At 58.5% G+C, this 115343-nt stretch carries 46 protein-coding genes, 3 tRNA genes and 1 pseudogene (1 of these 50 only partly in view); 26 read left to right on the top strand and 24 right to left on the bottom strand.

The genetic code is table 11. The features are described from left to right. On the top strand, positions 1-1027 hold the 3' portion of the coding sequence (locus FYK55_RS12475) for a HEAT repeat domain-containing protein (protein ID WP_150076756.1). It extends 251 nt beyond the left edge of the window; the window shows 1027 of its 1278 coding nt (coding positions 252-1278); the start codon falls outside the window, past its left edge; its stop codon occupies positions 1025-1027. A 76-nt stretch (positions 1028-1103) separates the two neighbouring features. Here FYK55_RS12475 and FYK55_RS12470 read toward each other — a convergent pair whose 3' ends face one another. The 4 genes from FYK55_RS12470 to nusB form a co-directional block, all read right to left on the bottom strand. Continuing rightward, positions 1104-2459 carry an SGNH/GDSL hydrolase family protein gene (locus FYK55_RS12470; RefSeq protein WP_150076755.1) on the bottom strand — a complete coding sequence of 452 codons (1356 nt, stop codon included), beginning with the start codon at positions 2457-2459 and terminating at the stop codon, positions 1104-1106. A 299-nt stretch (positions 2460-2758) separates the two neighbouring features. Continuing rightward, positions 2759-3655: a TerC family protein gene (locus FYK55_RS12465; protein ID WP_150076754.1), complete on the bottom strand. Its 897-nt coding sequence runs from the start codon at positions 3653-3655 to the stop codon at positions 2759-2761. Positions 3656-3710: 55 nt separating this feature from the next. Next, positions 3711-4463 carry a sulfite exporter TauE/SafE family protein gene (locus FYK55_RS12460; protein ID WP_235908642.1) on the bottom strand — a complete coding sequence of 251 codons (753 nt, stop codon included), beginning with the start codon at positions 4461-4463 and terminating at the stop codon, positions 3711-3713. Positions 4464-4691: 228 nt separating this feature from the next. Then, positions 4692-5153 (bottom strand): transcription antitermination factor NusB, encoded by a 462-nt coding sequence (gene nusB / locus FYK55_RS12455; protein ID WP_150076752.1) that lies wholly within the window; start codon positions 5151-5153, stop codon positions 4692-4694. A 565-nt stretch (positions 5154-5718) separates the two neighbouring features. Between nusB and FYK55_RS12450 the strand changes: the two genes are divergently transcribed. Then, positions 5719-5791: transfer RNA gene (locus FYK55_RS12450), tRNA-Ala, on the top strand. A gap of 127 nt (positions 5792-5918) precedes the next feature. Here the strand turns inward: FYK55_RS12450 and FYK55_RS12445 are convergent. Further along, positions 5919-6521, bottom strand: coding sequence for an RNA polymerase sigma factor (locus FYK55_RS12445; RefSeq protein WP_150076751.1), 603 nt, complete (start codon positions 6519-6521; stop codon positions 5919-5921). A 118-nt stretch (positions 6522-6639) separates the two neighbouring features. Between FYK55_RS12445 and FYK55_RS12440 the strand changes: the two genes are divergently transcribed. Further along, positions 6640-10086, top strand: coding sequence for a serine/threonine-protein kinase (locus FYK55_RS12440; protein WP_150076750.1), 3447 nt, complete (start codon positions 6640-6642; stop codon positions 10084-10086). A 130-nt stretch (positions 10087-10216) separates the two neighbouring features. Here the strand turns inward: FYK55_RS12440 and FYK55_RS12435 are convergent, their stop codons facing one another. Continuing rightward, positions 10217-13945: a sugar-binding domain-containing protein gene (locus tag FYK55_RS12435; RefSeq protein ID WP_150076749.1), complete on the bottom strand. Its 3729-nt coding sequence runs from the start codon at positions 13943-13945 to the stop codon at positions 10217-10219. Between the two features lie 147 nt (positions 13946-14092). On the opposite strand from FYK55_RS12435, the gene FYK55_RS12430 reads away from it, so the two are divergent. Then, positions 14093-16027, top strand: a complete 1935-nt coding sequence (locus FYK55_RS12430) for an OPT family oligopeptide transporter (RefSeq protein ID WP_150076748.1) — start codon at positions 14093-14095, stop codon at positions 16025-16027. Positions 16028-16237: 210 nt separating this feature from the next. Here FYK55_RS12430 and FYK55_RS12425 read toward each other — a convergent pair whose 3' ends face one another. From FYK55_RS12425 to FYK55_RS12405, 5 genes are all read right to left on the bottom strand, one after another. Continuing rightward, positions 16238-17614: a sulfatase-like hydrolase/transferase gene (locus FYK55_RS12425; RefSeq protein ID WP_150076747.1), complete on the bottom strand. Its 1377-nt coding sequence runs from the start codon at positions 17612-17614 to the stop codon at positions 16238-16240. A gap of 105 nt (positions 17615-17719) precedes the next feature. Next, positions 17720-19342: a Ppx/GppA phosphatase family protein gene (locus tag FYK55_RS12420; RefSeq protein WP_150076746.1), complete on the bottom strand. Its 1623-nt coding sequence runs from the start codon at positions 19340-19342 to the stop codon at positions 17720-17722. Continuing rightward, positions 19335-20348, bottom strand: coding sequence for an AAA family ATPase (locus FYK55_RS12415; RefSeq protein WP_150076745.1), 1014 nt, complete (start codon positions 20346-20348; stop codon positions 19335-19337). Before FYK55_RS12415 ends, FYK55_RS12420 begins: the two co-directional genes overlap by 8 nt. Positions 20349-20393: 45 nt before the next feature. After that, on the bottom strand, positions 20394-21299 hold the full coding sequence (locus FYK55_RS12410) for a lipase family protein (protein ID WP_150076744.1): 906 nt from the start codon (positions 21297-21299) through the stop codon (positions 20394-20396). A 162-nt stretch (positions 21300-21461) separates the two neighbouring features. Next, positions 21462-22469, bottom strand: a complete 1008-nt coding sequence (locus tag FYK55_RS12405; RefSeq protein ID WP_150076743.1) for an AAA family ATPase — start codon at positions 22467-22469, stop codon at positions 21462-21464. 163 nt (positions 22470-22632) lie between these two features. Between FYK55_RS12405 and FYK55_RS12400 the strand changes: the two genes are divergently transcribed. After that, positions 22633-24555 (top strand): ABC1 kinase family protein, encoded by a 1923-nt coding sequence (locus FYK55_RS12400; RefSeq protein ID WP_150076742.1) that lies wholly within the window; start codon positions 22633-22635, stop codon positions 24553-24555. Between the two features lie 38 nt (positions 24556-24593). Here FYK55_RS12400 and FYK55_RS29480 read toward each other — a convergent pair whose 3' ends face one another. Continuing rightward, positions 24594-24770 (bottom strand): hypothetical protein, encoded by a 177-nt coding sequence (locus tag FYK55_RS29480; protein ID WP_201743700.1) that lies wholly within the window; start codon positions 24768-24770, stop codon positions 24594-24596. A 797-nt stretch (positions 24771-25567) separates the two neighbouring features. On the opposite strand from FYK55_RS29480, the gene rpsU reads away from it, so the two are divergent. The 10 genes and pseudogenes from rpsU to FYK55_RS12355 all read left to right on the top strand — a co-directional run bounded on the left by rpsU (position 25568) and on the right by FYK55_RS12355 (position 48351). Further along, positions 25568-25762: a 30S ribosomal protein S21 gene (gene rpsU / locus FYK55_RS12395; RefSeq protein ID WP_150076741.1), complete on the top strand. Its 195-nt coding sequence runs from the start codon at positions 25568-25570 to the stop codon at positions 25760-25762. Positions 25763-25925: 163 nt separating this feature from the next. Beyond that, positions 25926-25999, top strand: a tRNA-Val gene (locus FYK55_RS12390). Between the two features lie 303 nt (positions 26000-26302). After that, positions 26303-28564: a DEAD/DEAH box helicase family protein gene (locus FYK55_RS12385; protein ID WP_150076740.1), complete on the top strand. Its 2262-nt coding sequence runs from the start codon at positions 26303-26305 to the stop codon at positions 28562-28564. 254 nt (positions 28565-28818) lie between these two features. Then, a complete protein-coding gene (locus tag FYK55_RS12380; protein ID WP_150076739.1) occupies positions 28819-30000 on the top strand; it encodes a hypothetical protein in 1182 nt (393 codons plus the stop codon). A 573-nt stretch (positions 30001-30573) separates the two neighbouring features. Beyond that, positions 30574-31125, top strand: coding sequence for a sigma-70 family RNA polymerase sigma factor (locus FYK55_RS12375; protein WP_150076738.1), 552 nt, complete (start codon positions 30574-30576; stop codon positions 31123-31125). Between the two features lie 160 nt (positions 31126-31285). Beyond that, a pseudogene (locus tag FYK55_RS30100) lies at positions 31286-32143 on the top strand (serine/threonine protein kinase); the annotation flags it as partial. 204 nt (positions 32144-32347) lie between these two features. Continuing rightward, positions 32348-34753, top strand: coding sequence for a tetratricopeptide repeat protein (locus FYK55_RS12370; protein ID WP_235908640.1), 2406 nt, complete (start codon positions 32348-32350; stop codon positions 34751-34753). 361 nt (positions 34754-35114) lie between these two features. Next, positions 35115-44684, top strand: a complete 9570-nt coding sequence (locus FYK55_RS12365; RefSeq protein ID WP_150076736.1) for an FG-GAP-like repeat-containing protein — start codon at positions 35115-35117, stop codon at positions 44682-44684. 230 nt (positions 44685-44914) lie between these two features. Next, complete coding sequence (locus FYK55_RS12360; RefSeq protein ID WP_150076735.1) at positions 44915-46759, top strand: phosphatase PAP2 family protein; 1845 nt, start codon at positions 44915-44917, stop codon at positions 46757-46759. 101 nt (positions 46760-46860) lie between these two features. Then, the gene (locus FYK55_RS12355) at positions 46861-48351 is read left to right on the top strand and encodes a hypothetical protein (protein WP_150076734.1); all 1491 of its coding nucleotides are present in this window, start codon (positions 46861-46863) and stop codon (positions 48349-48351) included. A gap of 7 nt (positions 48352-48358) precedes the next feature. Here the strand turns inward: FYK55_RS12355 and FYK55_RS12350 are convergent, their stop codons facing one another. The 3 genes from FYK55_RS12350 to FYK55_RS12340 form a co-directional block, all read right to left on the bottom strand. Beyond that, positions 48359-49465, bottom strand: a complete 1107-nt coding sequence (locus tag FYK55_RS12350) for a gamma-glutamylcyclotransferase (protein WP_161604470.1) — start codon at positions 49463-49465, stop codon at positions 48359-48361. 124 nt (positions 49466-49589) lie between these two features. Further along, on the bottom strand, positions 49590-50771 hold the full coding sequence (locus FYK55_RS12345) for a hypothetical protein (protein ID WP_150076732.1): 1182 nt from the start codon (positions 50769-50771) through the stop codon (positions 49590-49592). 63 nt (positions 50772-50834) lie between these two features. Beyond that, the gene (locus FYK55_RS12340; RefSeq protein WP_150076731.1) at positions 50835-51764 is read right to left on the bottom strand and encodes a histone deacetylase family protein; all 930 of its coding nucleotides are present in this window, start codon (positions 51762-51764) and stop codon (positions 50835-50837) included. Between the two features lie 873 nt (positions 51765-52637). Here FYK55_RS12340 and FYK55_RS29070 point away from each other — a divergent pair. The 4 genes from FYK55_RS29070 to FYK55_RS12325 all read left to right on the top strand — a co-directional run bounded on the left by FYK55_RS29070 (position 52638) and on the right by FYK55_RS12325 (position 56443). Next, the gene (locus FYK55_RS29070) at positions 52638-52781 is read left to right on the top strand and encodes a hypothetical protein (protein WP_161604469.1); all 144 of its coding nucleotides are present in this window, start codon (positions 52638-52640) and stop codon (positions 52779-52781) included. Between the two features lie 190 nt (positions 52782-52971). Further along, complete coding sequence (locus FYK55_RS12335; protein ID WP_150076730.1) at positions 52972-54924, top strand: hypothetical protein; 1953 nt, start codon at positions 52972-52974, stop codon at positions 54922-54924. 209 nt (positions 54925-55133) lie between these two features. Continuing rightward, on the top strand, positions 55134-55691 hold the full coding sequence (locus FYK55_RS12330) for a hypothetical protein (protein WP_161604468.1): 558 nt from the start codon (positions 55134-55136) through the stop codon (positions 55689-55691). After that, positions 55688-56443, top strand: coding sequence for a hypothetical protein (locus tag FYK55_RS12325; RefSeq protein WP_150076728.1), 756 nt, complete (start codon positions 55688-55690; stop codon positions 56441-56443). The genes FYK55_RS12330 and FYK55_RS12325 overlap by 4 nt, the downstream gene beginning before the upstream one ends. A 430-nt stretch (positions 56444-56873) precedes the next feature. Here FYK55_RS12325 and FYK55_RS29065 read toward each other — a convergent pair whose 3' ends face one another. Next, positions 56874-57350 carry a hypothetical protein gene (locus FYK55_RS29065; protein ID WP_161604467.1) on the bottom strand — a complete coding sequence of 159 codons (477 nt, stop codon included), beginning with the start codon at positions 57348-57350 and terminating at the stop codon, positions 56874-56876. Positions 57351-57683: 333 nt separating this feature from the next. Here FYK55_RS29065 and FYK55_RS12315 point away from each other — a divergent pair, with 333 nt between their 5' ends. Then, complete coding sequence (locus FYK55_RS12315; RefSeq protein WP_150076727.1) at positions 57684-58658, top strand: FkbM family methyltransferase; 975 nt, start codon at positions 57684-57686, stop codon at positions 58656-58658. Here FYK55_RS12315 and FYK55_RS29710 read toward each other — a convergent pair. Continuing rightward, on the bottom strand, positions 58649-60556 hold the full coding sequence (locus FYK55_RS29710) for a sialidase family protein (RefSeq protein ID WP_235908639.1): 1908 nt from the start codon (positions 60554-60556) through the stop codon (positions 58649-58651). The genes FYK55_RS12315 and FYK55_RS29710 overlap by 10 nt on opposite strands. A gap of 576 nt (positions 60557-61132) precedes the next feature. Here FYK55_RS29710 and FYK55_RS12305 point away from each other — a divergent pair. From FYK55_RS12305 to FYK55_RS12295, 3 genes are all read left to right on the top strand, one after another. Next, positions 61133-62182, top strand: a complete 1050-nt coding sequence (locus FYK55_RS12305; RefSeq protein ID WP_161604466.1) for a vWA domain-containing protein — start codon at positions 61133-61135, stop codon at positions 62180-62182. Between the two features lie 214 nt (positions 62183-62396). Continuing rightward, positions 62397-63008: a hypothetical protein gene (locus FYK55_RS12300; RefSeq protein WP_150076725.1), complete on the top strand. Its 612-nt coding sequence runs from the start codon at positions 62397-62399 to the stop codon at positions 63006-63008. A gap of 291 nt (positions 63009-63299) precedes the next feature. Further along, positions 63300-63370, top strand: a tRNA-Gly gene (locus tag FYK55_RS12295). 44 nt (positions 63371-63414) lie between these two features. Here the strand turns inward: FYK55_RS12295 and FYK55_RS29985 are convergent. The 3 genes from FYK55_RS29985 to FYK55_RS12280 form a co-directional block, all read right to left on the bottom strand. Further along, a complete protein-coding gene (locus tag FYK55_RS29985; RefSeq protein WP_150076724.1) occupies positions 63415-99144 on the bottom strand; it encodes a LamG-like jellyroll fold domain-containing protein in 35730 nt (11909 codons plus the stop codon). Positions 99145-99550: 406 nt separating this feature from the next. Beyond that, the gene (locus tag FYK55_RS12285) at positions 99551-99925 is read right to left on the bottom strand and encodes a SpoIIAA family protein (RefSeq protein WP_150076723.1); all 375 of its coding nucleotides are present in this window, start codon (positions 99923-99925) and stop codon (positions 99551-99553) included. A gap of 205 nt (positions 99926-100130) precedes the next feature. Continuing rightward, positions 100131-102878, bottom strand: coding sequence for a bifunctional acetate--CoA ligase family protein/GNAT family N-acetyltransferase (locus tag FYK55_RS12280; protein WP_201743698.1), 2748 nt, complete (start codon positions 102876-102878; stop codon positions 100131-100133). 168 nt (positions 102879-103046) lie between these two features. Here FYK55_RS12280 and cls point away from each other — a divergent pair, with 168 nt between their 5' ends. Further along, the gene (gene cls / locus FYK55_RS12275) at positions 103047-104480 is read left to right on the top strand and encodes a cardiolipin synthase (protein WP_150076721.1); all 1434 of its coding nucleotides are present in this window, start codon (positions 103047-103049) and stop codon (positions 104478-104480) included. A 128-nt stretch (positions 104481-104608) separates the two neighbouring features. Here the strand turns inward: cls and FYK55_RS12270 are convergent, their stop codons facing one another. From FYK55_RS12270 to FYK55_RS12260, 3 genes are all read right to left on the bottom strand, one after another. Next, positions 104609-105652: a dihydroorotate dehydrogenase-like protein gene (locus tag FYK55_RS12270; protein WP_150076720.1), complete on the bottom strand. Its 1044-nt coding sequence runs from the start codon at positions 105650-105652 to the stop codon at positions 104609-104611. Positions 105653-105884: 232 nt separating this feature from the next. After that, positions 105885-107987, bottom strand: coding sequence for a glycogen debranching protein (locus tag FYK55_RS12265; protein ID WP_150076719.1), 2103 nt, complete (start codon positions 107985-107987; stop codon positions 105885-105887). A 42-nt stretch (positions 107988-108029) separates the two neighbouring features. Continuing rightward, the gene (locus FYK55_RS12260) at positions 108030-110486 is read right to left on the bottom strand and encodes a peroxiredoxin family protein (RefSeq protein WP_150076718.1); all 2457 of its coding nucleotides are present in this window, start codon (positions 110484-110486) and stop codon (positions 108030-108032) included. Positions 110487-110991: 505 nt separating this feature from the next. On the opposite strand from FYK55_RS12260, the gene FYK55_RS12255 reads away from it, so the two are divergent. Together FYK55_RS12255 and FYK55_RS12250 are read left to right on the top strand one after the other, a co-directional pair. Beyond that, positions 110992-112098: a hypothetical protein gene (locus FYK55_RS12255; protein ID WP_150076717.1), complete on the top strand. Its 1107-nt coding sequence runs from the start codon at positions 110992-110994 to the stop codon at positions 112096-112098. Next, the gene (locus FYK55_RS12250) at positions 112095-113474 is read left to right on the top strand and encodes a neutral/alkaline non-lysosomal ceramidase N-terminal domain-containing protein (RefSeq protein WP_161604465.1); all 1380 of its coding nucleotides are present in this window, start codon (positions 112095-112097) and stop codon (positions 113472-113474) included. Before FYK55_RS12255 ends, FYK55_RS12250 begins: the two co-directional genes overlap by 4 nt. Positions 113475-113630: 156 nt before the next feature. Here FYK55_RS12250 and FYK55_RS12245 read toward each other — a convergent pair whose 3' ends face one another. Further along, complete coding sequence (locus FYK55_RS12245; protein WP_235908662.1) at positions 113631-114998, bottom strand: sulfatase; 1368 nt, start codon at positions 114996-114998, stop codon at positions 113631-113633. Between the last annotated feature and the right edge of the window lie 345 nt (positions 114999-115343).

Raw genomic sequence — 115343 nt, 5'->3', positions numbered from 1 at the left:
GACACGGGTCCGCAAGTCGATAGCGGACGAGGAATTGGAAAAATACCGCGCCGCCGCACTGGCCGCGGACGACGATGCCGAGGCCCACTATCAACTTGCCAGGGCCTGCAAGAAGAACGGGTTGGACGGCCAATGTGACTATCACTTTCGACGCGCCATCGAATTGGATCCGGATCACGGTCCGGCGCGGGCCGCGCTGGGCTATGTCCGCAACGGCAACGACTGGATTCTGTACGCCGACCAACAACGCAAACGGGGAATGATCCGGGTTGCCGGCCGTTGGACGGTCCCGGAAGCTCACCTGCGTGAAGAACGCCAGGAACAGATCGAAGTCCAGGCAAAGCAATGGGTGCGGGATTTTGCTCGACTGCGCACGACGGTCCTCAAAGGCGGCAAAGCGGCGCCCGACGCTTTGGCGGAGATCAAAGCCATCGACGATCCCACGGCCTCCACGGCGTTTGCCGAAGCCTTGCTGGACTCTCGTGGCGGTCCCGACTCCCAGTCGATGCGAATGACCTACGTGGAAAAACTAGGTTCATTCCGCACGTCGGTCGCGCTGCAGGCGTTGGTCAAAGCCGGCCTGGAGGAGCCCGATGCCGCCATCCGCGATTACGCTTTGGAGCAATTGCAAAGCTACGGAGGCGCTTCGGCCGTGGCTACGTACCTCCCCATCCTGAGTGCCGAATCGCACACGCCGGCCCAAGTCCATGCGGCCCTGCGCGCTTTGCAGCCGTTTCCGCAGCCGGCCCTCTGGCGTCAATACGTCGACGCTCTGATCACGACACACAAAACCAGGATCTCCAAAGGGCCGGGGATCCAGACCGGAATGAGCAGCCTGGGCGGCGGCGGACTGACGATGGGCGGCAAGGATGAAGTCCGAGTCGAGCAAGTGCGGAATCCGGGCGCGCTGGAGCTATTGAAAACGATCGCGCCGGGGGCCGATTTTCAGTACGACCAGAACGCGTGGCGCCAGTATTTCGCCGCCCAATTGATGCAGTCCCCCGGAGACCTGCGTCGAGATCCCTGAACATTGCATCGGCAGATCTCAGGCGTGAACACCCGCGTTGTGGGTGTCCACGCGAGACTGGAGGCTTCTGTGACGGCTACTGCACGCGTTCGATCACGTAGCGGTGCGGAATCGGTTGAGCCGCCTGGTAGATCTCGGCCAATTCGTCATCGGCCTGTTTCTCCAACTCTACCAACCGCTCTTCAAAGCCTTCCATTTTCTTTTGGTCGGCTTCGTACTTGGCAGCCAGTTTTTCCTCGGTCGGCGGATCGGTCGCTTCTTCGACGGAGCGACGCAGCCGAGCAAGGTTTCGCGGCGTGTACCAGTGATCGCGCAACTGACGAATCGTGGATTCGTTGCGTTGTTTGTTCATCGCGACCACCTTGGCTGCCTGGACCGATTGCGGCGTGGAGGGATACCGTTGCAGTTCCACGTGCGAGGCCAGCTGGGCATTGGAAAATGTCGTTACCTCGACGTCGTCGATCGACAGTTTGTATTTTCCCTGCGGCAATCCGTGGACTTGCAATCCCTCGCGGCTGAAGCGGTGGTCGAGTTTCAGCATCTTTGCGGCGACCTCGGTCTCGGGCGGTGTGACCCAGGGAAGCGACTCAGCATGAAAGGTGAATTCGATTCGTTGGTCATCGCTGACCAGATCAGATACCTTGCCGCCGGCAGCCCGAGCTTTGCGGTCTCCTTTGGGCGTTTGCACAATCACGATGTTGGAGACGCCGCCTTGCATCCCCAGGTTTTCCAACCAGGCGTGCGCCATGATCAACTGGCCCGCGGCCCCGGGATGGATGGCGTCTTGGATAAAGGTGAACTCGGGATCCTCAAGCCGTGCCTGCCGTGTCAGTTGATTCAGCGGGCTGAACATGTCGATCGACCGCATTCCACGGCGATCGGCTTCGCCGCGAAGCCAGGTTCCGAAATAGGCCAGTACGGCGTTGTATTGTTGCAGCGTTGATTCGTCTCGTGGACGTTTCTTTAGCATTGCTCGGGCGGCGTGAGCATCAAACATGGTCGGCGTGATCGGCGCGACAGCGGCTGGCGACTCTTGCAATCGATCCAGCAACGTGTTCATGTCAGTCTGGTAGGTGGAAAAGATCTCATGATCGAACGCCTGGTAACGTCCGTCATTCATGCCCAGCAGAATCGTCACCAGTTCGGGATCTTTGGACAACACGTCACGCTCCAGTCGCTCCAGTGCGTCCCACGCCTTGTCTCCACCGATGCCCGCGTTGTGGAAGTGCAGGGGGACATTCGGAAACCGGGTAATGAAAAAGTCCTCGATGTACTGCGTGTACAACCGCTGGTGCGTGATGCTGTCCCCCAAGAACACGATCGTGTCGCCGGCATCCAACTCTGCCGGTCCGACCTCAATGACCGGATCGTCGGCGAAGGCCGTCGAAAGTAGCAGGCCAAACAGAAGCAAAAAATGGGGAACACGTCTCATGGCAATCCATCCATCATCGGGGAAAGGGAAAGAATCGGTGGGGAAGCACGCTGGATCGGAGCACTCGCTGGACAGCGCGACTTTGGGTGAGTCGCGTGGCGCTAGCCGCGGATTTTCTCGACCCAACCGGCGGCGAGCACCTTGTCGCTCATTGCACTGCAAATCGCGGGGCTTTTGATTGAAAGTGGCGTTGTCCAGTGAGGGAGCCGATTTGTGCAGCCGACCATCTTAGTCGACCCGAAGTCGCAGTTGGCGTCAGTGCCCTGTCCCAGTCCATCGGAGCCGCCGAGCCACCGCACTCAATGGCGGATGCTGCCGGTTTCCCCTTCGCCGTAGCTTGGACGCATGCGTTTCATTGCCATCCGCAGATTTAGAAACTCCACCATCAGCGAGAACGCCATGGCGAAGTACACGTAACCCTTGCTGATGGGGGTGCCAGCGGCTTCGCTGATCAAGACCACGCCGATCAGGATCAGGAACGACAACGCCAACATTTTGACCGTGGGGTGCCGCTGGACGAACTCGCTAATCTGATTGGCAAACGCGATCATCACGCCGACGCTGATCACGACCGCAATCACCATGATCGGGATCTGCTTTGCCATCCCCACGGCGGTGATCACCGAATCGAGCGAGAAAATCACGTCCATGAAGGCGATCCGAAACAGCACGCCGCCCACCGTGACGTTGCGGCGGTTCTTTTCCGTCACCGGATCAATCCCATCGCGTGCCCCGCCGGAGTCTCCGGGAAGATTCCCGATTTCCGCCTCCCCGCCTTCACCTTCGATTTTGTGGTGAATTTCGCGCACCGCGGTCCATAACAGGAACAATCCGCCGACGAGCAAAATGATGTCCTTGCCACTGACCTCGTTCGCTTCCTCATGTTCATGGAAGTAGTCGGCAATGGCTTGCGTGGGCGCCAGATCGGAGAGATGAAACAGCGGGTCAACCAACTGCATCAGGTAGCCGATCACCAGCAACAACAGGATCCGCATGCCCATCGCCAGCACCAAGCCAAAGCGGCGTGCGAAGGATCGCTTCTCCTCCGGCAAACGACCGGTGATGATCGCGATGAAGACGATGTTATCGATCCCCAGGACGATTTCCATCAATGTCAGGGTCAACAAAGCCATCAAGGCGTCGCCCGTCAGGTACGAAGACAACTCTCCGATCAATGCGGGCGCCATGATGTTCATCTTTTGTTCCTCGAAAAATGGTTCCCACGCCAAAACGTTAGAGCGGCGGCGGGGCTCAAGGTTGCATCCAGGGAGAGGCCAGTCCGACCACCCCCATCAGCAACAACAGACCCAAGGTGATCCTGCGGAGTCGCCGTCGGCCAAGCCAGTTGCCGAATGTAAGTCCCAGCCAAGTGGCCAACAACAGCATCGGAATGGAGATCGCCGCCAGCACCGCCGGGGCAACGACGCGCTGCCCAAAGAACAGGTACAGCATCACTAGGGCCGGCACCAAGCTGATCAAATACATCGCAAACAGGAAGCCGCGAATTCGCCTCGCGCTCCAGTCATGTGCGGTGACCCAAAACACCATCGCTGGGCCGCCCATTCCTACCAAGCCCTGCAAAAAACCCGAAGTGGGAAACGCCAACCACGCCCACACCGGTGACAACCTGGTTCGCGGGGTCGGGTTGTAGAGAATCGTTGCCAACGTGACACCCAGGACGACCACCCCGACGAACTGCCGAATGCGGACGATCGGAAACGCTTGCTCGATCGCCATCAGCACCAGCACACCCACGGGAAAGAATGCCAGCCTGCCGATCCCCGGCCACAACAAACTGCGGAAATCAATCGAATCCCGCAGTGAGTAGACACCGAACACGTTTTGCGGAACGGTCGCGACCAACAGGGCCGCGCTTGCCTCGGGGATCGTGTACCCCATCCACAACAACGCCGGGACTGTCAGCAAGCCCGCCGCGAAACCGGCTGCCGACTGGACGAAAATTCCCAGCGACAGAACCAGACCGATGCTCAACCAATCGGCCATCTCAGGCATCGCGAGATTCCCGGGGAGATCGAAGAACGAAGGTCAAGGATTCACGATCCAGACAACCGGAACGTCCGGCCGTCTGCCCCGACGATCGGGGACTTTCGGTGTCGCTAAGTGCCTCACGAATTCCGTCATGCCACGCGTGCATCGCGTCGCACCTGGACGGTGTGGAACTCTCCACCGGAAAAAACCAGGCCGCGTGCGTTTCGCGTCCATTGGCAACCGTTAGCGACCCGCGTCCGCCACATCGTCCAGTGCCTCCGCGGCGCTCGGAAGCGATCCCGATTCGTGCTCTTTCAGCAGTCGGTCCAGAATTCCGTTGACAAACCGCGGGCTGTTTTTGTCCCCGTAACGTTTGATCAGAACGACGGCTTCGTTGACGGCGACGCGGCCCGGGGTGTCTGAAAAAAGGATTTCGTAGGCGGCCATCCGCATCACGTTGCGATCGGTCACTGCCATCCGGCTCAGCGACCATCCCTTGGCCAGCCGCGCCAGGTGCGGGTCGACTTCATCGCGGTGCCGCAGCGTGCCGAAGAACAGGCCTTCCGAGAACGAGGTCAACGCCTTGCGACCCTGCAACCGCGACTTGATGAATCGCTTTGCCGAAACCTCGCTGCGAGTCCCGTTGATATCGGCTTCGTAAAGCAATTGCAGAACGATTTCGCGGGCGCGTCGGCGGGTGGACATTCGGGAACCGGAGACGGTTTTTCAAGCGTCTCGTCTGTTTCGGATTCGGCAGATGACAGCGGAATGATGCCGAAATGCGGGGCGACCCCGCGTCTCGGCCACGTCGCTTCCGCGCGGCGGAAGCCTTGGTCGGGATTGTAAGGGCGATCGCCTAGGGCGCCGATTACCCAACAACGCCAAATCCCCGGTGGTCGTGGCGGATCCCCCTAATCAGTCCACGAGGGCGAACACCCCGGTCATCATCATTTTTCCCCCACAGGATTCCTGCATCCCCTCCGGAATCGCACCGCAGCCGACTTTGCCAGCACGCTCCTCGGCTCGGTCCGCAACCTTGACTGCGCATCCGGTCCATTCGCCGTCGAATACGGGGCACGAGCGATCCGGCAGTCGCGCGGCAGGCCCCACTCGGACCCCACTTGCGAAACACAGGTTGACGAAGCCGGCTCGGAACGCATAATACCGACCCGTTCAAGCGAACAACGTCGCAGATCTCAGTTCCGAGACGCGGCGACCAGGCGGTCGGCTTGTCCCACCGCCGGTTCGTCAGAACGCCTCTGATTTTGATGGGGGTATAGCTCAGTTGGGAGAGCGTTGCACTGGCAGTGCAAAGGTCGTCGGTTCAAGTCCGTCTACCTCCACTATCTAAATCTTGGGGACGAGAGGGAACGTTGTCTCTTGTCGCCATCTTGGCCCGCGGCTGGTGCACGGTTGATTGGCTGCTGACGGTTCATTGCGTGCTGCGGCCGGCAAGCGGCGTTGCCCGAGTCAGAGATCCCCCAGTTGCAGTCTCAATCGGTGCAAGGTTCGGCTCTTTGCCTTCCGCACCGCGGCAGCGGACATTCCCAAATCGTCGGCGACGTCACTTGAAGGGCGTCCCAGCACCGCGGTATTCCAAAAGGCCTCCCAGGTTCGCGGCGCCACGTGCGGTCGGATTTGTTCGATCGCGCGATGGACCAATGCGGCAGTTTCGCCCGGGTCCGATGGTGGGGTTTCTTCGCTGATGTCCGGTCCAGGTTCCGGGACCGACGCAAGGTCCGCCAGGGCCGCACTGCCGCCGCGTCCGACCGTCTTTTGTCGTTCCACGTGTTTCAAGACGGCGTTGCGAGTGATCGTCCACAACCATCCTTTGAAGGTCGACCTTCTGGAAGTCGCGTCGAACGATCCGATCGAACGGTGAACGGCTAAAAAGACGTCTTGCGTCACGTCCTCCTGGGCTGCCCGTGACAACCCCGCCGCGGCGCACCAGCGACATACCAGGGGACCGTACAAATCGATCAATTCTCCCCACGCACCTGCCGACCGGTCGCGCAGCCGGAGCGCCAAGCTGATTCCGGAAGAATTTTCTTCGCTTTGCGTAAGTTGGGACATCCCACCAGTTTACCGGCTGGTGAGAGACGCGGTTTGGGCCGCCAATGCGAGAAGTGTCACAGGCCTCGATTGAACCTGGTGGAGAGACTGATGATTTACCCGCCGCAGGAACGACTTGATGGTGACGACCGCCTGTCCGGACGACCAAACCCTGGAACGCTATCTGCGCGGTGAATTTGATCCGCGTGAGGTCGATTCGCTGGAACAACACTTGGAAAGTTGCCCCGATTGCGAACAGACTTTGGCGTCCCTGGAGCAAGCCAGCGACTCATTGCTACGGCATCTTCCCCTGGTTGCGGGGGCGAAGTCCGGGACCGCACCGGTCCCGACGTGGCTGCAGGCTCTGAAGGCCGATCCGCCGCAGGACTCAATGCGGCGGTCTTCGCAAGCCGAAACGCAGAATGACCGCCCGAATTTGTCGGCCGACCGCAATCACCTTCTCGGATCCTATGAATTGCTCGGCGTCCTGGGAAAAGGCGGAATGGGCGTGGTGTATCACGGGCGACATCGGAAACTCGGCCGCGAGGTCGCCATCAAGGTCGTCAATCCACGGCTGTTCAACGCTCAGGAAGCCCACGCCAGATTTGACCGCGAGATCGGAGTTCTGGGGCGGCTCAATCATCCAGGAATTGTCGCCGCTACCGATGCCGGAGAATTTCGGGGAGCCGCCTTCCTGGTGATGGAAAAGATTGACGGCATCGATCTCCAAACGCTGGTCCGACAAATCGGTCCGCTCGCGCCCAGCGAAGCGTCCGAAATCATTCGGCAAGTTGCACTGGCCCTGGCCGCCGCCCACCAAAGCGGCGCCATTCACCGTGACGTCAAACCGTCCAACGTGATGATTGACCGCGGAGGTACCGTCAAACTGTTGGACTTCGGACTCGCCCATCTGTCCGATACCCACAGCATCGATACGGAAACGTCGTTGGGCCAGCTCCTGGGGACGTTGGATTACATGGCTCCCGAACAAGCGAATGGTGAAACCGTTGGCACAGCCGCCGACCTTTACGGGCTAGGATCCACTCTGTTTTTCCTGCTGACCGGTCAACCGCCGCGGCCGACCGACCGGGAGCAAGGTCTGCTGCACCGGTTGCGGTCGATCTCGAACACCATCGCTCCGGAGGTCCAGGAATTCCGGGCGGACGTTCCATCAGAGCTTTGCCGGCTGACCGCGAACCTGTTGGCAACCAATCCGGATGAGCGTCAGCAGCACGCCGCCGAGGTGGCGGAGCAGTTGTCGCGTTGGACGGACGCGGTGGATGCCAAACGATTGGCGGATTTGGTTGCGAAAACGTCGAAACCCGTCGCTCCCGCGAATCCCGAACCGGTCGAGCAGTCCCTGGTCGATTTGCTGGGCCCCACGGACACCCACGACCATTCCGAATTCAGTTTCGGTTTGGCAGGATCCAAGCCGGCGACGGTCGAGGCTTCACCGAAACGCCGGGGCCATTCACGACTCTGGATCCTTGGCCTTGGCTTGCTGATTGTCGCGTGCTTGATGGGCATCGTCTTGATCCTGGACACGCCGGAGGGAAAAGTCCGTATCGAATCGGATCTTGAAAACGCCTGGATTCAATTTGTTGATGAAAACGAACGCGTCCAGGGAACGCAAATCAAACAGGGCGACAACGCCATCGAGCTGCGCGCCGGTCGGTACAAGGTTCGTCTTTCCGATCCCCACGCTCCGGCAATGATTTCGCCCTACATCATCGAATTGACAGACGGCTCCGAACAGGTCGTTCACGTTCGCGCCATTCGCGAAGAGGCTGAGGTCTCTGCTTCGCACTCGAATCACGGAACTCCTGCTGGACCCGATCCATCGATCGTCGACGGCAGAACGCCCGACCAATGGCGACAGGCCTACGATCAAGCGGAGGATGTTGGTGCAAAGATTCATGCCGCCACACAGATCCTTCGTGGCCTGCAACCTCCCAACGGTTCTTATGCCGACGGGCATGATCACCAGGGCGATGAAGCGATTGCCGTCGAAGCGGTCAAACTGGGCGGGGAGTTGACGGAACAGTTGTGGAATGATCGCATCGAAATCGCACTGCACGACTTTCTGGACGATCGATTCTCGCCAGGCGTCATCCCGAGTGGGATGGATTTTCTGGACGTTCCCGAGCAGTGGAGGGACTTTCTGCGTACCGCCCAAAACAAGATTGTGGCAACCTGCAGCCATCGACAAAGCACGCAGGTGTTGGCGGACGCAATCACGAAAGGAACCGACACCGAATGCGCCTTTGCAACAATGATCGCGATTCGGCAAAGCCTGTCCATCATGACGGACAATTCGACCGCCCACATTCTTCGCGACGCGCTCACCGTTCCGATCAGCCCCGCGGCCCGCTCCAAGGTGATCACGCTCGCGGCCGGAAAAATCGCGTCCGAGAGTGTTGTTCCGGGAGCATTGTTTCGCGTTCAGTCCAGCGAGGCCATGAATTTGTTGGGCGAGACGCTGGAACGCGATGTTCTGACGGTCGCGTTGCAACGTCAAAAGCCGATCGACTCGGGCGCGGAAGCCTCGTCAGAAGTTTGGCTTGATCTCGCGCCGGAACTGGGATTGGATGCGAAAATCGCTTCCCGGTTACTTTTGGCAATCTCGCTGCAACGCAAATCAAGTGACGATGGCCACGTCGTCCGCTTGATGGATTCACGATGGCGAATGGAAGCTCTGCCCTACGAGCAGAACTACGCGGAGAAACGCCGCCGAGAAATCGATTGGTTTGTCGATGGTTGGTTGGCCGCAGTCAACGAATACTTCAAAACCGTCCACCCGAATCAGGATCCGACGGAGCAAGAGCGTGATATGTTGCGATCGGTCGAGCTGGCGATCCCTTTGCTGAGTTCCTCTGACGAGCAGCATCGCTTGGCCGATGCCACGGCGGATCTGTTGAGCAGACGGCTTCAGGCTTACTACGTCGGCGCAAACGTCGACGCATCGCAGCAGCTCGGCTGGCACGACGTGCTTCCAATCTCGCCCGAGCGGATGCTCACGCTGATCGTTCAGTGCAGCGGACAAGTTCCAGAATCGGTTCGGCAGGGGGCACCGATTTCCGCGGAAACGCGGGATCTGGTGCGTCGATACGAACACCTGGTTGATTCGGGACTCGACCAGACAGCATATGAGAGTGAGCGACCAAGTCTGGTTCACGTTCTGCAGCAAGCTCCCTTTGAAACGGTGCGGATCGCCGCGGAAGCGACACGGTTGCCTGCGTCCGTTCCGAGGACGGATGCGTTTTACGCCGCCAGTGGTGATGTTCAGCCCACCGAACGGTACGACACACCGCCCACGGATCCGCTGCTGATGGTGGGCATTTTTGCCGCAATCATCGAAGAGAATGAACAGGCAAGTCAAAGCTTCAAGCAGTTTCTAGCCGAAGCCGATCCGAGGTTCCTGTCGCGACACTTGAAGGGCATTCAGGGAAACCTGCTCATTCGCGACAGCCTGATCCGCATGATGACGAACATTGCTCGTCGGACGCCCGATTCCGAGACACGTCAGGTGGTGCTCCAGTTTGATGTCGGGATCAAGAAGGCCTACGGCAACGCAATCGCGGAATGAATTGGACACTCGAATCCAAGGCGATCATCCGACATCCAACTCGACCGCCGTCGCCAGACGCTGGTGACCTCGCACGCACTTTGGCAGGGGGGCAATCCACAGCGTTGAACACCACCGGTGGTTCGCGCGCCTACTCGCGAAGCAGCGGCGAACCGGCCGGCAGGGGCGTCGTTCGCAGGAACACCGGTCGAAAGATCCCTCCCGCTCCGTACCAATCGTAAACAGCGATACGGATCCGCAATCGGTCTCCCGCCTTCACGGTATCCGGCAGGCGATGACTGGACCGCATTTCAAACGCGGTCTCTTTGCGATCGATGTTTCCCGCCTGGCCGATCTTCCTACCATTGACGAACGCCTGGTAGTGATCGTCGACCCCGGTAAAGCACAAGTAAAAGTCATCGCTTTTCCAATCATTGGGGATCGAGACTTCGGTGGAGTACCAGGCCCAGCCGTCCAAGTCGCCGTGCCCCTGTCCGTCCCAATGTGAATCGATGCGGATGGAAGATGCGTCGGCAAACGGATCCTCGCCAGCTTCGCGATCTTCAAACCAGCGAGCTTGAAATCCACGTGAGTCCGAATCGACCTTCAACTTCCACTCCGCCTGGGCAAGGTTGATCTGCCGAAGGTTGAGCGATGAACGCAATCGACTTTGCGTCTCTTCACTGAGCCGTCCTCGCAATCCCAACGGCTCTTCGATCAATCGGTGGAGGAGTTGGCGAAGCACGTGCGGACCCGCCGCGGACCGCTCGGGATCATGATTGAGGGTTGAAACGATCAGCCGACCGGCTCCAACCCGGGCGCCCCACAGCAATCCGTGCGTCTTGACGTGATCCAGATCGTGCGAGTCCCAAAGTATCAACCATGGATCCGTCTCCTGCCAGAAATCGAAATCGGGCTGAATCGAGCCAGCCAAGTCAAAATGCTGGAGATCGACCAGCAACTGCGTCAACGAGTGATCGTCGCGCGTCGTTTGGGAACCTTCAATCCGATCCGGAAAGACCACCGGACCGCCTCGCAAAAACCAATGATCGCGAACCGGAAAGCTACCCGGGCCCCCGTCCGGCAAAAGCAGCACGGATCGGCCCGATTGAAGTTGGTCCAGGATGTCGTTGTCGAATCGACTGGCGACCAGAATGGAAGATGGGGCCTGAACGCCCGGCTCGCCGTGGGCGTCCGCTGATTCAAACGTTGCGGCAGACGGCGCGTCGTTTTGATTGGCCGCAACGACGGCGTGCATCCAGTCTTTGCGTGATTCCTCCAGTGCGGCATGAACCTGAACACGAGATTGCGGAACCTTCTGTGCCGGTGGCAGCACCCAAATCGGCCACCGATTGGTGGCGACACGTTGTCTGCCGGCCCAAATCTCACCCACCAATTCCATTCGCCGCCGTCGCTTGCTGATTGGAAAAGACAATTCGGCAGTAGCTTGGAAATGATCCGCTGCGCTCGCTTTGGGGGCGCTGTTCGATGGCGGTCGCAGCAGCACGTTTCCGGTGGCGACCGGCGTTTCGGTGCGATCCGTCAACAACCGCCACCGGACTTCAAAACGTTGCTTGGCTGTTGAACGTTGCAAAGCAAGCTGAGAGGCTTTGGCATTCGCCATCAGCCAGTCGACCGAGGCGGTCGTTCCGGCAATGAAACTTCGCCGATCATCCTGAGTCTTCAACAGCAGCATCGGATCGTCCGCCGACCACTCCGCTTCGCGTCCCCACTCGGAAAACTTGAACGCACCGGTCGAATCGATCACGCCCATGGGGGCGAAAGGAAAGTCGCGGATGACACTGACGACAAATCCGCCCCACGGGATTTCCCGTCGATAGGTTTCGATCTGGTACTTTCGCATTTGATAGGCGTAATCAAGCGAATCCTGACGCATTTGCATCACGACGTCCGGTGAAGAGTGCTCTGCTAATTGGTCTTCAAAGTTCTTGGCAGACTCGTAAGCGTTCAGCACCCAAAACGGCAATTCCACGTGCGAATTCGCGTCGGATTGGCTTCTTTCGGATGCTTTCCTATTGGCGGAACGCTCAGCGGTTTGGCGATCCATCTGGTTTCGTATGGCGTTCAGGTCGGGCCAGGTGTCCGCCGCGATCGCTTCGCCAAGCAACAGCGGTTTTGCCTCGCGTTCAGCGATAAACTGCCGCAGTTCACCCAGCTTTTCCGGCCAGGTGTGGTTGTTGCCATAGGGGTGATCGTCCCAGATGTCGCTGATGCGATTCCAACTGATCCAACTGCTGTCGTCTTCGACGATCGCATCGGGCACCTGACGATGAACCAACCGATACAACGATTCGATGACCTCCAAGGATGCCGAAGGACCGGTTTCGCATGTCAGGCTACGCAGGACGACGCAAGGATGGTTCCGGTCGTGATGGGTAAACTCCAAGTACTCGCGCTGCAGTTCCGCCAAGTTCGATTCGACCAATTTGGCGTGCCAGGTTGGATACTCGACCCAGGCGAGAAGGCCTTCTTCGTCCGCCAGTTCCAGGTATCGCCGCGGCGGAATCCACAGACAGAATTTCATCAGGTTCAATCCCATCCGCTGCGCACATGCGATCTCGTCCCGCATGTCACGGTCATCCAGTGACGGCGCGGTCGACGGCGGCGCGTAGCCCCAGTTTAGAAGTCCCCGAACGATGATGGGTCGGCCGTTGAGAAACAACTGATCGCCTCGCGTTTCAATCAACCGGATGCCCGTCCGGTAGGCTTGACTGTCGTAAACCACGCGAGTGGAGGCGGCAGACGCTTGGCCGCCCGTTCCTGCGTCGGGATCCCGCTCGCCGGCTGTTACCGGGGCGTCTGGTGCGACGCCCCGTCCGGTCAGCGAAAGCCGCACGTCGTACAGCCAAGGGGATTCGGGCGACCAGGCCCTGGCATCTTTCAAAGGAATATCGAATTCAAAACCTTCTTCGGATTGGTTGTCACTGTCCAGCGCGAACGTTCGCCGCAAGACCTTTGTTTTCCGTGCCGACTGCCAACTTCCGTTGGGCAGCTTTCGTCGCGGGTGATCCACCACGACGTCCAATTCCGCGTCCTCGGGAAGTGGTCCCTGCAATGCCACACGCAATGCCAAACGATGGTTCTCCTCGACCCGGTAGCGCCCAAGGACCAGCGTGTTCTCGGTATCGATCCGCTGTTGCGGTCGGATTTCCAGACGGACCGGCTGCCAGATCCCACCGAAATGCGGTGCAAACACAGGCAGGAATCCTTGCGTGTGGTGTCCCACCTTCTCATCCACGCGAACTTCGATCCGGTTTGGACCCTCTGGATCCCAGGCCTGGTCCAGGTTGCAGGACCAACGCGTCCAAGCTCCCAAATGTTCGCCAACGGGTATTTGGTTGCAGCGGACGATCGCTTCGGTCGCGACGCCATCGAAAACGATGAACAATTGCTGGGGGACCGAACGAGATCGGCGTTGCAACTCGGCTTGGACCCGACGTGTCGTCTGTTCAGAAATCTCCAGCTGATACACCGCGGAGCCATCAAAGGACTTCCCCAGCGTATGCTCCCAGGCGGAAGGCACCGGAATCGGTTGGTTGAATGCGGTCCCCCCCTGCGCTTCCGAAGGGGCAACCGGATCGATCCTCCAATCAGCGTCAAGCTCCTGCGACCAACGCGTCGAACTGGCGTCCGCTTGTGGCGCGGCCGGCGATTGCGGCGAGGCGGATTGAGTCGCGGAACGACCCTGGCCCGAGCAGGAAACATCGCGGCCGACGTGCATCAGCAGCAACAGGGCAAGTAACCAATGCCGGGATAGAATGCTCATGAACGCTGAACTGAAAAGGGTGGGAAGGATTGCAGCAACGGTCGTCGACGTCGATTCAGCGACCGGCTGAGTCCGCTTTTGGAAGACTTGCATCCATCAGATCCAAACCGTTGTTCCCCGTTCCATCGGTTCCGGCCCGACCTTATCTTATCGGCCGCCAGGTTTCGATGCGGTTCCACCCGTTCGGTTCTGCCGTCGGCTGTCGTGGCAGCCCGCTCGCCCCTTTTCATTCAGAGTGACATGAGCGACCCCCAATCAGAAAACCGTCATCAGCCCCCCAAGGAATCCGTGGCCGAGGCGTTTGAACCGCCGGCGCCAGTGATGGGAAAGGAATTGACGCCCCGAGTGATCGTCCTGGGGTTACTGTTATCGGTGGTGATGGGGGCGGCCAACGTGTATGTGGGGCTGAAGGCGGGCATGACCGTCTCGGCGTCCATTCCGGCGGCGGTCATGGCGATGTTGCTGTTTCGATTGCTGTTTCGCAACTCCACCATCCGCGAAGCCAACCAGGTGCAGACCTGTGCTTCGGCCGGCGAGTCGCTTGCGGCGGGGATCATTTTCACGATGCCGTCGATGATATTGATCGGTTACTGGCAGTCGTTCGATTTTTGGACCGTGTCGATGGTCGCGCTGACGGGCGGCCTGTTGGGGATTCTGTTCATGATCCCGATGCGTCGAGTCTTCGTGGTCGGCGATGAAGACTTACCATTCCCCGAGGGTGTGGCCTGTGCGGCCGTCCTGGAAGCGGGTGAAGAATCTGAAGGGCAGCAGGATGCGGCGATCAGTTTGGTGATTGGGGCAGTGATCGGCGGCACTTTCAAGGTGCTGGCTGGTTTTCTGTCTCTGGTCCAGGACACGCTGCAGACCGCCCGAGTCGTCGGTGACCGAATTTTCTATTTCGGTGGTGACCTTTCGCCGATGCTGGTCGCGGTTGGCTTCATCGTTCGGTTGAACGTCGCCGTGTTAATCTTTATTGGCGGCGCCTTGGGATGGTTGATTGGCATTCCGCTTCGAGGCGGGGCGGAAAACTATGACACGCCAATCGATGGTGCCTGGGAGATTTGGAGCACGGAGATTCGCTACGTCGGCGTGGGCGCGATGGTTGTCGGCGGGATTGCTTCCCTGGTCGCTGTTCGAGGTGGATTGGTGACAGCCGTGAAGGAACTGTCGGGTGGCCTGCGTGGTCGGGGGGAAATTCAAGACGACCTGCAGCGTGATATTCCCTCCGGATGGATCCTCATCTTGACGGTGATTTGCACCGCGATGTTGGCGACTTTGAACTACCGCTTCACGCACGATCTGGGCGTTACGGTTTTGGCGACCGCCGTGATGCTGGCGATGGGATTCTTTTTTACTGCCGTCGCAAGTTACATCGTGGGACTGGTCGGGAACTCCAACAGTCCTGTGTCGGGCATGACGATCACCGCCGTGCTCGCCGCCGGGGGACTGCTGTGGCTGTTCAATTATTCCGGTACCCAAGGGATGGTTGCGACTTTGGGGATCGCCGCCGTGGTTTGCTGCGTTGCCTGCACCAGCGGTGATGTGTGCAACGACCTGAAGACCGGATCGCTGGTGGGGGCGACTCCATTTCGTCAGCAAATCATGCAAATCGCCGGCGTCGCCGTGGCGTCGTTCGTGATGGCTCCGGTCCTGACATTGCTGCACAACAACACCCCCGGCGGGATCGGCGGCGAGCAGCTTTCCGCTCCGCAGGCCAGCCTGTTCGCCAGCCTTGCTAGAGGCTTCGCCGGCGAGGGGCACTTGCCTTGGGACTTGATCGGGTGGGGAGCCGGAATCGGCGTGATCATCTGGATCATCGACGAAGTGTTGAAGCGGCGGACGCGGTTTCGCGCCCACTTGATGCCGATTGCCGTCGGGATGTATTTGCCGTTCGGCCTGGCCACGCCAATCCTGATCGGCGGCCTGATCGCCCACCTGTACTCGCGGCGGACACCCCGCGAGTCCCGTGATCGGGTGCTTCATCGTGGCGTGTTGTTTTCTTCCGGAGTGATCGCGGGTGAGGCTCTGACCGCCGTCGGTCTGGCCGGTCTGGCCGCCCTCGGAATCACGTCGTTGGACCTGGGGGTCGGTAGCACCGCTGTCACTCTTCTGTCCTACTTGGCAGTGGCCGGGATCATCACCGCTTTTCTGGTGATGACACGTCCGAAAACCTAAGACGATCCACCGCTCTGGTTCCAAGGCTCCGGCCTTGGAACCCGATGTCTGCCAGGCTTTGCCTGGCGTCCATGGCCCGGAGGAGCTGGCGGAGCCAGCGTGGCAGAGCGTTCCCGGGCGGGAGCCGGGAACGAGGGGAGTCCTCCCGCTCTGGTTCCAAGGCTCCGGCCTTGGAACCAGATGTCTTCCAGGCTCTGCCTGGCGCCATGCCTACTCGTCCACACCCTGCGTTTTGTTATCCAACCCGGCAACGTACTCCTCACGCAGTAACATCAACTCATACACCACGACGGGATTCGCGTCGGCAAGATTGCTCGATTCGCTCGGGTCCTGCTGCAAGTTGGCGAGGAAATACCGATCGTCGTCGGTGATCGATTGCGGATCGCGACGATCGACGGGGTTCCCCAATAATTTCCAGGGGCCGCGACGAACCACCCACTGCGAATTGTTGCCCCCGCCCAGCTGCCAGTAAAACGATTTGTGCGGAGACTGTGCTTCGCTGTTTTGCAAGACGTCGACCAGGCTGCGGCCATCCAAATGATGCTCTGGAATCTCGATTCCCGTCAGCTCGGCCAGTGTCGGGAACCAGTCGCAGCCCACGGCCATTTGGTCTCGCACCTGATTCTGCGGCAAGCCGCCGGGCCACGACACGATGGAGGGAACGCGAATGCCGCCTTCGAACAGGCAGCCTTTCGCGCCCCGGTAAGGCCCCGGGTTGCCGCCGCCGAAGAACGTTCGTTCCTCGACCGAATGTCCGTGATCGGACTGCAGCACGATGATCGTGTCATCGCGCAGCCCCAAAGCTTCCAGGTGATCCACGACCAAGCCGATCCGCTCATCCATCGAACTGACGAAGGCGGCATACTTGTCACGAGGACGGGGCAAATCGGTGTAGCGCTCGCGCCACTTTTCCGTCCCCTGCAGAGGGTAGTGCGGCCAGTTGATCGCCCAGTAAATAAAGAACGGTTGCTCTTTCCATTCGCTGATCAAGCGGCGGCACTCTTGGACCATGGAGTCGCCGAAATAACGGCCGTCTTCCCAGACTTCGACGCCGTCACGCCAAAGGTCGTGCCGGTTGGGACCGTTCCAGTAAAAGAAATGCGAGTAATTGTCGATGCAGCCGCCCATGTGTCCGAACGTGGACTCGAATCCTTGGCCGCCGGGCATCGTGTCGTCCGTGTACCCGAGGTGCCACTTGCCGACATGTCCCGTCCTGTAGCCCTGGGCGCGAAAGAGTTCCGCCATCGTCATTTCCGAGGTCGGCATGCCGGGCTTTCCTCGTTCCGACGACACGTTGGCGGGCACGCCGGCGCGGACGGGAAACCGCCCGGTCATCAGTCCGGCACGCGACGCCGAGCAGATAGCCGATGGCGAATACATCTGCGTGAATCGAATCCCGGTCTTAGCCAGCCGGTCAAACGTCGGCGTGATCAAATCCTTGGATCCGTAGCAGTTTGCGTCCAACGTCCCCTGGTCGTCCGTGTAGATCACCAGCACGTTTGGTTGTTGACGCCGGGTTTGCGCGACGGCGTTTGTGCTGAAAGTGGTCACCGCAAGGCAGCAGAGAATCGACGAAAACTTGAACATTGGGGAGCCGTTGGCAAGCAGGGAGGGGGGCGGAGCGGAGGAGAGAAAATCGACCCGTTCGATCGAGTCTTACGGTCTTTCGATCAGATCAAAAAATCTGAGCGATCAAGATTCGCCGGCGCGCAGCAGAACACTCAAGCCGTAAACATCGCGAAACAACGCGGCTTGGCTGCGCATCGCGATCTGCTCCAGCGAAACGTCGCGGACGCCCGGGATTTGGATCAACAGGCGTTTCTTGTCCACGTGGCATTCGATTTCGCGGATCCGGCTGGTGCGAGTGTCATCCAGTGCCGTCGCCAAACGCAGAATGGCTGCCAGCTTGCTGACCATCACACGGGAATCCCGGTCCAAGGACATGAAATCGGTATGGGACGGCTGCGGCGCGGCCCGTCGGTAATAGCGTGCCACCAGCCCGACCTGCAGCAGATCGGTTTGCGACAGGCCGAACAGTTCGACGTTCTTGATGATGTACAGCGCGTGCTTGTGATGGCTGCGGACGTTGATCTGAATTCCAATCTCGTGCAGCAATGCAGCGACGTACAAGATGACTTCGTGCCGGCTGTCCAACTGATGCAGCGATTGCAGTTGATGAAACAGTTTGCGAGACAATTCGGCGACGCTGCGGGCGTGCATTTCATCGAAGTGAAAGCGTCGTCCCAGCGATAATGCGGACCGCACAATTTGATTGCGAAACTCGGCAGTCCAGCTTCCTCCGACCGCGATGTCGTTCAGCAGGCCGTCTCGCAGGTTCGTGTCGCTGACGTAAATGTGAGTGACGCCGAAGTGTTTGGCGACCATCGAGTATGCCAACAGGGCCGGCCCCATGGTTTGTGCTTCGACGAAGGTGGCGCCAAATTGCTTGACGATTTCGTCGTCGCCCAGTTTCAAGACTCGATCGGTCAACCCGGTCAGCTGATCGATTTCCAGGACGGCCAGGTGTTCCGATTGCCAGTGACCGACCAGCAAGCGGGCCGCCAAGCGAATATCACCGCCGACGGCCACCAGATTCAATCGCGATTCACTGCTGACCAATTCGCCCAGCTGGGTCAACGAACGGTTGATGTGGTTTTCCATCAATGCTCGTTTGCGATCGGCACCGGGGCGAGCCAGATCAATGGTCTGCAGCATCCTGAGGGATCCCAGCCGGAAAGAATGGCTGGCCAAAACGTTGCCGCTGCGAACGATCAAGACCTCGGTGCTCCCTCCGCCGACCTCCAGCACCATGGCCTTGCCGTTGGCCAGGTCCGCATGGCTCAGCAGTTGAGGGGTGATCCCCATGTACGTGATGCGGTTGACTTCCGCCTCGTCGATCGGTTCAACGTGCAGTCCGGTGGCGGTGAAGACGCGGTCGGTGAACGCCAGTCGGTTGACCGCTTCCCGGACGGCGCTGGTGGCCACCACGCGGACATCGCTGCTGGAGTCGATTCCGTATTCCGCCAGGACACGCTGGTACTGCGTCAGCACGGCGACGACGCGTTCGATACTTTTGCGAGAAAGCCGGCGTGTGGTGAACGCTTCCTGTCCCAGCTGAACCGGTTGGACCAACTGATCCAGCGTCCGGACCTCGCCGGTGGAATGGATTTCGGCAATCGCCATTCGAATCGCCGTCGCTCCGATGTCGATCACGGCCACGCTGCGGGGGGCCAGTGCGGCGGTTCGTTCGGATGCACGTTCTGCGGATCGGTCTGCGGTTCGCTTGGTCGAGCGGGAGGCCTTCGCTTCAGACATTGAATTCTTCGTCGTCCTCATCGTCGTCGCGATCCGGATGCATCGGATCATCGGGATCGAAGAACAGGTCCGCCAATCCCAGCGGCACCGCGTCCCCTCCAAGGGTGCGACTCTTGCGCTGTGACAACTGTTCCAAATCAAACGCCTCTTCGCCCAAGCAACTCTTCAACGCCTCCTGCCAGGCCTGGTCCCGTCCGACCGGGTGCGAGGGATCCTGCGCGATTCGCTTGAGTGCGTATCGCAACAGGTTGATGCCGTCACGGGGCGAGAACTCCAACTTCAACTGGTGGGACCGTTGCAGGAACTCCACCGTCATCGCCAGCATTTCCGGTTCGGCAAACGGCAGGTGATACTGCAGGATCGCCATCTCATCTTGCTTGTTGGGAAAACCGACCGGCAGCGTCGGTTGCAACCGGCTCATGATGTAATCGGGAATCTCAAACGTGGACTCGTCCTGGTTCATCGTCACGGCCGCGCGGAATTCCGGGTGCGCGTCGATCACGATTCCGGCAACGATCGACTCGACGTAGCGGCGGTTGTCGAACAACGGAGCCAGCGACGCCCAGGACTTTTCGTTCATCCGGTTGCCCTCGTCCAACACGCACACGCCGCCGCGCAGCATGGCCGTCACCAGGGGCGAGGCGTGGTAGGCGATCTCACCGTTCTGGCTTAGCACCGGCGTGACCAACAGGTCTTCCGGCCGGGTGTCGGCGGTGCACTGATAGATGAAGAGCGGCCGCCCCTGGGCTTTGGCCGCGGCGATCGCCAGTTGGGTCTTGCCCACGCCCGGGGCACCGACCAATCGCGGCGTCAGCGGCAAATCTGCCGGGTCGACGGAAATCCAACAAGCCAGCAGTTGTTGCAGGATCTCGCCTTGACCGATCCAACGGCCGGGCGACTCGTAGGGCTGGGCCAGTTTCAGCCGCACCCCGTCGACTTCAACGTGCGTGGCGACATCCGAAGGCTGTGAGCCGGGATTCGAAGGGTTTTCAGGTATCGAATTCATCAGAACCGAGGGATCGGAGGTCTCCTTTGATCAACGGCGCGCGAGTCATTCACGGGCATGCTTTTTATCGGCGTACGTCGATGCCGGCTTGGCCTGTTCGCCTTTGCCGACACGCTCGTTTTCCTCGCGAACCGCTTTCAGAATCGCTTCGATGTACTGATGAATCGAGTGATCCGAAAAATGGTCGATTTTCCAGCGACGCAACCCCCGCAGGAAGCCCTGCCAGCGGTCGCGCCGTCGCGAAATCAAATTCAGTTTACGAATGCGGCCGTTGCGATCAATGTAGACCTCGCTGCCGCTGTGCCGGTATCCAAACATTACCGGTGGCACTCTGGTCACGATGTCGTTGTTGTTGACGTACCGATAATGGTCCAGCTTGACATAATTGATGTACCGGTTGTTGCCCACACGGGGGCTGCCGTAGGTAAAAAGTTCATTCGGATTGCTATTGATGTGGGACAGGTAGCAGCGGCCGGCGCAAATCGTCGCCATCGCCCCGCCGAGCGAATGACCGCAAAAGAAAAGCGTGTGGCTGTTGTCCAGCAGCGCCGTCTCGATCATCGGCCACAGATCGTCGACCTCCGTTTTGAATCCGCGGTGGACCCGACCCACAGTCTCGGCGAGCACACTCTGGGCATTGGCATCGGCCCGAATGTCGTTCCACTCGTTGGGCTCGGTCCCCCGACATGCGATCACGCAGTCGACTTCGTTGCGAAATCGGTACGCCTGCGAACCGTCGCGGTCGTAGAACGTCACATCGGGAAATCCTGCCAACTTGGCCGCTCGCGTCGCTTCGTCCACGTCGTTGTAGGCGATCATCGCCAATTCGGCGAACAATAACGAACGACGCAGGAAGCTCAGCTCGGCGATCGGTCCGGAAAGCGCCGAATGGATGACCAGCGGAACTTCGCCCGGATCCTTTACGACCCGGTTGGCAACGTCTTCCAACATCCCACCGTTCCTCCAAAGTGCTCTTCATCCCCGTGATGGCAAGCCAAGCCTTCAACGGTTTTGCCCGGTCGCGTTCGCTTCAATCGGCGGACAGCTTCCCTTCAAAAAAGGATGAGCGACCGGGGCCGGTTTGACCACCCCCGGGATGGCTCCGTTAACTCGTCAGCCTTCGATCGTCGGCACAGCGATTTCGCTGACGATCTCCTGCAAGACGCTTTCGGTCGTCACACGCCGCAGCCGACTTTCGGGCTTTAGGATCAATCGATGATTCATGACCGGCGCCAACACCCGTTTGACGTCATCGGGGGTCGCGAAGCCTCGTCCCCGCACGGCGGCCATCGCCTGGGAGCAACGAAACAGGGCGATCGATGCCCGCGGACTGCCGCCCAGAGCCAGATCGCCATGATTCCGCGTCTGGTCGATGATCTGCAGAAAGTACTGACGCACGCGAGGATCGACATGCACCTTGCGGATTTCGGTTTGCGCTTCCAGCAATTCCGCGGCGGTCGCCACTTCCTTCAATCGATCGACCGGGTGAGTGTGCTGCAACAGGTCCAGCATCCGCATTTCTTCATCCATCGACGGATACCCCAAACTGAACCGCATCAGGAACCGGTCCAATTGCGCTTCCGGTAGCGGAAACGTCCCTTCATGATCGACCGGGTTTTGAGTCGCAATCACCCAAAACGGTTTTTCCAACGTGTGGGTCGTCCCGTCGACGGTGACCCGCCCCTCGGCCATCGCTTCCAGCAGCGACGCTTGCGTTCGGGGCGTCGCGCGATTGATTTCGTCGGCCAACAGGATCTGGCTGAACACCGGCCCCGGACGAAACTCGAATTCGGCGTTTTTCTGGTTAAAAATCGACGTGCCGGTGACATCGGTGGGCAACAGGTCCGGTGTGCACTGGACACGCTTGAACCGACAGCCGACGCTCTTTGCCAGCGCGCGTGCCAACATCGTTTTGGCCACCCCCGGTACGTCCTCGAGCAACACGTGACCGTCGCTCAGCCAGGCCACCATGGCCAGCACCAATTGTTTCCGTTTGCCGACGATCGCGTGTTCGACGTTGGCGATCACACGCTTGGTCAGATCGGAAACCAAGGCAACGTTGGCGGTGTCCGCACCGGAGCGGGCGGATGACCGGGCGACAACGGGGGGAGCGTCAGACATGCGGTTTCGGACATGGGCGGACGTGAATTGCGGCTCAACTGCTGAATCAGCGGGCCAACCGGGATCGACCGCATTCTATCCCGGATTGCCGTCGCCGACCGACCACCGGGTAGGCGCGAGCTACAATTGACCAGCCAATCTTTGACCAGCACGCAAATTCCGCATGAAAATCACGACGATTCCGCAACTGTACCGTAATCTCCGCCGTTGGCGCGAGATTCTGGCAGTGCTGCGTCGCTACGGTCTGGCCGATTGGCTCAGCCAGCACCGCGGGCTGCCGTTTCGCGGGCTGTACAAAGATCATCGCGGCACGCCGCTGGCGGAGTACACGCGCGAACAACGCGTCCGCATGGCCCTGACCGATCTCGGCCCCACCTTCATCAAATTGGGGCAAATCCTGGCGGCCCGCCCCGACCTGGTCGGACCGGTTCTCAGCGAAGAGCTCAAGGGGCTCCGCGTCAACGTTCGACCCGACAGCATCGAAACGGTCCGCAAAACGCTGGCCAGCGAGTTTGGTGAAAACTACGAGGACGCGTTTCAAATGATCGACGCCGCGCCCTTGGCGACCGCATCGATCGGACAGGTCCACCGGGCCGTCCTCCGGGACGGTCGCCCGGTCGTCGTCAAAGTCTTGCGGGCGGGGATCGAGAAAACCGTTCGTCAGGACATCGAGGTCCTCAGCGGGCTCGCGATGTTGGCTTCGCGCGTCGAAGCGCTGGCCGCTTGGCGTCCGGTGGACGTCGTCCGCCAGTTGGCCCCGATCATCACCCGCGAGTTAGACTTCAGCCGCGAGCGGCAATCGCTGGAGTACTTTGCCGGATGGCTGAAACGGCGCGGCGATCAAGTCATCGTGCCCATCCCGGTGACTGAACTTTGCACCCGCCGTGTCCTGGTGATGGACGAACTCAAGGGCCGTTCGCTGGCAAGTTGCCTGAGAAGTCGTCGCCCGATGGATCATCAACACGGCCACCAACCCGATCGCAACGGTTCGGCCGAACGGGAGGCTCCGCAAGCAAGCCCCGCGGCGCGGTCCGGTGAAACAGCGCCTGGCGATGCGGGTGAACAACCTGTGGCGGCGTCCGAGACCACCTCACACCCGTCGCATCAGGGGAACGGCAAGCCCGATCACGGGACGTCCGCAGGCAACCGCGAATTGGCCGACATCGTGTTGGACGATGCGACCCGGACCCGGCTCAGTGAAATGATTGCCGACGTCTACGTCGCCATGATTTTTGACGAAGGTGTTTTTCACGCCGACCCGCATCCGGGAAACCTGTTTTGTCTGCGTGACGGCCGTCTGGGAATTCTGGATTTCGGCATGACCGGCCGAATCGATGAAAATCTGCGTGAAAACATCGAAGACATGTTGGTCGCCATCTCTAGCGGAGACCAAAACCGGCTGATCCGGCTGATCCGACGGGTCGGCGAAGCCCCCATGAGTCTGGACGAATCGGCCCTGGCCATCGACGTCGCCGACTTCATCGCCACCTACGGCCAGCAATCGATCAGCAACTTTGATCTGACCGGCGCGCTCAACGCATTGACGGAGGTCTTGCACCAGCACTCGATCAAATTGCCCAACCAGTCGGCGCTGTTGTTGAAAATGATGATCTCCTTGGAAGGGACGCTACGAGAACTGGGGGCCAGCTTCGACTCGTTGCAAGTGATTCAATCGCTGGCGAAGAAATCGACGATGCGGCGGCTGAGCCCCAAACGTCGGCTCCGCCAGGCTCGCCGAATCTACCTGGAAGCGGAAAGCTTTCTTGAATCGGCTCCCGACGAATTCATCTCACTGCTGCAGATGGTCCGCCGAGGCGAAACAAGCGTCACGTTGGAGCATCGACGCCTCGGCCCCTCGGTCAACCGACTGGTGTTGGGGCTGATGGCCAGCTCCGTGTTCGTCGGTTCGTCGCTGATGCTTGCCCACCAGGTGCCTCCCCGGCTCGGGTTGTCGCTGGGATTCGTCGACATCGAGCCCGTCAGCCTGATCGGACTGCTCGGCATCTTCGGCAGCATCTCCGTGATGCTGTGGCTGCTGTTGGCGATCGCTCGTAGCGGGCATCTGACCCGCAACAACGAAGACTGAATCGCCGGCCCACAGAAAATGGCTGCTCTCGTGCCGGGTCACTCCCCGATCAGTTCCCCGCGGTCCGGCTCCAACCCGCGGAGGACCTCATCCAGCTTGGCGTCCAGATCATCCAGCCGGCTCAAAACATCGTCCTGGCGACGCTCCAGTTCGTCCAACAGGCGGCCAGGCTCGGAAACGGCGTTGGCGATCGAGGCGGGGTGAGCGGTGTCCATCAGCAAGGCGGAAATCGAGAAAGTTGATGGAAGGCCTGACCACCGGTGCTTCCGAAGGACGGTGCATTCCGGAGGACGGCAAGCGACTGCAGCCCTTGAATCGGACGACGCGGCCCGCCGGGATCGTCGGGGGTCGGAACAAACGCGTCGCACCGGTCGCGCGGACTTTGGCGATTGCGGGGGCAGATCCGAAGGGGCAATCGACTCCGGCGTCTGAATCTGACCGCGTTTCTCAGCCGGGGCGATCCAATCAAGCCGGTGCAGCTTTGCTTCACCCTCCCTCCGGGAGGGTCGCGGAGGAGCCCTGCGACGACGCGGGGAGGGCACGTCCGGCGCGATTGATTTCAGCGGGTTCTTGAAGACACCCTCCCCAAAGGCTCGTACCTCGCCTTTGACCCACCCGGAGGTCGGGTGAATTTCAGCAAAGCACGTTGTTTCCTGGCTCGGAAAGCTGCACGACCTCCAAGCGGAAGTGTGACGTCGCGAAACGGTGGACGCATTGGAGATCGCCAGCGTGGCAACGCCCGGCTGGCGGGGGGGCAATCATTCCGATCGGAAATCGGCATCTTGCCCGCCATCCGCCGACCTGGACCGAGGCCCGCGGGTGGTCAGAAGAACGGGGAAACCCCGTCAAAACCTCGCAAACTGAAAAAGATGGCCGTTGCAGGACCCGTGTGTCGATCGTTACACTCCCGCGTCTTCCGGTTCACCCCGGCGACCGACCGATCGCCACGCTCTGGGGGTGCCGGCTGTGTTCACTCAACAATCAGAGGTCCAAACATGCAATTGGAGAAAAAATGGTCAAGTTGATGGTCCGTGACAGCGAAACGATTCAAGAGGCAGTTCGAAGGTTCCGTAAACTGGTTGAACGCAGCGGAATTAAAAAAGAAATGCGTCGCCGAGAGCACTATCAGAAACCGAGCGAGATCCGCCGTCGGCAAAAGATTCAAGCCGAGCGCCGTAACCGCCGCGCCCGTTTGCTGGGCCGCTAGCAGTCGCCCCCGCGGGGCTGACACCACCAAACGCCGGTCTGCACGCCATCTGCTCAGACCCATCGGTCACACAACGTCTTCAGCCACGTTCGGTCCGACGTGCGCTGACCCAGGCTGCCCCCGCGTCGCTGTCGCTCCGGGCCGCCCTATCCGCCAAATCCGCGGGCGTTTAGCTCAGTTGGCTAGAGCACCTCGTTTACACCGAGGGGGTCGGGGGTTCGAGTCCCTCAACGCCCACTTTTAAGTCGTTTAGTGACAAAGGTTTAGGTGGCCGCGTTTGCGGGCCACTATGCAGGATTTTCCTGGGCCACTACCCGGGCCAGCATTCTGTAATTTTTTTGTGCTGACGAGGGCCGAGCTGCCCCCATTCTTCCGCGAGTTTCTCTCGCCACTTGCTCTGGTACAGGCAAGCGCAATTGATTGTCGGACCTTTCGTCGACGAACCCTAACAGTACCCGAAGCTGAGGTTTGATTCGTGCTCTTTTGGTCCTCCGAGCCGGACACCACGGCCGGCAATCTCCTGGAGTTGGAGTTTCGTGAATGGCCACCACAGAGTGCGGCGAAACCTCGCCCCGAGAAACAGCCATGCCCTCCATTGCTCGTACAGCCGTCCCAGGTTTATCGCAGCCATCGCCAAGGAAATACCAGCGGGAAGCGATAAGCGATGTCGAATTGGCGCTGCGAAGCGACCGGAGCCGCGTTCAAGTGCTCAGCCTACCGACGGGGGCGGGGAAAACCCATGTCGCTCTTTCCGTAGCGACTCGATTCCTCAGCAAAGGCAAAAATCGGAGGGTGCTGTGGCTTGCCCACCGCTGGGAGTTGCTCACGCAGGTAGCAAACCGCCTCAAGTCCGATGTCCTGCTGGCGAACGAGATTGCAAGGATTGGCGGACGCCTCCGAGCGTTTCCTGAACGACACGACGCAAAGTTCGTGTTTTCCACAATTCAAACTTGGCACACCCGTCGGCAGAAAAGCTCTTGCAATTTTGCGTGGAAAAGAAACCGACTGCTTGTTGTGGTTGACGAGTGTCACTGGGCGGCCGCCACCACCCAGGGCCAAGTCTTGACGAAACAATTCTTGGGCAAGGCCTTCATGCTTGGGCTCTCGGCGACCCCACACCTGATTGAAGAGACGCACGCCGTCGCATACCAAAAGACCTTTGCCGATCTATGCCCTAAATATCTTGCCGTCCCGATCGTGCACGTTGTTCCTACGGGTGAATTTTGGAATCCGATCATCAAGGGCGAAGATGTTTCACTGCGGTCGCTGAGAGAACTGGGGAATCGGACCGAAAGAAACCGACTGATCGTAAAGACCTTCCTCGAGGGCCACCACGACGGCAGCTATACGCGGACGGTCATCTTTGCCTGCGATATTGCTCACGCGAACGAGCTAAACCGGAAACTATCTTGCCAAGGAGTCGAATGCCGAGCGGTACACTCGGCAATCCAGCACGAGCAAAATACGCAATCAGTCCAAGATTTCCGTAGAGGGAAGGTTCGCGTACTCGTCGCAGTTGGAATGTTGACCGAGGGAATGGATGTGCCTGAAATCGATACGATCTTCCTGACACGTCCGACGTCCAGCCTTACGCTGTTGGCTCAAATGATAGGCCGGGGAGCTCGTAAAACTTCTGGGAAAAGGCGATTTCAGGTGGTGGAATTCACCGATTCGGTGGGGCGCTTAGGAAAACGTCTGTTCCACTCGAATGATTATCTCTGCCACAAGTCGAGCGGATCGTCCCGAATGTTCCCCCGTGCCAATTGGCCTCGTCGGCACGGCGAATCGGAGGACGCGCCGAAGTTCGAATCTCTCTCGCTCGATAGCCTAGAAGGGATTCCTTTTGTACGAGACCAAACATTTGGCGTCGAAATGGAGATTTCGACACGTGATGGATCATGGAGGTCTCACCGTTGCTGGAGTAGAAACGCCGCCAGAATCATTGGGCGTCTTGAACAAGTAGCAAGTCTGCCCGTTCACGAATTCCCCCTCCAATATCATGAGAATAATGATCCAACTCTGTGGCGTGTTTGCCACGATGGGTCCTGCGGGTGGGAAGTTGTTTCTCCGATCCTTGAGAACGCGAGTGGTTTCGAGGAGCTCGTACGAGTAGCGACAGCGATCAATGCTTTTGTTCGGCAGTCACCAGCTCTTTGTGTCAACGCTCGTACTGGACTGCATGTCACGCTCGCCACGCGGCTGAACTTGCCAAAGCATCAGCGAGGTTTTCTAAGGAGGTTGTCGCGATTGGAAGCGGGACTTTACACACTAGTCGCTCCATCGCGGCTCTACCGGTGGGGCGATTCGTGGACGTACCGCAATCGATATCGCAATCTTTACTGCAAGCCGATTCGAGAATCCAAGGACAAAGCTCGCTGGGAGAATTATTCGAGAACTCACTCGGTGAATCTTCAGCGGATGGCGGATGGCGTCCAATTGCTAGAAGTCCGTATGCATCATGGTACGACGGATTACAAGAAGATCGTTACCTGGATCGCGCTGTGGATGCAGATCTTCAATCACTCGCGGTACGAATGGTCGGGCCCTCGCTGCAGCGATCGGGTCCTTGCCAACGGTAACCGACGCATTGCAAAAAGGCTCGCCCGTGCCGAAGACATCTTTGCCCTCCTTCGTAATGAGGGCATCACGCTACCAGCTGAGTTGCATCAGATGCTCTGGCAGCGACGAAAGCATTTGAAGAAGTCGTGGCTGCGGGCGGTTCCCAATCGGGTGAGGGCTTGGGAGCGTGCAGGTTGGTACGACCCGCCAGACTTACACAGGCATTCGATAACCTCAAACTGAGGAATTGCGACTCGGAGCTTCTGTAGGCGCTTTCAACATCGTTGGGGGGCCAAGTCCGTTTCCGTCGGTCGGCTGGACCAAGCATTTCTGCACATAAACCAATCCCAGCTCGATCGGTGCAGACGGGGTTCTGTCTGACTCCGAAGCGGGCTGCTTAACTCACCATTCTCTCATTCTCGCCTGCATTCCAGAGAAAGTCGACGTCTGCATTAGCAGACGATGAAGTTACATCGCCTTCTAACTCAGGTTTCAGTATGACCAAACCCATCAAAAAGCGATTGCCCAAGAGAAAAAAGCCGCGCAAGAAGAAGGCTGCAAAGAATGCAGGCACAAGGAAGATTTCCGATGCGGACTCTCCAAACGAGTCCGCTCAATCAGCTGCCATTCCGTCGATCCAAGAAGCAATCGCGAAGTTCCCGGAAGTCAAAGGAGTGTCGCCTGCATGTGCACTGCTCCCAGAAGTGACCGATGCTGCGCTACGTCGTCTTCGTCGATCGATTGAATTAGCGGGCCAGGTACGACCGATTGAACTGACTCCAGATGGTATGCTGCTCAACGGTCGGCACCGCCTACAAGTATGCCTGGTTGCCGACATCACTCCGAAGTTTACCACCGTCGAGTCCACAAACCTGCTGGCACACGTCCTGGCGGATGTTCAACAAAGGGAATGCAACGTCGCGACGCGGGCTTTCCTCGCCTTGAAGATTGAGGAAATAGCCAAATTATCTGTCCAAACACATCGAGAGGCCGGAGACAAAGTTGCCACACTGCTAAAAAGGGCAAAAGAACCCACCGCCATCAAGCTGGGCGATGGAATGCGATTAGATGTTCGCAAAGGCCAGACTATTCGCGACGCGTCGGCTGCATTTGTAGGCGCAACCAAATCAGCGATTAGAAGATTTGTGACTATCCGCAATGAGAACGAAGCGGCTGCGATGAGGGCTGTGCGTAATGAAGTGAAAATGGCAGATGTCGAACGGGAACTTGGCATCAAGAATGGTGATGCGATAATTCACATTCCGGGAAACGAAGACCTCCCAAGTGATCAGCCGTCAGTCGACGAAGAAGCGTCGAGCAGCTCCGATGTTTTGGCTGGCGAGAATGACGCTGTTGTAAACTCATCACCGGAGCCGGATGCCCACAGCCAACCGGTGACTAATCCGCCGAAAAAACAGAAGTCGTCAGCGATCAAGGCTGGAAAACCAGAGCAGCCGCAACCGGGGGCATCGTCGGAGCTTCCCGATGCAGCGAAGTCTACACTTAGCAACGGTGTCACCGAGTACGTCGATGGGGATCAATCGGCGTTTTTCGTCGAGCCCCGCCAAAACGGAGTTCCTGAATACGGTCTCCTGCTAGTCAACCAATCCTCGTATTCTTGGAAAACGTTCGAGACTTCGAACGATGCCCACAACGCGTTGCAAGAATTCTTCAGCTAACGCACACGCTACCTAGCTTGGCGTCGCGTGGTGACCGTGATTCCCGACTATCGCTGGGCAGATACGCCTATACCCGAAGTGTGCTGACCGAAGAATGCCGACCAGTCGGCATTCTTCGGTCGCTTGTTGTGTTCCGGTGCGGCGACCGAAAGCCGAGATCGGCGGGAGGTTGAGTTCAGCACCATTTGCTGGTACCCGAGAACCTCCCGAGACCCCTCGACAGTGTCTACGGGTCCTTGGGGGATACTGCGTCGAGTCGACCGTGAATTCAAGGAGCTGGCTCAGTCCGGCGGGCCATTCGGCAACGCCCAAGGTGAGAGCGTCCGTACCAACCAGTTCTGGGTCGATGTGGGATGCATGACGCTCGCCGTCTACGCATTCTGCCGACAGATTAGGGAAGAGCGTTGGTCAGAGGCAACGACGCCTCGGGCGGTCTCGCGTCGGCTGCTCCAGAACATCCATTTCCTACGCGATGTTCGCGGTACACTGATGGCGGCCTGCCGCCATCAGCCGGCATGCTCGCGCCTCGCAAATGCCCACACGACGCCGGAACTGGAAAGTATACTCCTGTGCATGTCCGAGGTAACTCAAATCCTTCAGCGTGCCGAAACGGGAGATCAGCGAGCGATTGAGCAGCTGCTTCCGGCGGTCTACGACGAGCTGCGTCGTCTTGCGGCGGCGAAGATGCAGAGCGAACGCGCTGATCACACGTTGCAACCGACCGAGCTGGTTCACGAGGCATATCTGCGATTGATTGGCTCGAACAATGGCCGACATTGGGAAGGAAGTCGCCATTTTTGTTGTGCTGCGGCCGAGGCGATGCGGCGGATTCTGATCGACCGCGCGCGGAACGGAAAACGCCTCAAGCGTGGCGGCGACCGACTGCCCGTCAATCTTGACGTGATCGATGTCGCGGTCGAAACCCCCGACCAGGAAATGATCGCACTCGATGACGCGATTGACCGACTTGCTCAGCAGTTTCCGGACTGCGCAGAACTCGTGAAACTGAGGTTTTTCGGCGGGTTCTCACTGCTTGATGCGGCCAGCGCACTTGGAATACCACAACGGACGGCGGAGCGGAAATGGGCATTCGCTCGCGCCTGGCTTTGCCGCGAACTCGCGTAATTTTTGCGAGTCCAAACTCGACATTTTTCGGATCGACACTGCGGCATTGCGTTCGCCGGGGTAGACGTCCACCGTAAAAATAGCAGGTTTTCTGGCGTGATTGTGGGGCCGACGGAGCATCTATTGGTGACACGTACTTCTCATCGTGAAAGCGGTTGTTATGAAGGTCCACGAATCTCACATCCAGACTCTATTCTTCGCCGCGCTTGACCGGCAAGCGGAAGGCGATCTGGATGGGTTTCTACGCCAGTTGGACGGCTCCGATCCCGAGATGGCGAATGAGGTTCGCTCTCTGCTGGAGGCACATGATCGGGCCGGTCGTTTCTTGGCAACCGATCCAAGACCGATTGATCTGACCAGCGACGCAGCGACACCAAAGCTAAGCGGCCGAACGATCGGCGGCTATCAAATCCAAGAACAGCTCGGCGAAGGCGGATTCGGTGTCGTGTATCGGGCGGAGCAAGAACATCCGATTCGCCGCCAAGTAGCACTGAAGCTCATCAAGCCGGGGATGGATTCCAAGCAAGTTCTGGACCGGTTTCGCGCTGAGCAAAAGGCTCTGTCGATGATGGACCACGACCACATCGCGAGGGTCCTGGACGCGGGGGTCGCCGAGAATGGACGGCCGTACTTCGTCATGGAACTCGTCGACGGAGTTCCAATCACGAAGTTTTCCTGTCAACGAAATCTTTCGACCGAAGAACGTCTCGAGCTGTTCGTCGAGGTTTGCCGCGCCGTTCATCACGCGCATCAGAAGGGAATCATTCATCGCGACATCAAACCATCGAACCTGTTGGTGACTCGCAAAGACGGCAAACCTTGTGTCAAAGTCATTGACTTCGGCATCGCGAAAGCCCTCGAAGGCGACTTGAGCGAGCAGACGATCTTCACGCAAACCGGACAGATCCTTGGAACTCCGATGTACATGAGCCCCGAGCAGGCTAAGTCACCGGCGGTCGATGTCGATACACGTTCCGACGTCTACTCGATGGGGATCGTGCTGTACGAACTGCTTTCGGGTTGCAAGCCGTTCGACGATCAGAATTTGAAGCACATCGGGCTAGCCGAGGCTCAACGGATCGTTTGTGAAACCGAACCTGCCAAACCGAGTGATCGTTTGAGCACAGTTCGCAATCAAAACCGGACCACGAAATCGGATCCCGCGCGCATCGACTTGCGAAAGCTCCGCAACACGCTGCGAGGTGACTTGGATTGGGTGGTGATGAAGGCGATCGATAAAGAACGCGAACGCCGTTACGGATCGGCATCTGAATTGGCAGACGACATCGATCGGCATTTGGCGGGCCAACCAGTAATGGCGTGCCCACCGTCAACGATTTATCGAACCCGCAAGCTGATCCGGAGACACCGAGTGGCATTGCTGGCCACGTCCTTTGTGGTTGCTTCGATGGTGGCAGGCACAGGATTCAGCATCTGGTATTCGTTTCAAGCCAAATCGGCACAACTACGTGCAGAAAAATCGGAAAGCCTCGCGAATCAAAAACACCGCCTGCTGGAAACCGAACAGCGCAAACTGAGAGAACAACAGGTTCTGCTCCGGCTTGAGAAAGACAAGCTGGCGCAGGCCCAGCAAATCTCAGAAGAAAACTACCAACTCGCGACCGATGCGGTGACAGAATTGATCGATCGTGTCGCCAATAACAAAGTGCTGGCCTACCCCGAATTGGCTGACTTTCGCGGAGAACTGCTGACATCTGCCGAAGAATTCTACTCACAACTGATCGCAAGGGATGCCCGAGACCACCAGCTGTTCCTGCTGCGTGCCCGTGTCCGTCGAAATCTCCACAAGTCCGCCGATGCGCTGGCGGATTTAAAGAACGCCGAGTCTCTCGCGCCGGACAGCAAAGCTGTTCACCGAGAACTTGCGGAATTCTATCGAATGGCATTCGACTATTGGTCGCGAAATCCCACGCTGGCTTTGAAGCACGCCAAGCGGCTTATTGAAATCGATTCAAACAGTCAAGCGGGTTGGTATACGCTTGCGTGGATTCATCGAGACGGGGGCGAGACGGATCAAGCCGTCGAAGCGATGAAGCATGCGGCCGAATTGAGCGATGACCCCTATCAACGAGCAACGCGTCTCGGCATTGCGTTGTTTTGGGAGGGAAAATTCTCCGAAGCGGCGACGCAGTATCAACAAGCACAGCCGGATGGCAAGATGCATCTGTTGAATCGCTTAGGTGAATGTTACTACGAAATGGGAGAGCTTGAACGAGCTGTCGAAATATTCTCGAAAAGCATTCAGGTTAACGCGTTTCATGCCGTTGCACCTGCCGGTCGTGCAGCCGCGAAACTGAAACTAGGCCGACACCTGGATGCGGCCGACGACTGGGAACTGGCGTACGATATCGACCCGAACGACTTCTGGTACCTGCCCAAAATCCGTGACGCACTTTTAAAGGCTGACACACACCAGCGAGCCATCGAGTTTCTCGATCGGCGAACTGGTAAAGCTGAAGTGGATAAAGGCCTCATGGATCGAGCGACCGCTGATCGGATTCGGTCAATCGGAGTTCCTGAGCTCTCACACGCGGCGGACCGCCTCGTTGATCGCATCATCGAGCACCATCGTGATCAAGGGGAGTTCAGCCGTTTGAAGGATTATTTATGTCGAGTGCTCGGCGAGCCCGAGCGGGCACTGAGCGTTTTTAAAGACTTGATCGAAGAGGACGGATATCAAGCGAGCGCCGAACTGTTCGGTTATCGCGGTGTAATCAAGCACTCGTACCTAAAACAACCAGAAGGTGCCGTACCCGACTTTGAAAAAGCAATCGAGATCCAGCCAGACGCGGCACACCCCCATGGTCGTCTCGCCCTTGCCCTCATGGATCTCCACCAACCCGAGCGAGCCTTCGCCGAAGCTAGCCGCGCAATCGAGTTGTACCATCCCGACACGCCTCACTGGCTTTGGCAACTCCTTGCGATGGCTGCGGGAAAGAACGGCGATTATCGTTCCGCGTTATCGATTGCAATGAAGTTTGGCGAAGGCAAAGTCAACCGAGACGATGGATGGGCGTTTCTGCGGATATTGCAGGCGCTTGCGGGCGAAGACGAGGCGTACCGAAAGTCTTGCAAAGGAATTCTTACCCGGTGGGGCAAAGAAAGTGGCTTGAGCCCAAAACATATTGATGTTTTTACCCTGACCCTGCTTCCCGGGGCGATCGCTGATTACGAAGACGCCATCGCAGAGGCACGGTCGTTGGTCAATACAGAGCCTGGGAATCCGGTTTTCATCCAAGTTCTCGGCGCCATGATGCTCCGGGCTGGACTCTACCAGGAAGCAGAGGACCTTTTAAGAGAAGCGACCCAGCTTCACGCGCAAACTTCAATCGATGCTCCGTACGGCTACTTCTTGCTGGCGATCACGCATTGCCGACTTGGGCAGCGTGAAAAGGCAAAAGAGTCGCTGGCCGCTGGTGATGAAGCGACCCAACGTTTGCGTGAAGTCGATCATTCGGCGGATACTGCTTCGGTACTCAACACGTGGTTCATGTCCGGTGTGACGGATCAGTGTCGCGAGGAGGCGGAGAAAGAGTTTCGATCACGCTTTGGATCGTCGTCGGAGAGCGATCAGAAAACGACCGTCGCGAATGTCGAGGCTTCCTGACGAAACGACCAACACAGAACAGAAACCCGACCGGTGAGCTGACGCCTGGCAGCAACCTCTCACCGGCCGGAGGAGACCCCGCGGCGAACGGTCTGCACGCCGGGGATCGGTCCTTCATGGTACCAGCAGGCCAAGTCACCATGGAGACGCATTATGCGAATCACCTTCGAGTCTCGAGTTTATCGATTCCTGCCGTCCAATTGCCTGCTGTCGACAACAGGTTCAACGCCGCACCCCGCCAGGCACTGGTGACATACATCGCCCAACTCATGAAGCGGTGCCGTCCTTCACGCATCTGTAAAGACCTGAGTCAACTATTATGCAACGCCGACCTGACTACTCGCGGCGCGCACGACGCGCGTTGTTCGAGCAACTTGAGCAACGGCATCTTTTGGCTTCGACACCTTTCGGCACCAACCCGCTCCAGCCCTTGGACGTTTCTCGGGACGGAACGGTGTCACCGCTCGACGCTTTGCGCGTTATCAATGCTTTGGCGCGAGATGTAGATGGTGATGCCATCGCCGACCCATCAGACAACGTCGGAAACTTCATCGATGTGACGGGTGACGGTGACGGGACCCCGCTTGATGCACTACGGGTCATCAATGCTTTGGGAAGTGGTCAACCCATCATTGCTGCGACACTTGTTAACGATTCTGCACCCGCCGGAGATGACAGCCTCGCGTTTGACCTTCGCACCAACAATTACGCTTTCAAGTTGAATGTGAGCGCTGGAGAGTTAGGGAATTCGGCAGTCGAACTCGCAATCGGTGCGGCATCGTCAGTGCCCGTCGACATTACCCACCAATTTGACGAAGGAAAAACAACCATCTCAGAAGAGCAAATCGATGAACTATTCGGCGGACCACTCCCGGACGGCGTTCATCGCTTTGAAGTGAGGTTGATCCCGGGCAACAGCAGTATCGCGTTCGAATTGACGGTCGATCGCGCGGCTCCGAACCTGTCGCTATTGACACCGATCGAAGGTGGCGAACATAGCTCGACAGCTAGAATCGTCGGTTCGATTGATGATGACAATACTGGTGGACCGGTTACGGTGGGATTAGACGACCAGACTCCGATGATACTGACAGTCGATGCAGCGGGGCGACTTGACCAGTCCCTCGCCGCAGATATCACGCCAGGATCGCACCGAGTCGTTATCGAGGCGACCGATGCTGTCGGCAACACATCGATTCATCAAGTTGACTTCAACGTTTCGGATGCGTTCTTGATTGGAAGCGAAATCACCGCCGGATGGGGCGCTCGAACTTCTGATCTACTTCGTCTGGCGGAGAGAGACAGCTTCGTCGTTGAAACAGGAGTACCGATTGACGTGGGGGCCGTTGGCGAGCGGACTCTAAGCTTCGACGTGCTACCTCAATTCGATACAAGCGACGCTGAATCAATTCTGGATGACCAGTTTGTTGTCTACCTGGTCGATCCCGCCGAGCCGACACGAACGCTGCTCGATGGGGGCGAGCCGGGGACACCGCTATTCGTGCTGGATGCTCGAGGACGGTCAGATTATCCGCCCGGTCTCGTTCGCTTCAATGGAATACGCGTCGAAGTCGACTTGAGCCGACTGCCGATAGGTGAGGGTTTGCTTCGCTTTCAATTGATCGGTGCCGACCAGGACAATGGAAGCATTGTGCAGGTGAGTAACGTTGCAAACGTAGTCGACCCAGAAGGCACGCCCCCGCCTCAATTTCCTCGACACGTCCAACGCACCACGCCAGGGGACGGAGTGAACTTCGGCGAACTGAGCCGAGACGAAAATATCGACATCGTGCTAGGCAGCCCAACGCTCGACACCTCCACGGGCAAGTATTCTGCCGATCTTCTTCTTCGCAGCGATCAAGACATCTCAAGCCGCGACGTGGCAGTTGTCTTCACCAATCTGCCCGAAGGTGTACAGCTTGAAGACGTGAACGGCTTCGATAGTGAAAGCAACCCGTACATCACCTTCAAGAATGAAATTGGTCGCGGCGGACTGGCAGCCGGCAGTTTGTCGGCACCAGTACGAGTCAGATTTGATAATCCTGATCTGCTACGCATGCCCATCGAAGCGACAGCCTTCGTAGGTCAACCGAATGAACCGCCAACATTCGACGCGATTGAATCCATCAGCATCATTCCGGGCGATGTTGTGTCAGTGGGGCTGGCCGCAACGGACCCCGACGGCGATCCAGTCACGTTTGGCTTGAGACCTGCCGATAAGATGCCAACGACGACGTTGCGTCCCGAAGGCACGTTGATCGTTGCTCCAAGCCCCGACCAGATCGGCACCTATGAATTCACCGTTGTTGCAAGCGACGGCGCGCTCCAGGCACAGCAAACGGTCAGTGTCACGGTCACGGCTGACCCATTGACCACCACTCGCGTCAGGGGCCGTGTGCTCGATGTTGATGGCTCACCGCTGGAAGGGATGCTGGTAGAACTCGGAGCAGTGCAGGGGCTGACCAATAGCAATGGTGGATTCACGCTCGACCTCGGTTCCGGGCCGATGGTCAGCGACACGCTGCGTATTCGCGGCGACACGTTCCTTGGCGATGACACCTACCCGTTCATCGCTGAGAAACTGCCGTTGGTATTGGATCACAAAGTCTTCGCAGGCGCCTTGAACACTATCCACCGGCCAATCTATCTGCCCAAGTTGGACGTCGCGGGTGGAACGGCTATCGATCCAGCCGCCAACACCACAGTCACCCAGGAAATTGCCCCCGGCGAAACGGCCACCGTGTCGGTTGCGGCGAGTAGTTTGATGAACCAACAGGGGACCCCTTTTGAGGGTGTGCTCAGCATCACCGAAGTGCCACCCGACCTAACCCCTGCAGCGCTTCCTGAGAACCTGATCCCGGATGCCGTGGTGACCATTCAGCCAGGCGAAATGGTTTTCGCGACCCCGGCGCCCTTAACACTGCCCAATCGGTCTGATTGGCCGCCAGGCACGGAAATGAACCTATGGTCCATCAATCCGGTGACAGGCGAATTTGAGATCGTCGGCGAGATGGTTGTAAGCTCTGATGGCGCGAACATTGAAACGATCACGGGAGGTATTCGACATAGTAGTTGGCACTTTACTGCGCCACCTCCAGCCCCGAGTCCTGATCCGGATCCGGGGGCTGGCCCTGACGATGGATGCCCCGTTGGCAATCCTGACGGACAGGGACCTAACGGCGGAGGACCACCACCAGGTACAACGCCGCCACCCGGAACAACGCCACCCGGAACAACGCCACCCGGAACAACGCCACCCGGAACAACGCCACCCGGAGCAACGCCACCCGGAGCAACGCCACCCGGAGCAACGCCACCCGGAGCAACGCCACCAGGTACACCACCGCCAGGTTCTCCTTCGCCGCCAGGACAATGCCAGCCTTTTACGTCGACCGTCAACTTATTGACGGGTGCGGTGACCGAAACGCATGGATTGGTGGGCTACCGATCTCAGGAGACGAATCGTAGCCTGACGCTCGTCTACGACTCGCTCGAAGCGGATCCCCGCCCGATCGTTCCGTTTGGCTATGACAACGCCCCCACGGGCGGTCGCGCTGGGATGTATGGCTCGGTAACGATCACCGATGGAACAAGTCGAGAATCCGTTCGTGGAATCTGGAGAACCACGACCGGCGACGCCAATGGTGCAATTCAGCTTGACCTGAGGGAATGGCCTTCCGGACAGCTTCCTTACACGTTGAGCATCGGCCTTGGCCAACTCGCAGACCCGGACCAGATCGTTCGGCCTTTCATAGGAACCACCGAGTCGTTTGGTCGCTCGCTTGCGCACGTCAATCGCATCAACAGCCCGTTCGGAGCAGGCTGGACGCTTTCGGGTCTGCAGGAGATCGTCGAGAGCGTTGACGGATCGGCTTTACTCATTAACGGCAACAACACGGTTTCCCTGTTTTCCGCGCCCGAGGCAGAGGGTGAACCTTATCGTTCCCCTCCGGGTGACTTCTCCACGCTAACCAAGAACACATCAGGGCATTTCGTCCGAACCTTTCCCGACCAGTCCGTGGCTCGATTCAACGCGGAGCATCTGATCGAGGAGTTTGAGGACCGTCAGGGACGCATTTCCAGATATGACTACGACTCAGAGGGACGGTTGACCGTGATCACGGATCCGGTCGGTCTCCAAACGACGATCGTCTACGAGGCCGGCAGGGTCACGATTACTGATCCGGCTAGTCGGGTTACCGAATTGCTTTTGGACGACCGAGGCAACCTGGTCCGAATCATCGATCCCGATCAATCGAGCCGTCAATTCGAGTACGACCGCAATCATCTGATGGTCGGCGAAATTGACCAACGGGGAAATTCGGAATCAACGTTCTACGATCAATACGGGCGTGCCACACAGGCGATCCGCAAAGATGGGAGCGTGCGACGCATTAATCCAGCGCAGACGCAGGTCGCGATCAGTCAGGGAGAGTCGAGCTACATTGATTTTCGCTCTCTGCCACCGAAGTTTGTTCCGTTGAACGCGACCGTTCGAACGTCGGTTGCGAGTCAATATGTCGATGCCAATGGAAATGTCGAGCACGCTGACCTGAATCCAGTTGGGTTACCGACTCAAGTCAAGGATGCCGTAGGGAACGCCGTTAGCGTGACCTACAACGACGACAACTTGCCACTCAAGGTCACAAACGGTCGAGGGTTCGCAACAGAATTCACGTACGATGAATTCGGCAATCTGATCACCGCAGCTGATACTTACGGAGGATTGAATGGTGGTGCCGAGTTCTACGATCGTGTGATTACCGGTCCAAGTCGTTCACTACCGGGCGACGACAGAACTCTCGCGGCGGTCGGAGACATCAATCTCGATGGGAAGGACGACGTTGTATCGGCCTATTCCGTAGGCAACTTGGACATGAGAATCAACGTCTACCTGGGTCTCGGAGGCGGGCTATTCTCCGAACCGAGAAGTTTCTCAACCACCGGCTACACGGATCATCTCGAGCTAGGTGATTTTAACAACGACGGTGATCTCGATTTGCTGGTCGTCGACGCTCAAATCCCGACTTCGAAGCTGCAATTCTTCCGTGGATTCGGGGATGGCACGTTTCGAGAAGAATCGATCATAACGGCCTCATATAAGATTGAGCACAACCTTGGGCTGCAACTCGGCGACGTCAATTCTGACGGCAACCTCGATGTGGTGTACCGCGGCGAAAATGATAACAGTGGTCGGACGGTACTAGTCTCGTTGTTGGGTGATGGTTCCTTTGGAGTGGCAGTGGCCTCGGAAACGGAACTGCCAAGAGGAAGCAACGCCGATTCCCGAAATAGCGTCCAATTGGCTGATTACGACAATGATGGTGACCTCGACGTCGCGGTCGCCTTGGGTGGGGGTGGTTCAAATAAAGTCGGCGACCCACGGTTTAGTGCCGGAATTGCCTTACTCAAGAATGATTCCCAAGGAGTATTCGAGGATGTCGGGACGATCGATGTCGGTGTGATCGGTGAGTGGACGGGATCGTCTGACAACCCGCACGGAATTCCCAACCTTCGTTTCGGCGATTTGAACGCTGACGGATGGACCGACATCATCGCCGCGGGTTCATCATCGCGTGGAATCTATACGATCCTGAACGACGGGCACGGGGGATTCTTGAACCCTGTTCACACGGCTACACCGCAACAGTTCCAAAATCTGCCGCTCTTTCCGACATCTCTAGAATTGTTGGACGCCGATCAAGACGGCAGCCTCGACGTGCTCGTGATCGCCGCGAGAGTTTCGACCGACGGACGATATGAAGGCACTGGCAAACGGATTCTTACTCTCTTCGGAAACGGTGATGGAACGTATGGTGCGAGCCAGCCTTCGGTAGACACGTTCGTACGGCACTACGAGTCGGCACTCATCGGATTGGCGCCTCTCGAAGTGCCTGGAGTGGTCGTGTCAGGCGTTGGCAGAGAGATGGCCTTCGAAATAGTTCCGATCGTTCCCGCCGGCCAATCTGTCTCGTATATCCCGCCGACCACAGCGATTCCCGACTTAGTCGATTCGGTGATTACCGACCTCGACCAAGATGGCCAGCTTGATTTGGTTTCACTTGAATTGGAATCTTATAGCTATCGAGACGGGACATTCGCTATCGAAATCTGGACTCAGCCCCTGATCGACCTCAACGCATCACGAATCTTAGTCCAGCGAATCGAATCGACCGTTTCCGGTTTCTTAGGCTCGCGGCTGCGATTGTTCGTCGATGATTTCGACAGCGATGGCAACGATGACTTGATCGCGGCCGTGGAAGACAACCAGATTTTCGCACTCTGGTCGACAGAAACAGCGGGACTCTTCGAGACTGCAGTTCCAGTCCATGCCGCATTCGATGAGGTTGCAGACCCGGTGGACTTTGATCGAGACGGCGACCTAGATTTCGTCCTCTATCGTCAACGTCCAGGGCAGGTGATGCTTCTCAAGAACGACGGAAACGGGAATTTTCAATCGTCTGTCTTGCGAGATTATCGGGAAGAAGATTTGATCTACGATATCCGAGACCTGGCGGTCGGGGACTTCAACGGCGATGCAATTCAGGACATCGTGACAGTTTATGAAATCGATGACTCAGAAGGTCGTCCGGTTGCACAAGGTTACGTCGACTTATTGCTCGGCGCCGGGGACGGTACCCTGTCTCCTGATACAGATCCATTCCAACCATATCCCACACAACAAACCGTTTACTGGTCCGTCGAGTTGGCAAATCTCGATTCAGATCCCGACGAGGAACTGATTCTAAGTTCTGCGGGGATCCGCACGAACACGTTGCGAGTCTGGGATTGGAACCAGGGTGAGCGGAGTGGATCGCCCAGTTTCACATACAGCGTTGCACCAAGCGATAAACGCAATGTTTTCGGCGGTGAAGTCGAAGCTCGAGACATCAATTGGGATGGCAACCTAGATCTGTTAATCGGGCGTTACGGCGAAATCGCTTACTTGCTGAGCGATGGCCAAGGCAATCTTTCACCGATCACTTACTTGGAGGTCACACAAGCGAACGGCCTCACAAGCGTTGGACTTCACGTGGTGGATGCTATTGGTGACCCACAGCCTGACATCTTGTTCTCGTACGACGGCCGACTCACCATTCTTGAGAATTTCGCGTACACCGTTTCTGGTGCTCCGCCGGAGACCCAGTATGACCCTAAGTTCAACTTGGTTGAATCGCATATCGATGAACTGGGGCGGCAGACATTTTACGTTCGCGACGAGGAAAATGGAAATCTGCTGCATACGATTCGCGTGGTTGGTGATCGCGATCCGTCGCTTGATGAAGGCGACGATGTGGTCAGCTCGTATACGTACACCGCTAGCGGGATGCTGGCTTCGATCATTGATCCGCTCGATCGGGTTACGGAATTTGATTACGACAATCTCGATCGACTCGTATCGACCACTTACGCAGTCGGAACGCTGGACGAAGCGACTGTCCGATACGCCTACGACATGTCGACCGTTGCTGGAAAAGCGGGCCTTGTCACGTCGATGACCGACCAGCGTGGCTATGTCACGCATTACGAATACGACACCATGAATCGACTGGTCCGGCTGATTGAGCCCGATCTCGATGGCCCCGGCGGCCCGCTCGCTTCACCGACTTATCGCTTCGATTATGACGCGGCGGGAAATTTGACAGAATTGACCGACGCAGAGGACGTGACGACGGCGATCGCGTACGACGTCCTCGATCGTCCAGTCGAGATTACCGATCCCTCGGGCACCGTCCAGCAGCGATACGATCGGGCTGGCAATCTCATCGCGTTCATCGACCAGCTCGGACACACGACGGAGTACCTCTACGACGAACGCGATCGCCTGCGACGGATGATCGATGCGGACGGAGGAGAAACCCGATACGAATATGACATTGATAACAATCTCACCGTACTCACAGATCCGGTCGGTAATCGAACGCGATTCTATTATGACGGGAGAAATCGCCTGACCCGCGAAGTGGATCCGCTCGGTAATTCGATCCGCTACCAGTACGATGCGGCCAACAACCTGATTGCCAAGACCGATCGCAACGGCCGCCTAACGGAGTACGGTTACGATGATCTGTACCGACTGGCCACCGAAACCTGGATCGATGAAGACCAGTCAACCGCGAATATGGTCGAGTATGCCTACGACGCAGCGGGCCGTCTGCTCTCGGTTGACGACGTGTTCAGCTCGCTTGCGTTTGTGTATGACAATCAGAATCGCATCACGGAAGTGGACAATGCCGGAACACCCTTCGTTCCCAACGTGGTGATTGAGTATTCCTACGACGCCATTGGCAACGTCGTCTCAGCGACCGACACGATTGATGGAACTTTGGGAGCAACCACTGAGTATGTTTTCGATGCTCTCAATCGCAATACGCGGATCTCTCAGTCGGGCACCGACGTAACGGAAAAGCGCGCCGACCTGGCCTACAACCAGCTCGGCCAATTCACATCGATTGACCGCTACTCGGATCTTGCCGGCACACAGCTCGTCGTGGGCACCGCTTACAGCTACGACGCCCTGAACCGGCTGACGGACTTGAGGCACACAAACTCAACGGGCGCAGACGTCGCTTTCTACGAGCTCCGCTTTGACGCAGCCAGCCGAATCACGGCAATCACCGACATCGACGGAAGGACCGACTACAGCTATGACAATCGCGGGCAACTGATCGAAGCCGACCACGCGGATGTCGACCAGCCGGACGAGTCGTACGTCTATGATGCCAACGGCAACCGCCTGTCTTCCCACTTGCACGGTTCTGGTTACGTAACCGGCCCGGGCAACCGGCTTCTATCCGACGGCGAGTTTGATTACACGTACGACTATGAAGGGAACATGCTGCGTCGCACCAGCATCGCCAGCGGCGAGATTCGCGAGTTCGAGTGGGATCACCGCAACCGGTTAGCGGCGATCAGCGACTTCGCCGCCGACGGCTCACCGATTCAGCGGATCGAGTTCACCTACGACGCATTCGGCCGTCGCATCTCCAAAGCGGTTGACCAAGATCCCACCGACGCGCTCGACGCGGTGATGACGCACTTCGCCTACGACCGCGAAGACGTGCTGCTGGACTTCACGGACACCGACGGCAGCGGCCCCGCCGAACCGCAATTGGTACAACGCTACCTACACGGCCCCGGCATCGACCAGATTTTCGCCCAGGCAGATGGTGACGGCAACGTTCAATGGCTGCTGACCGACCAGCTAAGCACCGTCCGTGATCTTGTCAATAAAGAAGGCGAATTTGTTAATCACATTAAGTACGACTCCTTCGGCAATATCACTCAACAGAGCTTCGAGGGGGTAAACAGCCGCTACCGGTTCCAGTCACGGGAGTTTGATTCTGAGACGGCGACGTACTTCTTTCGGGCACGTCACTACGATTCGAGAACAGGCCGATTCGTAAGCAAGGATCCGATTGGGTATCGATCGGGGGAACTTAATCTCCATAGGTTTGTTGGGAACTCTGTTACTCTGTTAACAGATCCCTTCGGGCTGTCCCCGAGTATCCAAGACATAACGTATGGAGATCCGGTTCTTGATTATAGCTGGAGTGCTTTCGGAAGCATTGGACCTTTCGGAGTCAATGCGGGTCCAAAGGGGGAGTTCACAGGCTCCGTCACAGTCCCCATTGGAGGTCCTGCAAATATTTCTGTCACCAGTGACGGAAAGATTCAACCAGGTATTGGCTTTCAATGTGGTCTTCCAGTGAATACAGGCATTTTCAGTCCACCCGGTATCGTCGCTGGCATCAATACAACATTGAATTCTGGCACTGCGATTGACTTAGGTGCGTACGCCCAAGCAAACGGACTCATCATGAGCGTTGGCGGCGAAATTCGAGTTACAGAAGGACCTGGGCTAAATCGTATCTACGAATACCTTGAGTCTTGGGTCGCGTACGTTGTTTCTCGAGGACGCTTTTATTGAGACCGGAAAACGTATCAGCACGCTTTTCGGATTGAAATGAGTAGTTGCATAAGAGTTGGAAATTTTGCATGTCGCGGAATGAACGGAGCGGCCAACTAGGTTAAAAATTGTCGTCGCATCAGAAGTCTTGCTCAACACCATAACTCGCAGAAAGAAAGAGTGAGGCATGGGTGCGAAAACCTCGATGTTTGTAGGCGACGCGACAACCTATCCATGAATCTAACTATTGAATGAACCTTTTGTTTGAACAACTCGAACCGCGACGCTGCATGAACGCGGCGTGGCAGAACCCAGCGCTTCGGTGTGATGTCGATGGATCATCGCTCGTTGAGCCGTTCGATGCTCTTCAAGTGATCAATCGACTTAGCCGTTCAGAAGCCGGACAGTTGCCGTCGGCACGTGGGGAGGGCGAGCCGTACTACGATACCAGCGGCGATGGGCAATTATCGCCGCGCGATGCATTGGCGGTGATTAACGTCTTGGCTCGATATTCGGATCCCTTGCAACTCATTGTCAATACATCTCCCGATTTGGATCCGAATGCCAACGGTGTCGTCCAATCACCGCAAGTCACATTCACCGGCACGACATTGCCTAACGTTTCTATGGTGGCGAACAAGAGCACGGGGACTCCGGATTCGCCAACGACGCTTGACAAGACACAGTCGGACAATGATGGGAATTTCGTCCTGCAATTTGATCTGCAGAACGGCCTCAACGAAATCGAGGTCACCGCACACGACCCACGCGGACGCGAGGTATCGCGGTCGAAGTCGCTTCGCCTTGGCGACGTGGTTCTCGATTGGAATGCGGCTGCTCTGAACGTCGTACGCGAATGGACGACTACCGACGATGATCCTTACGGCGGACGCATCGTACCGTCACAGCCGCCGCGGGTCGCACACAATCTGGCGATGATCCACACTGCGATGTTTGATGCGTTGAACGCCATCGAGGGTGGCTATCATCCGTATCTGAAGGGTCTGTCCGCCGAACCGGGTGCATCACCCGAGGCGGCGGCTGCCGCAGCCGCACACCGTGTCGCATCGCGGCTTTATCCGGAAGCCGACGAGATGGCGCATTGGGACGCCTCGCTGGCCGAGTCGCTGGCAAGCATTCCTGACGGCGCGGCAAAAGACCTCGGCATCGTGTTCGGAAATGACGTCGGCGACGCAATGCTCGCCGCTCGGGCCGATGATGGATCGGCAGCGGAGATTGACTACACGCCTGGGGCCGATCCGGGCGACTGGCGGCGCACGCTTCCCGGCTACCTGCCGCCACTGCTCCCGCAATGGCGATACGTCGAGCCTTTTGCCATTGAAGCGGTTGAGCAATACCGGCCCGAGCCGCCGCCTGAACTGAGTAGCGAGCGGTATGCCGAGTCGGTCGATCAGGTGATGCAACTTGGACGTCTCGATAGCGAAGTTCGTACGGACGACCAAAGTGAAATCGCGATCTTCTGGGCCGATGGTGGCGGCACGTTTACGCCACCAGGCCACTGGAACCAAATTTCCGCCGACGTCGCATTGGCCAAAGGCACATCCCTCACCGAGAACGCGCGGCTGTTCTCGCTGCTGAATATCGCACTGGCGGATGCGGGGATCGCTGCCTGGGACGCGAAGTATCACTACGACCTCTGGCGGCCCATCGACGCGATCCGTCAAGCCGACACCGACGGTAATCCGGCAACCACCCCCGATCCAGACTGGCTGCCGTTGGTACAGAACCCGCCCTTTCCAACCTACACCTCCGGGCACAGTTCATTCAGCGGCGCGGCCGACGCTGTGTTGACCGAGTTCTTCGGCTCGAACGTTCATTTCACCAGTCAGCTCGACGGCCACAACGCCCCGGCACAGCGTCCACTCGCAGAAGAGCTGATCGTCACACGTTCATTCACTAGTTTCACCCAAGCCGCCGAAGAGGCTGGGATGAGCCGCATCTACGGAGGCATCCACTTCGACTTCGACAATACAGCCGGACTCCAATCCGGCCGAGCCGTGGGAAAACACGTCATGGGAACGATGCTTTCCGCGACCGGATACGAATCCCGACAGAACAGTTTTTCGGCGATTTAGAAATCTTAGTGATGACTACGAACCGCACTCAGATCCTCAAACCGAATTCAACCCGATACAAATCGAGATGAGAGCAAACTCACGACACCTAGGGAAACATCATGATCAATAAGCTTTTTGTTAATACGATGCCGTTTACTTACACGCATTTCAAATTGAATCTAATGGCCATTGCGGTGATCTATCTTTTCTTCGGGTGCGATCAATCGCTCGGACAGGGGACGATCACCGCCCGTGGTTCAGTGGAGCTTGGTTCAGTGGTAGACGATACCGAGGTCGGTAGAAATGCTGACGGCTTTCTGGGGCTTGAAGACGGGGCGCAGGTGTTCACCTCTGGCGTCGATGTCGGTATCGGCGGTGTGGGTGACTTGTTTCTTTCTGGGATCGGAACGAATTATCAATCGGGCGGAACCGCGAGCGTTGGATTTTTGAACGTCGGTCGCCTGACCATCGAAGATGGTGCGTCGTTCCGATCGAAAGCAATGGAGATCGGTGATCGCTCAGGTTCAACGGGCTTTGTCGAGGTCAACGGGCGCGTGAGTCGACTGAGCGTTGGAAATGAAATAGTCATTGGAAAAGCGGGCTTGGGCGAAATGCGGCTGAGTGATGGTGGCAACGTGACTACGGCAAAGATCGCGGTCAACGGACGCCTCGCTGGTGATGGAACAATTTCTGGAATCAGAGGAGATTCGTTTGGAGGCGTCCAAGTTTCCTCATCCGGTGAAATCACGTCGGCGGCCGGCGAGAACCTCTCCTTCATTGGCGGAGTCGTCACCAACCTGGGACGGATCGAGTCGATTGGAACGACCTCGTTCTTGTCGGAGATGACGTTTGACTCTTCGGTGACTAGCAGCGGACAAATCATTTCCCGAAATGCCGTGATGCGATTCGATGGCGGATTGACCAATGAAGGCGATCTGTTGGCCAGTTTCGGAACTTCCGACATCCAAGGCGATATCAACAACACAGGACGCATCATCGTCACCGGAGGCGCTCAGGCAACTTTCTACGACGACATCGTTCAAAACGGCACGCTGCGTGTCAGTGCAACCGACACTACCAGCAGCGTGGCGGTCTTTGCGGGAGACTTCAGCGGCAGCGGAGGCGCCACTGGTGGCGGTGACATCTTCTTCGAAGGCGGATTCAGCCCCGGCAACAGCCCCGGGTTGGTCGAATATGATACCGACCTTTTCTTCTCACCCTCTTCCATGCTGGAGTTTGAGCTCGCCGGACTCGAACCGGGCACAGAATACGACCGGGTCGTTGTCAACGGCGATGTCGTCCTCGATGGCACCTTGGACGTCCTTTTACTCGACGACTTCGATCCGTTAGCCAGCTCGATCTTTGACATCGTGATCGCCGATTCCATCCAGGACAATGGAACAGAGTTCCAGTTCCCCACCCTCGACAACGGCCGACTCTTTAGCTCATCCATCTTCACCAGCGGAAATCGCGACATACTGCGTTTGACCGTCACCGCGATTCCGGAACCAGGCACAACCGCAGTGCTTTTGATGCTTTCCTGCTTCGCCTTCGTCAACAGACCTCGCCGAAAAGCCACTGCTGTTAGGGAAAGAATCAAGAAGTCCTGAGTCCGTATCACCACAAGCGGGGCCGTCGCCCGGCTGCACGCACCATTTCGAACTCCGTAATGGTGCCGTCGAGCAAGAGCTCTTTGAGTGTGTTCATTCCAAAGGAATCTTGTTCCAGATTCAGCCATGGGTTGAGCCGGCACATTATTTGAAGCAGTTCGGCCGCCTTCCCTTCACAGCGCGCATATACCTTTAACAGATGATCGAAGTGTGATTGAGCTAAACCGTAATGGGTTCGCCAACACCCGCTCGGAATGCGCTCTGATTTCAATCTGGCATTGGCAAGGACGTAAACCCAGGCGGGGCGCAACTTCTTTCCTCCCACCTCCACGGTAGTCAGGCGTCGATGAAACAGGGATCCACCTTTGCCAAACCCGCGAAACCCTTCAATTCGATCGAGCCGCTCGAGTAATGCAGGAAGATTCTTGGTCCGAAGGTATTCACCTCGCACGCATTCATGGGCATAAGTGTGTTCACTGTCGAACGTTATTCCTGGAAACCCGCTTCCCGTATCCCACAGCGAGCCGGGACAGGCGGCACCGCACACGTATTGCACGCCGTGCTCTCGAATATGGGCGGCGCGACACTGGCCCCGCATCAATGTCCCGTAAATGAAAATGGCATCGGTGATCGGCTCCGAATGACCGGCTGCTGCGGCATTGAGAATGTCCAGCTCTAGGTCATGGTTTTCATACGCGTTCTGAACAAGCTGCAGGTAGGCGTCGGTTGGCTTGACGTGTCGATGTTTTGGCTGCTTGACAAGGTAGGTAATCGCTTCGATCTCTTCTCCGTCTTGGTCAACGACCGCAAGCGGAACACGCTGGTAGTACCTGGGGGCACCTTCTTTCCGGTCCAGTGCCTCCCAACCTTCCCGAGGATCGACCTCGAAGAGAACTCCCTCGACCATGCCACCGGGATACGGCTCCACGTTGAGTGCACCGCCGCCGCGTGTGCAGCTGAAATGCGAAAATGCGAGCCGGTGATCGAAAAGCTGCGCCCAGGATCTCTTTCTGAGCAAACCAGTTCCGTAGCCTTTTTCACCACACCACCGGTCGAAATCCGCGGTGTCAAGGTTTGAGCCATAGGCGAAGTAATACGAGGCAGAAATGGACATGAATGCGATCTCCGTCACGAGAGAATTGACTGCGGAAAGCCACGTTGGCCACCGCTCATCGCAATCATGCCACGAAACACCTGACACGTTCCTGACAATCTCGCAGAGGCATCGGTCAGGAATCCTAGCACTCGAGATTTCTAGGACAGTCATTCGAAACGATTCCGAACACGTGCATCGGCAAGGCCCACGATCCGCGTCCGAAGATTTCTTGCCTATCAACCCCGGTAATTCTCGCAAGTTGTTTCTTCAGCCGTTGTTTCGTCTGATCGAACTGGTTGTTTGATCTGCCGCCCGGCACAAGTTCGCGTTGAATCGCGGCAAAATCGTCTGATCGAAACTTCTCTAGCAGTTTGGCGAGAATCAGTAGCTGATCTCCATTGCCGTTTTCCCAACTGTGATTGTCGCGGTTCCACCATTCGGCTCGCTCTCGACTCAACCGGAAACCAACTGCTCCAGGATACTTTTCAAGAAGGCCCTCGATTTCAGCTTCGGCAAAGGCTAGAGAGCAGCGGCGCTCTGGAAGTTCGATTGTGTTGCTGCGGAGGGTCCAACTTCCCTCCCATTCGAACGGATCAAGCAATGGCGTACCTAATCCAGAGATTTTTGCGTAGGGCAAGTTGAGAAGATAACTGGCCAGTTCGAGCAAGTTGAAGTTAGACCGCTGGAGAGGCGTGACCGCTGCGTGCGGAAGATTTCGGAGTGTTTCCCGCTCCTGAAGCGTTCCCTGCCGATCGAGCACGCGAATGGCGAGGTCGAAGAGGTCTGCAATCTTTTCTTGGGCGTCTGGGCCATCCAGCAAGTGCAGTGCCGCCATGCGGTAAATCAGAGGCATCGCACCGAGAAGCTGAGTTTGGGTACTTGCGTCCGATGCCTCCGCGAACAGTTTTTCGGCTTCCAGGAGGATTTCATGCGTTCGATCTTCCGATCGCATCAGCAAATGAGCCAATCGATAAGCGGCCAGTTGGGGCCACGGTCGGTGTAGTGTCCTTGCTTTCAAATACGTTTCGCGTGCCAGGTTCGTGACGCCGGCCAGATCATCGTAGATGAGTTTGGCTTCATTTGTTTCCTCGATAGCCTGCCTGACTTGGACCAATTCAGCTACGTCCACTACGGATGCTCCTATTCCTGTCGGTGCAACTCTGGACACCGCCGGCATTTGCGCTGGTTCGGCGAAATTTCGCCAGGTCCCGGTCCGGGATTTCGAGAAGCGTGCGTTAAAGCAAAATTCGCTCCAATGCGGAAACCGATGCAGCTTCCTGCAGGAAATCTCCTTCACAACTCGCGCCGGGTCGATCTTGTGCATCGTGGTTCTCCGGAGTGTATCCCACTTTGCAACAACCTAAAGCAAAAGCAACGACGCGTTCGGCTACTCCAGAAGCTTTTCCAAATGACACTCGACGCTCTCGCCAAGTGCCACGGGGTTGTACCCTCCTTCCAGTATGCTGACCACGCGGCCATCAGCATGCGTCTTGGCCACGTCCAAGACGATCTGCGTCAATTCGCTGAAGTCTTCGCTTTCCAACTCCAGCGATCCAATCGGGTCATCCACATGGCTATCGAATCCGGCGCTGACCAGGATCAGTTGCGGCTTTATTTTGTCGGCTAATGCTTCGACTTCCGCACGGAAGCCTTTTAATTGATCCTGTCGAGCGGTGCCGAATCGGATTGGCAAGTTGACTGTTGTCCCCTTCCCGGCACCACCGCCCGTTTCGTCGGCCGTACCGCTGCCAGGGTAAAACGGGAACCGATGCATCGAAAGAAACCCAACATGCGGGTCTTCCCAAAAGATGTCTTGGGTGCCGTTGCCGTGATGGACATCCCAGTCGACGATCATCACTCGGTCAAGGTCGAGTTCCGTCGTTGCAAAGCGTGCTGCGACGGCAATGTTGTTCATCAAACAAAAACCCATCGCCTTTGTGTCGGTCGCGTGATGGCCCGGTGGACGGACCAGACACAGCGCCGTCTTGTCCTCACCGGCCACGACGCGTCGCACGGCGTCACAGGCTGCTCCAGCCGCCATCTTGGCGACATCATACGATCGGCGACTAACAATGGTGTCGGGATCAAGCATTCCACCCCCCATTTCCGCAAGGCTTTCGACGGCGTCGATTTGGTCTTTGTCGTGAACTCGCATCAATTGCTCGTGCGAGACCGATTTCCAAACTGGTCGCGTGCAACGTTGGTCGAGCTTGTTTTCTTGGAGCCGCGCGGTCACGGCACGCAAGCGTCCGGCGTTTTCAGGATGCCCTCCCGTTTCGTGTTGCAGGAAAAATTCGTCGCTGTAGAGCAGAGTCATGGCGTAGCCAAGGATCGATGATTGGTAGTGTTATGCGTTGCCATCAGTTCGCTGACCAGCGAAACTCGGCTTTCAATTCCCAGTAGCCTCCCATTGAGCATATTCGCGGTTTGCCTGGACCTGCAACCTATCAATATCAAATGGCGTCACCGCAGGCGTCGCGTTCAGCCCCACCGATGCCGCCGACGTGCTTGATGAGATTTACGGGCGGCATAGTTGATGCCGTGTGTTGCCGAGGTAAGTCACCAGCTCGGCGTTTTACACCATGCGAGTCAAATAGGCGTTTGAATGCGGACGTTTGCGATCAGTAGACTGCCGCTGCATTGTCCGTCATTGCCTTGGCGATGTGAGGGTCAAGTGTCTGCTTGGTCGCTGAATATTCTCTGAGCAGGCACCGTCCACCTGCGACGGTGAGGGCGTCAGACAGGAATCTCGCCGCACGACGCCCGAATTCGCACCCGATGAAGCAAAGAATGCCGACCGGTCGGCATTCTTTGACCGCTGCGAGCCGGCCAATTCCTGATCCAAGCGACTCATGCCGCACCTGCTGCACCCGGAAATCATCCGGGAGGTGATTCACGACGGTGCTTTAACCAAGTTGCTCCAGAGAACCTCCCGGTTACGCAGAATCGCTGCCGGATAGATGTTCGGCTGGCGTGACGGTCCGATACCAATCCATCCCCCGTCACCCACCGCACAATCACCTCCTCGATCTCCCGTCTCGCCCCGGAGTGTGCGCATTTCAACGGCGTTCGCGCCGACACCTCGTCCTCCGCAGTCGAACAATGCTCACCGGTCGGCATCGCGACTCATGCCCTGCGGCCTAGGCAGGTTGATCCAGGGGCCGAAGAGCCGGGGATCCGAATCGGGACGATGCAGCGAATTAAATGTTTGGAATATCGTGCGGTCGGCTTGCTGTGCGGTGATCCTCAGGACGCCTTGAATGATTTGGAACAGGCGCCGCTGCGAGACCGTTGCCTTCGCTATGTCGCCGCAACTCGCGCACGAGAGCAGTGATTCGTCACGCTGGACGGTTCGCACAAAGCCGAACCCAGCAACGGGTAATGAGGACGACTTTTTCTTGTCGAGCCATTCGCCCGATCGCAAATGGGGGGCTACGGTTACCTAATGTTTGAGCTTGGGAACCGGCACCAGAGTTGATCGGGGCAGCCAAGCGTGTCGAAGACCAGCAAACCAGATGGGCACGATGAGTCAGTGGGTATTTGCCGAAATGTCCGGGGCATCCGTTCGGCGCGATCCTCAGGAAACAGAGCTTTTCAAGACCGAAGATGCGGGTGAGAACGAGTACGCGGGGACCGACGCACTTGTCCGCGAAGTCATTCAGAACTCAATGGACGCTGCGATCGGTGGTCAGCCTGTCCGTGTTCGTTTTGGGTTGCATCCCGCTGATGACCTTCCGTCCACGGACAGACTAGCGGCCTACTTCTCGCGGCTGCGGCCAGCACTTGCGCATCGCAACATCGATTATTTGCCGTCAGGTGCACCGAATCTTCAGCTGGGCTATCTGGTGTGTGAGGACTTCGGCACACGAGGGCTTGGTGGCGACGTGACACTCGGAAAGGACCCGCCGAAAAGACACCCCACGCGAGAAGACTTCTTTTGGTTTTGGCGAAATATCGGTCGGAGCGGAAAAACGGGAGACGATCTCGGACGTTGGGGCCTTGGAAAAACCGTCTATCGGGCGGCAAGTCGAGTCGGCTGCATGCTGGGGCTGACCGTCCGAGCCTGCGACAACCTGCAATACTTGATGGGGCAAGCTGTCCTGCGCCTTCACGAGCATCAGGGCACAGAGTATGCGCCCGAAGGATTCTGGTGCCGTGGCTGCGACGCGACCGGTCTGCCCGTTCCGATCCAGGATGAGCATCCTATTCGCTGCTTCAAACAGGAATGGTCCATCACACGAACGACCGAATCAGGGCTGTCGGTTGTTGTTCCCTATGTGACCGATGGCTTGCAGGCTGAGAGTATTTTACGTCTTGTCGCGATCAACTTTTTCGTGCCGGTCCTACGCGGTGAATTGATTGTGGAAGTGGCGGGTCCTGGACTACCCGGTCATCAATCAATCGTTCGAATCGATTCCGAATCGATCGATCGTGTTTGTCGATCGCTGTCTTGGGACGGAAAGGTCTCTCAGAAGCAAAGTTGTCCACCTCCGATTGAGCTCGCCAAGAAGAGCTTGGCAACAGCTGCCGCAGCATCGACAACAAGGTTGTTGGGCCAGACGAGCATGCCGGTCATCGACGAAGAGGCATTCGACGAAGCGGTGACTCAGGACTTGCGCCAACGCTACGCAGATGGACAACTGATCGGGGTTCGTGTTAGGGCGGCCCTTCCCCGCCAGAAGGGACCGGATGATGAAGGGGAAGCGCTGGTCTTTCTGCGCCGCCGCGGAGGCGTCGAACGTCATGAGAGCTATTTCATTCGTGAAGGCATGACGATTACGCGATTGAACTCGAAGCGGAGCCTGCGCGGCGTGGAAGCGTGGGTTTCAGTGGAACCGGGACCGCTAGCGTCGTTACTTGGTGACACGGAGGGTCCGTCCCACATCAGCTGGGACACCTCCAATGATGAGCGAGCCAACCAGACGTGGAAAAAGTGGAAAGGACGTGTCAGGTTTTTCAGTCGAATCGTTGATTCGTTGGCCGAGTTCCTTTCGCCTCCTAGTGATGAGGCGGATTTCGAACTCCTGAGTGATTTCTTCTCTGTGGACAAAACGCTAGCCCCGAAACCAAGGCAGCGGCAAAGTGATGTGGGATCGAGCAACCGGACGTTCGTCCGCCCGGATCCAACCCCACGCTGGTATCGCAGTTCGGCCAAAGAAGGCGGATTTCGCGTTACGGCTTCGAGGGATCTCCCGGTGCCGAAAGACGCTTGGCTACGGATCGCTGTCGCTTACGACATGGCTGGTGGAGATCCACTTCGGCATTGGGCAAAGTTTGACTTCGATTTCTCGAAGAAAGAAAAGGGTCAAATCAAATTTAAGGGAAGCGGCGTGGTCGCAAGTCTCAAGAACGGCAACGTCGTCGATCTGAAGATTACCGAACCAGAATTTGATCTCTCCGTCTTCGGATTTGATGTTCATCGTGATCTATTCGTTCGCATTGAAGAAATCGATCCAGATAGCGAGGTGAGCAAATGATCCAGCGCGTGAATTCATTGGGACGGCGTCGGATCCCCCGTTCGTGCGCGACTCTCGTGGTCCACGACGGTACGCCCCGAACCTTCGATGCCGAAATTGATTTGTCGAGCCTAAATTTTCCCGAAGTGGCTTCGGTAGTGATTGAAGCCAGAAGCGCAGGTTCATCCGTTGTGCCACGCTTCGAATGTGGAAAGGTCGGTGATTTGGTGATGCCAAGGCAGCAGCCTCTGACCGCCCTGGAAGGCCAAAACCTCTTTTTCGCGCTGAAGGTCATCGATCGAAGCGAACGCGTCGGACGCCTGCTTGGGATCGCGGAAAATATCCGCCCCGAATCGACGGGAGACCAAACGCTGGCTGGAAGAAAAGGCATCCTTCCGGTCGAACGCAGGCCGCTAGGACAGCAGCTTTGGCGACTCGAGTACGGTGAACACGATGTGTTTCTTCTGGTCAATCAAGACGTCGCTGGGCTAAGCGAATCGATTGGCAGTGACCCGCTGATGTACGCGGTCGTTTACCCCGAGGTCGTTCGTCAGATTTTGACTCAAGCCATTCAACGTGGGGGCGATCCCGACGCAGACGATGACACTTGGTCAACCCTATGGCTCAGTTTTGGTCTGCGACTTCATCCCGATCATATTAATCCGCCGTCCATGGACGAACTTGACGCGGTCAACGAATGGATCGAAATGGTCGTCGACGCTTTCTGTAACCAACATTCACTTAGAGACCGATTTGTCCAAGGGGACCTATTGAGTCGGGAGTCATGATGAATACCACTCAACTAAAATCATTCAACAGCTCAGGCATCGAAGCGTTTTGTAAATTCTTGCAATCCCAGCGGGAAAACGCCGAAGGCCCCACGCGAGATGAACTGCTCGAAGACGGATCATTGATCGAAGAAACCGGATTCGGGATCGACATTGAAAATCGAACGTTCCGGACGCGCCGCGATGCTGCCAACTATTTCCATGACCGCTTCCGGTCAATCTCAGCTGAACAGCTACGGAGAGATGCAGGGCTTTGGTCTTGGCTTTCACTGTACTACTTTGATCAGGTATGCCCCGTAGCCGATGGTTGCCGACGGATCCGAAACGACTACACGTACGTCTACATGCCCAATCAGTCGATTTATTATTACCGGCACCTGTTGTTTATCGCGTGGTACGTGCGTTTTGTTACGCCAAAGCACAACCGGCTGTTTCTTGACACTTCCCTACATCGACTGGATAAATTCACCACCGAAGTCATGAAACGACTTTACCTAACACGCATTCCGTGTGTGTTCGAAGTACTCGACCGATTGTACTGGGATACATCCGAAGACGGCCCGCGAAAAGGGGTGATAACGCCCAACCGCATGGTGGCTGGTGATCTAATGCATCGCTTCCCAACGCGAATCCGTCAGCTCGAAAAGACCTACGACCTGCTGAGTTTAACAGCAGATCAGTTGATCGAGCTTCTCGGGAAGGAGTTTAGCCGTTTCGACCGTTTGTCGACAGCGACGCCGATGGTGGTTTGAATTCCGAACACCGTCAGTTCGCATGAACCGCGGTATCTTCCTGTCATCTAGAATCAAAATGCGGCCAGTCGTGTTGAGTGGGGCAACGACAATCATGAAATACCGTGAACTACTTGAATTGGCCAAACAGCTCAGCTATCGAGACAAATTGCGGCTTTCGCAAACTCTCATTCAGCTTGCTCGCAAAGAAGAAGAGGATCAGCACCCTCAGAAGCGTCCTGCGAAGCAAAGAAAAAGTGATTCAAATGACAACCCGGTTGAGTACGCGGCAGAACGACTCGGAAAACTAAAGCCGTCCAAGAAGGAATCGCTCTTCAACACAATCTCCGCCATGTTTCAAATTCCACGGTGGGAATCGGACGAGATCGTCAACGTTGGGCCTCTGGCGGACGAGCAGTTGACGTCATGTAAGAAGTCACGCCTCACAAGCCTATTTGTGGGCCGTGATCAACAGAACTGCGCGGGCTCTCTCTTGCGACGCGTCGTAGAGGCTGAATCTGCCGTTAAATCGGGGACACCGTATTGTCCGCGACTTGACCTGCTCGGGGCTAGTGAGCTCAACCAAGACCTCCTCACCCCGGAAGCGATCCAGCAGGTTGGAAACGTTCTGGTCCACGACGGCGACATCCAGGGCCAGTACCGCCGATCGGCCGGCGGGCGCCGCTGGGCCGCCACCGGACGGCTCTTCCCAGCCGCCCAGGTGCAGCATCCGGCTGCGAAACAGCCATCGATGCCCTTGGCCGCCGACGATGCGGAAGCGGGCTTCGATCGGTTCATCGGCCGACTCACCGGTCAGTTGAAAGACATTGATCGGTGGGGGCGCCGCCGGACAGGGAGCCTGAAATGGCATTGGCGACAGCATCAACACAAAACTCAACAGAAGTCCGCCACGGAATGAGGGAATCATGATCACGGGTCTCCAAGTGGAGGTCAGGCAGGAGGCAAATGGATCGTCCAGGTTGAATCGTGTCAGACCTTGACCTCGCCCTGTTCCGAAAAACCAAAGGGCAGAGGGACACCGCAAACGAGTCGCGATTATTCGATGTAATTGTAGGACAAAGCAAATCGATTCTGACCGGCTGCGCGGGTAGCTTTCGGAAAGCTTCGGTACTCATTAAAAAGAAGAGCCAACGGGATGCACACGGACGCGCTCATTCACCGAACCTACCGCCATCGTGTCCGTGCGTCGCTAGCTATGCCCCGGCTGTTGTGAATATTGACCATCCCCAGGGGAGAACGCATGGACATTGCCTCGTTCGTCTACAAGCGATACCTGTCGTCCGGTCAAACGACCAAACGAGCATGGAGCTTCGCGCGAAAGGTTCTGATCAAGCTCTTCAACGATCCGGCATGTTCGCTGCCGATACACGATGTTCAGCTGAAAATGCCGCTTTCTCATTTGCTTCCGGCGTACCTGCGGCAATTCCCAAATTACGATCGGCTGCCGCAAAGAATCAGCCGTTACGTCCACCAGAAACATGGACGTCTCAATTGCGTTGATGTGGGCGCGAATATCGGCGATACGTTGGCTGCGTTTTACACGAACGAGACGGATGCTTTCCTCGCCATCGAACCAAACCCCAAGTTTCAAGCGTTCCTAACTGAGAATTGGGGCTGGAATCAGAACGTCAAGATTGTTTCGGAAATCTGTTCCGATTACAGCGAGGAGGGCACGTTTGCCATCCACGAGAAGAGCGGCACGGCATCGATCCGTCAATCGCAGGAAGGAGCAACGATGCGTCGCAGGCCGTTAGATGCCATTCTGAGTGACCACCCTTTTTCGGGAACCGTTGACGTCCTGAAGGTTGACACCGATGGCCATGATTTTGAAGTCATCAACGGGGCCACCGAGTTGATTTCGAAACAACACCCCATGGTGCTCCTGGAATGTGACTCCTTTGGCAACACCGATTACGTAGATCAATGCCTTCAAACACTTCGATTGTTCGAGGAGTCTGGCTATAGGCAATTCTTGCTCTACGACAATTTTGGGCAGCTGATGGGGAAGCACCAGTTGTCAGATCTCTCTTCCTTTCGGAATCTGTTGTTCTATCAGCTGACATCAAGCTTCTTCTACTTTGACATTCTCCTGATTCAGGATGAAGACTTCGCTGCGTTCTACCAAAGCGAGATAGACTATTTCGTCGCGAAGATGTCCGATGAGTCGCTACGGCCGACGGCATCGTCGGCTGCTTCCCTTTTGCATCACGGCTGATAAAGCCAGCTGATTGGGACACGCGTGACTTGGAGCGAGTTGAGTCCGGGGTACTCGCAATGTGCCAACAGGACGTGGTCGTCAACAAACTCGATCGCGGTGTAGCAGTACCAGCCGCGGGGATCGGTGCCAAGGTGTTGTGCGTGCTGCCAAGTGACACCATGGTCCTTGGAAATGGCCGTCGAAAACGGGCGACGACCAATCGGCTTTTCGGCGGCCAGCGGATCAGCACCGTTGTTCCAAACCAGCAACAGGTCATCCGTCTCGGGAATCCGCTCAATGGAAGCGGGTGAGGTCGTCGGTTGAGTGATCTCCGATCGCTTCAAATCGCTCCATGTGTCGCCACCATCATTTGAGCTGGAGGTCAGCTGACAATCTCGGCTGCGACAGAACATCAGCAGACCACCGCCGGCCAGTTCCACGACGCCGGGTTCCTGGGCCAATTGTTCGGATGTCAGCCTGCTCTTGCTTGCTCGCCATGACTTGCCTTGATCATCGGACAGGTAACAAACGATCTCGGCGGAGTTTCTGTGTTTCGGCCACCCCGCCTGATGGTGAACCGCCAGCGGAACAACCAATCGACCGCTTTCAAGTTGGATGACGCGATCATTGTTCAGCACGCGATAGCCCGGCGGTTCTGATGCCGTGACAGATGTCGGCGTGGACCATGTTTGACCTTCATCGCTACTGGTTCGCATGAGAATGTCATCCAGGAACGGGTACGCCGACCCTTCAGCACTGCGGTATTTCCGAATGTAGAAGAGTGCGATCCGACCATCGGACAGCCTCAGCAGCGAGACAGACATCAGGTTCGCATCACCATCCCTGCGGCCAATGATCGGCACATCCTGGTGGGTCCAGGTCTTCCCACCATCGGAAGAGTATCGCCCAACGAGTTCGGCGGGGGCATGGTCCCCCGTGCCGATGAACTTTGTGTACACCAACAACAGTCGACCATCTTTCAGTTTGATGAAATCACCCTCACTGTTTCGGCCGTTTCCGGGACGAGGTGCGATCCGCAGCGGTTTCTCCACTCCAGGTGGAACGCCCTCCGGTGGACGCTGCTGGGCAGATGACGCCGACGATTGGATCTCAACCAATCCAAGGTTTGCATCGGGGCGAGCCAAATGGAGAGACCCCTGGTGGCGGCCAGCGGAGTCTCGCGATCCCTTCGCAAACATCAGACGCTCGGAGCCCACTCCGACGATTCCCAACGCACAATTGAACTCGTGTCGTCCGAGCAGCTTGAATTTGGCATCCGTCTTCAACAGGATTGCTGGAGCTCCGTAGCAACCGAACCACCAGGCACCGTCGTGAAATGTTGCTGTCTGGATCCCTAGCTGAGTCCACTTGCTGTCGATCGTGTGTTTTTCGACGAACTGGAAATTCGCGTCGTACTCATAGACGTAGTTTTCCTGGACATCATCGGGAAGTCCGCCGACGACGTAGAAGCTGTCCTCCATCACGCCGATCCCACCGGCGCCATGAAACACTTCGGGGGTTTCGTGCTTGGTAAGCAATTCCAGTGTTTCGGCGTCATAGCAATAGACCCAGGAATCCGCGTGCCCTTCTGGATGATTGAACTGCCCGAGATTCACGGCAACAAACAGTCGCCCATCGTCGAAACAGAGATCCCCGTGGTGATCGGCGACAGGGACCGACTTGAGCACGTGGCCTTCGCGGTCGGTCTTCACCAACTTCGTCGTGAATGACCAGTAGATCGCCGTGTCGTGGTCCGTGCAGATTCCTTGCAAATGGCGTTCGTAGTTACCTTCGCACGTTACATCGCGGAATTGCAGGTTCCCGTTCGAGTCGTCTTCTGATTTGACCGGGGGAAGGAGGGACGTGAACGTCAACAGGAAGACGATGAAACCGGCGGAGTGGTGGCGAGTGAACATGGGGCATTTTGCGTGGAGGCGAACCGTGGAGGATGTGTCTTAGCCTACCCGAAGTTTGCCTACGTCGTTGGATGTAGCTGCCAACACGTGACACGGTCTGGTCGCACTGATCGCGTCATCAATCGTCGGCTTTCGCTTCGTGAAAGCAGCGTGGTTAGCGATCGAAGCATTGTCCTGGGTTGCAACGGGCCTCGTGCTAATGCCACGGGTACCCCAAAACCTCAGGGAAAACTTTTGCTGGATTTCTCCGCCATCGCGCTTGATCGGCGATTCTCAGTTGTCTTTGTCTGGTGGAGCAGCGGATTTGACCACCGGTAGGCATCCCGGCCACAATGATTGGATGCGGTGGGCCGGAGGGGCCGTTCGCTGTGTGATCTTGTCCTTACCGTTTCACGGGCGCGTTCGGCCATGCCAATCGATCTGCAACCGTCGGCGATCGTGCGTGACCGCTTGGATCGTCGCATTCGGTCGATGGTTCCTTCGACGGAAACGCGTTGCCCCGTTGCGCCCCCGGTGTGCCCTACCCCGGCATCATTCGACTCGGCTGCACCGGCTGATCGCGAATCACGGTCAGCGATGACAGGTCATGTTTCGGATCACGCGTTCACGGAACGGGTGCTACGCGACGCTCCGGCAGCGCTGATCAGTATCATCGCCCACCTGATCGGATTGATCTTGCTCGCGTTGCTCGTCACACGGTTCACGAAAGAGGAGGAGATCGTTTTGGTGGTGCAGCAGTCGCCAGAAACGACGGCATCCGCTTTGCAGTCCGTGGTGGTGGATCTGGAAATGCCTGACGTCCCACCACTAAAGGATTCACTGATTCCGGTCGAGTTGCCTCCGGCGGCCCCTGTCGCCCTCGGGCCCCCGTTGGACCTAGCGTCGAGACGGCTGTCGGCCGAAACGCCAAGTCTGGCGGATCTTTCACCGGATCTTGCCGGAAGGCTTCTTGACGCGCAAAAGTACGGGATCGAGATCGTCGTTGTGTTCGACAGCACCGGCAGCATGCGTGGCGAAATTGATGTGGTCAAGGACCAGATCCGTTTGATCAGCCGGGCGGTGCTGAACAAAATACCTGCCGCGCGATTCTCGCTGGTCTCTTACCGCGACCGTGGCGACCCCTTTCTGTTCCGAAAGCTTGACCTGGGGAGCGAAGTGGATTTGCTGCAGCGGTTCATGGACGAGACACGAGCGTCGGGCGGGGGCGACAGGCCCGAGGCCGTGCAGGCAGGCATGTACGTCGCGATGGAAAACGATTTCCGCACGGATGCGCAAAAGGTGATGTTGGTCTTCGGCGATGCACCTCCGCATGATCGCGACCTTCCGCGGTGCCTGCGGCTTGCCGATTCCTTTCGACGCAAAGGGAAGTCTCGAGTCCACACGATCACCTGCAAACAGCCATACCCCATGGAAGCGTTTTATGAAATCGCAAAAGCCGGAGGTGGCCACGCCTTTGTGCTATCGGAGGTGGAACAGCTGATGGAAGATATCCTGGTGCTCGCATTCGGCCAGGACCATCGTCGGGAAGTGCTGGAATTCTTTGAGCTTGATAAGTTGCGTTCCGTTCCCCAGCATTCCAACCGGCCATCCAATCAGCGACCTCGTCGCCGGCTTCGGCGTTCTTGACGGGAAGGGGTTTCTTGCAGCGTGCTTTCGAAACGTTACTTTTTAGCGTGACTTACCGTCTGCCGGCGACCGGTCATGTCCAACGAGAAGCCATCGAGTGAAGGCGACGATCGAAAACCTACACGCCGCTCATCGTTCCTGTTGAGCGGGCTGCTGATGATTTGGGGCAAGGCTGCGTGAATCACACGACAAGAATCCGCTGTTGAGGCCGCTGGTGTCATTCAAAGATCGTTTCCCGCTGGAAATTGAATTCGAAGTCGACCGAGAGCGATTGCTGCGGTACCTGCTGATCCAAGCGAGAATTGGCTGTTTCGGGCTGGTGCTGCCATTTGCGTTATGTTTCGCGGTTGCGTTCTTCAACTCGCATCTGGCTCCCTACCGCCCCGCTGGCTTCTGGTTTCAATTCGGCTGGCTGGTGATCTACCTGCTCGGTGGCGTTCTCGCGTGCGCCGCGTTCGGCGGCGTTCTATATTTCTCTTACTTCCAACCTTCGGCTCGATTGAAGGCCAAGAATTTGCGTCTGATGGTGGATGGGCCTTACCTGCGACTGGTGTCCGGCGGTTTTGTGGTCTTGGACCAACGGTTTCATTTCCGCGATGTGTCCTGCTACGCGACTTTGCAGGGACCACTTTTGCGACGCTGTTTGCTCAAGTCACTCTGCTTTCGGGTTCAAGCTCGCTCCACCGCACCACCGTTACGTGTCACGGGACTCGTCGATGCCGATCGAGTTCGAGATGTGCTGTGCGAGATCGATGCGTCACGCGAACTGGCGAATGTTTCATCTGACCAGTCCGGCATGACAAAGCCCGGCGAATCAAGTGTTTGAAGGACGGAGTATGCTCGACGTCTGACGGTTCCCACGCAAGTGAACCCGTCATGCGGATTGACGTATCGATCAGTTTCGTTCAGAGCCATGGGCACAGTCGGCTTCTGCTTTGGAACAGTGCCGATAGCCAACGGTGCTTTCACGGAGTGAAAGCCGACGATAGGAATCAAACGGCGCTGCGTCGTTGCTTGCCATTGCCGGTCGAAAGTCAAAACGGATGCTCGTAAGGCCTTAGCGTGGTACACTGGGTTGCTTGTCGCATGGCGTTGCTTGTTGCATGGCGGGCCCGTCGCGGGTGTAGTTCAATGGTAGAACACCAGCTTCCCAAGCTGGACACGAGGGTTCGATTCCCTTCACCCGCTTGTGCGAATAGGAGAGATGGTTCAGTGGGCACGCGGATCAAGAATCAATCCTCGACGTTTTCAATCGAGGCTGTCAGTTGGTCCAAAAGTGCGGCATCTTTCACGGAGTCGTGATTCGTCACACGGTGAGGGATGCCCGCATTGGTGGCGAGCCGTTCGAGGACGTTTTCTTCGTTGACGGCGCCGGTGTCGGTGAACGTTAATCGAATCCCCAGGAACCCCCGTCTGTCGGGCCAATCAGACAGCACCGAATCGATCACTGTCTCCGTCGGGTATGACGGTTTCGCCTGGGGCCCGCGGCCAATGAAGTCGGATGATGCAAGAACTTCGACCGCTTCGCCCTCAGCGCCGGCCCCGGCGGCGAAAGCTTCTTGCAGTGCGAATTGACGCGCCAAATGATTGATGATCGCCAGGGCGTCACGCGGTGTGATGCGACCGTCGTCATTGACGTCGTAGTCATACATCGTTTGGGACGGATCCACCGGACCGGTTTCCGCCGTGCGGATCATCTGGTTGATGACCAGCAACGCGTCGTGCGGCGAGACGACTCCGTTCAGATTGACGTCGAACGGAGTTCCCGCTGGGGAGGCGTTGACCCACGATCCGATCGCGGCGTCTGCCATCGTGGTTCCCAAGTCGTCGGTGATGCCGGAACCAGGCCCGTCCAGAGTCAGCGTGTAGGACCCGGGCGTGGAGGTGATCCGTGCCAGGTCGTGGAGCGTCCAGATCGATCCGTCGATCGTGGTCAATTGGACCTGATTGACCGCTAGCAAGTCAAAGCCGTCGTCGCGCCGCAGCGTCAAATCGGATAGATCGAATCCGTTGACCGGGCGATCGAAGACGATCGTCAAGGCGTCCACCGGCTCGGTTCGTGGATTTGGCGACACGTTCAAGATCAGCGTTTGGATTCCGGTCGGTTGGGGCAAGACCACGAGAGTGAATGCAGCCGTGTCCGAGCGATCGATTCCGCCGTGCAGCGTTCCGCCACCGTCGACCAGCTGAACCGTCACCCGGGCAGCGCCGTTGGCACCCGGCGCCGCGACAAAATTCAACTCGCCCGTGTGGGGATCGATCGTGGGCAGCTCACTGAATAGCGTCTTGTCCTTCTCGCTGACATTGACCTGGAAGTTCAGGAACTGTCCCGCCAGGTCCTCGAAGTAGCTTCCGGCGGTGATGTCCGAAGCCCAGGAGACGTTGTAGGATTGACCGCTTCCCGCTCGGACCAGTTTCGCTCCCGCAACAAAGTCGGGGGCATCGTTGACCGACAGGACCGTGACCTGGAAGCTTTCCGTGAACGTCAAACCGTTGTCGCCGGAGATCTCCAGGCTGATCGTTGCGGTTCCGTGGGCGTTCGGCTCCGGGGTGAACGTCAGCAGGTATTCGCCCGGCCGGCTGCCGGGGTCCAGGCTGATCGCCCGGTGCGCGAACAAGGCGGGATTGCTGGAAGCGACGGTGAAATCCAGCTCTCCGGCAAGCTGGCCGAATCGCTCGAAGAACAGCGGCAGCGTTCTGGTGGAATCATCCTCGGAAAGGAGCAGCGTGGGAGCTTGGTTAAGGGAAGGCAGCGACCCCGGCGTGCTACCGGATTCGTCCTGTGTGACACCGGTGTCGTCTTCAGGACCGCCCGTCGTCGACGCCGTGTTGGCATTGGAATTGATGTATCCGTCCCCGAGACCTTGCTGGTCCGGGTAGTCGGCATCGCTAATCGTGACGATTCCCAGCTCACCCCGCGGGTAGTCTTCCACTTTCACCGGTTCTCCGCCGGATTCCAGCGACCAGTCACGGAGGTAGTAAATGTTCTCCGTCGCGCCGGTCGAAATGGTCCAGCCGAAGTAAAGCGGCCTGCCGGGGCCGAACAACGCGTCCAGGTCGACATTTTGGGCGGTGACGGTCGGGCTTGCGGGTTTGGTCAGATCGTTAGTGAAGTAAACGTCAAGTTGCCCAAGGCTTCCGTCGTAATCAATCCAAACATGGCGGGTGTCCTGGTTGGGGCTGTCGGCCTGATTGAATGCAGAAACTGCGGCCATTGCCAGGCTGGATCCGCCCGCGAGCCCACCGGAGCTGATGTCGATACCGACGTGCGGTCCGGTCGCACCGTCGTCGTAAAGGCCGCCCGGCAAGCTGTCGAATTCAACCGCCAGGAAAGGCGTGCTGCCGTCAGTCGGCAATCCCAAACTTCCGCCGGGAACGCCCAGCAAATCGTTGCCCGTTGGCTGCAAGACGAACGTCATGCCTTCGCCGCCCGCCGTTCCGCCGGGGAAGTAGATGTCGATGGTCATGGTGGCGGAGAAGGAGCCGTCGCCGGCGAAGCTGACCGGTTGCTGCGACCAGGCACTGGCTGCCAGGTTTGTCGCGACGTTCCAGTTGTCGTTGAAGTTGACACCGTTGCCATCGTCCGTGACGACCGCGTCGCCGTTGGTCACCAGGCTGGTGACCGGGGATGCATCCGGTCCCGGTTGGTCCGAACCGCTGGCGACGCCCAGGTCGAATACAAACTCGGCCAGAGCGTCGCTATACGAATCAAACACCGTGGGGGTCTCGCTCTCGAATGGCATCGCATCGGTGTTGAACGCACCATCCCAGTCGATCAATCGGTCCGCGCCGGTATTGGCGATCAACACATCCAGGCCGCCTCCGCCGAATGCAACGTCGGGAAATCCGAACCCGTTGTCGTCTTCGACATCGGTGGCCAGATCGTCGTCCGCATTGAGGACATCGTCTCCCATCCCGCCAAAGAGTCGGTCATTGCCCGTGCCACCGACCAGCCAGTCGTTTCCGTCGCCGCCGAAGATGCGGTCCTTGCCGTCCTCCACACCGCCCGAGGTGTCAAAGGCCAGGATGGCCGGGTTGGACGTCAGCGGGTTGGCGACGTCGTAGTCGGCGAAGCGGCGGTGGGTGGGATCGTAACCCAATGTGTCGGCAGACGGCGGCACGCTGCCGTAATTGGCCGCGGTGGCTTCCGCACCGGAGAGCGCGTCATCGCCAAGGCCGCCGTGCAGGAAGTCGTCGCCAAGGCCGCCGAACAGAATGTCGTCTCCCGGATGATCCGTCGGCAACCCGATGAAGTCTTTCTGCAGCAGGCCGCCGATGTACTCGACCGTACCGGTGTTGTAACCGTCCAGCGAGAGCGTCAGTGGATCGCGTGCCACGTCGAGTCCGTTGAGCGGCTCGGCGGTACCGTTTCGGCTGGTCAGAATCAAACCGTTATCGCCGATCAAGGCGTCAACGCCGGTACCGCCGTAAAGCACATCGTTGCCGCTGCCGCCGATCAGGTCGTCGTCCTGACCGTCGCCAAAGAGCACGTCGTCGCCCAGTTGCCCGCGCAACTGGTCGTCCCCGTCGCCGCCGTGAAGGGTATCGTTGCCACCAACGTCCGGATCGAGTTCGCTGACCAGCCGAGGGCTCAGCAATTGGGTGTAGGCCATTTGATAGTTGAGCGTCACGTCGACCAGCTGAAAAATGGCGGCGTTGTCACCCACGATCACATCGGCGTGGCCCGTATGTCTGGTCGGGCTGTCGTCGCCGAGAGCATTTCGGTCGTCGGGAGTGCCCTCATCACCAAAGATCGTGTCGTTGCCATCGATTCTTTGATTTGCGTCCGTCAACCCGAACAGGTTGCTGCTTCCACCAATCAGGTCGTCCCGCCCAATGCCACCGACGATCGTGTCTGCCCCCCCACCGCCTTCGACGTAGTCGTTATCACTGTCCGTGACAACACCCGAGCCAAGTTCGTAGAGTTGTCGAACGCCATCGCTCGGCAGAGCACGGTCGTAGATGTTGAAGGCCGCGATGGCGCCCTTGAATTTCCCGAAACCGTTGAGTGCCCCGTTGTTGTCTCCTCCGATAGCGCTGATGAATCCACCCAGGCCGATGTCGTCGATACCGGCCCAGTGATTGAAGCCGGATTTACTGTCTTGCGCGACCGGGACACCGTCGACATAGAGGGTCAATGCCGTGTTCTGGTCCGCCGGGGCCAGGTCAACGACACCCACGACATGGATAAATTCGTCCCCTGTCGGAAGAGCCGACTCGACGAACAAGTTTTTCCCATTGTCGCCAAGGGTCAGTCGCAGCGAGCCCTGGTCAACCGCGAGCGAGGTGCCCGTCCCGGTTCCGCCAACTTCAAACACGATTTCCTTGCTGGACGGTGCGTCAATGCGAACCCAGATCTCGAAAGAAACGGGATCGTAGGTTCCATCGGGCCCGTCGCCGTTTGCGGGGAAGGTATCGACGGCCGACGCGGCTGCTGCGGCGTCGCCGGCGAATTCAAACGCCGCTTGGATCGCCGGGTAACGGCCGTCAATGCCGGTCAGCCGTGTCGCGGAGAAAGGCAGCTCCCAATTGAAGCCATTGACACGCGCAATGCTCGGCTCCCATATCCCGTCCGAATTGTCGTCCTTCAAGGCGTCGTAGGAAAGCAACGGATCAGCAAAACTGGGGTCCAACGCTGCCGGATGCTGATCGGGGTCACCGCTGGCGTTGATGTTGTCGTCACCCAATTGGCCGAAGATCTGGTCGTCCCCGAGACCACCAATGATGGTGTCGTTTCCGTACAGGCTGGGATCCGTGCTGCCGGAGTGATCCAGGATGGTGATTTCGTAGTTCGCCGTCCCAGCATTCTGTGGTTCATCGCCGACATTGGGGCTGCCGGTCGCGGGGTCGTACAACGTGTTGCCAGACAACTCACGAAAACGAGCGTTTGAGCTGGACGGAACAATGACGGCGTTGTCGCCGGCGATAACGTCGTCACCCGCCCCGCCGTCGATGATGTCGTCGCCATCTGCGACGCCGGCGGTTGGACTTCCGCCGATTAAGACATCGGCCTGATCGGAACCGGTCAGCGTGTCGTCGCCGGCGCCGCCGTAGACCGTGACAAACTGTCCGCTGCCGCTGGCGTCGATGACATCGTTTCCGGCAAGTCCGAAAACCTCCAGTTGACCGCTTTCATTGGACGGCGCGGTGATTGTTACCTGATCCTTGCCGGCGCCGCCGTACAGCCGCGTCGTGTTGATCGTTGCCGCCGAATCACTGACTTCGTCCGGGCCAGCCGCTCGGTTCCTGGCGATTTGACCTTCGGTCAGAGCGACATCATAAATGCGGAACTCGTCATAGATGCCCGAGAAAATTGGATCGTTGCTGTACTGCGAACGGCCGAGCCAATTGTTGACGTCGTGGAAGTTCCGCAAATCCAGATTCGCCTGAAGTTCGTTGCCGCCTAACAGCACGCCGTCAAGGAACAAATACATCGACCCGTTCGCGCCGTAGGAGGTGTCGGTGTGATCGAAAACGGCCACGACGTGAGCTTGCTGACCGTTCGGGAAAGGCCCGGTCAGGCCGACTTCCGGCTCTCCCGCATTGGTGGCCGGGTGATTGACCGCTGCCAGACCATTGCTGAAGGGGGACGCGTTCGGCGAGACCAAGATCCAGTCGGAGTTGACCCCGGAAGTCGGATTGTCTTCGCCGCCTTCACTGGTACCGAAGTCACCCAAACGCTGCCAAACGAGCGTCTGGGAGACCGTCGCCCACCACTCCAACGACACGGCCCCGACGGTCCCGGTGTTGACCGCCCCGGAGATAATGCCGTTTGGCAAATCGACGTAAGCATCCTCGGTGACGCTGCCAGACATCTGGCCGGTATTGGCCGACAGGTCCAGTGTGCCGTCAGTGAATACGGCGTTTTGCATTGTGCCGGCGTCAACGATCGATGCACCCAGGCCGCCGACCGAATCGCTGGCGTCATTCGTGAAGCTGTAGCGGTGTTTCGGCGCCGCCGATGACTCCGGCGAATAAATGCCGTTGACATCGATCACGCTGCCGGGATCGTTGCCATGAATGTCCAGTCCAAGTGCGAAGCTGCCCCCGGTCGCGCTGTAAGCGATTTCATTTGGCGCCAGATTCACGACCGAATCAGCGTTCAGCTGTACATTCAGCCCGCCAAAAACTTGGCCGAACACAAGGCTGCCCGAATTGTCGATGACAAGTTGGTTGCTGCCCGTGCCGGCATCGACTTCCAATTTGCCCTGCAGACTGTCGAGGTTGCCAAGACGGCCGGTCACGTCAATGCGGTCTGTCCCGTCACCGGTATTCAGTTGCGTGACGACGCCGCCCAACGTGCGTTCCACCGTGACCGCGTCATCGGTCGCGCCCAGGTCGAATGAAACCGTGCCGGCGGATCCCTGGTAACGGGTTTGGATACCGAGTGAGTTGTCGTTGGCATCAAAGAGTTCGGTCTCTAGCACGGCAAATGGAGTGGCGGTACTGGGATTGCCGTAGGATTTCATCAACTGCCCGGCGCCGTTGTAGATTCCCAGGTGACCTTGGCTAGTCAGTTGAAAGTCCCTTCCGCCCAGCCCGCCATTGCGGTGTTCGCCGTCGGCGGTGTCGGAGGCCCAGACAACGCTGTTGTCCGCAGCGTGAAGGACGAGGTTGCCGTCGTTCTGGTATCCCCCATACGCTGCGGCCAATGTGTTCCCGGATTTCCAAACTTCGTTGCCACTGGCGTCGCGGACATACAGCCATCCGTCCGATTCGAGTGCCAAAGTGAATTCGCCGGCGGTCATGAGCACGGGGTTTCCGATACTGAAAGCCCCGGCACGATCGAAGTGGTCCGTGGTCACCTCCTGCAGGTTGGGATCCAACAGCACCGTCGACAAAGTGCTTTTCGTAGACGTGGCTAGCCCGGCAATGCCAATGGTGTCCACACCGCCCGTTTCAATCGATTCACTCGAGACAGCGATCTTGGCCTGTTTCGCGAGCGAACGGTCAACATCCAGCAGGACCGGTTGGGGTGCCGAGGCCACCGCGGGATGACCGGTGCTGTTGATGGCGTACTGGATGGGAGGCGCAAAGCCAACTTCGAATCCGTTCGCATCGGTCCACAACGGCGTCGAACCCGCATCACTGGCATCCGCCTGGATGTAAGACACCGAAGGCAGGCCCCCAAAGACACCAGACTGACTGGGCGCGAACAGAAGGTCAATCGTCTCGGTGACGTGAGCTGTCTCTGAATCACCGTACTGGTCCTCGTTGACCCGGACAGACAGTTGAGCTTCGCTGCTCAGATTGACATCCGTCACGACCGGATCTGTTCCGGCGAACGTCGCGATCGAAGCGAGCAGACTGGGAAGCTCGGTGAAACCAAAACTGCTCAGTGGGTAGTTGGTGAGGACGTCGCTCGCCTGCGTTTGGCCGCTGGCGAGCAATTGGCCGGGCTGCGGTGCTGCCGGACTGACCGCCAGCCAACCGATCGTCTCCGGAGAAACCGGGGTGTTGGCACTCGTGTTCAGACCCTGCTCCTGGTCCAAAGTCACCTCAAATCCCGTCGTTGAGACCGCCTGCTGACGCGTGTGCAAGTACGGATACGAAATGCTGTACTCGATGGTCAATTGCGGCTGCTTGGCCGGCGCCGATGTGTCGTTGTTGGAGATGAAGTAGGTTGCCCAGTTGTAGTTGCCGCTCGTCCGCGTCAGGAAGAACGAGACTCTGTTGTTCGTGTTGTCCTGGACGAACTTTGTGATCCCGTCCGATGAGTACTCGGTGAGGTCATATTCGCCCTTCGTGCGAGAGAACTCCAACAGGTCCTGAACGTTCGGCGTATTCGGATCGGGGTCGTAGAGATTGGAGCTGTTCGTGTTGACACCATTGACATTGTTGGCGAGTGTCTGGCTGAGCGCTTTATTTGCGGCACTGTTGTTGAGGTTCTGCGTGCCGCTGATGGTGTCCTCGTCGAACCCTTCGAAGATCGCGGTATCCGAGATGCCCCAAAGCTTGAAGTTCGCCGTGAAGTTTCCTGGCACGGGCGGGATCGAAACGGGACCGGAATCTCCCGGAAAGGTGTTGCCGAAGTTATTCGCGGCCCAGTAAACCGACGCCGAGACAACTTCGACGTTGTCACTGGTCGCATCCGGCGCCCCGGTCAGATCGAATTCCGTCATCAGCGGCGCCGCCGCCAAATACTGAGCGTCGTTGAAAAACACAAGGTTCTCTGTCGCCTTGCCCTGTGGGGCATTCGAAAACACTTGCGAAACGTAGCTGGAAACGGTCGCGTCGTTGCTGGCCTTGAACGTGCGCGTGACAAGATTCTGACCCGGAAGCCCCTGCACCTGGGTAAACACTCGGGGCGCCTGCGAAAACGCCTGATCGAACGTGACCGTTTCGAAGCCAACGCCACTGAGCTTCTGTGTTTCCAGCGTGCCCACATCCACCACCGTGCCATCGGGCAATGAATAACGACCCGCCTCGAACACGAAGTAGCTGATCGAAGCCGATTCCGTCTTGTGGACCGAGTCCTCGGACTCAAGCAGTTGCAACGAGAAACCCGTGTCGGTGATGTTTCCGACCCGGACCGTCGACGGGTTTGTGTTGGTCGTGGGAGTAGCAAAGATGACCGGGTTGAAGTACTTTCGTTTGAAGGCGATCGTCAACGGCTCATCCTCGGCCGCGACGCCGTTGACGGTTCCGTATTCTCCGCGAGCTTGATCGAGATTGAACAGTTCGAATTGTTCCGCTTCGCCGATCGTCGTGGCGTCCGCAAACAGGCCGGAACTGGTGACGCGGACGAAGCCGGCGCCGTCAGCGGTCTGCAACGCGATTTTGTTGTCTCCCAAAGCGATCACGCGAAAAGTTGTCGCCGGCCCGACCACGAGCAGTTTGTTGGAAGGCTGCACATGGACGTCGTACCCTGTGGAACTGCTGATCGTGACGTGTCCGTAACCCTGACCCGTCTGCGGATCGTACTGGGGCCGAATTTTCCATTTCTCCATCGCGCCAATGGTGTCGGCCGTCGCGATCGGTCCGGCAACACCCTCGCTGATCGCCTTGCCGTTGGACGCCGCGATGGCGTAGACCGGCGCGTCGCCAAGTTCGCCGGAAAAGATCGGCGCAAGGTCCTCCATCGGATTCGGAATCGCCAGCGCCGGGTTCGCGGTCTTGACGACGACACCGCCATCAAGGCGGCGAAGGTACAGCGGCACCGCACTAGCGTTGTCCATGTCGGTGACGTAGTACGGAATGCCCGACGATGGGTTGGTCGTGGCCGCACCGGAGGTCGGGTTGACCCACAACAGGTTCTCGTCCGCGTCGGTGCCCTGAACCCCGCGTTCCTGCACGCCACTGAGTTGCAGTTCGTCTTCGACCAGCGTGCCCGATAACGAATCGATCACCGCCGACTGGACGTAAACCTCGCTGGTGTTGGCATCCTCAAATACCAGCGGTCCAAACGTGCTCGCCGCAAAGCTGAAACGCGGATCGACGACGGCCGGTTGCAGCACGTCCAGCGTCGCAACGCCGGGTGGCGGTTTGAGCGCGGTGGTATCGTAGGAAATCAAGCTGGGCGTGGTGCCCGCATCAAGAAACTTGCCGACGAATCGAATTTGCCAGGGATTGTCGATGCTGCCGTCGCCGCTGACGTTGGTATTGCTCGGACCAATTCCCGGTAGTTTCTCGAGGGCCGCTTTGACCTCATCGGCTGAGACGTTGAAATCCAGCGGCTGCGCGACCGTTGCTCCTCCGTAGCTCAGGCTGAACGTCCCCGAACCGGCATCGGCCCCGAATCGCTGTTGGACGGGAAGTTGGCTGCTGTCCAAACCGCCCAGCGAATCAGGCCACTGCAGCAGGTTCGGGTTCAGCGCCGGATCGTTGGCCGTGTCCACGAGCGTCTGCGGTGGACTGGCCAGCAGAGCTGCCTGCTCCGAATTCAGATCAGCCGCCGTCAACGTGCGAACCGTTTCCCCGATGTGGGCAGCACCCTGGAAATCGATGTTGCCCAGCAGCGGGTCGCCCTGCAGCGACGGGGCGATCATCACGGTGTCGCTTCCGGCCCCGCCCAGAATCGTCACGAGCCCGCCAGCGGTGCTGCCCTGGGCCCGGTCCACCAGGGCGTTGACATTGACCTGGTCATCGCCCGGCCCCAGCACCAGCGTCAAATCGGTTTCTGACAGCCCGACATCCAGGTTCACCACGTCGTTTGGAGCGGACAGGCCGTCGTCGCCCAAGCGAACTTCGATTCTTTCCAGCGTGCGGAACTCCAAGTCGAACAATCCGGGCGCGGCGACCGCCGTCAACCCGTCGATACCGACAATGGTCCTGCCGCCGAACCCGAACGCACGCGCGATGGCCGGATAGCTCGCGCTCGTCACGGCTTCGGATTGGACGTCGCCGGCGAGATCCAGATCGAAGCCGGTCAGGACGGTACTGTTTTGCCACACATAGTTGGTGAAGCCTGGATCGAGAGCGGAATCGTAGTTCAACAGCGGACGATAGTTCAGCCGGGCAAAGGAATCGGAGATCTGCTGACTCGAGAGCGCTTCGTTGAACAGGCGAAGTTCCGCGATGTCGCCGGTGAAGTCTCTCAGGTTCGACGGTTGAAAGAAGCCGCCAAGTTCGCCGCCGATCTGAGCCAAGCCCATCGCGCTATCATCGGTCCACTGCTGCAGGTCCCCAAAAGACTTGCTTCCGGCGAGAGTCCCGTCGGTGTAAAGCAGCAATTTGCCATCACCCTGATCATCGAAGTCGATCACCGCGACGACCTGGGTAAAGTCGCTGGTATTGAGATTGGCCGCCACCTGAACGTCAATCGGATTGTCGCTGCTGTCCAACCCACGCAAGGAGAGCACAACCGTATTGGAAGACTGAATGAGGGAAACTCCGTTGGTCTCGCTGCCCACTTCGAAGATGAGCTTTTGCCCCGAAAAGTTGTCGGGGCGTACCAAGGCTTCCACGCTGACCGGTTGGCGTGTCGGGTCGATCGCCACCTGGGAAGCCAGTCCCGACAAACCCGTGACGATGCCTCCACCGGTCCCCGCGAACTCGTAGGCCGCTGTGATCGCGTCGTATTGGCTGGTAATCGACGTGGACCGCTGGACCGTGTTGTCCAGAAGCCAGTCGAAAATGCGCAATTGTGTGGTCGTCTGCCATTCGCGATCGGCGTCCTTGTCGGCCGCGGCGTCGTAGTTCAACGCGGTGGCGGGAATGCTTCCTAGGGCTAGCAGTTCGTTTACGGCCGACTGGCCCAAGGCCTCGCCGTAAACGCGGAACGCGGCCACTTCGCCTTCGAAATCGCCTGCGTCGCTGATATCGACGAAACTGCCCTGGGTGCTGGAGGACTTGCCTCCGCCGAGAGCGCCGTTGACTTTCGCCAGACCGAAGCCATCGGAGCCGCTCCAGAACGTGATCGGGTTGATTGACCGCTGGTATTGCTGACCGTTGACGTACAGGCTCATCGACGGCGCACCTGTGTCGACCGCTGCCACCACGTGGGCAAACTCGTCGGAGAGATCGAAGGGTGCGGACAGCTGATAGGTCTGACCCGGCGCGTTGCCGTTGACGATCGTGTAGTGCAGCGCTCCGTCCTTGAACACCAGCGAACTGCCGTCGGTTAATCCGCCTGCTTCCCACAGCACCGCATTTTCGAGCGAAAGACTCGGCTGAAACCACATTTCAAAAGTTGCCGAGTTGCCATGCGCTCCATCCGGCAAGTCTCCCAGGCTGCGACCGACAGCGCCGGAATTGGTGCGCGTCGCGACAGTCAGCGTCTTCGCCGCGGCTTCCTTGTCGTGCACGATTAATTGATCGCCGTCGACCTCTTCGCCCGCGCCGCCGATGATGCTGACGCGGCCCTCGAAAATCGACACGTCGTATTGGGAATCAACCTGCAACGCGAACGCCGGCTGCTTGATGATCACCGGCGCCGGTGTCACGGGGGTTGGCGGCGGCAGCACTTCTTTGCCGACTCGGTACACCGCCGCGGCGGGTTCAAACGTGATGGTGACCGAACCGGTGTCCAGGACGATCGTGTTGCCTTTGTTGATATACGCCGCACCCTGCTTGGTGAACGTCGCATTGTCGAGCGCCAGAGTCCGGCTGATGAAATCGTCAATGCCCGGAGCGATCGGCAAGCTGGCGGGATCGCCGGCCGGATCACCGAGAATGAAGTCGTCGTACTTGTTGCGGTCGATGAATCCCCATTGGGCGGTCAAATAGCGGGTGATCTGATCGTCGATGACCGCGGGAGGCGGATCGATCAAGCCGCCGTTGGTGTTGTACAGGTTGAACCCGTCGTCACCGGCAAGCTTGTCGGCCGACACGGTGAAGCTGATCGGTGAAGTATCGACATTGACGTACTGGTACTCCACGATCGGGTTCGGGTTCTGGACGAACACGACCGGAGGCTGGTACGTCGTCTCGGACTCGTCGAACAGGAGGGCCGGAGGCTGTCCGCCGAAGTGAAACGTATCGTCGCCGCTGCCGCCATCGATTGAAATGTCGACGTCGGCCGCGCTGCCGAGAATCCAGACCGTGTCGTTGCCGCTGGACGTATCCAGTTCCACGTTCTCCACACCAGAAAACGTCGTGAATCGCCCGGCCCCGGCGACGTAATTGGGGCCGAGAATGAATTCGTCGTCGATCGCCGTTCCTTCCAGAACCAGGGTGTCGTTGCCGCTGCCGCCACTGATCACCACCGGAGCATTCTTCAAGTAGCGATAGTTGTTGTTCCCTTCGCCACCGGAAATGGTGTTCAGGTTCAATACCTCGTTGCCATCGCTAATCGTCAAGAACGTGTTGATGACGAACCGGTCGTCGTCCTCGCCGCCACTGAGGAACAGTTTCGCGACGTTGTGATTGACTTCGAAATCGTCGTCGCCGAAGCCGCCGTAGACGACCATCGTCTGCGACACGCCACTGGTCATGTTGTCCGGGTCGACGACCGGGACGCCGTTGTCGTCCAATTTGGTTGGCACCGTGGCCGAGATGAAATCGTCATCGCCGGCGCCCAGGTCGACGCGGGCGAGCACTTCCGTGTTATCGGTCTTGACCGTGTCGTTGCCGGCGCCGGTATCAATCTGCATTCGCTCGATGTTGACGAACGTCACCCGGTCTTTGGTCTGGCTCTGCAGCGCGCCGGAACTGATCAGTCCCGTGCCCGGACCGTTGGTCGCGTTGAGTTCGATGTTGTCAGCCAGACTTGAACCGAAGACGTAGACTTCGTCAAAGCCCTCGGCGCCCGACTCGACGATGTTCACCGTCAGCCCCGTATCACCACGGAGATTGAGGATGTAGTACTCGTTGAGTACCGTCTCTGTGTTTTCGACCAGCGCATTGTTGTTGTTGCCCGCGGTGTCCAACGTGACCTGCTGAACCCAATCGCTCACGGCGATGGTCGTGTTTTGCTGGAGAATCGCCAGGTCGGCGATGTCGTTCAGATTGCGAAGCGAAGCGTCACCCGCGGTGTCAATGACGACGTTCACGGCATTTTCCTGGTCGTTGACCACCAGAATGTTGTTGCCGTCGCCCCCGGTCAAACTGGCGCTTTCAAAGATCGCCAGTCCGCTGGGTGCATCGATGAGCGACTCGACTTGCAGGACGCGGGCCAGCCCCGATGCCGAATCGGTATAGTTGCTGAGGTAGTAGTTGACCGGATCTTGCAGCGGCGTGATGACGGGCGCCGCGAAGTCGGCCGAGGCCGGAGGCTGTTGTGCATCGTAGGTGCCGTTGGCCTGGCGGAATTCGGTGCCACCCGCCCCGCCGACCATCTTGCCGACTACCAGCGTATCGCCGAACAGCGACATGTCGGCGTCCTGCACCTCGACCAGCGTGTCGTTCCCGCCGTTGTCCAAGAAGACGTCCGTGCCGGCAAATCCGGTGTAAGTGTCGTCCCCCAGTCCGCCGTTCAGGACGTCTTTCCAGGCGGTTCCGAGAAGGATGTCGTTGCCTTCTCCGCCCTGCAACGTCACCGCGATCCTGTCCACATCGACCGGGGTGTTGCTGGCGTCGAGCGTATCATTCCCCTTGCCTGCTTCGATCAGGATGGAGTCCTTTTCGTCGTCGCCCGTGTCGTCGAAGCGGAACGCGTTGAGTAGGTAGAACTTCGTCGTGGTCGTCGCCAGGTTGGTGACTTCGATCGCGTCGGAGTTGCTGCTGCCGAAGATCTTGAAACTGTCCGCGGTATCGGCGCCGACAAAGGTGACCTGGTCAGCGGCCCCGTCGCCCTCGCCGACAATCTGATTGAGCGTGACTTGGCGCGTCCCGGTCTCCCTGGCCACCTGGAAATTGGTGACGTTGCCACCGATGTCGCGAGTGCCAAATAGCACCTGGAAGGGATCGTTGAACGTGCCGCTGCCGTCGACGGTCAGTTCGGTCAGAACAGCGGTGTCGTCGTCATCATTCTCTGATCGGATCAACAACGCTTCGAGTGCCGTTTTGACATCGTCGGCACTGGCGTTCCACGGCAAGGCGTCCGTGGTCTCGCCGTTGAGCACCAAGCGATAGAATCCGGCGTCGGCGGTGTGGTACAGCGTCTGAAGCTCCGCCGAACCGTTGCCGTTGCGGCTCGGTACGTTCCCAATCTTTACCGCGTCATTGCCCGATGCGGTGATCAGCGGCACGTCTTGTCCGCCCAACGGGCCGGTGAAGCGAACCGTCCAGGGGCGAGCCTTGGTTCCCAGTCCGCCGGTGACGATGATGCTTCCGTCGGGCACCGTACCGAGTGCGGAGAGCGCCTGCTGGAGGTCGGCCGCGCTGACGTTTTTCTGTAACAGCATGGATGTCGATGCGCCGCGGAAGCTCAGTGTGAACTGCTGGTTCAACCCGGTCGTGTCAACGTAGATCTCCTGAATCTCGTCGCCACCACCGAGGACCGTTGTGACGACCTGCGCCTGAGCCTGGACGACACCACTGAGCGGCCCCGGCTTGGTCAGATTGGTCGTATCCACTTCAAGCAATTGCTGGTCGGTGGATGCCAGTCTGCCGCGGAATGTGATCAGGTAGTCGGAGGAATCATCCGATTGCGACTGCACTTGGACGTTCGCCAGCGTCTCGCCATTTTCGGTCACGAAAGTGCCGACCGTTGCCAGGTTGCCCAAAGCCGTTTCGATCAGCAGCGCGCGATAGTCGTTGACGGTTGCGTTCGGATTGTCGTTGATGAACGCCATGTAGTCTGAGCCGGACGTATCGACGTCATAGTCGATGTCGTCGGTCGCCACGCCCATGAACGATACCGTGAATGTCCCAGCGGTACCGTCATGCGTCAGGTTCTGTACGGCGCTGGGGTTGAAGCCTTGGTTGAACGTGTCGGCGACCAGTCGAGAAGGAGCGGCGCTGACGGATTTCACCTCGGGTGTGCCAACGATGCCGACTACTTGGCCGACGTTCCGCGTGAAATCCAGCTGGTAGTATTGCTCGTTAAGCTCGGTGATGCCGGACAAGTCGAACAGCTGCGTGATGGTGTCGCTATCGAGTGCTTTGTCGTAGAGTCGGAAGACGGCAATCTCGCCGGTGAAATTCCCGTAGTTGTCCAGTGACTTGTCGTTGTTGCCCCCGATGGCATTGGCCGGTCCGCCAATTCCCTGATTGTCGATTCCGGCCCAGTGCCCGAAGCCCGCCAGAGATTCGGTGCCTGCCAGTTGGCCGTCAACGTACAGGCTGAGCTTGGTCGGGTCGGTCTGGGCAGCGAGGTCGATAATCCCGACGATATGGACGAATTCGTCGACGCTGGTGAGTTCATGGGATACCTGAAGCTTGTTGCCAAGGTCGCCCAGGGTGAACAGCAGCGTCCGGTTGTTGAGGGCGAAGGAAACACCGGTGCCGGTACCGCCAGCTTCGAAAATGATCGACCGCGCGTTGATATCGGCTGGTCGGACCCAGAATTCGAAAGAAGCCGGCTGGTAGCTGGCATCTTGCACCCCCATTCCGGGCAGCTGCGTGACGTTCTTGACGGATCCGCCACCAGAGCCGTTGAACCGATATGCGGACTGGATTCCCGGATAAACCGTGGTCGGATTGGCTTCAAACTCAACCGAGCTATTCAATGCCCATTGGTAACCCGACACTCTCGGGTTGCTCGGCTGCCAGACGCTGTCACGCGTGCCGTCCAAGGCGGTGTCGTAGTTCAGCAGCGGATCGGCAAAGCTGGGGTCCATCGGCTGAACATTTCTTTCGACCGGCGTCACGGTGATCACTTGAATCCCGGTCGCCGAGATCAATTCGTCCTGGATATCTTCGACCGACGCGTCGTGAGCGATCAGACCCGTCGTGGCGACGCCGCCGCCCTCGAGCGTGGTCACGAGCGCCGAGACGTCACCGGCGGAATGTGTCAACAGGCTGAAGTCGCCGGTCAGGGCGGACAGGTTTAAGTCGGCGAGGTCACCGACGAATTCCAGTTCCCAGACGCCCGTACCGGTGATGGTCACGTCGACGTTGGGCCCGATCGGCTGGATGTCCAGTGAGACGTCGTCGCCCGCGCGTTGCAGAAGGGCACGATTGACGCTGGCTCGATCACCGTTGTTATCCAGCAGATCCACGGTGATGGCCTGAATCAGTGGCGGGTTCTCCCCGAGCAGGCCGCCGCCGTACGTGATCACGAAATCATCGCTGCTGCCGGTCACCGCCGCCGACGGCACCTCGCCGTTCGTACCCGAGGGTAAACCGGCCAGCAGATCGTTCAACGTGGATTCGATGATGCCGACGTCCGCGTCCCAGTCGATGTCCGCCGTCTGCATGCCATCATAGACAAGCTTGTAGGTCCCACTCGCACCGGTGTGACTGACGGCGACCGCCTGATTCGCTGCGGACGCGCTGATCTCCGGACTGTTCGGGTAGGCCAATGACTCAGCGAACGTCGCGACGAAGGGGGCAGCCACGGTGCCCTGACCGCCAACGCCGACGGAACCTGCGCCATAGTAGTTGTCGAAAGCCGTTTGGATCGCCGCCGCGTCGGCACCGGCATCAAAGTAAAAGGTTGTGTCGGGCGTGGTGAGTGCGAAATCGACAGGCGCGCCGGACCATGAAAGCTGTTGAATCCCCTCGTTCGCGCCGATCAACGGAAGTGCCGCCAAGGCTTTTTCCACGTCATCGGCCGTGGCGTCAAAGGACAAAGGATCGGTCGTTTGGTCGCGGTAGCTCAATGTGAAGCTTCCGCCGTCGGCATTGTGGCTGACTTGCTGCCGTTCGTTTTCCAAATCGACCGATAATCGATAACTTCCCGCCACGCCACTGTGGCTGATCACTCGCTGCGTCTCGGTGTCGCCGGCGTCGACAGCCACATTCGCGGTCGCACCCGATTGGTCCGCAAGACCCAGGTAGCGGTCCAGATCCTTCAAGCCGGATAGCCGGGCGGTCCACAAGGCATTCGGATCGTTGGCGAGCGAAACCTCATAGCCGCCCGCCACCGTATTGACGACGACGTCGCCGTCGTCCGTCCTGCCGGTAGCTTTCTGTAACGCGTCAAGCAGTTCCGTGCTGCTGATATCCAGCGGCAGCGGTTCGGTGCTGGCGATCAATCTGCCGACGACCGTTTCGGTCGCGGCAACCCCATTCGTGCGGGCCGGATCGTCGTAGACCGGCGATAGGAGCGTGCTTTGGTAGGCAAAATCGTTTTCGAAAGCGAGCACGTATGGGCCGTCAACGTCGCCCTGCACGGTCACGTTGCCTTCGCCGAGCAGGGCATCCAGCTCCGTCTGCAATTGGTCGGCGATGGCGATGGCAGACCCCGTGTCGATCAGCCCGGTCGTGCCCAGATCATTCAGGTCCGGGCTGTTCGCCTTGCGCGTCATCACCTGAAGACTGAAAAGACCCACCGTCGGTGCGACCGTCAGCGTTTGGACCGAGTTGTATCCGACGTCCAACTGAAACTCACCCCGGATCCCCGCAACGGCGATCCCTGAGTTGGAATCGTTGATCACCAGGCTGCCGGGAACGGGAGGAGAATCGTCATTGCTGACAAACGCATCATTGACCGGTTGGAACAGAATCTGTTGAGCGTTGTTGCTGTACTCGATGATGGGAACGGTTTCTGTCGTGTTGATGGCGTCGCTGCCAATATCAACCGTGACGTCCTCGAGGTTGGATCCGGCCATGCTGCCGGCGGAAAAGTCATCTTCACCGCCACTCAGGTCGATCGACAGGTGGTTGATGCCCGTCGCGCTCGCATCGGTGCCGTCATCCCACAGCAGCCGGATGGTTTCGGCATCGGGGGCGTCCAGCGTCACGTTGTCGATCGCGAGCACCACGGCGTTATTCAGGCCGTCGATCAGGTCGACGCCGGTGACGTCATAGTTATCGTTGCCGTCGCCGCCCTCGATGCGTTCGCCGCTGGCGTTGAAAATCAGGGTGCCTTCGATTAGCACGGCACGCTGCCAGTTGATCGTGTCGTTGCCGTCGCCGGCAAGCAATTGGTCTTGCCCAAGTCCCCCGAACAGTGAGTCATTTCCCGAATCGGCATCCAGGATGTCATCGCCGGCTTCACCGAACAGCCGGTCATTGTCGCCCTCGCCGTACAGCCAATCGCTTCCGCCGGTGGCGCTCAGAAAGTTGTTGTCGCCGTAGACGGTATCATCGCCCGTTCCCGCGACGATCAAGTCGTTGCCCAGGCCGCCGAACACATAGTCCCCGTTTTGGCCACTGACGGTATTATCTTCGTCGCCGGCAAAGATGATGTCGGTGCCTCCGGCGGAGTTGTCCTGAGCGGAGTTGTCACCGTAAAGCGTGTCGTATCCGCTGTTTTCACTCAGCTTGAATTGCTGGCTGTTGTAATTGGCGACGATCGTTGAAAACGGCGTGGCGGCGGTGAAGCCGAGGTCCGCCAATGTCAACCTGCCGTCGGCATTCGCGTCATCCACTTCACCGCCGAAGATGATATCGTCGCCGGTTCCGCCGATGACTGTGTCATTCCCTTCGCCGGCAAAAACAAGGTCATTGCCGCTGTTCAGGATGACTTCATCGTTGCCCCCGCCGGCGCGGACCGTCATGGACAGCTTGGTTGCGTTGACGACGCGGTCGTCGCCCTCTCCCGTGTCGATGTAAAACGTGCTCGCCGTGTCCAGTCGCAGCGTGTCCTTGAACGTGACTCGGTCCTGGCCATCGCCGGTGTAGATCACGGAATTGACCGTCTTGCCCGTTCCGTTGACGTCGTACACAACGACATCGTTGCCTCCGTCGCCGTAGATGGTGAAATCCGCAAAACTGTTGATGTTGAAGGTGTCTTGCTCGGCACCACCGTGGAGCTCCACGGTGACATCTTGAATGCCGAACCCGATCGTAAAGGTGTCCTTTCCGTCTGACCCCGCTGCCACGATGCTGGTGACGTCGCTAGCCAGGAACAGGAATTGGTCGTCCGGGTTCTGGATGTTGTATTTCGAATCGGGCGAGCCCTGCGAATTGCTCGGCGTCCTGATCTGAATGTATTCCTGCTCCTGGCCGTTGCCATCTTCGCCTTTGACGCGGTCAATCGTGATCGAGTCGTCGCTGTCCGTCGTGTTGACCGTTAGCACGCCATTGTCCAGCGAACCCAACTGCTGAAGCTGGACCGGCGAGCAGCTGAGCTCGAAGGACAGCAAAGTCTCGCGCAAGAAGTCGATCGAATCACTGAATAAAGTGATCTTGCTGAACCCCAGATCCAGACCGACCCACAGAAACGCGTCGAGGAAAATGTCCAGTTCACCGCCCAGGTCGAACAGGCACCAAGGGTGATCGCTGCCGAGCACGTCGATGATTTCACCGGCACGAATCCTGCCGTCGCGAGACCCCAGCTCGGCCGAATCCAGGTTGAAGAAGACTTCGGCTTCCAATCCACCGCCGACACCGGCTTCGATCAAACCCGAGATGCCGATGTTCGCATCTGCGCCGACGATCGTCCGGAACGTCACTTCGCTGACATCGACACCCTGACTGTTGAAGTCGTTGATGTAGAACCCGTCGAATAGTTCGGCGATGACCGCCGGATCTTTGCGTTCAGCCTTTGGGTATCCCAGGAACCTTTCGATTCCGCGTGAGTCGTAACCGAAATCCAGGTCGATCAGCACGTCGATCGATCCGAACAGTTCCGCGTTCAATCCCGGGAAGATCGGAAAGCCCTCGTCCATCGTGAATCCGAGGTCGAGCGTCGGCACGTCCCATTCAAAGAACGAGATGCCGTCAAGATTGCCGCTGATCAGACTGAAGACCTGCGACGGACTGGTCAGGAATGGTAGCGCGATGCCGGAGTTCTTCAGCCGGGAGATCAGACCGGTCGAGGCGGAGGCATTGTCGGGTTGGGTGGGCCCGAGCGCCTGTTGCTTGAAATCGAACTCGCTGGAAAGGGTGTTCTGCTGGTCGACCTGGTTGTCGCTGATGTGGGCCAGCTGGTCATCGCCCCTGAGGTTGAAGTTTTCTCCACCAAAAGAAAAGCTCCCCATGTTGATGACGATGTCGTCGCTGCCGGCCAACTGATCGAGAATCTTGATCGCGCTGTCGACCAATTCCAGGGCCTCGAAAAACTTTTTTGCCGAACCGCCGCCGAATTCTTCGGCTAACAAAATGAACGTGACTGGCTCGCCAGCCAGTTGAGTCAACACGGGGATCGGCGCGTTGAGAATATCGAGCACGGGCTCGAAGGGTTTGACGATCTGGTCGACTTTGTCGAACACCGGACCCAGCATGCCGGTCAGATACCTGCTGAGATTAAAACTGACATCGTTGAAGGCAATCACCGGCGATGATCCGAAGCTGCTCGAATCGTCGTCGTTTGTCGCGCTGGACCCGGTGCCGAACCCGAATTCTTGGTCAAACGTGAAGTTGGCGCCCAGCTTGGGCAGTGCATCGACGCCATCCACACTTAGCGAGACATCAAAATCGGCCTCGGCCTTGCCCTGGAATCCTGCACTGATGATCTCGCGCGCCGGGTACTGTTCGATTTCACTGAGTGTCAGCCGCCCGTTTCCGTCGCCCGGGTCATCGATGTCGACGTAGAACTTGCCGAACAGCCCGCTACCGGCCTGTTGGCCGTCCAAGTCCTGAACGCCGTTGTCGCTGAAGTCCAATTCCATGAACCCGAGCTCGATGCTGCCATCGAAGTTCGGCATGTTGTTCGCATCGAGGCCCAGGTCAGCCGTCACGGTGAATTCCAGTTCGTCTTGCCGCGAACTGTCAATGTAGAAACCGTCGGTCCAGCTGATGCCAAAACCGAGACCGATGCTGTACCCAAGGGCGATATCGATCATGTCATTTTCGCCAAAGTGCAGCCCCAGTCCGGGAATCGCCAGGTTCAGGTCCAGCGGCACGCTGCCGGTGAAAAACTCCTGTCCCAGCTCGAAGTCGAACTGCACAAAATCTGTTCCTCCGGTGACGACGATGTCTTGCTTGTCCAGACCGTTGCCATCACTGTCTTGCAGCAGCCCAAGCTGCGTTGCGAAGACGCCAAACAGGGCATCCTGGACCAGCGACACCGCACTGCCATTGCCGCTGCCGTCCAAGCCCACCAGGGCGGATCGGACTTGATCTCGGAACGTGCCGATGAAGTCCGCTTCCTTCCGCAGCGTGTCCCCGATGAAGGCCAAATCAATCCCGAACACTTCGCCCTCGAACAGACCCTGTAACGTGCCGAGGATTCCGTCTTTAAACGGATCGCCGGTCGGGTCACCGTCTTCACCGGCGATCACCGTGATCAGGTCAATGTTGTTCAGCAGCGAGAACAGGCTGATCGAATTCTTGAATGTCGGCGTGATCACCTGGAGCGTCGAACTGTTGCTGCCGTTTCGGATGGAGGTGCTGATTTCATCCAGGTCGGAAGCAATCACTTGTAGGACGTTGTCTGCCACGCCGTCGCCGTTGCGGTCTTCGGCGCTGCCGCCCATGGGCAGGTCATCGGTGGGAAAGAACAGCGGCAGGTCGACTTCGATCGAGCCGCTATGGGCAAACTCGACCGCGTCTTCCAATTGGGTGCGTGTCGCCTGATCAACAAACAGCGAATAGCGGTTGTCGCCGGAGCCCTCGACGCCTTCGACCGCCGAGCTGTCGGACTTGAGCGCAAACAGGAATCGCGCCGGATCCAGCCTTCCGTCGCCGTCAGCGTCGACGCCCGAGTTCAGCTGGATACGTCCCTCTTTGATATGAACGCCAATCTTGTCCAGCCCGTTGTCGCTCAGGACGGACTCGAGTCCCTTGATCAGCGGATTATCGGCGCCGAACAGTTTCTCAAGGTCATTGAAGGTTTCGTCAAGGTTCAAGTCGATGTCGAATTCCAGATCTTCGGCATCGAGGTAGGCCTCCAAAGTGACTGACGAATCGTCCGTGAGGTAGATCGCATCCTTGATCGCGCCGTTGGGGTTGAACCCGACGGTGACGTCGATGCGCCCACCGATCTCAACTGCCAGGTCGCCGGCACCGTCGACCGCCAGCAGGTGGCTGACCCCTTCCAACGCCTCCCGAATGGGCCCGTCGGGAAGCAGTTGGACGACCTCTTCGAAGCTGAACGCAAAGGCGAGGTCGCCGGCAAAATCGAAGTTCTTGGCGATGCTAAGCTCGACCGAGTCGCCTTGCAGCGTCAATAGAACTTGCTCGGCCGGACCAGAGTCGACGGCAACGGAGGCTGTCTGGCCCATTTCGTTGAGCAGCGTACTACTGTCCAGGACGATCGCCGGGAAGTCCTCCTGCTGCCTGGCCCCGACAAAGGCGATCTGCCACGGGGACGCCGCGATTCCGTCCCCGCGGACTTCGATGTCGCTGGTGTCGATCGATGTCAGGCCTTGCAAAGCCATCAAGACATCGTGTGCCGTGGCATCGAAGTCCAGCGTGAATGTCTCGCCGGTATCCACCAATTTCAGCGTCATTTGGCCGCTGACCGCGTCGCTGGAGATCCGTTGAACCAGACTGCTGTCGATGTCCAGCTTGTCCTGCAGGAATGCTTGCGCGGACACCAGATCGTTTTTGACGTTGCTCTCATCCGATTGCGTGATGTTCACGACGGCTGTGGTCACGCCGTCCGCCGCCAGCATCGTGTTGGACTGCACATTCAGCGTCGGCACTTTCACGCCACGCTTGGCATCTTGGAAGCGAATCACCCAGGGATCATCTTCGGTGTGCGACCCTTCGACTTGGACCTGCGTCACTCCCAGCGTGTCGGTCACGAAGCTGAGTCCGCTGATGATCGACTGCAGCTGTTCGGCCGTTGTTGTGGCGTCAATTGAGAACGCTTCGGCTTGCGGCTGGCCTTCAAACAACAGCACCAGCTCACCCGTGCTGCCGGCGCCGGTGTGCGTGACATACTGAACCTGTGCCGCTTCCAACTCCTCGACAAAATTCAGGACCTGGCGGATGTCAGCCAGAGCCGTGTCCAAATAGTTGTTCAGCAGTGGGATTTCGGCGACGACGGACGCGTTGTTGACGGCCAGGTTGTCGACGAAATCGACGGCGTTGCGGATTCCGTTGATGACATCGGCCACGTTCAGGTTGGCGATGTCGTTCAAACTCGGCAGCTGGGCGATGGCGTTCTGTAGATCGCCCCACAGGTCATCGGTCTGGTAGTTCAGGCTTGTCTGCACCAGCGGACTGCCGTCCAAGTCGACTTCGACGGGCAGATCGGTCGACAGGCTGGAACTGATCACCGAAACGTCGACCGCGGACAAGCCCAATTGCTCAAGTTCCGCAAGCGAAAGCGCCACGCCATCGTTGAGCGAAAAGTCCAGCAAGGCTCCGATGTCCAGGCTTCCGTCTTCTACCTTGCCGACGATCGGGCCGAAGCCCAGTTCGCCGCTGAAATCGGTGATCGTCAGGTCGGCGCCGATTTGGACGTCGTTGACCTGCAGGTACATGTTTTCGAGCGAGATCACGTTCGCCAAATCGGCGAAGTCGACGCCGACGGCGAAATCCAGGCTCATGTAGCCGGCGGCATTCAGCGTCGATCCTGTGGCGATGTTGAAGTCGACGTCGCTGGAAAGACCGACGTCGTTTCGCAGAAAGTCGCTGAAGTCACTCAGTTCGAACTGCGTGCTGCCTTGCAGATCGAAGTCAAAGCCGACCATCAACTGGGAATTGTTGTACGACAGCGAGATGATTTTGTTGGTGTCGTACACCGACAAGTTGTCTCTGGCCGCCTGCAGGCCGACCAATCGAGAGACCAGGTCGGGCTGCGTGGCAACGAAGTAGCTTCCCAAGACATCGTCCTCGACAGCCGAAACGTCGCCGGTATCGATGACCGTTGACGAAGCAACCAGGTCACGGTTTGCCATCGCCGCCGCGATCAGTGCAGCGTCACCTCCGAGCGCCGGAGCTGCAGCGATCTCGCTATCGGTCGACTGTCCGTCGAGCCCCGCCGCGGCGAGGCTGAAGCTTGCTTGCAGTAAGTTCAGTGCGTCGGTGGCCGCGGCCAGATCCTCGGCATCGACTCGGCTCAAGTCAACCGTCGCAAGCTTGCCACTGTCCGTGGGTGGCAGGGAACCGGTGGCCACATCCAATGCGGCCTCCGTCATGCCGTCCGCCGCCTTCAAATCGCTGGCGATGATCAGCAGTTCGGGAACGTCCACCGCGCCGCTGCTGTCGCTGAAGCCGATCAGCCAGGGTGATTGCTCGGCGCCCAATCCGGAGACGGTCAAGTTGATGCCGGGGTTATCCGTGAAGTAGCTCAGCCCCGACAACGTATTGATCAGATCCGCAGTGGTGTCGTTGGCGTTGAGTACAAACGTCTCGGTTTGCCCGCTGAGCTGCAGAGTTGCCGAGCCGGTGACGGCGTTGTGTGCCACCCGGGCCTGGGCTGGCAATGCGCCCAATGCCGCCAACTGTTGAGCTGCCTGGCCCACGGCGGCTTGCTGACCGAGCGGCGTCAACAGATCGGTGGCGTCGGTAACCGTCTGTTCCGACGTCAAAAGTATCTGTCGATTGTTGACCGCGTCGGCATACAGCACCGGATCGATCAGCGTCAGCGCGATGTCCTCGTCCAGAGACCGAGGGTTCAGACTGGCCGCGGTCAGGCGCAGCGAGGCCGCGATGATCGATTCGTCCGTGTTTTGAATGGTCGTCAGCGCGTCGGTCGCCGTCTGTAACAGATCCAAGTTGCCGAACGCTGTGGTCACATCGTCAACGGTGATCGTTGTCGGGTTGTCAGTATCGAGTCCGCGCGCCGACAAGTTGTCTCGGGCGGCTGTCAGATACTGATTGGCCACCCAGATCAGGTCGCCCAGCAATCCCACGGCAGCGTTCGCGGCGGCCTGGCTGTCGGGATCGTCCGGATACAGCGCGGCAACGTCGCCTTCGGTGGCTTGTGGTTCCAGGCCCGCATCGTCGAGTAGGAACAGTGCTTGCAACTGCGAAAGCGCTTCGGTCGCGGCGGGCAGGTCGACGTCGCTGACGCCGCTCAGGTCGATCGCGGAAACTTCCGCCGAGGTCGTCGGCGGATCCGTGACCGCTCCGGTATCGACAAGCGTCTGACCCGCCTGTGCCAAGACGACTTCGGCTGCCGGCGTCCCCAAGGAAAGGAAATTGCCCACCGACTGCTGCAGCAAAGTGAGGTCGTCGAGGGCCCGCTGGGTGGGCTGTGTCTGCAGCAGCGAAGTCGTCGCGTCGGGCGGATCGGATTGCGGATCGGGGATCGGGAAGTCCGGCGTCATGCCGAGTGAGTTGACGACCGAGAGCGCATCAGCGTAAGCGTTCGCTGCGTGGTAGCCCGGGTTGTTCGATTGAATCGCGAATAGGTCGCGGTCCTGTTGCAAACTTGTGAACGCCGAAACGGTGCCGCTTTGCTGCGCCATCGCGATCGCGATTTCGGCTTCAGTCACGAAGTTCGGATCGGTCGCGTCCACGACAAACGTGCTGTTCAGTGCCAACAGTCCGTTAGCCGCGTCGAGCGTATTGCGCGCCGTCTGCAGCGGAGCAAACGTGTCCAGCCAAGCCTCGGTCTCGGCGAGCGACAATGCCAGAGCGTCATCGCTTGATAGGCCGTCAAGCCCTTGAGCGACCGCCCGAAGCGTTTCCACCGCCGCTTTCAGCGTTGGCTTGTTGCCGAAGCTGGCCGTCGAAAGGTCCAACGCGTTGTCTAAGGCGAAGTTGACATCGACTTCGAACGACTGGATATCGGTCAGATCGGTTTGGACCGTTTCGAGCGCGTTGATCATTTGGGTGATGACATCAATGTCCTGATTGACCTGACCTTCACCCAGGATCTCGACCAGTGATTTGCCGACGATGGGGATCGGGTCGTACGCGCGACTGCTGTTATCGACCAGGCCCTGGAGCGCCGTGATCAAACCGTCCAGCACCACGTCAAGACTGACGTGTTGAAACTCGATGAAGTTGTCAAAATCGGCCGTCAGCAACGTTCCAGCGAGCGCGCCCAGAAAGCCCGAAACGCTCGCATCGGAACCATCCCCGTTGTAAACACCGAACAGTTCCGTCGGCTCCTGCTGCAACCCGGCGAGCGCGCCCTCGAGCGCGATCGGCAGATCGATGATGAACCCGGGCCTGGCGGTCAGCGAAGGCGCGCCAAACAGGTTGCCGTCGGGATTGCCGTTGCTGTCGAAAGTGACCGTGCCGTCGGTGCCCACGCCACTGGTGATGTTGAACTTCAGCGTGCCATCCTCGACACCCATGCCGAGCGGGCCGAGGGCGACCGAAATGTCCAGCGGTTCGTCGTGATCCAAACTCAACCGCAAATCGATCGATGGCTCGGTGACGTAGAACTGGTTTCCGTCATCCAGACCGAACGTGAACGCCAAGTCCACGTCGACTTCGAACAACAGCGGTGTGTTCTGGGTGACGTTCAACCCGAATCCGTTGAAGGCTTCGCTGAAGTCAACGGTGAACGCCTCTTGAAATGACGACAAGACCAAGTCGGCATGGAATTCACGAAGGGCTGACGAGCTGGATGCAGTGAGCACATCGGTACTGGCGATCAGGTCACCGGTCGTGATCGGCCCGTTCGCAAAAGCAGTGTTGACGGCACCGATCAGTTCGTTGTTGATTCGTGAGCTGATCGAATTGGCGAAGTCTTCCAGCCCGTCCAGTTCGCTCAGTTTCACCGTCGCATAGGGCAATTTCCCGAAGGCATCGAACTCATCGACCAGTTGCTGGGCCGAGGCCACGACGCTGGACGAAAAAGCGGATAACCCCGACACGAGTCGGCTCTGGTCGCTGTCCCCGGATAGCGGTGCCGGATCTCCCAGCAATGGGGAAGGATTGGTCTCCGCCGTCAACGTTGGGTTCGACTTCCCGTTGTCGATGTACTGATCCCCGAATTGCGAGACGCTCTTCAGATCGAAGTCGCCATAGACCAGCGCTGATTTCGTGACTGTACCACTGTCCGTCTCCTTGACTTCGAACAGCGTCTGCTTGGGCGTATTTGAATCGATCTCCGTGCGATGCAGTTCTTCCTTGTCACCAAGCTCCAAATACAAGAAGTCGACAACGTTTGTCTCGCCATCGACGTCGTAGATGATGTCATTGCCCCAGTTTCCGAAAAAGTAGTACTTGTCGCTTGCGGACGACCCGATAAAGCGGTCATCACCGCCGCCCCCCGCGACCGCTTGGATGTTTATTAGCGTTGTCGTTGCGGCGCCAGGAAGTGTGCTCGGGTCCGTGTTATTCGTGGGGTCGGTCGGATCGAATTTGCCGGCGTTCCCCCCGGTCCAAGACGTCGGCGTATCCAGACTCAGATTGAACGTGATCGCGTCCTCAACTTCTGAGCCGTCGCCTCCCAGCGGGACGTACGAGAAAATGTTGGTGCCACCGACCCCGTCGACCGAACCGCCACCGCCCAGGCCGATGATCACATTGTCGGTGGTGTTTCCGTTGAGCGTGTCCTTCCCATTGGTGCCGATGATCGTGCTGACATTGGCAACTTCCGCATCGAGTAGAAATCCCAGGATGTCGGAAATGATCGTATCGTCTTGGATGTAGGCTTCCATTGCCTTACTCGCTTCGGCGATGCTGATTCCCCTTGCGCCGCCGACGAGATCCGCAAGACCGAATTGAATGCTCGAGCCTGATAACAGGTCGTCGAGTGAGTTGTACAGACGCTGATCGAGATCCGAGGCCTCTTCGGGGTCGAAGTCGCGAAGGTCTTTGATCGTGTCGATCAGCCGGAGCGGTTCGGGAGCGGCAACGGCTCCCGCCTGGACGGTGATTCCTTCGAAACCGGGAATGTTCGACTTGTCGGGATGGATGCCGGAATAGTCAAGAACGATGTCGCTGCCGCTGATGCGGCCGGCCAGGTTCGGAATGTCTGCATTTCCGTCGTCATCGTTGAAATGAATCGTTGTTGTGCCGCCTCCGCCAATGATGCTCTCGATCCCCATCGCGAAGACTCCGCCGCCGTCGGCAGCCAGCGCATTGATATCTTCTTGAATACTTTGGGTACTAAAGTCGTAGGCTTTCTTGAACGCGTCCTTGATGGCATCGCCAACGTTGCTACCTGTGCGGATTGCGTTTTCAATGCCGCTTCCCAAAGCGGTGAAAGCTCCGCCGGGATTCACCAGATTCGCGCTCATCGCGGCCAGAGTTTCACCGAAACTCAAACCGGTCGTGTCGAACGGTGTGACGAGAACGTAGTTGGACGAATACTTTTCGACGATCTTCTTCGGATCGAACTGGGGCTTGGTTGTGGTTCCCAGAAAAGTAGCTGCGGTCTCATTGTTGGTCGCATTGGCTTGAAAGATCGAAACGTGGAGATCGCTGCTGACGTTGCTGAAATCCAACGTGTCGACGGTTTTCAATTCGGTCTGGACGTCAAAGGGCTCAATCACTGCCGAGAGCCCCCACCAACCGGCGTACTGATAGGTATCCGGACCAGTCAAACCTGCCATGACCGAAACCCCCGGGTTCAGATACCCGAACAAACGGCCGTAATCGACGGACCCACTATTGAGATCGATGCCGTCGAAAAGGAAATCCATGAACGCGTTTTCAAAATTGTCGGCACCGATGCCGATCGTGTTCTGGCCGGGCAAACGCAACGACGAGACGTACGGCCTGAACTCGTCGGGCACGCTGTTGTAATAGTCGTCGTATGGGGTCGGACTGAAATGGTTCCCGGTCGTGACGCTCACGCCTCCGCTGACAGTTGAGAGCTGATGAACGTTGATGACGGTGCCACTGATTCCCTTGAAATCCGACTCGCGATTGCCGATGCCGAAGGTATTGTCTTGCCCGCCGGCATGACCGGGAATCGGCAAGACTGAATTGAGCAGGTTCAAGCCACCGAGTTCGGATAGTTGCCGGCGGTAGACCGTGTACTCGGAATAGTCCAGGTTGTTGTTGACAAAGATGTCCGGTAGCTGGCCGCTTGTGACCGACTCGTAGAGCTTCGCCGGATTGACAATCCCCTTGTACGGCAATATTCCGGAACTGCCGACGATCGTGCCCTTGAAGTCGACCGGCATGTTCGGATCGCCTTTCCTGAAATTGACACTCCCGGCACCGTAGTGGGTGCCGATGTTGATGTCATTGGCCGACCCGCGACCGGTGTAGATGACAGTGTTTTCATCGATGCTTGTGAAGATGACCTCATTGAATCGCAGCGGAGGAAAAGGAATGCCAAAGTCGAACCCGAACGGAAGATTGACGTTGGCAATCCGTTTGACCTTCAACTGCAGAGACGGATCCCGGTTCAACCTCATATCTTCATCCTTGTTCGACCACTCGATCTCGAACTCGAGGTCCTTGGTGACCTGGCGAAAGTCGATGACCAGTTTGTGTCCGTTGGCGGTCATCTCCCGGGTATCAATCTCAAGCTTTTTCTCGTCCCGATTCCAACGGTTGTTGATCGCCGTGAAGTAGTCCGGCGTGCCAACGCCACCGAAACTGCGGCCGAAGGGTTGGGGCGAAAATGACGACGTTTTCTGCCCCCAGTCGTTCCCGAACAGGAACGTGTTCGATGCGTTTGCTGGTTTAATCGTCTCGGTGTAGAAAAGTCGGCTGACGCCCCCTTGGAAATCCTTCCCGACCATCAACGAGCTGTCAAAGTTCGTGCTTGACGGCAGAATTCGCAGGCCCATGGGGGTGTTGTTGACGCGCGCCATGTTCTGCAACTGAATCGCCACCCCATCGGTATCAATGATTCCAAGATTACTCGTTCGCACCACCGTTAGTCGGTTGCGGTCCCAGGTCGCATCAAGTGCTTGCAAGGCGTCATTGAGCTTGTTTTGCAGCGCCGTGGCCAGTGTCGGCAAATCCCGCATCGCAAGGTCCGCCTGCGTCACTGTGACTTCGACAATTCGCTCGCCCTGGCCGTCTCCCGCGTCAACACCGACACGCAATCGATATTCGAAATTGCCGTTCGTGGGGACAGTGAAACTCTCAACGTCCGCGAGAGCGATTGAATCGGAATTCGAACCGACATACTGCCCCGCGACGAACCCCATGTCCTCCTTCACCGACACCGCGCCGACGGATGGCAACCACATTTTTTCTTGAGAGTCTCTCAGGCTTCCCTTCAGCCTGTCGTACGTGGTGGCGCCTGAGATCAGTTGGCCGCCACTGAGGATGTGAACCAGTTCCTGGTCGACTCCGGAAAAATCGATCTCGTTGCGGCCGTTATGCTCCGTCGGCTTTTCGACGACCGAGTCATGCCCCCAGCTATTGAGGAATTGAAAGTGGTCCTTGCCGTGGCCGCCGTCCAGCAAGTCATTCCCGGCGTCACCAAAGAGATAGTCGTCGTCATCTCCGCCGTACAGTTTGTCGTCTCCGGCGCCACCGTAGAGATGGTCGCTGTCGTTGCCGCCCTTGAGCACGTCGTGATCGGCGTCGCCGTAGAGGTGATCATTTGCCGGGCCGCCGTCTAGCGTGTCATCTCCGGAACCGCCGTGCAGCGTGTCATCGCCATCGGCGCCGAATACCGTGTCGTTACCGGCCATCGCGTCGATCACGTCCGCTTGAGCTCCGCCTTGAATGGTCGTGTCGCGATTCAATCCGATCAGGTCAGCGCTGACGTTGTTGGGCGTGACGGCTTTGAATTTCAAGTTCGGGTCGAGTGTGATCAGCGTCAGCGTTAGCGGGGGGGCGTTATTTTGCGGCTCATTGTTGACCGTCAGGTTGCCAGCAGCGCCTTGGTTTGTGACGATGCTGACCTCCCAGCGAAGATTGTTGGCCGGGTCATTGACACCCGTCACCGAGACGTCGCCGACCACGGCGTCGCCAAGATCTCCGAGTGCCCTCTCGATGTCTTCGGCGCTCGCATTCCAGTCCAGCACCCGCGTGGTCTGGCCGTTGTATCCCAGCGTGAAGCGACCGGAAGCAGCGGTGTTGGAGAGTTGCCACTTGGCCAACTTGCCGACCCGGTTGCTGACCGTGTCGATGCCGTTGATTTCCAGGAAGCCGCGGCTGGTACCACTGAACGTTGCTGCCGTGAACTCCACGCGTTGCGCGATGTTGTTGCTCGTGATCTTCCAAGGATTGTGGTGGGTGCCCTCTCCGATGACGGTCAAATCTGCCGCCGCCATACCGGCCGCGGGGACCAGCCTGTTCACCTCCGCGATAATCCTGTCTTTGACCGCTGCCGCCGTGGCCGGCAGAAACAAATCGATCGGCGCAGGTATTGCGTTGCCGTTGTAGCTGCCGGTCAGCGACACCTTCCATGTTTGGGATCGGATCGAATCGTCGTGAAATGTCGAAAGAGATTGGACGTTCTGATCTTTCTTGGTGAGCTTGACGGTCGCGTACTTGGCCGAGGACAGTTCGGGGCGCGTGCCGAATGCCCCTTGGATCGAGATGGTGTAGACGTCGTCGTTGTTGCCGCTCGGTTGGACGTCCACCAGATTTCGATCGATGAAGCTGTTCGGCAAAGCCCTGAGCGCCGCTTGCATTTTGCCCGCTCGAACATTGGCATTCTCATTCTTGAGAAACTGAATGAGAGGCGTTGTATGCTGCCCCGTCGTTTCGTCGCCGACGGTCAACGTAAACGGCGTGAGCTCCGCGTTCGGGATGGAAAGATTTCCGAGTCCATAGATCGGCTGCGGCGCGGCCTTGAGCTTCCACCTGACCGTTTGCGGGGCTTGATAATTCGCCACGGGCGTCAGGGTGCTTAAGGGCGCGGCACCGCCAGTCCCCAGATTCTCCACGGCACCGAACAGGTTCAAACTGCTTGCGTTTTCCGGGGCAAACTGGACCTGGTGGTTGTCCGCGTTGGTCGATGGCGGCAAGATCTTCAACGCCGCGTTGTTGACATAGTTTTGGGGGAACTCGAACGTGCTGATGGCCTGACCGACACGCAACTGGGGGATACCAGTCACGATGATCTTGTCGTCGACGGCGCTTCCGTTCGCCCGCGTGATCGTCAGCTGCGTACCGGCGTTGTTGTAAACGAGTGTCAGGTTCTCCGTGACCTGCGTCAGATCGAGCAGGCCCAGACCGGAACCGTTGGTGATCTCGATTTTGCCCGTCCAATTCCCCATCACGGCGTAAGTGTTGAACCCTTTGCCGCCGATAATCGCGTCGACGTCTTCAAACGTGCTGCCGTTGCCAACGGGATTGTTGGTGTTTTGAAACACCGAGAAATTCGGCGCCGCGGGCTGGTACGCAGCGGCATCAGCAGCGCGTCGGGTGCTGAAGCGGAAAAGCAGGTTGCCGGTGAACGCCGAAAAGTCCGCCGTATCGAGTTGCGTGCCGCCGTCGACGGTGTCGGTGCCAAAGTCATCGGCAAAGAAAAAGGTATCCGTCCCGGCTTGTCCCTTGAGCGTATCGTTGTCGGCGCCGCCGGTTAGCTCGTCGTTATCGAGTCCTCCGTCCAGATAGTCGTCGCCGCCTTCGCCGAACAAGTGGTCATTACCAGCGTCTCCGAACAGACCGCCATTGTCGGCGTCGGCGACGCTTTCCTTGTCGTTGCCATCACCACCCCACAGGAAGTCATTCTGAGGGCCGCCGGAAAGTCTGTCTCTGCCTTCACCGCCGTAGAGATTGTCGGCTTTGGCGCCGCCGTTGATCCGATCATTGCCAATGCCGCCGTAGAGAAAGTCCGCCCCGTCATCACCGGTGATCGTGTCGTCGCCCGGCCCGCCAAAGATGTGATCGGTGTGGTTGGAGTTGCCTCCGTCCAGCGTGTCGTTGCCGATGCCGCCGTACAGTCGATCCAGGCCGCCACCGCCGTTGATCGTCGCGTCGTCCGCGCCACCGCCGTGAAGTTGGTCCTTTCCAGTTCCGCCGTTGATCGTATCGGCCGCCGTGCCGCCGATCGCGACGTTGGAGCCGTTGTTGACTTCGCCTGTCGAGATTTCGATCGCAGCCGCAGAGATCCCGTAGAACGTATCCGCGCCGGCGTTGTTTCCGCTCGAGCCGGTGATCTTGGTGATCGCCCAGCCCATGATGCCGTCCGTCTCGCCCGCCTGGCTGCCGATCCCGGAAGCCGAACGTGTGGTGGCGATCTCCAGGTCCGCGTTCCGGAGAGACAGGGTCGTGTTGTTTTGCAGATCGGGTGCGTAGAAAGAAACCGTCCAGGGCTTGGCCGGCAAACCTGCTCCGGCGCCCGCGTAACCTCCCGCCAGGCCTTCTCCCGTCACCGAGACTTCCTTCAGGAGGATCATGTTGTTGTCGTCCTGCAATCCCTCCAGGGCACTCTCGATGTCTGCTGCCGAAGCATCAAAGCTGAGCGGCGTGGTCATGTAGTCATTCAGGCCATCGTTGACCACGATCTTGAAGCGTCCGTAGCTGGCCGGCCCGGTCGCGCCCGCTGCCATGTTCTTGGTCGAGAAGTTGTATTCCTTCTTCACGGCCGGAACTGCGGGGGTGCTGTTGACCAGCGTCAGAAATCGACCAGCGCCGGTCAGATTCGACGTGTCGATGCTGGTCACCGCGACGGTGTTGACAGCGACGTTATTGATGATGCGGATGCGCCAGGGGCTGGCGTCCGTCCCTGCGCCCGTCACCACGGGCATGATGTTCGCGTTGTTGATCGCACCGGAGATGGCCATCGCGATCAATTCCGGTTTTTGGCGGACTTCATGGATGTTCAACGCATCTGTCATCACTCTCAAACCGTTGAGCGGACTGATCACCTGCAAGGCGAACGTTCCCGAATCAGCATTCACGGCCAACGACCAACTCGTATCCGCTTGGGCGTCAGGCTTGACCGCGGTCAAGACCGCCAGACTTTGATCTGATGTCAGCGCCTTGATGTCCGCCGTATTTCCCTGGAAGGAAAATCGATACTCCGAGCCGAACGTCCCGTCGGCCCCGTTCACTTGCAGTCCGTTGGCCCGCCCCTTTCCCAACAGGTTCAGCGACGTGGCCAGATCTGCCGGGGCGTTGATGCCCCAGGCGACATTGGCGCCCCCGGGGAGCATGCCATCGACGTTGACTTTGAACGTGCTGTTGACGTTCTGTGGCCGGTAAAACGCCCAGGTCGAAGTGGTCGGCCGGACGGCAGATTCGGAAAGTTGCGTCGTTGTCCAATTGCCGATGGCGGGCAGAGCTGGCGCCAGGTTCACCTTGGCGGGGTTTTGAAAACCACTGTAGTCAAGCTCCACCGCTGAGGCGCCGGGATCATTGACCGTCGCGATGGACGCTCCGCCGACAAACTTCAAAACGTTTTTCTGACCGTTGACCAAAGTCAGTTCGGTCACCCGGTCGAACGAAAGCCGAACCGCCTGTGCACCGTCGCCTTGGGGCGTGAAAGCAACCGTGACAGAATCTTGGGCAACCGTGATCGTCACGTCCTTGCCGACGTTCGTCAGATTCAGATGGTGCGACCGTTGATCATTCAAACGAATGCTCTTGAGCAATTGGGCCGTGATCACGCGGTCGACGTTATCGCCGTTCTGATTGGTCGCTTTGAGCGTCGCTTTGATTTCACCCGTGTTGTTGACCGTCGTGACGACGTTTTTTCCGACGTCGCTCAGATTCAGCGTCCCGTTGCGCTGGACACCGCTGTGACCCTTCAAGCTCACATCTCGGTTGACACCCGCTTTGATGACAAACTCATTGGTCCCCGCACTGCCGTTGTACGTGTCGACGCCGATGATCGAGCGGAGTTTGGTGGTGACAATGTTGTTGCCGACCACTGTGCTGACTGACGTCCCCGGGCCGGCGTTGTCGCCCTGGCTGTCGTCATCGATTTGAAACTTGAGGTTGGTGTTTCCCAATTGCGGAAAGCTGAGTGTGTTGGTGCCTCCGCCGCCGGTGATGCTGGAGCCCACCAACGCCAAGTTGGGAAAGAACTGATTGACCTGAAAGGTGTTGTTGCCGACGTTGCCCGAAAGCGTGACGGTTTCGTCGTTTCCAATCTTTTCTACTTCCAGTGAATTGGTTCCTGCGGTGATTTTGGCGGCGGTGACCACAGCCGTTGCCGCGCCTTGCGAGATCGAAATATCGGCCAGGAGGCCACCGAAGGAAGTGAAAAGCGAGGGATCCAGGGTGTCGATCTGAATCGTGCCGTGGCTGTATTCCAACTGCCAGTCGCCGCCCAGCCCGGTCGCCCCCGTTGCGTCATCGGACGCTCCGATATCCGCGCCGGTCAGATTGGCCATTTCAGCGATGAACTCAACGCCCCCATGACTCCCCGCCACATCGCAGCCATACAAGAAGATGTCGGCACCGTCGACCAGAGCGTCCCGCCAAGCGGCGATCTCTGATGCGTATTGGGACAAGCTGTGTCCGCTTAGATTGGTCGACCCCAGTCGGAGGCGTCCCGCACTGCCGTGCGAGAGAACGTGAATGCCTTCGATGCCAGCACGCGTCTGCAGAAAGGTGCTGATCTGTTCGACTCCGTCTCGATCGCTGTCGAGCACCAACAGATCTTGATTCGAATGGAGAGGCAACGCCGCAATCAGCGATTGATAATCTTCGATTCCCGCGTCGACAATGAAAAGCTCTTGTCGAAGCGGTGTGAAGGCGTCGGCGGCGGCTAAAACATTCGTCGATGCATTCGCCTCCGGATTGCATCGAAGCTGACTCTCATCCGGCCGATCAGATTCATGACAATCTCCGTACAGCCCAGCCGGCAGCATTTGTTCGATGACGTGGTCGGCCTCAAGAAAGTCGGCCGCCAGAAGCTGTCTGGACTCCAACTGCTCCATCGGCAGCTGGTTCCGCGAACGGGAAGAGTGAATCACGGCTGACACCTGCCTGCTTGAGGTTCGTGCGATGAAAAGGCCCAAGTTCCATCTCAGCGGTGTGATCCCGCGGCTAGTCGTCCGGCTCCAGCCAGCCAGGCTGGCGCAGTTCGCGCCTGCAAAAGCAACTTTGCAAACGGCAGGCAGGAGAGTTCCTGACCTCGCCAAGCGACGTGATCACACTTCCAGATCACCGGCAAGGCGCTGTCTGAAAACCCTCAGCCGGACTCGCTAGCGTGGGTGCGACGCGCCGACCATTCGGCACGTCGGGTCCCAGGCGAGCGGCTTCGGCTGATCAATTCCAATTGACCGGATTATCAAACGGCGCCCGATTGGCGGCCGGCGTGATTGTTCGTTATACCGCTCGGTCGGGGGAGGGCCAGTCGCAAAGTGGAGATTCGTGAGTTCAGGAATCGGGGGCCGTTTCGCCGGCCCAACTTCGCGCGGCTTCACGCTCGCTCCAATCGAAGTATTTGATTTCCGCGGATGTGAAGGGCCGGCAAAATGCCGATACGCCTTTCTGCCACTGACGATCGCCGACGACGGCCAGCCGCTCCAGATCCGTGAAGTGTTTGACGTCCCACTTGAGGTCGTCCCACAGGGCGGCCGCCTCCCAACCGTGAAAGTCTGTCAGGACGATGATCATGCTGATCTTCCCGTATTGCCGGATGCGTTCTTCGGTCAGCGGGACAAAGAGGTCGTAATCGGCGGCGGTCAGTTTGCCATTCACCTCGACTTCAATGACTTTGCCGTCGGCCGTTTCTGAGATGTTGACTGGCATCTTGATACTCCGGAGTGTGACTACCGCACCGTGTGCCAACGGGTACGGAAATGATGGTGGACGACGTCAATCGAATGGCCGAACGGATCATGCAACATGCTCGCCGAGCCGGGTTGACGGTCAAGCTCGGCCGAAACGACTGAAACGAAGGGACCCGATGATGGTGACGATCGATGGCGATCACGGCAACCTTCGATCGTGGCTTTCACTGCGTCTTGACCTGGTATTGGAGGGAAACCACGCCGTCCTCCTGGGCGACCTGACGAAAACCGTAGCGACGAAAAGCCGCGAGCATCCGTGCGTTGGTGCGGTCGGTTTCCGCCACCACACACGTCAACCCCCAACTGCCAGCGATCTCCATGCAATACCCGGTCAGTGCGGTCCCCAATCCCCGGTTTTGCCAGGCGTCAACGACCAGGACGGTGTACTCCGCGTCCTCGTGGCTGGTTCCGGCCACCAATCGGCCGACGCCGACAAGTTGGCGCTTTCCGGCCTCATGAATCTCCGCCACGATGGCCATTTCCCGGTCGTAGTCGATGAAACAGAATCGCGTGGCAAAGTCGTGGGACGTCTTGCCGAGCATGCTTCGGAATCGATTGTGCAGTGTTTCCGGCGAACATTCCGACAACATGGCGTGCCACATCGGTTCATCTTCCGGTTTGATCGGCCGCAGCAGGACCTTTGTGCCGTCGTCCAACGCGACGCTTCGGCAATAGTTCTCCGGGTAGGGGCGAATTGCCAGGTGCGAAAACTGTTTGACCGGGTGCAGCAACGTCTGATGGTCCAAGATGATCCGTGCGTCCAGCGCCACGACCGATGATGGAGTGACCAGCAACGGATTGACGTCCAGTTCACAGATCTCGGGATAGTCGGCGATCAGGTAAGAAAAACGCATCAGCACTTCGACCAGTTTGTCGATCGTCACGGACGGCCGACCCCGATAGCCCTGCAACAGTGGCCAACACCGGAGCGACTGCAGCATGTTGCGGGCGAGTCGCTCATTCAGCGGTGGCAATTCCAACGTGCGGTCCCGCAGCAGTTCGGTGCCCGTGCCTCCGGATCCGACCATCAGAACCGGACCAAAAACGGGATCGCGGCGGGCACCGACGATCAGTTCGATCCCGTTCGCTGACGAGATCATTGGTTGGACGGTGACTCCTTCCACGTAGGCGTCCGGACGTGCCTCCTTGGCGGATTGAAGGATTCGGTCATAGGCGTCGCGAACCGCGTCGTCTCCGACAACCCCCAGCGCCACGCCGCCCACGTCCGTCTTGTGGGAGATATCCGGCGAGAACACTTTCACCGCCACGGGGTAGCCAAGCCGATGTGCGTACTCCACCGCGTCTTCAGGCGTGCGGGCAACGAACGTTCTGCTGATTGGAATCTCGTAGGCATCCAGCATCGCCTTGGACATGCTTTCGGTCAGTCTTTGCCGGCCTTCGCTGAGAATCGTGTTGAAGACGGGTCGGAGCCGTTCCCGATTGAGCACGAACTCAACGGGCAGATCTTTGGGCGTTTCGTAAAGCAATTCACGGCGTCGCGCGTACGTATTCAGGTACATGAACGCCCGCACCGCTTCTTCCGGAAAACTGTAGGCGGGAATGCCAGCGGCGCGCAAGGCCGCGATCCCCTCTTGCACCGCGTTGCCCCCCACCCAGGATGCCAAGACCGGTTTGGTGGTTTGGTCGGTCGATTCGATGACGGCCTTGGCGGTCGCCAGCGGATCGGTCATCGCTTGCGGGGTCAGGATGACCAGCGCGGCATCGACTCCATCATCTCTCAGCACGCCCCGCAGCGCCTTGGCAAAACGCGCGGGGTCGGCATCCCCCAGAACGTCGACCGGATTGCCGCGCGACCATGCGGCGGGTAGCTGGTGATCCAACGAATCGATCGTCGAATCGCTCAGCGTCGCAAGCGTGCCATGAAGCTGGACCAATTGATCGATCGCCATCACGCCCGGGCCGCCCGCATTGGTGACGATCGCCAAGCGATCTCCCCGGGGGCGGCGTGTTTGGGCAAGCAATTGGGCACAGTCGAAGATGTCACGCACTTCTCGGACGCGGACCACACCGGCGCGCGCCAACGCGGCTTCGTAGACGTCGTCAACGCCGGCCATCGCGCCGGTGTGCGACGCCGCCGCTTTCGCCGATTCGGCAAATCGCCCCGCCTTGTAGGCAACGATCGGTCGATTTCGCGTGAAGCTGCGTGTCGCCGACATGAACGCTCGCGCGTGCTGAATCGATTCGATGTACAGGATGACCGCGTCAGTCCCTGGGTCGTCGTGGAAGTAGTCGATCAGATCGGCCATGCCCACGTCCATCATGTTCCCGATCGAAACGAAATACGAGAAGCCGATTCGGTCGCGCCGCGCCCAGTCCAGGACGCTGGTGCAAAGTGCCCCGGACTGCGAGACGAAGGCAATCCGGCCGGCTTCCGGCATCGAGCCCGAGAAACTGGCGTTGAGGTGGGCGTGGGGAGAGATCACGCCCAAACAGTTGGGCCCGATGATGGCCAGCTCGGGATACGCTTTTGCCGCGTCACTCACCCGCTGCTGCAAGGCGATCCCCGCGGCGCCGGTTTCCCGAAAGCCGGCGGAAACAATGATCAGACCTCCAACGCCGAACTTGCCGCATTCGGCGACCAAATCAGGCACCGTCGCCGCCGGGGTGCAGATCACGACCAAATCGACCGGTTGCGGCAAGTCCGTCACGCTCGGATACGCCTCCAGCTGTTGAACCGTTTTCCGCCGCAGATTGACGGGGAACACCTTTCCGGAAAAGCCGCCCTCAAGAAGGTTCTTCAGGACCGTGTATCCGACCTTCAACGGGTGATCGCTCGCTCCGACGACCGCCACGGATGAGGGACGAAAGATTGCGTCTAAATCACGAGCGGACACGGGGGCACCTCCCTTCGGTGACGGAGACAAATCGTCGGATCGGACACTCGTCAACATGCCACGTCATCGGCCGCTAGGATATCACACGCAAGCAACCGCAGTGTCGTTGGCTTTCGCGACCGGCCCTCCACGCGCGGCGGCATTGCCGAAGTTTTTCCTTTTCTGTTCAGCCGTCACGCGCGTGCGACGTCAGCAACCGGCAACGTTCATTCTCTGGAGATCGTCATGACGGGATCGCTGATTGCCATCGTCGCTCATTTGCTGATCCAACTCGTCGCGATCCTTCGTGTGCTGCTGCGGCCGCACCGTGAACCCGCGTCGCGGATCGCATGGATTGTGGTCATTGTCGCCATCCCGATTGTCGGGATCCTGGCCTACTGGTGGCTTGGGGAAGTCAACATCGGGCATCGCCGCGTTGCCAGGTTGCATCGGGTGGTGAACAGACTCCCGCCGCTGGCATCCCGCGATCCGTCCATGCAGGATGTGAACGTTCCGGAGAGATATCAGCATCTGTTTGAGCTCGGCCGATCGATCAGCCATTTCAGCCCGGTCGGCGGGAATCAGGCGCGATTGATGGAAGACTCCAATGCAACGATCGATTCGATGGTCGCCGACATCGATCGGGCGGAAAGCCATGTGCACCTGATCTTCTACATCTGGCTGTCCGATCACAACGGATGCAAGATGGTCCAAGCGCTCAAGCGTGCGGCACAGCGTGGCATCAAGTGCCGGGCCATGGCGGACGGGCTGGGATCCCGATCGATGATCAAGTCAGCGTATTGGAAAGAAATGAAGGACGCGGGCGTTCAGGTTGCCGTCGCGCTGCCGATCGCTAATCTGCTGTTGGGGCCATTGGTCGGCCGGGCGGACCTGCGGAACCACCGCAAGGTGCTGGTGATTGACGGCAAAGTCACCTATTGCGGAAGCCAAAACTGCGCCGATCCGGAATTTCGTGTCAAGGCAAAGTACGCCCCCTGGGTCGATACGATGGTGCGTTTCGAGGGGCCCATCGCGCAGCAAAATGAACGGCTGTTCGCCAGCGATTGGATGACGTACGTCGACGAAGACATCGACGACTTGTTGCAGGCGCCGATCCACGAAGGGAAAGGCGGGTTTCCGGCGGCTGTGGTCGCAACGGGCCCGACAGTCCGCAACTCCGCGATGCCGGAAATGTTCACGACGCTGATGTACGCCGCGCGGCGTGAGTTGGTGATCACGTCGCCGTATTACGTTCCGGACGAATCATTGCAATCGGCATTGTGCGCGACGGCCTACCGGGGCGTGGAGACGACGATCATCTTTCCCGCCCGCAATGATTCCTGGATCGTCGCGGCGGCCAGTCGCAGCTACTACGCCGATTTGCTGGCTGCGGGCGTGAAGATTCATGAGTACGTCGGGGGGCTGTTGCACGCCAAGACGCTGACTTTGGACGGAGAGGTGGCGCTGATCGGGTCGGCAAACCTGGATCGACGCAGTTTTGATCTGAACTACGAAAACAACATTCTGCTGTGTGATCCCGAGCAAACAGGCGCGATCCGTCAGCGGCAGCAGCAGTTCCTGGACCACGCCAACGAGGTGACGGTGCAGGAGGTGGAAGCCTGGCCGGTCACCCGTCGCCTGTGGAACAATTCGGTCGCGATGCTGGGACCGATTCTGTAGCGTGAAAGAAGCAAGAGGAGCGGTCGTCGTTGCGGTAGCGACCGCCGCCAGACGGTGACCTTGCTGCTGATTCCACGCTCTGGCGAACGTCGCTCCCTCAACGCGGCGCTGTCCAATTCAACTGACCGCTAGCGGCGGTGACCGGAGGCGTCGCCGACGTCGCTGGCGGGGATCGGTGTCGGATCGGGGTAGTGGGTCGACCGCGTCAGCGGATCCACGTATTCCAACCGCATCAGCCGTTCCGGGCCCAATTCGACTTCTGGTCTGGATTCCAGAAAATGTTCCAGCGTGTCATGGCGGCTGTTCTCGATGAACCGGGTCAGTCCGTCGACCATCTTTCGGATGACGTCGGGGCCTTCCCGATAGACCTCCGAAGTCACCATCACGGCGTCGGCACCGGCGATCATCGCTTTGATGGCGTGTTCGGCGGATCGCACACCGCCACTGGCCGCAATCGGAATCTCCAGACCGCCGGTCCGCGCGCGAACGATTCCCTCCAGGATCCCGCCCAGAGAGTCCAGGGGTGAAAGTTCCCATCGACAGGTCCAATGCATGCGCTCGACGCTGACGTCCCACCGGGGAAGGTGTGTGAACAGGATCAGCCCCGCAGCACCGGCATGCTGCAATTGGTGGGCGACGGAAGCCAGGTTGGTGAATCGCTGACTCAGTTTGACCGCAACGGGGATCTGAAGCATGCCGGTCAAGTCACGCACCAGGGCACAAAGCTTTTCCTCGATCGATGCGGCCGGCTCACCCGGTGACGTCAGCATCGGTTGCCAGTTCAATTCCAACGCGTCGGCACCGGCGTTCTCGATTCCTTTTGCGTACTCGATCCAGTCGCCCGTCACGCCACCGTTCATGCTTGCGATCACCGGCACCGATTGACCGGACTTCAGGTGGCGGATCGTGTCCAGATAATGCTCGACGCCGCCGTTGTATTTGTCTTGCTGCGGCTGGTAACCACTTTCCTCGATGGCACGAAGCGGGTCCGTTTCCTTCAACTTGGCATGGACGATTTGTTCCTTCAGCACGGAAGGAAGAACGATCGCGCCCGCTCCCGCCCCGACCATCTGGCGGACCGCTTCCGATTCGATCGTCAACGGGCACGACCCGACGATGATGGGCGATGAGAGATCGAGACCCAAATACCGTGTCTTTAACAATTCGACCATGTCAGTTGCGCCACAAGCGGTGAGAGGAAGAAGGTCAAGATTCGAATGATACGCCCACCTCTTCTTCGTTTTAATCTTTTGCGACGATCGAGGCATCCACAGATCGCGACAAGAAGGCCACAAAAACGCCGATTATTCATCGTTCGGGAAATCTCTCTGCCCAGGCGGCAAATGTGCCAGCAAATCAGCCGCATCACCGTTTGGTGTGTCGATGCGTCTCATTCGCTGCGTGTCATTCACGGCGCGGTCGCACCATCACGACGACCGACTCGCCGGACACGGCCATTCGTCTGGAATCACAGGCGGGGGCATCTTCCAGTGCCGTCAGATCTTGTGGCGAGCGACGCGAGGTGTCGATCACGCGTTTCCACTGTCCCGGCAACCCCTCGTGAATTCCGAACACCTGCTCCTGTTCACTGCCGTTGATCATGACGTACAGGTCGTCATCGGATTCGGTGCGGCCGTGAAGGCAGTACGCGATGCACTGGGCCGAAGCGGACAAATCGACAAGCCGGTCGGTTCCGTACCACGTCACATCGTCCCGCCAAAACCTGGATCGGGAAATGGACGGGTGCTGTTTTCGAAACGCGATCATCGCTTTGACGAATTGGAACAGGTCCTGGTGTGGGGCCAGCAGGCTCCAATCAAGCCAACTGGTTTCGTTGTCTTGGTTGTAAGGGTTGTTGTTCCCACCTTGAGTCTGCATGAATTCATCGCCCATTCGAAACATCGGCGTGCCGTTGGACAGCAAGATCAGGCAGAAGTAGTTCTTCATCTTCTGTTTGCGGCGGGCGGCGATCCGAGCAGGGACGTCCACGTTGCCTTCCCAGCCGTGGTTGCTGCAAAAGTCCGCATTGCCATCGGTATTCTGGTGCCCGTTGGCCCAGTTGTTCTTGGATTGAAAGGAAACCAGGTCCGCCATCGTCATCCCGTCGTGCGAGGCGACGTAGTTGACGCTCTGCCAGGGCCGATAAGCAAAAAAGCGGTCGTCGGGAAACAGGTCGCTGCTGCCGTACAATCGCGTCATCAGATCGGGGATTTGGCCGCGGTCGCCGCGAACGAACCGTTGCACCGTGTCGCGGAAGCTGGCGTTCCACTGCATCCACTGCATGCCGGGAAAGCTGCGTCCCAATTGGTAGACGCCGGCGGCATCCCAAGGTTCGGCGATCAGGCGGATGTCCGAAAGCTCATCTTCGGAACCGATCTGTCCGAAGATCGGCGGGTCCTCCAGATTGATCGAACCGTCGGAATTGCGGGTGAACACGGATGCCAGGTCGAATCGAAATCCGTCGACATGCATTTCCTGCACCCAGTACCTCATGCTGTCGATGATCAGCCGGCGGACAGTCCGATTGGCGGTGTGCAGGGTATTTCCGGTGCCACTGAAATTAGAGTAAGGGTGGGCGGGATCGTGTGAAGCGACGTAGTACGTGCTGTTGTCAATTCCCTTCATGCTGTAGGTCGGCCCGTTGTCGTCGCCCTCGCACGTGTGGTTGTAGACGACGTCCAGGATGACTTCGATGTCCGCCGCGTGCAGTTGGCGGACCATCTCTCGGAACTCGTTGCGGTGCTCGCACGCGTCCGGACGCGTCGCGTACTCGTGATGCGGCGAGAACACGTTCATCGGCATGTAGCCCCAATAATTGTTCTCCTGCGAATCGAATTGAAAGACCGGCATCAATTCCACCGCGGTCACGCCCAACTCTTTCAGGTACGGGATCTTGTCGCACAATCCCAGGAAGGTACCGCGACGATCGGCGGCGACTCCCGAATTGGCGTTCTGGGTGAAGCCGCGGACGTGGACTTCGTAGATCAACAAGTCCGCGTCGTGCACCGGCTTTCGGTCCTGCCTCCAATCGAAATCGCAGTCCAGCGGTGCCAGGTAGGCCAGCGGAGATTTTCCGGCGTTGGATCCGGGTTGGCAGGCGGCGGCGCGACTGAATTCCGGAGGAAAATAGACCGTGTGGGCGTAGGGGTCCAACAGCAGTTTTTCCGGATCGAACGCGTGGAATTCGAAGCCGCCCGCTGGAGCCGGACCGCTGATTCGATACGCGTAAACACACGGTCCGTCGATCTGATCGGCCGGAATGCGACGGTGCCAGACCGGACCCGACTTGTACGACAGGTGATCGAACCCAACCGACAGAAACGGTTCGATCAAATTGTCCGTCCGATAGAACTCGATCGTCACGCTCTCGGCGTGTTTCGAATAGATGGCGAAGTTGAACTGGCCATCATTTGGATCGAACGAAACCCCCAGGGGGTGCGCCGCGCCTTCCCGAGACTTCCAACTCGGGCGTGCGGATTCCGATTCGGGCGTGTTCGGTGCGCTCACGATCGATTGTCCAGTCCGGGGCGGCGCTCCAGGCCTTTCCCATCATTCCCGGGTGGTGACGATCGCTCCGGACGGTGCACCGGGAGGTGGAATCTGCAGCAGCCTTTCTGCTTCCTCCAGCAAGAACTCCGCATCGGTGAATGGTTCATAACTGATGTCCTGCCACCGCACCCTGCCTTCGGCGTCGACCAGAAAGGTTCCATGCAGGGGTTGATTCTCAAAGTCGTCCCAGCACCGAAACGCGTGAAAGGTTTTCGATTCGGGATCGGACACCAGCGGGATGGCAAGCGGTTCGTCAAAAGCCTCGATCCCCGTTTGCAAGTCTTCCACCGATTCGGTGCTGATGCCGACCAAGTCAATGCCGGCCTGGTCGAAACGTTCCGCCAGCGGCGCAAATTCATGCAGCTGTTCGACGCAGTGCAGGCAGCCAAAGCCTAGATAGAATATCAAGACCTTGGGGCGATTGCCAAAGTCGGACGGCGAGACGGGTTTTCCCTGGGGAGTCAGCGCCTGCCACGCGGGGGCTTGGTACGGCCGCCAGCGAAACGGTCCCAGGCTGTCCAGTGACGGGCGTTCGCCCAGATCGTCGGCCGGTTCCTTGGGCGTCCGCCAATCGCCCTTCACGTCAGCCGCTTTGGCAACGGGAGCCAACCGGGCCAGCAGCGGCGTATCGGGATCCGCGTGACCGGCTACCGTTCGAAGCTTGGCAAATGATTCTTGCGCCCGCTTCCGTTGGTCGTCGCGCCACAGCAGATCGACCAACGTGGCCAGCGGCAAAACTTCGCCGGGACGTTTCTTCACTTCCGGCTCAAGCAATTTGATCGCTTCACCGACCGCACCGGCGTCGGCCAACCAGCGCGCTTGGATGAGGACGTCCAGCTTGGCAGTTTTGGCGTGTTCTTTGAACGCTTTCGGATCTCGGCGGACGACGGCAGCTGCTGCGGCGGCTCGGGCAATCGCGGTCTTCAATCCGGCAATCCGCTCGTCCAGTTGGTTGCGATCCTCAACCGGATCGGTGTCGGCCGCGGGTTCCGTCGCTTGATCGGAACTCTTGTCTTGTGCTTCAGCCAGGTCCAGGCGTTGCCGCTGCAGATCCAGTCGTTGACGCTGCAAGGAGCGCAGTGTCGCGCGTCCCTCACGGCGTTGGCCGGTGATGAATTGTGCCGCCGCTTGCCAACTGGTCCACTCGTCGCGCTGTTCATCGTCGATCAAAGCTTGCTGTTGAGCAGCGGCCGCCTGCTTGAGCTCCTCCCACAATCCGTACTGCGAAAGCGTCTGGATCAGACGCATGTGGCCGTACTTGTAGGAGCCGCGCTTGGAAAGCGTGTTGTAGGCCGGGTGACGCGGCAGCGAGATCAGATTGCGCGACAGGTCCAACGCATCCTCGACGCGACCGACCAACAACAGATTGCGAACCAGCCATTCGTTGTTGTGGGCAAAGTTGTGAATTTGGTCCGGCATCAGCCGGGTTTGGATCATGTGCGCGTGGTCCACCCGCGCCGACGCTTCCTGTTGCCAGGCCGCATCGTTGTATCGCTTCAGTTTGGAATAGATGTGTCCCGGCATGTGCCACATGTGGGCGATCCCGGGGCTGGAGGGACCGCAATTGGCCGCCGACTGGAGCGCGTTCTCGGGATGGGGGGAATCCCAAAGGTGGATCCGATAATGATGGGCCGGGTGCATCGGATTGGCCGCAAAGATCTGACCCAGCAACGCGTCGACTGCGTAGTTGCTGGTCAGTTTGACGCCGTACCGATTGGCCTTCCACATTTCCACCACCAGGAAGGCTTTGGCTTCAATGTCGTCGGGAAATTCGTGCAGGATCTTTTCCAGGTCGGCGAAGTAGCGCTGGGCACGTTTGATTTTGGCTTCCCGTTTCTGATCTTTCGTCTCGGCCTCTTTCTTCTTCGCCGAATCCTGCCCGTCGGATGATTCTGACTTGTCCTGATCCTCCTCGTTCTTTTCTTCCTGGCCTTCGTCGTCGGCCGGTTTTTCGATGAATCGGTTCAGGGCCTCGATGTAAAGCTTTTCGCGACGCGTCGTGCGGCCTCCGATTCGTTCCATGGCGTCGTCGATGAATCCACGAGCTCGCTCGGAATTGTTCTCGTTGGACATCGCCATTCCCCAGTAGGCAATTGCCAACTCGGGGTCTTCTTTGGCTGCTTGCCGGAAAGAGCGTTCGGCTTCTAAATACAAGAAGCCATGTAACTGAGCCACGCCTTGTTCAAAGAACTGCTGTGCGAGTTCCGATTTGGTGGACGTCGGGAATTGAATCGCTGCCATCCCCGGCATCAACACCGCCGCTTGTCGCGGCCCGGCGTTGAAAGCTTCGCCGTGATAACTGTGTCCGGCCAGTACCTCGGAAGCTTCCGAAGCATCGCCGGAGTCGGATCGCGGTTCGGCGGCGGTCGTCGTGACGCCCGCGAAGTGGATTGGGCACGGGGTGATTTGAGACAGCGTGATTGCCAGGGTCGGCAACCAGAAGATCGGTCGGAGCATGGCTGGAAGTGCGAGGGGCGGGGGAAGAAGTGGCAGGAAAGTCGGGCGGGTGCGGAGAAACAGGCAGATCCAAGTGGCGCGCGGCGGCGCCGGTTGGACGCGGAAAGTTGGCTAGCGGCGGACCAATGTAACGTCGGCGAGCCTTCGCTGCGCAGCTTTTCCCACGCTCTGGCGAGCGAAGCGATCGCAAACCTTGTGGTTTGGCGGATCCCTGAGCACACCTTGGAGCATGAGCGTCGCGACGCAAGTCACTTTACCCTGCCGCGGTGTCCGTCGGCTTGCCGACGGCGGGGGCTGCCGTCGCTTCGTGAATGGCGCTCGTGCAGTTTCTTTCACCCTCCTTTCCAAGCAGGCTCCGTCCGTGGGATAGACTGGGGGTCCCACCCCACGGTTCGTCTCGCGGTCGGCGTCCCGCCGATGGCGACTGGCCGCCACGCTGGTCGCCACACTGGTCTTCGCGCACCGCCGACATCCTCCCTCTCCCCTGCCCCACGACATGAGATCCATGCTCCGAATCCTTGCAGTCGCCGTGATGCTGTCGTTTGCCGGCCAAGACGGCTTCGCTGTGTCACCTCCAAGCGTCCAGGTCACCGACGTCCGGCTTGCGTTTGACAATGGAGAACACAACGCATTCACCGATCTGACGCGGTTCCGGGATCGCTATTACCTTTGTTTTCGCAGTTGCCCCGACGGGCACATGGTGCATCCCACGGCGTCGATCATCGTGCTGGTCAGTGACGATCTGCAGCAGTGGCATCCGGTCCACCAGTTTGCGGTGAAGCATCGTGACACCCGCGACCCGCACTTCTTGGTGTTTCGGGACAAGCTGTTCGTCTACACCGGAACGTGGTACAGCGGCGAGACGACGATACCGGTCGCCGACTACGATCTGAATCTGCACTTGGGCTATGCGGTGTGGACGGACGATGGCGACGACTGGACGTCACCGATCCTGCTGGAGGGCACGTTTGGGCACTACATTTGGCGAGCGGCCCGCTTTGGTGACCAAGCGTTTTTGTGCGGACGCCGCAAGCACGCATTCGATGTGCGGCCCCGTGGCGAAGGCCCCGACGTCGAATCGGCAATGTTGGAAAGTGACGACGGATTGGTTTGGAAGACGCGTGCCCTGTTCCAGGAGACGCGCGGCGACGAGACGGCGTTTCAGTTCAACTCGGACGGAAGCTTGCTCGCCATTGCGCGTCGCGGACGTGGGACAGCCCAAGTGCTGCGTTCAAAGCCTCCCTACACCGATTGGGACCGCCAAGACCTGTCGCGATACATCGGCGGCCCGCTGTTGACGCGTTGGGCCGGCCGCTGGGTCGTCGGCGGTCGAAAAGCGACGCCCGATCGAGGATACAAGACGGCGTTGTACTGGTTGGAAGGCGACCAACTGCGAGAATTCGCCGAATTGCCAAGCGGCGGCGACAACTCCTATCCCGGACTGCTGGAATTGGAACCAGGACATGCCGTGGTGTCGTGGTATTCCTCCCACGAATCGAATGACGACGGAACGCCCAGGACGGCAATCTACCTGGCGGATCTGTGGTTGGATGGTGACCCATCCGACCAGGCTGCCCCGGAACCAACACGCAGCAACGGAGAGTCACCGTGACGTTTCGAAATCCAATTTGGTTCGGTTCGATCTGTGCGGCCGTCCTGTTGCTTTGCACTGTTCCCGCTGCCGCGTCGGAGGGGTCTTGGCAAGTCGGAACGGCCAAGACGGAGATCACGCCGGATGGCCCCCTGCTGATGGCCGGCTACGCCAGTCGTGACACCCCCTGCTCCCAAACGTTGCTGCCGCTGTGGGCAAAGGCCATGGTTTTGGAGGATCGTGATCATAACCTCGCGTTGTTGATCACATTGGATTTGGTGGGAATTGACCGAGAGCTGTCGAAGCGAATCGTCAAACAAATCAGTGAGCAACACGAGATTTCACCGTCCGGCATCGCGCTCTGCGTTTCCCACACGCATACGGGACCCGTCGTGGGCAAGAATTTGGGGCCCATGCACTACCGCCTGGCGACGAATGAACAGCGACGGGCAATCGATGATTACCAGGAACGATTGCAGCAGACGGTTGTCCGTTTGGTTGGCTTGGCGTTGAAGAACCGGTCCCCGTGCCGGCTGGTTCAAGGGCTTGGCCACGCAGACTTTGCCGTCAACCGCCGCAACAATCCCGCGGATCAGGTCCCCGCGCGACGCAGGCTTGCCGAACTGGCCGGGCCGACCGATCACTCGGTCCCAGTATTGGCCGTGCGCGATCAACACGACCGGTTGAAGGTGGTGGTGTTCGGTTACGCGTGTCACGCGACCGTGTTGGATTCGGTTCAGTGGTCGGGAGACTATCCCGGCTACGCGCAGGCGGAATTGGAACGCAGGCATGACGGATGCCAGGCCATGTTCTGGGCCGGATGCGGGGCCGACCAGAACCCCCTGCCGCGGCGAACGGTTGAACTGGCCAAACACTACGGTGACCGGTTAGCAACGGCCGTGGACGCGGTGCTGTTGACCAGCCAAATGGGACCGCTGGCTCCGACGCTGGAAACGATCCATCGGGAAGTCCCGCTGGCCCTCGGGGCACGTCCCACCGTCGACCAACTGCAATCGCAATCCGACAGCGGCAACCGATTCCAAAAGTCCCGCGCGGACATGTGGCTCCAACGGATCGAAGCCGGTCAGCCGCTGCCGGCCGATTATCCCTATCCGGTCGCCACCTGGGTGCTTGGCGGCAAACTCCGTTGGATCTTCTTGGGCGGCGAAGTCGTCGTCGACTATTCGTTGCGGCTGCGCGACCAGCTCGGATCCGATGTGTGGGTCACCGCGTACGCCAACGATGTGATGGCGTACATTCCCTCGCGACGGGTGCTTCGCGAAGGTGGGTACGAGGGTGACACGTCGATGATCTATTACGGATTGCCAACCGTCTGGGCACCGACCATCGAACAGCAGATCGTGGACGAGGCTGTCCGGCAAGCCGCGGGACACTGACATGTGGGACGCGCGAAGAGCCTAACCGGGAAACGCCACTTTCAACCCAAAACACCGTCACTCGCAGTGCCATGACCAGCAAGTCGCTAGCCGCCGGTTGATGCGAGAAAATCCGCGGCTCGCTCCACGCGGCGCACGCAAAGTGGCGCTGGACAGCTAAAGGTCGTTCTCACGAACCTCTGCCAGCTTCTGTTGCAATCGGTTTTGCAATCGCCGCAAGACGTCTTGGTGCGTCGCTTCCTGTGCGAGGTTCGTGAACTGCTCGGGGTCCTCGCTGGTGTCGAACAGCTCGATTCCTCCCGAGGCATCCTCGCCGTACTGGATCATGGCCCATCGAGGCTCGCGGATCAGAAAGCCTTGACGCATCGGCGCCACGCTGAACGCCGCCTCCCGCACCGATCGTGACGGATCATCCAGCAAGCCGGCAATGTTCTTACCTTGAACGTTCGACGGCACCGGCAAGCCGCAAAGTGAGCTGATCGTGGGGTACAGGTCGATCAATTCCACCAGGCTGTGGCACACCGCCGGCGCCTTTCCCGGAACGCGAATGATCAGCGGGACCCCCGCGGATTCGTCCCGCAGCGAGACCTTGGCCCAAAAGTCGTGCTCGCCCAAGTGGTAACCATGGTCGCTGGTGAAGATCACGATCGTGTTCTCCTCCAGACCGGCGTCTTCGAGCGCGTCGAGGACCTTGCCAACCTGGGCATCCATGTAACGGACCGATGCGTAGTAGCCGCCCAAAGCCTTTTTCTGTCGGCGGACATCCATCTTCATGTTCACGCTGGTCTTGTAGTTGATGCCCGGTTTGGGGATGTCGTCCCAGTCCCCATCCAGCTTCTTCGGAAGTTCAAGATCGCTGTATGGTTTGAAATCGGAAAAGTAGGGTCGCGGCGCGACGAACGGCACGTGCGGCCGCACAAAACCGACGCCAAGCCAAAACGGTTGGTCTCGGTGTTGCTTCAACAATTCCACCGCTTTCGCAGCCGTCTTGCCATCGGAGTGCACGTCGTCATCTCCGTCGGCTTCCACGACCACGAAGGTGTTGCCGCCGACGACCGGCTTACGTCCGTCTGGATTGTTCTCCAGCGTCTCCCCGTCACCCGCGGCCCGCCATTCCGGTCCCGGGCTGTTGAACCGCTGTGTCCACGATTGGGCGTCATCGGCGCCGTTGTAGTCACGTCCCGGACCATGATCTTCGATCCCGCCGGGGACCCCCATGTGAAAGATCTTGCTGATGCGGGCTGTGTAGTAACCGTGTTGCTTGAAATGCTCCGGCCAAGTCCGGTGATCGCCGATCGCCGCACGCGGACTCTTGTATCCCAACACGCCCGTGGCGTGCGGGTAGTATCCCGACAGGAACGATGCACGAGAGGGGCCGCAATAGGTGCCCTGGCAGTAGGCACGCGTGAAACGTGTGCCATTGGCGGCCAACGCGTCGATGTTGGGAGTGGAGCAGACGGTGTTTCCGTAGCACGAAAGCGCGTTTGCGGTCAGATCGTCAGAGATGATGAACAGAACATTCATCGGGTCGTTGGCGGCGGCGGAGCCGGATGCGGCCAACGCGACCGAAAACAGCACCAGACGCGCTAAGGACCGGAAGAACCGGTGAATCATCATGCACTCCCAAACTAAATGGATAGAAACGGCGGTCCAATGGACGTGCCAATGGGACGTGCCAATGGACGTGCCAAAGGACCTGCCAAAGGACGGGCCAAAGGACGGGCCAAAGGACGGGCCAAAGGACGGGGCGGGTTGGAATCAAATCGTTGCAACGCGTGCCATCATAGGCCGCGATCGACGGTCGTGGGGCCCGACTCGAGGTCACGCCGAGCGAGCCGGAGGGCACGACCCACACATTTGCATTTCTCT

Source organism: Roseiconus nitratireducens (assembly GCF_008629675.1).
Lineage (GTDB): Bacteria > Planctomycetota > Planctomycetia > Pirellulales > Pirellulaceae > Stieleria > Stieleria nitratireducens.
This window is presented reverse-complemented; position numbering and strand designations above follow the sequence as displayed.

Coding starts and splice junctions, on each gene's coding strand:
- FYK55_RS12355 (WP_150076734.1), top strand. CDS start 46,861: ATGATCAATAAGCTTTTTGTTAATACGATGCCGTTTACTTACACGCAT.
- FYK55_RS12280 (WP_201743698.1), bottom strand. CDS start 102,878: ATGTTGACGAGTGTCCGATCCGACGATTTGTCTCCGTCACCGAAGGGA.
- FYK55_RS12315 (WP_150076727.1), top strand. CDS start 57,684: ATGGACATTGCCTCGTTCGTCTACAAGCGATACCTGTCGTCCGGTCAA.
- FYK55_RS12375 (WP_150076738.1), top strand. CDS start 30,574: ATGTCCGAGGTAACTCAAATCCTTCAGCGTGCCGAAACGGGAGATCAG.
- FYK55_RS12415 (WP_150076745.1), bottom strand. CDS start 20,348: ATGAATTCGATACCTGAAAACCCTTCGAATCCCGGCTCACAGCCTTCG.
- FYK55_RS12435 (WP_150076749.1), bottom strand. CDS start 13,945: ATGCAAGTCTTCCAAAAGCGGACTCAGCCGGTCGCTGAATCGACGTCG.
- FYK55_RS12370 (WP_235908640.1), top strand. CDS start 32,348: ATGAAGGCGATCGATAAAGAACGCGAACGCCGTTACGGATCGGCATCT.
- FYK55_RS12360 (WP_150076735.1), top strand. CDS start 44,915: ATGAACCTTTTGTTTGAACAACTCGAACCGCGACGCTGCATGAACGCG.
- FYK55_RS12440 (WP_150076750.1), top strand. CDS start 6,640: ATGGTGACGACCGCCTGTCCGGACGACCAAACCCTGGAACGCTATCTG.
- FYK55_RS29070 (WP_161604469.1), top strand. CDS start 52,638: ATGCAGCGAATTAAATGTTTGGAATATCGTGCGGTCGGCTTGCTGTGC.
- FYK55_RS12445 (WP_150076751.1), bottom strand. CDS start 6,521: ATGTCCCAACTTACGCAAAGCGAAGAAAATTCTTCCGGAATCAGCTTG.
- FYK55_RS12410 (WP_150076744.1), bottom strand. CDS start 21,299: ATGTTGGAAGACGTTGCCAACCGGGTCGTAAAGGATCCGGGCGAAGTT.
- FYK55_RS12380 (WP_150076739.1), top strand. CDS start 28,819: ATGACCAAACCCATCAAAAAGCGATTGCCCAAGAGAAAAAAGCCGCGC.
- FYK55_RS12245 (WP_235908662.1), bottom strand. CDS start 114,998: ATGAATGTTCTGTTCATCATCTCTGACGATCTGACCGCAAACGCGCTT.
- FYK55_RS12285 (WP_150076723.1), bottom strand. CDS start 99,925: ATGCCAGTCAACATCTCAGAAACGGCCGACGGCAAAGTCATTGAAGTC.
- FYK55_RS12385 (WP_150076740.1), top strand. CDS start 26,303: ATGGCCACCACAGAGTGCGGCGAAACCTCGCCCCGAGAAACAGCCATG.
- FYK55_RS12270 (WP_150076720.1), bottom strand. CDS start 105,652: ATGGTCGAATTGTTAAAGACACGGTATTTGGGTCTCGATCTCTCATCG.
- FYK55_RS12330 (WP_161604468.1), top strand. CDS start 55,134: ATGCCAAGGCAGCAGCCTCTGACCGCCCTGGAAGGCCAAAACCTCTTT.
- FYK55_RS12350 (WP_161604470.1), bottom strand. CDS start 49,465: ATGTCCATTTCTGCCTCGTATTACTTCGCCTATGGCTCAAACCTTGAC.
- FYK55_RS29710 (WP_235908639.1), bottom strand. CDS start 60,556: ATGTTCACTCGCCACCACTCCGCCGGTTTCATCGTCTTCCTGTTGACG.
- cls (WP_150076721.1), top strand. CDS start 103,047: ATGACGGGATCGCTGATTGCCATCGTCGCTCATTTGCTGATCCAACTC.
- FYK55_RS12340 (WP_150076731.1), bottom strand. CDS start 51,764: ATGACTCTGCTCTACAGCGACGAATTTTTCCTGCAACACGAAACGGGA.
- FYK55_RS29480 (WP_201743700.1), bottom strand. CDS start 24,770: ATGGACACCGCTCACCCCGCCTCGATCGCCAACGCCGTTTCCGAGCCT.
- FYK55_RS12420 (WP_150076746.1), bottom strand. CDS start 19,342: ATGTCTGAAGCGAAGGCCTCCCGCTCGACCAAGCGAACCGCAGACCGA.
- FYK55_RS12260 (WP_150076718.1), bottom strand. CDS start 110,486: ATGCTCCGACCGATCTTCTGGTTGCCGACCCTGGCAATCACGCTGTCT.
- FYK55_RS12305 (WP_161604466.1), top strand. CDS start 61,133: ATGACAGGTCATGTTTCGGATCACGCGTTCACGGAACGGGTGCTACGC.
- FYK55_RS12400 (WP_150076742.1), top strand. CDS start 22,633: ATGAAAATCACGACGATTCCGCAACTGTACCGTAATCTCCGCCGTTGG.
- FYK55_RS29065 (WP_161604467.1), bottom strand. CDS start 57,350: ATGATTCCCTCATTCCGTGGCGGACTTCTGTTGAGTTTTGTGTTGATG.
- FYK55_RS12470 (WP_150076755.1), bottom strand. CDS start 2,459: ATGAGACGTGTTCCCCATTTTTTGCTTCTGTTTGGCCTGCTACTTTCG.
- FYK55_RS12345 (WP_150076732.1), bottom strand. CDS start 50,771: ATGCACAAGATCGACCCGGCGCGAGTTGTGAAGGAGATTTCCTGCAGG.
- rpsU (WP_150076741.1), top strand. CDS start 25,568: ATGGTCAAGTTGATGGTCCGTGACAGCGAAACGATTCAAGAGGCAGTT.
- nusB (WP_150076752.1), bottom strand. CDS start 5,153: ATGTCCACCCGCCGACGCGCCCGCGAAATCGTTCTGCAATTGCTTTAC.
- FYK55_RS12335 (WP_150076730.1), top strand. CDS start 52,972: ATGAGTCAGTGGGTATTTGCCGAAATGTCCGGGGCATCCGTTCGGCGC.
- FYK55_RS12460 (WP_235908642.1), bottom strand. CDS start 4,463: ATGGCCGATTGGTTGAGCATCGGTCTGGTTCTGTCGCTGGGAATTTTC.
- FYK55_RS12425 (WP_150076747.1), bottom strand. CDS start 17,614: ATGTTCAAGTTTTCGTCGATTCTCTGCTGCCTTGCGGTGACCACTTTC.
- FYK55_RS12255 (WP_150076717.1), top strand. CDS start 110,992: ATGCTCCGAATCCTTGCAGTCGCCGTGATGCTGTCGTTTGCCGGCCAA.
- FYK55_RS12430 (WP_150076748.1), top strand. CDS start 14,093: ATGAGCGACCCCCAATCAGAAAACCGTCATCAGCCCCCCAAGGAATCC.
- FYK55_RS12325 (WP_150076728.1), top strand. CDS start 55,688: ATGATGAATACCACTCAACTAAAATCATTCAACAGCTCAGGCATCGAA.
- FYK55_RS12405 (WP_150076743.1), bottom strand. CDS start 22,469: ATGTCTGACGCTCCCCCCGTTGTCGCCCGGTCATCCGCCCGCTCCGGT.
- FYK55_RS12465 (WP_150076754.1), bottom strand. CDS start 3,655: ATGAACATCATGGCGCCCGCATTGATCGGAGAGTTGTCTTCGTACCTG.